Below are 114,444 nucleotides of genomic sequence, written 5' to 3'. Positions count from 1 at the left end.
ACGTGTTACTCACCCGTCCGCCGCTAACCATCAGGAGTGCAAGCACTCCATCAAGTCCGCTCGACTTGCATGTATTAGGCACGCCGCCAGCGTTCGTCCTGAGCCAGGATCAAACTCTCCAATAAAGTGTTTGACTTGCTCATTTTGAAACTGACGAGAAAAATTAATTTCTCTATTTAATACTCACTCGTTGTTCAGTTTTCAAAGATCAACTTCATTCATTTCGTCGTTGTCATTGTTTCAGCAGCGACCTTTATAATATACCATGTTTGCCTCGTTTAAGTCAAGAACTTTTTTTTCAAGTTTTTCGATCGTGTGATCGGCGACTTGTTTTATCAGCACCTTGTCTTTCAGGGGCGAGATCTAATTTATCACAGAATGAACTTAGCAGTCAACCACTTTTGCACAAAATTAAAATGGGAAAATATTGCACTCGGTTACACTCAAGCCCAGTACCGGATTTCGCGAGTCTCGCCCCATCTATCCCCCGTAAGAGACGTTGTTTGTTTAACCAGAGATCTGTAGACCAATTTCCTAATGACCATTGGCAGTTCTTCCTTAACATGAGCCATTTCAGGTAAAGCTATTAATTCCTGAATACTCCAGGCCTCTTTCCGGCTCCTCAAAGCTCTCAACAGCACGGAACAGCAATCCTCCATCCGGGACATGACAAAGAATTCGCAGGCGAGCAACACCAATTCAATTCGCTGTTCTAAAGTTTCCTTACTATCCGCAAGCTCGTCGAATAATTTATAAGCCACCGTATTTAACGAACGGAGCTGATCCCAAACACTGCTCTCCGGAACGATTCCTTGATCGATCAACTCAATGCGCGCATAATGCTTGAGCGTTTGCAGCACGGAGTAGTATGCGTCCATAAAGTCCTTTTCTTGGGCGTACTGCTTAGCCTCTACGTAAGTACGGAGGAACCCGGCAAACTCCTTCAGCTTCCGCCGCTCTCTCATACTGTCCCCGAAACCGGTCAGTTCGTTACGCAGTCTGGCCACCTCTCCACCCACATCCCAAATAACTTCTCCATGCAGGAAGCACTTTACGATTTCTCGGTTTTCACCGGCAACTACCCACTGTTTCAAATTTTCTTTTCCAATGTAACGCATTTGGTATTGAATGCTTCCGCTTATACAATGCTCTATCCTAAGGTCAGTAATGGCGGCTTCGTCGCAAATCACCAGCACAAGAAGCTCGAAGTCATGCAAAAGCGAACCGTTAAAAGAGTTTCCGGCATGACGATAACCGACCGCTCCAATCGCCTGATGACTGCTCTTCTCTTTATTCGTAAATGAAAAAAAGGTTGGCTCCACGTTACCCTCCTGCCTTGGCGTATTTCTGCCAATTCGTTATAATATAGTTCTACGCTTCCATGAAGTTTCCTTCTTCCATTTTTCATAGAATAAATTTTAGAATTGAGGTATATCCGACATGTTCTTCAAATCCAGTAAAATCAATGAGTTTCGATTATGGGGCTTGCTGCTGACGATGGCAGGAATGGGTCTGATGGTACTCGGCACAGCGGGAATTGTCTTCTGGGGCCAATCCGGAAAAGTGGTAGCCGGAGTAGGACTGGTAATTGGACTCGTTGCGATGATGGCCAGTCTAGCGATCTATTTCTGGGCCGGCATGCTGTCGACCTCCGCCGTCCAGCTGGAGTGCCCCGAATGCCGCAAGCTGACGAAGATGCTGGGCAAAACGGACCGTTGCATGTTCTGCAAGACGATTTTGACGCTGGATCCAACGCATGCCACAATTACGGCCGAAGAAGTGGAAGAGCAGAATGCTGCAGCAAAAAGTTAAACCGAACCAAATCGTCCGGCGTTTCACGCCAAATAAAAAACGGAAGCACAAGTTCTCCTTGTGCTTCCGTTTTTTTGTTCATTTATTTAGAAATCTCCTTCAGTACTTCCCATGCCTGCTCGGAGGCAAATCCGCGCGTCCATGTGGCGACACCTGCTAAACCGAGACTCTGGGCCAGATCGACCCTGCGGGTCAGCGACTCAGCATCCTCCAGCCAAATCCGGTTCAGAGCGCCGTCCTCCTTATATTCCACGTAATTCTGGCCGGTTTCTTCCGAAAGCTTCGGACTGAGTTTCTTTTCTTTAATAATGTCCTGTGCTTTTTTCATGCCGATGGCCTTGGATTTAACTTCGACTTGTCCATCCTTCTCCGTTTCGGTCCACACCCGCGTGTATAACGGGATCCCAAGAATCAACTGGTCAGGGGATACATCATCCTCTTCCAAAATCCGGGTGACGGAAGACCGCACCCATGGCAGTGAAGCAACGGAACCTGAAACAGGGCTCGCAGCCCAGTGTTCGTCATAGGCCATCAAAATAATATAGTCGACGCTTTCACTAAGCGCCCTGCGGTCCAGGAAGGCCGACCACATTTCGCTGTTTGATTTCGGCGTTACGTCGATGGATACCACCAACCCGTATTCCATGGCAAGCGGTCTTAATTCCCTCATAAACTGGGTCAGATTCGGCCCGTCTTTTGTATGGACATTCTCATAATCGATATTGATGCCATCCAGATCATAGAGCTGAGCATAGTGAAGCATCTGCAAAATAGTAGTCATCCGATTTTCGAAGCTCGACAACGCCTCAGTGGTCAATTCGGGCTCGAAGCTGTTGCTGAACAATCCCCATACCTGCATCCCCTGCCCGTGCGCCCACTTAACGTAAGCAGGATCGGCCTTGCTTTTGACATTGCCTTTACCGTCTATCAAAGAAAACCAGGTCGGGCTGACCACGTTGACACCGGGGAGCTTTCCAATGGAGGAAGGCTTAGGCGCAACCTGATAAACTGCCTCCCAAGTCATATTAATCGCTTTGGAATGCCATTTCTCCTTCGCAGGCGATAGTACGGGCTCAAGCTCCGGAACAACTCTGTTCTCTCCCGCAACCGTATCCTTTTGTTTTACAAAACCCGTATATCCGTTATAAAGCTGGACATGATACCAATCGTCCATCGTATCCAAAATACGCAGCTTCGTTCCCGGCTTCATATCCTCCAGGATCGGAGAATGAATGCTGCCGTCTTCACGCAGTGGAACGGTAAAGTCTTTTTTTCGCGAAGATTCCCTTACGCTGGCATGCTCCAGACTTTCTCCCGGCTTCATAAGAATTACAGAGCCCGAACCCGCGTCTTCATGGATTTCCATACCATAAAGCTCTTCGAGCAGATGAGCCGGCAGATACAGGACTCCATCCTTTTCCTCAGGCGCAAACCGCAAACTCACCGGCTTATTGTTGATTTTCCCTGTCTTCTCATCCGTTTTTAGCAATACCAGTTTCTTCGGGGTCGTCAAAATCACCGTCTGACTGTCCTGCTCATAGCGAATGTTGGGGTCAACAACTGACTGTACTATCGGAAGCGGCAATTTTAGTCCGTCTCCCTGACCGATCGCCGTTCCGTCCAAAATCTCTCCCTTTATAAAAACAGGTTTATCATAAGTGCCCTTCCACTCGGGATCAATATGCTCGCGGTTCGGTAAATATTGCGAAGAAAACCAGTACGCTCCGGCAACAATAACAATCAGCGCGAGCCACCATTTCCCGCGGCCCTTGCGCCTGTGTCTAGCATGTACCTCTCTTCTACTCATCGACAGCCATACCTCTCTCCTTAAAAATAAAAACGTGAAGAATTCCCGAAGGAATCCCGCACGTTTCCCACAACCCGCAGGTCATTTAAAATTATTGATTACGGCAGGTTTCACAAACTCCGTGCAGCTCCAAACGGTGTCCATGGACCACAAAACCGGTCATTTCCTCCGCTTTACGCTCTACATCGGATAAGGAAGGATATGAGAAATCCTTAATCTTGCCGCACATCTCGCAAACGATATGATAATGATCCGATACATCGGCATCAAAACGGCTGGAATTATCGCCGTAAGTCAGCTCCCGGACCATATTCGCTTCAATCAGCATTTTGAGATTGTTATATACCGTAGCCACGCTCATATTTGGGAAACGGGGCTCCAAGGCCCGGTAAATTTCATCCGCGGTCGGGTGTCCCATCGACTCCAAGAGATACGTTAGAATGGCATGGCGCTGCGGCGTAATGCGTACACCGTTGTTTTTCAACTGATCAAGCGCATGCTGTACGCGAGTAGCCATTATGTCCACCGCCTTAAAAATACAGATTAGAATCCTTACAATTTTCATTGTACTTTTATCATATTTCTTTTGTCAACGAACGAACAACCTGTACAAGGCCGGATTATTTACAATTTGTATGAATTCAGCTTTTGGTCACAATTAGATTGCTGTTGCCGTCAACCTTGATCTGATATTCCCCGCTGCCCAAAACACCCTTAATCTCTTTATTTTCCACGATAAAGGGCAGATCGGTAACAATATCGCCATAACCACTGGAACCTTCAAGCTTATAATCGCCCATGTCGGGAAGCTCCAATTGCATCTCGCCCACCGCGCTGTATACGCTCCAATCCCCGCCGATTTGATCCGCGGAAATTTGAATTTTCCCGTTAAGCGATTCGGCTTGCAATGCGGCCGGCGCGCCGTCGACTTTAATATTACCGTTCTTGGTGCTCGTTTTGATGTCTCCTTGCGCATTAACCAGGGAAATATCGCCGACCATCGTGGAAAGGGAAGCATTGCCGCTGATTCCTTTGGCCTTCAGGTTGCCGCCTTGGGTATCCACATTGACGTCGCCAAAGATCCGGTATAATTCCGCATCCCCGTTTAAAGTCTTGGCGGATACGTCACCGACTACATCCCACATCCGCAGATTCCCGTTACCCGTCTGCAGCTTGATCTGTTTCAGCGCTTGCACGCCAGTCAGGGTAATTCCGCCGCTGGAAGTACTGATATCGATATCCAAGAACCGGTTTTCCGGCAACACAACGGTTAAATTGACACGAGGGTGTCGTTTGCCCGAGGCTCCATAGGTCCGATCTTTTACCGTAACGGCCAGCGCTTTGCCTACCGACGTATCGATGGAGGTCTCCTCCGCAACCGGCTCGGCCTCTTCCATCGGAATCTGGTCGACCCATACGGTAGCCCGTATAATCACGCCTTCGACCTCTGCACGTCTGACCTCGATATTACCGTTTACGCCGTCGATTTTAATCTGTTCGGTATCCAGATCGATCGGAACCTCCAGAGCGGGCTTCTCCACATGAAAACCTTCCTCGCTGCTGAAATCCGATCCGGCCGCCGCCAGATCCAGACTGACCCGATTCCACAAGTGTAAATATTGCTCCTGCTGGGTTACGGCAAAGACCGACAATCCGATGCATACCGACAGCAGCAACCCCCTTAGATCCACACGCATCCGCCGCTCAGGCCGCAATGTATGTCGTCGGTTCCAGATCAGCACAATAATATGCTCTACTCCGCCCGCCACCAGAATAATCGGCCACCACTTCGGCAACAGCCAAATCAGATCATGTCCCGAAACCCGGTCAATTAGCAGCAAGATCCCGATTGCGATAATCAATGCGGAAGCTGTAAAGCGTCCGGTCCGGATAATATGTCGACGGCTCTCCCGCCAGATCAGTATCGCTCCCGTCAGTATGAGAGCTCCCGATACGGTGTATCCAGCGGACCAATGTATAAATCCTTCGAGCCAAGGCGGCTTCTGGCGAAACAGGAAAATAACAGCCCCACCGCATATCAGCAGGATGCCGGCTAATACGCCTTTTCGTGCCCCGGTGCCCGTTTGGGTCCCGTTGGCGTCAAATGAGGGTTCCGCTTCTTCCCCGGACGCCGACCGTTTAATCTTCGCATTGATCACATCGGTAGATTGCAAAACATCATAAATGCTATAAAAATAGATTATTGGAATGAGCAGGCCTAATAAGATCAAAAAAGGAACATTAATCCCGGATCGAACCGAAGAAAAATAAATTAGCGCAGAGGCATCCAGCAGGACGAAATAAATCAAAGCCGCGCCCTTCAAAAACATTTTCAGATAGAGATGGCCCAAGCCGGGGAAAACGGCTGCCAGCAGGCAAGCTATGAACTTACGCTTTCTCCTTCTTGGCCGGAAGCCTTTGGTCCGAGCTGCGAGCTGCAGGGCCCGTCTGCCCTGCAAATTCAGGGGTGTTTTCAGTTCCGCCATCTCCCTTCTCAGACTAGTAGAGTTTTTCACCATACTAATAGATTTTTCAATAGTATAATAATACCCCATTATTGATTACTTCGTAATGGAATGAACTGGACTCCGGCTCCATCGTCAACGAATAAACAAAAAACACACCTCATCTTAACCCGAAAGGTTAATCGAGGTGTGCCTGTTCTCTATGGCCGATGATAACGAAAAACCGTGAGGCCGGCGCCCGTGGATGAGGTGACACTCTCTCCGGGCAAGAAACCGAATTTCCGGTATAGGGAGACCGCCGGTACGTTAAGCGTTCCGGCGGTAACAACGAATGACCTGATATCGGGATGGTGATCGATCACATATTTCAGAAGCGAAGCCCCTATTCCCTGCCGCAAGTGATCCGGATGGATCATCAGCCGGCTAATCTCAAGGCAGGCCGGGGAGGCTGCCGGGGTTGTGACAATCGCCCCAAGCAGTTCCCCGTCCGCAGAAACCTCGCCGTAAAAATCCTCACCCACGCTGCTGCGCAGCGAATCGAATGTCTCAGGCAAAGGCGGGTATTCCTTCAAACCGATCGCAGCCGCCTCCAAACGGTAGGCTACATGCTGCAAACTCCACAACTGTTCCACCATATCATGGTCTTGTAGTGACAATCTTTCGATCATCCCTGTTTCCCCCTTGGGAAAACTTCTCCCATTTGTTTGAGATTAGTCCTTCAACACTTCAACCAACAGCTTGTTCGCAAGTCCCGGATTGGCTTTCCCTTTGCTCTGCTTCATAACCTGGCCGACCAGGAAGCCGATCGCCTTGTCTTTGCCTGCTTTATAATCCTGAACGGAGGCCGGGTTGTTCGCTACAACTTCCTTAACGATCGCCAAAATAGCACCCTCATCGCTAATTTGGACCAATCCCTGCTCCTCGACGATCTGCTGCGGAAGCTTCCCGCTTTGCAGCATTTCCTTGAAGACGGTCTTGGCAATCTTGGAACTGATTGTACCTTTTTCAATCAAGTTGATCATTTCGCCGAGGCCTTGTCCGGACAGTTTCACTTCCGCAAGCTCCAACCCGCTGCTGTTCAGATAACCGAGGAGGTCGCCCATAATCCAGTTGGATACGGCCTTCGCATCCTTGGTATAACCGAGGCTGCTTTCGAACAAATCAGCCAGCGGCTTGGAAGACGTAATTACGCCAGCATCATAGTCAGGAAGCCCATATTCCGAGGCGTACCGGGCTTTGCGCGCATCCGGCAATTCCGGAATAGACGCTCTGATCCGGTCCTTCCAATCTTGGTCGATATGGATCTTCACCAGATCGGGATCCGGGAAATAACGATAATCATGCGCTTCTTCTTTGCCGCGCATGGAGAACGTTTTGCCTTGGGCTTCGTCCCAACGGCGCGTTTCCTGAACGACCTGCCCGCCGTCGTCCAAAATCTCCGCCTGCCGGTATTGCTCATACTCCAATCCGCGCACTACGCCGCGGAAGGAGTTCATGTTCTTCAACTCGGCCCGGATACCGAATTCCTTCTGGCCCTGAGGACGAAGACTGATGTTAGCGTCACAGCGCATCGAGCCTTCTTCCATTTTCACGTCGGAAACATCGCAATACTGCATAATGGCCCGCAGCTTCTCAAGATAGGCCCGCGCCTCTTCCGGCGAAGAAAGATCCGGCTCGGACACGATTTCAACGAGCGGTGTTCCGACCCGATTGAAATCGACAAGGGAAGCATATCCGCCGTCGACGTGTGTCAACTTGCCAGCGTCTTCCTCCAAATGCAAACGGGTAATTCCGATTCGTTTCGTCACGCCGTCGACTTCAATGTCGATATAGCCGTTCTCTCCGATGGGCTGATCAAACTGCGAGATTTGATAAGCCTTCGGCGAATCGGGATAAAAGTAGTTTTTGCGGTCGAATTTGCTGACATCGCCGATTTCGCAATTCAGCGCCATGGCCGCCTTCATGGCGTAATCTACAGCCTGACGGTTAAGCACAGGCAGTACACCCGGATGTCCAAGACAAACCGGACAGGTATGACTGTTGGGAGGAGCGCCGAATTCCGTGGAACAGCCGCAGAAGATTTTCGTCTTCGTATGCAGCTCCACATGCACTTCCAACCCGATCACTGTTTCATATTTGGATGTTGACATGTTGACCCTCCTATATATGACTCATTACAACGCCGGGCGTTGTTTGTGATGGTCCGTTTGAGCTTCAAACGCATGAGCTACACGAAGCACGCTGCTCTCGTCGAACGCCTTGCCGATGATTTGCAGGCCGACCGGAAGTCCGTCCGCGAATCCGCAAGGAACGCTGATAGCCGGAACCCCTGCCAGGCTGACCGGAATCGTCAGAATATCGTTGAGATACATCGTCAGCGGATCATCAACCTGCGATCCCAATTGGAAAGCGGTCGTCGGCGCTGTAGGTCCGATAATGACGTCATATTTTTCGAATGTCTGGTCAAAATCGCGCTTAATCAGCGTACGAACCTTCTGAGCTTTTAAATAATACGCGTCATAATAACCGGAGCTAAGCGCGTACGTTCCCAGCATGATCCGGCGCTTCACTTCCGGGCCAAAGCCTTGGCTCCGTGATTCAAGATACAGGTCCAGCAGGTTGCCCGCATGGTCCGAGCGCACGCCGTAACGAACGCCGTCAAAACGCGACAAGTTAGAGGAAGCTTCCGAAGAAGCAAGCAGATAATAAGCCGCGACCGCATATTCCGTATGCGGCAAGGACACTTCTTCCCAGACAGCCCCCATGCCCTCAAGCACCTTCAGCGCTTCCATTACGGAAGCCTTCACTTGCGGATCGACGCCTTCCAGGTATTCCTTCGGCACCGCGATCCGCAGGCCTTTGATGTCCCCTGTTAAAGCTGCCAAATAATCCGGCACATCGACATTCGCAGACGTAGAGTCCTTATGATCATGGCCAGCGATGGCCTGCAGCACATAGGCGGAATCTTCGACGTTTTTCGTAATCGGTCCGATCTGATCCAACGAGGAAGCAAAGGCTACCAGACCGTAACGGGATACTAGACCGTAAGTCGGCTTCAAGCCTACGACGCCGCAATAGGAGGCCGGCTGACGGATGGAACCGCCCGTGTCGGAGCCCAGCGTAAAGTAGGCTTCTCCCGCGGCAACTGCTGCGGCCGAACCTCCGCTGGATCCGCCGGGAACGCGGTTTAAATCCCAAGGATTGCGCACCGGATGGAAACTGGAATTTTCATTGGAGCCGCCCATGGCGAATTCATCCATGTTCAGTTTGCCGATCGTCACGGCCTCCGCCTGCTTAAGCTTCGCTACCGCCGTCGCATCGTAAATGGGATCATAATTGCTTAAGAACTGGCTTGCGCACGTCGTCCGCAGCCCCTCGGTCACCATATTGTCCTTGATGCCCACCGGAAGGCCGAACAGCAAGCCGCGCGCCTCCCCTCCGGCCAGTTTATTGTCGAGTCTCGCCGCTTCCGCGCGAGCCCCTTCCTCATTCAGCGTCAAATAGGCGCCGACACGCTCATCCCGTTCTGAGATTTTGGCGAACGCCTCGCCGACTAAATCGGTGACAGACAACTCTTTCTTGCTGAGCCGATTATGTATTTCCTGCAATCGCAAATCAAACAGCGTCACAACCGCGTCCTCCTTTCAAATTGTGCAAAGTAATGATATTCCTCATTTATTCCAGTACAGCCGGCACTTTGAATTGTCCGTCCTCTTCATCCGGCGCATTCCGGAATACTTTCTCCTGCGGGAGACTCTCATGCACTACATCCTCGCGCATCACATTGCTGATATGCAGCACATGCGTCGTCGGCTCCACACCTTCCGTATCCAGCTCATTCAATTTTTCGGCATATTGTAAAATAGCGTTCAACTGCTCCGTGAACATTTCCCGCTCTTCGTCAGTCAAGTTCAACCGGGCCAGCTTGGCCACATGCTCGACGTCCTTCACCTGAATGCTCATTTTGCCCTTTCCTCCTTCGTTTCCCCTGAGGGACTTAACTTGTCCATTCTAACATGTCGATTCGGATGAATAAAATTATATTGTAGAATGGGATGGAGTTCAATCCATTAACGCGAAACAAGACGAAAGCCGCCGGATTCTACCTAGCCTCGCCCGTCTTGAAACAGCAAAAGGCCGCCGAATGAAATCGGCAGCCTTTTGCTTTGGGGTTAAGCTTAAGTTGTAGTATGTTCCGCATCATACTCGTCGGAGAGCTTCTTCAGCGAGTTGATTTTACCATGGGGGTGCTGCTCCTGCTTGCGGGCCTTCCAAGCTGCTTCTTTTCTGCGCTTTTGCTGGCTCATTTAAGGTAGCCTCCTCTGGAATTAACGTCATGTACTACAGTTATTAGATTGTTGATTATCGTAACGATTCATTCGCAGCAGCAAAAAAAAGAACCGGCATCGCCGGCTCTTTATATCCACGCTCGCAAGTTCACCTGCTTGATGAACTCCGCCTGAGACATTACTTCCTTTGTTGGTTCCTTCTGTTCGTCCGCATCATTCTCTTCGCCATTCAACACATGCAGAAACAGCTTTTCGTTGTGCGTTGCCAGAGCGTAATCGATGAGTGCCTCCTGAGTGGTCCGCTCCGCTTCATACTCCAGGAGCAGTTCCTCGGATTCCACATCGCTCGAAGGGACGTAATAATTACGTCCTGTCTTCGGAGCACGGATCACGTAATCAAACGCATTATCCGGATTACGGTCGTAAGCAATAACGTACCCATATTCCCCAACAGGAAGATTCTGCTCAAAGGCATCTCCGACGATTACGACTCTTTCTCCCAATTGCAGCATCGTCTACCTCCCTGATTAATTCAATAAGTTATTTTACTATCCTACTAAAAAAATCAGAGATGGGCAACATCAGGTTGATAGAGTTATTCCACCTTTATCCGCTTTACATCTTCCCCCATGGATGACAGTAAAGTTTCCATCGTGGCCCCTGCCCTAAATTTCACGGTAAGCGTAAGGACGATCTCCTCTTCCTGGCGGTCCGCCTCAAAGACAAGCACGGAAACACGATGCTCTTCCAAACGTTTCAGAATGCGTTCGATGGCACCTTGCTCCCTTTCCAGTACGATGACGATCTGTTCGGTTTTAGGGGAGGTCAGCCAGCTGATTCGGCCATGCAAAACGATCTGCCCCAGAAAAATCAGCAGCGTAACCCCGATGCCTATAAAATACAACCCGGCTCCGATGGCCATCCCGATTCCCGCCGTTGCCCAGATGCCCGCGGCCGTGGTCAAGCCTTTGATCGTATGCTTTTGCATAAATATCATGCCCGCGCCCAGAAAACTGACTCCACTAACCACCCCGGCCGCGATTCTTGACGGATCCAGAGACAGGTTGTCCCAGCCGATCTGATCCTGAAAGCCGTATTTGGAAATGATGATCATCAACGCGGCGCCAACCGCAACGACATAGTGGGTTCTTACGCCCGCTTCCTTCATCCTGTTCTTTCGTTCCAAACCGATAATCACGCCGCATACGCCCGCAATGAGGATTCTCAATAACAGTTCATATTCCATTTCCAAGCCCCCGATCAATCAAGAATAGCGATATTACTATCTTAACAAAACCGGGGAAAGGAATGAAATCAAGCGTTCAATCCGAAACGCCCTGCCGACGTAGACTCCAGGAAGATGCAGAGATAAACAAAACAGATAACAGCAGCGTAACCGCAACCGGTACGACAGAGTTCTCCGTGGCCTGCGGCTCGGCCAGATGTCCGGCGGCTACCGTCAATAAATGCGCAGGACTCCAAGCCAGCCAAGTTGGAACGAGACCATGTGCCACCGACAGAAGCCCTATCACCAGCAGAGACACTACCGCAGCCGCACTGCCTCGAAGCAGCGTGCTGCATAGAAGCGTGAGCGATACAGCGAATGAAAACCAGATCACGTACAGCCCGCCCGCCGCCAAAGCCTCCCGCCAAGGCACGGTCCCCTGTAACAGCGAAGTATAATACCAGGCCGATCCGTAGCTGAGAACAAATGAAATCACGACCAGACTGAAATACCCCGCCCATTTGGCGATGATAAACTGGGCTGATTTGACCGGACGAACCAAAACCAATGCCGCCGTTCCTCCGTAAAGTTCACCCGCCACCAAGTTCATCCCGGCTATGACGATCAACAATAACCCGATCAGGCTGTATTGACTGAGTACTTGAATCATCACTTCAGACGGCCCCGGAACCGGGAAACTGTCCACCAGTTCGGCGGGAATCTGTCCTGACATCTGAAGCAGCTCGGGCAGATAATAAGAGCTCAACGGTTGCGTAACTCCCAGCAGCACAAAGACGACCGGGATCCACAGGAGTTTGTAATTGCGCAGCATCTCCAACATTTCCTTGCGGTATATCAGTAAGGTTACCTTCATGAGCTGACCACCTTCATAAACATTTCTTCCAGGGAAGTCGCTCCGGCTTCGAAGCGAAGCAGCGGCATGACCTGATTTCCGGCTTCCTGGAGAATGACTTCCCGTGCGGTTCCCATATCCGAAACGGTAAGTAAAGCTGTGTCTCCCCGCAGCTCCAGCTCTTTGACAAAGCTCCTCTGCCGAAATGATTGCAGCCAGGCGAGCGCTCGTCCTTCCGGATCTCTCTCCACTTGAATTGTCAGCAATGGCTGCCGGTACTTGGATGACAGCTCGCTAATATTACCCTGCTCAACGATTTCCCCGTTTCTGAGCATAATAATCCGGTCGCAAACCTCCTCGGCGTCGTGAAGCACATGTGTCGATAACAGGATCGTCGTCTCTTGACGCAGCTGCTGCAGCAAATCCATCACTTCACGCCGGCCCAACGGATCAAGGGCGGATACCGGTTCATCCAACAGCAACAGCCGGGGACGGTGCACCAAGGCCTGAGCCAAACCAAGCCTCTGCTTCATTCCCCCGGAATAGCCTGAAATACGCCGCCTTGCCGCGTCTTTAAGCCCGACCTTTTCCAGAATCATGTCCGCTTCAGCCGAGGCCTGCTTTCCGTTCATTCCACTCAGCCCCGCTGCATAAACCACATACTCTTTACCCGTCATCCAGCCGTAAAAAGAAGGATGCTGCGGCAAATAACCGATTTGATTGCGCGAAGCGATCTCCGAAGTTCCCTTTCCGTCGATCGCTACACTCCCCGAAGTAGGGGACAGCAGCCCCGCTAGCATACGAAGCGTCGTCGTTTTGCCCGCTCCGTTCGGGCCGAGCAATGCGGTACAGCCGCCTTCCTCCAGTTCAAAAGAGATCCCCTTCACTGCCGTGCGGGTACCGAATTTCTTGATTAATTGAGTAACACTTAGTCTGCTCATCCCCGCTCCCTCCGGCCGACAGCAAAGTAGACAATACTTCCGATGATATTTCCAAAGAGAATGATGATAACCCAGACCCATTTAGGACCTCTCACCGACTCGGGTTCCGCTTTGGCCAAGGAGATTAAGCCGATCAACGCAAGAATCAACTGTAAAATAACGACGGGTAAAATGAGACCCCATTGAATTTGAATATCCATTCTTTTTCCTCATTTCTTATGCAAAGTGCGATTCAGATCCTCAAACCGGCGGCTTGCCGCCTTTTTTCGTTCTGCGGTACTCCGGTAACACCACGACGAGCAAATATACCAGCAGAGGGGTTGGAAAATTGATCAAGCCCCAGATCCCCCAAAACCATGCCGACATGCCTTTCCCACGCTTACGCGCGTTCTGGAATATCCACATCCCTTGCGCAAGCAGCAGCATAGCCACCAAAATCCATATCCACAGAGGCAGTTGTTCAGAATTCATGCCGTTTTCCCTTCCTCGAAAAAACGGTCACGGCGACAACGCCGACGGCCACGGCTAACCCAAGCCCTTGAACAATCGCGTAGACATAGGGGTAGCTGTACACAAACAAACATCCACCTATCACGGTCAGCGCAATCAGCAAGAACAGAAGGTTTTCCCTTTTTTCTGTCCGCTTCTTTTCCCTCCATACCGCTTGAATTCTTTGTTCCCATGCTGAGGGCGGGAGATCCAAGCTAGGCGGAACCAACTTGTCCATCCGGTTCCATTCTCCGGACAACTCCTGAATAAGCCGTGTTTCGAACTCGTCATCGATTTCCTTATCTCTCATGCCGTACAGCCTCCTTCCTTAATTCGGTCAATCCGCAGGATACTCGGGATTTAGCCGTGCCGGCAGGTATGCCTAATAGCGTCCCGATTTCATCATAGGTATATCCGTAATAATGCTTGAGCAAGATAGCGATCCGTTGATCGGCTGGCAATCGTGACATGAGATCCAGCAGATCGGTCCAATCCTCTTGCTGACTCTCATAATTCCAGCGCAGTCTCCTGGCGTTTTCCTCCTGTTTCATCCAGCTGTTCTCCCGTTTTTTTCGACGGGTCTTGTCGATAAACAGGCGGGTAGCGATCGTAATCAGCCAAGAGGAAAATAAAGATGATCCATCGTAGCGCCCTATGTTCTCCATGCACCGTATCATCGTATCCTGAGCCAGGTCCTCCGCCATTTTGGGGTCCATCGATACTTTGACCAAATATTTAAACACAAAAGAATAATGCTCATGAATCAGCGATGCGAGGGCTGCGGAATCTCCTCTTTGAGCTTGTTGAATCAGCGCCCTTTCCCTTTCCTGTGACATTTCACACCCCTTTTGCTTCCGTTAAACATATGTAATACGACTGAGACTAGGGAATCGTTCAGAGCAAAATAAAAATAATAAAAAAAGACCGCCCTGATCGGCGATCTCCTTCATTCTATTGACCCATACATAAAAAAGAACGCAAACCGGGATGATTCCGCAGCTTGCGTGCTTCGCAAAGGTTACAAATATTTAATGACTTGATTTTAGCAAAGTGAAGCGTTGTTGTCCAGCATTTTTGCACTTTTTGTGCAAAAATTTGTTGTAAAAGCACTTTATACGTCAGGATAGCGTCAGGACACGTAAGGATTGTTCGCTTTTTCGTAGCCGATGGTAGTTTTAGGCCCGTGGCCCGGATACACTTTCGTATCATCTGGAAACCGGAAAAGCGTTCCTCTGATCGAATTATACAGGTCCACCTCACGGCCACCGGGAAGATCGGTACGCCCAACGCCCATTTTGAACAGGCAATCGCCCGAGAACAGATCACTGCCGCACAGAAAACTCACGCCGCCCGGCGAATGGCCCGGCGTATGATAGACCGTGAATTCATGACCAATCAGGGAGAGCTTCTGTCCCTGAGCCAAATCGAATTCGGCGGGATCCGTGACGACCGGTCCTGTTACGTCAGGCCACATTAGTGAGCCGTTCAATTTCGGCGTCGTCAGCCACTCGCTTTCCAACGGATGAAGATATACGGGACAGCCCTTCAGCTTGCGGATTTCATCCACGCTTCCGATATGATCGAAGTGGGCATGGGTCAGCAAAATCGCTTCGATCTCCAGTCCCTCAATCTTACGAAGCAGCGGTCCCGGATTCGACCCCGGATCTATAATCACAGCACGGTTCTCATCTTCCCCCCGCAGCAGGTAAGCATTGGTCTGAAGCGGTCCCAGGGAGAAACTCTCTATCTTTAGCATGGCGTCCTACATTCCGGAGATCAGTGTGCGAAGTTCGGTAACCACCGATTTCTTTACCCCGGCTCCTTCCTCATATTTTTCAGCCATCCGTTTCCGGACGACTCCGATTTTTTCTTCGTAATCCGAGGCTTCACGGTCCGGATTGTCTTGTTTGAATTCAACCATCAAGGCCTGTACATGCGCAGGACGCGGACCCCATTGCCCCAGCACATGCCCGCCCGTATCCGCGAAAATGATGATCGGAACGGAACGGCCACCCATCGTCAAAAAGTGATCCATCAGATCCTGATGATCTTCCAGAATCAGCACTTCCGTCTTTAAGCCCGATACTTCAAGCGCCCGAAAAACGACCGGCACGCTGCGCACGACATCGCCGCACCAATCGGCAGCCAGAATCAAAACGCGAATATCATCGCGGAAATTCAAGCTTTCAAAAAATTCGCGATCCTCATCGCTTACCCAAGCAAAGTTCTCATATCCTTGCGAGAAAGCCTCCTTGTTCCGCTCCATCCCCTCCATAAATTGACGGGGAGTTATTCCTTTACCGAATTTGTAAGCTACGTTTACGCTCATTTAGGCATCTCCTTTCTTTCTGGAAGAACCAAACCATTTCACAAGCACGTACACAATCAACAAGGCCAGGGCGACAAGAAGAATCGGCATAATATACGGACCTGCTTTTTCATCGATATGCTCCCAGTTCTCGCCGAGCAGCATGCCCAAGTATACGAAAAGTATGGACCAGGGAATGACCGCTAACGTGGTCAACATCAGGAATTTACCCACCGGCATTTTGGCCATCCCTGCGGGTATGGAGATCGCATGTCTGGCAACCGGGATGAACCGGGCCGTAAAAATTACGCCGGGGCCGTATTTCAGGAACCATGCCTCGGAAACATCGATATGTTTTTTTTGAATCAAAATATATTTGCCGAAACGCTCCAATATAGGCCGTCCGCCATATCTTCCGATCCAGTAAATAAACAGCTGGGCAATCACCCCGCCGACGACGCCGAAGAACACGGCGCCCACAAAATTGATATGTCCCCCATGAACGAGATATCCTCCGTAAGCAAGCACGATCTCACTTGGAATGACCTCGATCATAAGGCCGAGCATAATGCCGAAATACCCCAATTGCTGAATCCACTCGAATAATGTTGCAACTACACTAGAAATCCACTCCACCGCGAAGTCCTCTCTCCCTAAACGTATTAAGCATATTAAGCACGTTCAAAAACCTCTATTCTCCAGTCTATTCTATCATAGCCGGGGACATGCATTCTACTTTGGATAGAGTGACTGGTGTCCCGCCTTGCGCCCTGAGCATATGTTGGGAGAAAGGAGGCAGTCACATGAATAACAAGCCCGGAAAGCACGCTTCTCCGCTCCCTACGCCGCGTAAAATCCGCCGCGGATGCAGCAAAGAGCTGTATCGGACAGTTAAGCGGCTCGGTGTGTACATCCCCGAGGAACGGATCCGAGAAGGAGAAGAGCTCTATTACAAAAAAGTGATCGGCAATCTTATGTGGATTGCTGAACACACCAGCAACCGAAAGGTGCTCGCCGACTGGTGGGATGAAGCGGTCAGCGCCGAGCTGGCCGAGCTATGGCAGGTTGACCGCGAAACGCTCTCCCGCGCTTTCCGAAGCGCATTCGGCGGATAAAAGATAGCGGAAGTACTGAGGGTATAATCAGGGAACAGTCGGCTGGGCCGCCCGGCAATGATCGGTTAGTCCATACCAAGCGGGTTGCCGATGAAGCGATGGCCGAATTCAAGCTTCGATGCCGGGCAGGTCTATACCGCTTCTAAATCAAACCTCTTAAAAGCGATCCGAAAGGCTCTCCGCTGGCTCTGGAAAATATGAACTTGGAACGCCCCCACGCGCCTCCAGCAATATCGCCAGGGAAACCGCCTCACGGGTTAGGCGGAAATCACGGTCATCGCGGCCCTCCCGAGCTCGTTCGGCCAGCAGGACATAGCTGCGGTAAGCCTTTATGCCTTCGGCTGCGGCCAGGCGGGACTGTTCCGTCCTGCCGTCCGCGTCCAGCCTGTCAACCAGCAGGCTGATTCCCCGCAGCGCGGCCGTCTGCACAGCACGGCTGTACCGGTCCAGTTCCGCGGCCCGGCGGAGATGAGTCAGAGCCGCGGGGTCGCCCTGCTTCGCGAGGGACAAACCGAGCGCAAGCTCCAAGCCGGGATGGCCTCGTTCATAGGCCATTCCGCGGCGAAGCACTTCGGCCGCCTCGGCCGGAGGCAAGACGGCAGCCAGGGCCAGGCGGGCTTGCGCCCGCGCAGGAGCCAAGGCGACAGCCCGCTCCAGCAGCCGGACCGCCTCGGCCGGACGGGCGGCTTCGGAGGCTGACGCAGCCAGGCGCTGCATGCGCAGGCTTTCCGCTTGACGCAGTCCGCTGATGCCGCCGGCCAGCAGAACCAGCGCTAGGAAGGCCATCATCACCGCACGGAGGCGGGCCTGGGCGGCATGCGAACGAACAAGAGAAGGGACGAGGACAAGCCCCGGGCGATTGGATCGGAATAGCTTGGGATCACACGAAGGCCGCTCCGACGAACTGTTCGCCCTCCATGCCTCCAGCCACAAGATCAGCAGCCAAAAGAACCCGTAGCTCATATCAAAATCAATGGCGCTGTGCAGCAAAAGCACACAAAGGGCCGGCAGGAGGCGCCGGTTAGATCGGTATAAGGCAGCGGCGATGACGCCTAGCCAGCAGAGCATAACCGCAAGGCCGACGATGCCCAGATCCAGCGCGAAATCGAGGTAGCCGCTGTGCACTTCGCTGCCCACGTAAGGGCGGCTCTGGATGCTGCGGAACATCGTCCGCCAGACATCCCCTCCTAGCCCGAACCAGGGGGCTTCGCGCAGCATCCGCAGGGCGTCGGCGTACAGCTCGCCGCGCGCGAACAGCGTGGCGGCGCGGGTGAGCCGCCACGGCAGGCCGCCGGCAGCCGCCAGCACGGCGCCGGCCGCAAGCGCCGCGGCGCCCAGCAGCGCTGCCGCCGCGTGGCGCCGGTGCCGCCGGTGCCGTGGCACGGCGCGGCGGTGGCCCGCGCGCTGCCCGCGGGCGCGCTCCGGCGTCGCGGCGCGTGCCGCCAGCCCGGACAGCGCGATCGCGGCCGCCAGTACGGCGGCCAGCGACAGCAGTCCGGGCAGCGCCGGCGGCGCCAGCTGCGCGGCGGCGAGCTGGGCGGCGAGCAGCGCGCCCGCTCCCGCGGCCACGCCGGACTGCAGCGCATAGCGCAGCCGTTCACGGCCGCGCAGCAGCAGGCAGCCCGCCGCCCAACCGGCGGCTGCGGCGGCCAGCGCGCCGCGCGATTCCGACAGCAGCAGGCAAAGGGCGAAGACCGGCGCCAGAACGCCGGTCCAGTAACCCCGCCAGCCTGCTGCCCGTGTAAAGGCCGCGCCGGGCAAGCGGGCCAAGGCGGTCAGCCGCTCCAGCATCGCGGCAGCCATGACAGCACCGAACGTGTTCGGGTACTGTAATAGACCGCCCAGCCTGGCCCCTGCCGCCGCCAGTTCGCGATCTTCTGTGCGCAGGATCGCGCCAGGCAGCGATAGCCCCCCGTAGACGGCGGCCAGCGAGGTAACGGCAAGCCCGCCGGTAAGGAGCAGCCAGCCTCTCTCCATAAAACGCCCGCTCCCTGTTAGTGTGCCGAAGCTTTTCAGCGCGATCCCAAAGCAACCATAAAACAGCCAGCATAGAACCGACATCATTGTCGCCTGATAAGACACCGGATGATTCAACAATCGGACAGAGTAAAGCAAAGCGATCACAAAAGGACCGGATACCAGCCCTAATTCCCAGATTGAATTCCTTTCCCTCGTTGGAAATGGTAATGGAGATGGCAAAGGCGACGATAAGGGCAGCGACTCCTTGTATCCAAGCGTTCCGGAGATCCTATATCCTGTTGCTGCCCCTGCCGCTATTGCTCCTGCTATAAGCCAAAGTGAAACCAGTAGAAGTATGTGGATGGAATCAACAAAGAACATTCCGCCGGTAGCGCAAACAACGATAGACGTAATCAAAATAGCCGCAGGCAGCGATATCGTTCCGAGCTTTGAAAAGATTACTCCCCGCATTTACTCCACTCCGTTCACAGCGCTTTTTTTAATTCTCATCCAGCCCGTTATTCGTTCTCCCCTGACGTGCAAATCCGCTAACGTTAAAACTTATTAATTCTATAACCAAAAAAGGCCAACACTCAAAGTGTTGACCTGATTCATTGGACGCAAACCGCAAACCGATCCCGGAAAAGACTTCTCATCTTCTCCCATCGTCTTGACCGGGATGAGACATATTCTTTTTTACAGCTGGCCCGTCCGGCCTGCTTCAGACGCTGCAGGAGTCGCAGTCGCTATCTCAGCTACTGGAAGTAAATCCTTGCAGGCTCTCTCCAGATAGGGTTCGGCTTTCAGAAAATCCCGGAATTCCGTATATTCGCGCCATAACCGGTCCGTATCGGTAGTTTTGGCTTTTACCGCACGGATTAAAATATTTTTTGGGGTATGTTCCATGTCTATAAATTCAAGCAATTGTGTTTTGTAGCCCATAATATCGAGCAGCTTCGCCCGAATGGCATCCGTCGCCAACGCGGAAAAGCGCTCCTTAAGAATTCCGTGCGACAAAAGCGGATCCAGCACCGGGCTATTAATCTGTCCGAACAATTCGTGCTGGCAGCACGGTACGGACAAGATGACGGAAGCCCCCCAACGGACGGCCTTCTCCAACGCTGCATCGGTCGCCGTATCGCACGCGTGCAGCGTCACGACCATATCGACCTGGTTCAGTTCGTCATAATCCGCGATGTCCCCGACAAGGAACCGTAAATTTTGATAATTCAGGTCTTTCGCCAGCATTCCGCAGTGTTCGATAACATCCGCTTTCAGGTCGAGTCCGACCACTTTCAACTCTTTTCGCAGTTCTACTGACAAATAATGATACAGCGCGAACGTCAAATAGGACTTGCCGCAGCCGAAATCCACGATGGTAAGAGGCCGTCCCTCCGGCAAATGAGGGAGCACATCCTGAACCATCTCGAGAAATCGATTAATCTGCCTGAACTTGTCGTATTTTTTTGCCAGCACTTTGCCCTCGGAATTCATAATGCCCAGCTCGATCAAAAAAGGAACAGGCTTGCCCTCTTGCAGAATGTACTGCTTAGCCCGGTTATGCGTGAGGACGCCCGGCTTTTTGGTCGGCGATTTCGTTAAAATCGACACTTTATATTTCTTGCTGATCAGAACTTGATAATCCGCTTCGGCGGTGCATATCAACCCCTGTCGGAATGTCTCCTCGAACAGCTTCATCACCCCGTCTTCCAGCGAATCAGCCGGGATGTTCTCATGAACAACCTTGTTGCTGGAATGGTTGGCAAACTGGTAGTGCAGCGCCCCCTTCAGCAAGACCGGCTTAATGACGGTTTTAGTGTATCCGTCCTCTCCCGCTTTCCGGCGCTGACTTAATGTAGCGGAGATCAGTCCGCCTTGTTCCGATATTTGGTGAATGAGATTACGTAATCCTTCCATAATTCTGTCCGCTCGCTTTCATGTCGAATATAAAAAGGCAGCGGCTTCTTTCCTGTTAGAAGCCTGCACGCCAAGTCCTTAGTGCATCTTAATTCTCTTCGTGAGCCGCCGCCATCCAGGACTGCAGCCCCTCCCGAACTTCTTGCTCGGGCAATCCGCCCTGTTCCAGTCTTTCCCGGTCAATTAACAGCAAACGCTCATAAAAAGCGATACCTTCTTCTTTAGTCGCGACTCCATCCTGAAACAAGCGGTAGAGAGCATTTTCCGCCTGATCATATCTTCCTTCGCTTTCTTCATAAGAGAGCAGCAACCGTTCCGTGTCCGGAGGAAGCCGGTAGCCTTGAAGCCGGGTCAGCAATTCGCGGACTTCCCCGTCCAAATTCCATAGGGTACGGTCTGTCCCATGTTGTCCCGCTGCTAAATATAAATGCAATGCCTTCATCAGGCGGAAAATGGATTCATCCGATTGTCCCGTTTGACTATAAATCTCTCCCTCTTCCTTCACCAGGCGGGCCAGGCTTTGCAATTTATCCGCCTCCACGGTCCCTCCGGTTCGCATCAGCTCCACTATATCCTTTGCTCCAAGGGATCCTATAAGACGCGAATTCAGCCGGAATTGCTTTTTATATAGCTCATCAAGCTCCCACAAAGCTTCGATCCATTTCTTCTGCTGCTTCAGATCAAATACTTTGCCGATGATCTCGGTCATTTCTTCGATCATGCGGACTAAGTAATCTTTTCTCAGCATCCGGCCCCACCCTTCCTTAAGAGGTAGTTCAAAAAGTCATCTTTTGATCACGAAGCATTTCAAGTCGTTAAATCGACGTCGAATCTTGCGTTCATCCTCGAAGTCCGAGCGGATGCTTACGATGCATGCTTCCTTTTGAAGCATTTCACTCATGTAGGTTTTGCCTACACTCCGTTCCTCCTTCTTCGGGTTCTCCCAACCTTCTCGGTGCTGAAAAGCCGACTTTTTGAACTTTCAATTTATGAGGTTGTTCAAGAGGTTGTACTTTAATGGATCATCAAAATCAAATTGTAAGCCATTTTTATCTCAATTTCCAGCAAAGGCGGTTCGCGGCAAGCCAACTCCACTTTGAATTCCTGCTATTAACATTAAGAAAAACGTCTAACGGCGTCCTTTTACCTATTTGGGATCAACCATAAGGGCTTACGGACATAAGAGGCCTTAACTAGCTGTTTTTTGCAGCCTAAGCATTCTAAAGGACACAGGAGACCTTATTCACGCGAATATGTCCATTTTCTTCGAATTTCCGCACGAATAAGGGCTCTGGTGTCCTTTAGGATAGTAAATCCCCGTTTTTGGGAGGTTTAACGGCTCTCATGTCCGCTAGGATAGGAAGCAACTTTACTTTATGCCAGAAATCGAAACGCGAGACTATGCCGCCATCGGCCAATACAGCCAATACAGCCAGTGCAGCCACTGTAGCCACTGTAGCCACTGTAGCCACTGTAGCCACTGTAGCCAGCGTAGTCTACTCAGTCGGCTAAGTCTGCTCAATCAGCTCAGACAGCTCAGTAAATGCAAAAAACCGGAGTTCTATGAACTCCGGCAGCTCTTTACTTGATGTGAAACTTAGGATGGTGCGGATTCGGAAATCCCGTGCAAAAAGTCGCTGAGCACGGATGACAGTTGTTCAGGAGCTTCATACATGCTCATGTGACCGGCACCCTTGATAACGGCCTTGGTTACGGAATCCCCTTCGGTCGTGAATGCCCGCTGCAGCGGAATGACCGAATCATTCTCTCCAGCGACCAACAGCACCGGCAGGACGGTTGCCGACAGGACATCCCTGCGGTCAATCCGTTCACGCATGGCCATCGCCGCTCCCGACGCTCCTTGCGGCGGCGTTTTGTAACCGATCTCCTTGACCCGGTTCACTTCGGAAGACAAGGTATCACGCAAATCCGGCGCGAACAAGCCGGGAACCAGCCCATCAACGAATGCGGTAATTCCTTCACTCGCGATGGTCGCAATCGCTTGAAGCCGTTTCTCCTTCGCTTCTTCACTATCCGGGTATGCGGTGGAATGGATCAGACCGAATCCATTTAGACGTTCACTGTATCGTTGAAGCAAAGATAATGCGACATAACCACCCATCGAATGACCAAGCAGGGTGTAGCGCTCGATACCGAGCGTTTCCAATAACCGGGCCACATCGTCAGCCATCTGCTCGATGGTGTAAGATCCCATAGGGGCATCCGATGAACCGTGCCCCCGGAGATCCGGTGCAATGATTCTGCAAGAGGAAGCCAGAAGAGGCATAACCCGCTCCCAGTATGCGGAACTTCCGCAGAAACCATGGAGCAGCACGACCGTTTCTCCTTGTCCCTGTTCTTCATAAGCCATTGTGAATCCGTCAATCGTAACTTTCTCCATAAGCTTCCCTCTTTCCTTCAATGATAAGATGGACTGATCCATTTCAATAGTACCTCTTATCTGTTCTGATTCTATTTATTTAAGCCAAATTACTGCCCTCTGAAACCTTGAACGATAGAATCCGCCAAAACGCCCGCCATCTCCATGACTTGATGAAGCGAAGTCATTTGCAGGGTCCAATACGGCTTGGGACCGTTTACGTTTACGACCGCTGCCACGCTATAATGGCCTACCGCCGGTAAGACGGTGCCGACCGATTGGGCGGGAATGAGCGGAAGTCCGGATACCAGGTAATTTCCGACGGAGGAAGCGGACCCCAGACAGGCATCGATCGCCACGATGATATGTTCCTCCGGAATGACCGACATGCGCATTTCCAGATTAGCCGCGTCGCAAGGAAATTTCAGAGTTCCGATTACGCTCGTAAATCCCTTCTCTTCGAGACGGGTGCCGACGAGCGGGCCGAGGGCGTCCCCGGTGGAGCGATCCGTGCCTATGCATAGAAAGGTAATTTCCTGGCCCGGATGCCTGGTCCTGATTCCGCGAAAAAAACCGGCAAGCTCGTTGCCGGCCACTTTTTTCCTTTTAAAACCTTCAACCGATAAAACGCTGCTTTCATCCACCGACAACCGTCCCCCTCTCTGTTCCAAGGTACCCTGATTGTACCGCAAACCGCCCCGTCACCGCAAAACATAGTGTGCGTTCTCCGCCCCTAACATGGTACAATGTCCGGGACACGTAATGAGAAAGGATGAGCACAATGGACTTAACGCAAAAGAACCAGGAAAACGTGGAATATATGATTGAAGCCATTAAAACGAAGCTGAAAATGGCGACCGGAGCCGCCATGAACGCTTCTGCCTTTCATGTAGACCAATATGACGATATTCTGGATATATACGAGCTTGTCACAAGCAAAGAACGTCTCAGCATCTCTGAAGTCGAAGCCCTGGCCCAAGAGCTTGGAAAGCTGCGCAATAAATAAGGAACGGAAGTCCGTCAAGGTAAATCGATAATCATGACCTCAGACGGCTCTTCTCCTGTTTTACGGAAGCTCAGGGCCTCTTCGCGCTGAATTCGGGCCGCATCACCTGGCCCCAGGGTAAACCGCTGTTTTCCGCAACTAAACTCGACATGTCCTGAGATCACGAACAGATGCTGCCTGCGATTCCGGGTCGGAACGGAGATTTCCCTGTCGTCCTGTAGGAATGGGATATATACTTCTACGTCCTGATGGATCTTTAAGCGGCCATTGCCACCCCTCCCGGTCACGACCGGCTCCATGCTTCCCATCCGCGACTCACGGGGAATCAGCAGGTCCTCTCTGGTCGGAGGCAAGCTTCTGCGTTCGGGAAGGAACCACAATTGAAGGTAACGGACCGGCTCCAACTCCGAGGAGTTATACTCTTCATGACTAATTCCGGTCCCCGCACTCAGCACCTGAAAGCTGCCCTCTTTTAAAATCCGGGCTTGGCCTGAATCATCGCCATGACCCAATTCACCCGATATTACATAGGTTAAAATCTCCAGATCATGGTGCGGATGGGCATTCATTTTCTTACCGGGCGCCAATGTATGATCATTCAATACCAGCAGACAGCCGAAATGGGCATTGCCGGGATCGTCATAATCGGCAAAGGAAAAGCTGAACTCGCTTTGGACAGGACCTTGTTTCACTGTATGGCGCTCTTCCGATGTAACCACCTTAATCATCCTAATCCTCCTCGCTCTCTATAAAAACCTTCATGGATTTGCTATTTTTTACCCTCTTCCCAAATTCATTAATCAATTCAATACGACCCACTATTTGTTTCACGCCTAGCAGTATCGTTTAATTACGAAGTAAGAAAAGCAAGCTTCAAGGCAGCTTTTAATTGGTTTAACAATACAATTCTATATAAAAAGGAGCGATCGATCATGAATAAAGCAGAAACGGAATATCCAGTACAAAGCGGTGGAACGTTTACGAAAGGTTTAGTCATCGGGGCATTGCTCGGGGCAGCAGCAGCACTGTTATATGCACCTAAGCCGGGCCGGGAGTTGCGCAGCGATCTGTCGGATAAAATTGGCGTCGCTACGGACAAATCGAAAGAACTCGCCTCCGTTGCTTGCGAGAAGGGTTCTGAACTGGCTAAGAACGTTGTTTCCAAAACAACGGATTTGGCAAAAACCGTAAGCACCAGTGCCGGTAATATCATGTCCAGCGTCAAAGAAGCCTCTGCCGACGTGTCCGAAGACATCAAGGAAGAAGCTAAGGGCGTAGCCAAAGAAACCGAGGATACTTCCAAAGACTTGATGAAAGACGTGACAAATACCAAGGATGAAACGAAACGCGAATTCGGGTCCTCCCTGAATTCCTAATCTCCTGGGGCTGTCCCCTGAATCGCCAGCTCGGGCAGCTGGCGATTTCTATTTTCATCCCACAAAATCACGGCAGGGAGGTGGCCAAATGGCTCGCATGAATCCATATGATACCAAGGAGCATCCGTTTGAACTCAGGCATGAAGTGAAGCGTTTGAACGGCAGGCTGGACAACATTGCAGATATGCTGGAGAAAGCGGACTTCAAGGATATCCTGGAAAATTATACGAACCCGAAAAAACGGATATTCACCAATTTTATGGCCGGTCTTTCGCGCGGTTTGGGGCTCAGTGTGGGAACCTTCGTGATTCTCGGTTTGCTCGGCTGGGTGCTAAGCCTGTTCGTCGACCTTCCGATGGTAGGCGACTACATTAAGAATCTCCAGGACTACATTAAATCCAAACCGTAACGGGAGAATAAGGATAACCACTTACTAAGGAGTGATTCCTATGGCATCTAAAAAAGCGGAGGAAGAGCAGCAGGAGTATGTAGAGAAGCAAATTCGCGAAGCCCGGGAAGGCGAATATCCCGAGCATAAGAGTATTTCCGTCGCGGAGAACGGCTCCATGGTCAACGATATGGAGGATCTGAAGCAGCTCGGCGAGGATATGGAGGAAATGTCCACAAATAGCGAGGACCATGAGCAAGGGATCGTTGCGGATCCCGAGCAATAAACTCACAGTGGCACTTTTCAGTCAAAACAAGATAAAAAACCTGAGCGGCTCTTTTTCCTGCCGCCCAGGTTTTTTTGCTGTCTATAGATTCGAATCTTCCTCTTCCACCTCAAGCAAATCGCCGGTCCACCCCTTTGCCTTGATCCAGACATAAAATCCGACCGTCGTAAACAGGGTCAGTCCGGAAATCAACAAGAAGCCGAAAATACCTTGCTTGACCCATGGGAGAAAGTTAAAGTTCATCCCCCAAATCGCTCCGATTACGGTTGCCGGAGTGAAGATCGCGGTCATGATCGTTAAAGTCTTCATGATATCATTGCCGCGAAAAGCGGAAACGGCGTCATCAATGGAAATCAGCGTGTCTATTTCCTTCTCATAATGCTTAACAAGCCCTCTCATGCGTTCCGCCCGGTATGAAAACCGCTTGAACGGCACACTGTCGTCCATTTTATCCAGATAAGCCTCACGGGCCGCCGTGATCAACTCCATAAACGGAATGAACAGGTTAGACCAGTAAAGCAGCTCGAAGCGGGCGCTCAATATCCGGTCCATGAGATGCTTGTGGTTGCGTTTCTTCATGGTTTCTTCCACGCGGCGCAGCTTCTGTTCGAAGCGGTCCATCCCGCTATGAAAGTAATGCAGGATCGTCCGGGTTAGTACGAACAGGCCGTCGATCGGCCGTGAACAGGAATACAGCATGGCTCGATGATCCTGCTGTTCCATCACCCGGCAGGTATTTGCATCCAGATTAATCGTGATCAACGCGTTCTCACCAACAAAGAAATGCATCATTTCGCAATCACTGGTTCCATCCTTGATTTCTTCCACTACCGAATAAAGCAGGGAGCCGAATATGATCGGCTCCCTGCCGTCCGGAAATCTTACGGACAAATAATTGGATTCTACCTTCGGAAGCATGTCCAGCCATTCCGCGGCAAAAGGATAGTCATTGTTTAACTGCCGGACTTCGGGGTCGTCCCAATTCTTTACCTCAAGATCAATCCAGGACCATCCCTGGTCGATTTCGTTTACCCGAATTTTTCTCCTGTCATCCATGAAAACGGGCTCCTTCGTCGTAATAAAAACGTTAAAAAGCCGAGTTTGAATTGGACATAATCTGCTTCAGCTTCTCCGTCGCCCTCTTTTGAATCCGGGATACGCTCATTTGGGATACGCCCAGCTTCTGGGCGATAGCCCGCTGGGATTGACCCTCTTGAAAAGCAAGCAACAGTACCTGTTGCTCCTGTTCTTTGAGCTGACTGAGCGCCTGCTGCAAATCCATCCGCTTCTCAACAGTGTCGTAATCATCCGCTTCCGAACTGATCAGCTCGCCCAGGGTTGCTGCGCTTTCTTCCTGGGATAGCGGCGAATCCAAGGAAACGTAATGGTAACATTCCCTGCCGGCAAGAACTTCAACCGTTTCTTCCACGGAAAGATCCAAGAAATCGGCGATTTCCTTGACGTCCGGGGAACGTTCCAGCTTGACGGTCAATTCGTCGATCGCCTGCTGGACCAGAGCACCCTTTTCCTTGATTCTTCTCGGAACTTGTATATACCAGGACTTGTCCCGCAAAAAGTTCTTCATATGTCCGATCATGCTCTTCATCGCATAGGGCTCAAACGGAATCCCCATTTCGATATCGTATTGCTGAAGCAGCCGGATTAGAGCCATTTGTCCTACCTGATACAAATCTTCATAAAGATCGGGACGGTTGCGGGCGATCTTTCCCGCCGCCATTTTTACCATGGGTTCATACTTTTGAATCAGGACCGTTGCAATATCATTGTCCTTAGTTTGTTGATATTCCCAGATCAAGCTGGTGGATTCATTCAAAGACTCGGGGGGAGTCAATTTATCCGTCATACTTTCTCCTCGCTCTTCATTAAGCGGCGAGTCATAACCACCTTGGTTCCTTTTCCAGCGTCATTCACGACGCTGACTTCATCCATAAGCGCCTGCATAAGATAGAATCCGAGTCCGCCAATTTGGGCTTCATTCAATTCTTTATTATGCAGCGCTTGCCGTTCTCCGGCCATGCCCCACGAATCAAAGCTCTCCCCTTCATCTCTGACCGTAATGGACAATGCATCGCCTACAATTTCAAAGGTGACTTCCATCATCCCATCGCTATCTTTGTATGCGTACAAGACGGAATTATTACATGCCTCGGAAATGGCGACTTTCATATCTTCAATTTCTTCGTAGGAGAAACCCATTTTAGAAGCTACACCATACAGATTCAATCTGACTATATCGACATACTCCGCAGTCGCCGGCAAACTGATTACAACTTTTTGCACTTCGTCTATCATTGTTACTCTTTCCTTTCCTATTGGGAATTCTCCTGTGTGACAAAAAACTTAGCAATTCCGGTCATATCGAACAGTTTCTGAATTTGTTCCGGCACTTCTCTTACCAGGAAACCAGCCTGCATTCCGTGTCGTGTCTTCAATATCGACAACAGAATTCCAATGCCGGTACTGTCAATGTACTTCAAATCCTTTAAATTAAGCACCAGGTCCTGCTTGTCGTTAAGGGCCAATGGCTCCATCACCTGGCGAAAATCAGGAGCAACGGACAAGTCCAACTCACCGCGCAAAAAAACTGTGCATGTGCCGTTCTCCACTTGCGACGTAGCTGTAAACTTCTCATTTTTATTTGTATTCATAGACACTCTCTCCTGAAATATGTTTTCTTTATAAATAACCCGTCATACCGGGTCCTGAATCAACGAATCGACGATTCTGCAATAAAACTATTGCTATATTTGGATAAAATTGTCTTTATTGTGCTTAATTTTAATGGTTTGCTTACGTAATCATCCATTCCCGCTTGCAGACATTTGCTCTTAATGCCGTCCATCACGTCAGCTGTCATCGCTATGATTTTCGGTTTTCTGCCCGGTTTCTGGAGCTCACGGATCCGCTTGGTCGCTTCCAGCCCATCCATCACCGGCATTTGCAAATCCATGAATATAAAATCGTAGCCATGCGAAAGAGCCAGATCTACCGCCTGAACTCCGTCTTCCGCGATCTCAGTTTCATACCCCAGTTTCCTTAGCATACTTACCATTAAGCGCTGATTTACAGGGTGATCGTCGACAACCAGCACGCGCTCTCTGTGCTCGGGATCTCCAACAAACGAAATTTCCTGCGCCGTGCAGGCCATTTCCTCTGTGTCATCCTCATACATACTTACGCAAATCGTAAAGACAAAGGTCGCTCCTTCTTCTTCCAAAGGCTCTACTCTGATCGTGCCGCCCATCATATGGACAAGGGTCTGACAAATTGCCAGACCAAGCCCGGTTCCGCCGTATTTTCTCGTCATAGACGAATCCAACTGTGAAAAAGGCTTAAATAAGCGGTCGACTTTCTCAGGCGAAATCCCGATGCCCGTATCCTTCACCGTAAATTCAAGCATGAACTTGCCATCATCCATTTCTCTGCTGGATACCACAAGATAAATACCGCCCTGTTCAGTAAATTTCATCGCATTTGCGATCAAATTAATGAGCACCTGGCGCAGCCGCCCCATATCCCCGTAAAGCAGCGCAGGAATTCGTTCATCGACAAACGAAACGAACTCAAGGCCCTTACGGCTCGCATCCAACGAAAACAGACTGCTGACTTCCTGAATCGTAGCCCTTAGCTCAAACGGGCTTTCTTCCAGCTCCATTTTTCCGGACTCCATCTTCGTAAAATCCAGGATGTCGTTGATGATCGTAACAAGCGTATCGGCGCTGCCCCGGATAATCTCGGCATATTCCTTCTGCTCGTCTTGAAGCTCCGTCTCCATCAACAGATCGATCATCCCGATAACGCCGTTCATCGGGGTACGAATCTCATGGCTCATCATAGCCAAAAATTCCGTTTTCGCCTTCGCAGCAATTTCAGCGGCTTCTTTGGCCCTTACAAGTTCCTCGTTAGCCCGTTCGAGCTCCAGCGTCTTTTGCTGCAGCAGCATACTTTGGGTTTTAAGCCGTTGATTGGTCAAATACATGTCTACGAAGCCTTCGATTTTCGATCTTAGAATTTGCGGAATAAACGGTTTTACCATGTAGTCGATTGCACCGGCGGAGTACCCCGCGAACAAATGCTCCGCCTCCTTGCTGTTGGCAGAGATGAAAATAATCGGAATATCCTTGGTCTTATCCCGGGCTTTGATCAGTTTCGCGGTTTCGATTCCGTCAAGTCCGGGCATTTGGACATCAAGCACGATTACGGCAAAATCATCCTTCAATAAAAATCTCAAAGCTTCTTCGCCCGACGTCGCCTTAATTAAATGATATTGTTCACTTTCCAGTACCGCTTCCAGGGCCATCAGGTTCTCTGGGCGGTCATCTACCAGCAAGATATGAATCGGTTCTTGGGCCCCCATGGAATCCTCCCGCATCCTTCATTTGATCTTTCGGTAAATCTTCTCCACCTTGTCTAAAGGTTCGTAGCAATCGTCATAATCCGTAAAATGAATGGACTCTTTCGCTCCCAGCACAAGTACCCCAAAATGGCTTAGACTATCGTGAAACAGCGAATGAACCCGGTTCCTCAATGTTTCATCAAAATAAATCATGACATTTCGACAAAATATAACATTAAATTCATTGAACGATTGATCGGTCGCCAAATTATGCTCGGCAAAAATAATGTTTTTGCGTAAAAAAGGCTGAAAAATTACGGAATTGTACTTTGCCGTATAATACTCGGAGAACGAGCGCGTCCCGCCCGCCTCTTGATAGTTCTTCGTATAAAGTTTCATTTTTTGAATTCCGAAAATCCCCTCTTTGGCCACCTGCAGTGATTTCCCGTTCATGTCGGTTGCATATATCCTCGATTTATCATATAGCCCTTCCTCATGCAACAGAATGGCCATCGAGTAAACCTCTTCCCCTGTAGAACAGCCGGCATGCCATATACGGATATAAGGATATGTCCTTAACAGAGGAATTACCTTCTCCCGGAATGTCCGAAATAAAGGCGGATCCCGGAACATCTCCGTAACCGGAATGGACAGGCTGTATACAAGACGTTGGAAACAGGCCCGATCATGCAGCACCTTTTCCTGCAAGCCTGATATGGTCGAGAGATGCTCTGCATGCACCTGGTGCCATATCCGCCTCCGCAGCGAAGGCAGGGCATAATTGCGGAAATCATAGCCGTACAACCGGTGAACCCCTTCAAGAAGCAGCTCGATTTCAAGCAACTCCCGTTCACTTTCTACAGGCTGGCTATACGATTCCATATCCGAAAACTCCGTAAATTCACTGGGTGCCATAGATTCAACTCCGATTATAATACTGAAATCACACTACTCATTTATTCTCTTGATCTGCTTCATCATGGAAAGATGATGACTTTTTGAACAACCTCTTACAGTTCTTTACCCTTTCTGCCGGATTACGAATACAACCATACCCGCATTAATGACAACAATTGATCAGTCTGGATCGGTTTCTTCACATAGTCGGAAGCTCCCGCATCTATACATTTCGACCGATCGTCCTTCATGGCCTTAGCGGTCAGGGCAATAATCGGCAATTTGGCGTATTCCGGCATTTGTCGAATCTGCCGCATGGCCTCATATCCGTCCATTTCCGGCATCATCATATCCATCAGAACCATATCGATGTCATCCTGTTCCTTCAGGAAGTCAATGGCCTCTCTGCCGTTCTCCGCATAAATTACATTCATCCGATAGCCTTCAAGTACGCTGGATAAGGCGAATACATTACGCACATCGTCATCCACTAGCAAAATTTTCTTGCCTTCAAACAGCTCTTCCTTGTTATGAAGCTTCTGCAGGATCTGCCGCTTGTCCTCAGGCAAGTCCGCTTCTACGCGATGAAGGAACAATGTCGTTTCATCAAGCAATCTTTCCGGAGATTTCACGTCTTTAATAATGATCGATTCGGTATATTTACGCAGGCGCAATTCCTCCTGCTTATCAAGGTCCTTACCCGTATAAATAATGATCGGCAGATCGTTCAGATCCTCGTCATCCCGGATCTGGTCGAGCAGATCGAAGCCGGTGATATCGCTCAGCATCAGATCCAGCACCATGCAATCATAATGTTTCTCCCGCAGTTCCTGTAGCGCTTCTCCGCCGGTAGAAACCGCCGTAATTCTTACATCGTCGTGGCCGATCAGCTCGATAATGGAATTCCGCTGAACATCATCGTCTTCCACAATCAGAAGATGCTTGAGGCTCTTCTCGGTAAACGACTCGATATGGGAGAAGGCACGCTCTAAATGCTCACGTGTAGAAGGCTTGCGCAAGTAGGCGATGGCTCCCATCATAAGTCCCTGCTTTGCCTCATCGACTACAGAAATTACATGCACCGGTATATGCCTTGTAGCGGCAGTGCTTTTAAGTTCGTTCAGGATTGACCAGCCGTCCATGACCGGTAGCTGAATATCGAGAATAATTGCATCCGGCTTATACTCCATCGCCATCTGCAATCCCTTATCCCCCTGGATCGCGATCAGGGTTTTGAAGCCATGACTGCGCGACATGTCGAGCAAAATCTTCGCAAACTGGACGTCATCCTCAATGATGAGCATGACCTTGTCTCCTGCCTCGATCAATTCACGGTCGTCATCCATCGGATTTAACGTGGTTACCGGCTCCTCAACCTGACGGACATAGGATCCCTTGCTGCTGAAGTAAGGAGCAACCGTCGCATGGGTCACCGCGGCTTCCTGGTCGGCAATAAACAATCGGGATGGAGCATCCTCCGGCAGATAGAGCGTAAAGACACTGCCCTCGCCTTCCGCGGATTTCACGGTTATTATGCCGCCGAGCAATCCAGCCAATCCTTGGCTGATCGAAAGCCCGAGTCCGGTACCGCCGTATTTGCGGCTGGTCGTGCCGTCGACCTGTTGGAAAGCTTCGAAGATAAGGTCCATTTTGTCGGCTGGAATCCCGATCCCCGAATCCTTGACGGACATTTCCAAATATCCCTTGGCAGGATCCAGAGCTGGCGGCAGCTGGTCTACAGCGGCCGTTCTGATGTTTACCGCGATCTCTCCGCGACTCGTAAACTTGAATGCATTCGAGAGCAAATTCCGAAGGATCTGCTTCACCCGATGCCCGTCCGTTTGAATTTCCTTCGGCACGTTCTCATCCATTTCGATCCGCAAGTCGATTTTGTTACGCTGCGCTACAGGACCGAAGTTTTGGTCCACGAACCTTTTAATTTCATCAAGTCGGACCGTTTCCTGGTTAATTTCCATTTTGCCCGCATCGACCTTGGACAGGTCCAGAATTTCATCGATCATTTTCAATAGATCGGCGCCGGACATATGAATCGTATGTGCATATTCGATCTGTTTCTCGGTCAGATTACTTTCCTTATTTTCATACAACAGCTGTGAAAGAATAAGCAAACTGTTGAGCGGAGTCCGCAGTTCATGAGACATATTGGCTAAAAATTCAGATTTATATTTACTTGTTACAGCCAGTTGAGCCGCATGACGTTCCAGTTCGACCTTTGTTTTTTCGATTTCGTTATTCTTCTCTTCAACCTCTTGGACTTGTTCTTCCAAAGCACGCGTCTTGGCGATCAATTCCGTATTGAAATGCTCCAGTTCCTCCTGCTGACGCTGCAGCAGTTCTTCGGAGCGCTTCAGCGCCACGGTCTGTTTCTCCATACTTTCATTCGACCGGCGCAGCTCTTCTTGCTGCGTTTGAAGCTCTTCCGATTGAACCTGGAGCTCCTCGGTCAACGCCTGGGATTCGCGCAGCAATTCCTCTACGCGCAGACGACGATTGATATTATTCAGTATAATGCCAAGGTTTAACGCCAGCCCGGACATCAAAGTCTCTTCAAGCGGCGTAAACGGATCAAACCCGGCATACTCAACTACGCCAAGCACTTCATCTTCAAACATGATCGGGTAAATAAGAATGTGATTCGGCTTGGATTCCCCAAGAGCCGATCTTACCGATACATAGTCGCTTGGAGCTTTCTCCAACGAAATCGGCTTCTTATCGAGGGCAGCCTGTCCGACCAGCCCTTCGCCGACTCTAAAGGTGTCAGGAGACTTAAGATCGTGATTACTTGCGTAGGCGCCTGCCAAATAGAGCTTATCCGGGCTCTGATCTTCATTACGGAGGTAGAGAGCTCCATATTGCGCTCCGAGCAGTGGCGTGAATTCGCTGATAAACATCTGTGAAATCTGCTCCAGTGAGTTAATTCCATGCAGCAATTCCGTAATGCGCGCAAGGTTGGAATCGACCCAGGATTGATCCATCTGCAGCTGCATATACTTTTGCTCGGCCTCCTGCTTCTCCTGTAAATCTATGGAGATTTTCTGGAAGACCTGCGCCATCTCGCCTATTTCATCCTTCGAATGGATAGGTACTTCTTTAATCGCATTGAGTTCGTTCTTTCCAAAATAACTCATCATCCGGTTGATTGTATTAAATCCTCTGGATATGCTCGGAAGGATCCAAAGCACGACACCTAAACCAAGCAGCAGGCCTAACGTCATAATCACGATAGCCATCTGAATAGAACGCTCGTAAGCCTCTCCGGCACTGGCTACAGCCGCATCGATCTGGGCGTTGTAGTAATCCCGCATATCATTTAAGGAATTTAGCAAGGTATCCTGTACATTTTGCCCGGTCTCCAACCGATATTGGTTTGCGGTCTGGTAGTCATTCCGGTTCATCAGTTCAAGTACTCGCTCTTTATAACTCTCAAAATCCGCGATAACTTTATCGGTAGTGCTTATGACTCGTTGTTCTTCAGGGGTTGTTGCCTTACTTTTGATCAATTCATAATAGTTTAAGGCGGATTTGTTCATCTCCGTCAATTTAGACAGCTGCGAAGCTGTGTATTCATCATCTTGCTTTTGCAGCATATTCGTCAAAGTTCGAGCTATATCGTTATATTCGCCGCGCATTCCGGTTGCATTCTTTATAATGAAATATTTATTGGAAGATATGTTGTCCAGTTCGCCATTCATATATTTCAGCCGATCATAGCTTGTAAATGTCAATATCAACAAAATAACGATCAGCGAACTGAACCCTATCACCAGTTTGCTTCTAATCTTCATTCCTTGCCTTCTCCTCCTTTTAACGAGATCCACACCAGGCATTTATCATCTTCGCGTTCCTGTGGGAGATCCCCATCAAACAACACTCGCTCTGTCTCTTCCTTATTAAAAACATGACTTCCCCGCAGCTTTTGCTCCAGGTAATCCAATTGCTCGTCCTGAGTTCCTTCCACCGCTTCGGTAAGTCCGTCGGTATAAAGGACGAGATGTCCGTCGCCTTCATAATAAATCGTCTGGGTCGTAGCTTCGATTTTGTCGAACAGCCCGACCGGCGGGCATACGGCGTTCAACTTAACGACAGGGTTATCCTGCTGGTAAAATAGCGCTGGAGGATGTCCTGCATTGACGTAATCGATTTTCTTATATCTTGTGTCTACCACCAGGTAAATGGCCGTAAAATAGTATTGGACAAGCTGACTGTCGATGTACAGCAGATTGAATCTCCGGTTCAGTTCCTGAATAACCTTTTCCGGTTCTACATAGGTACTGACGGTGTCTTTCAGGACGGAGGCAATAAACATGCAGAATAAAGACGAGGAGATGCCATGGCCCATCATATCAAGCAATATAACCCCGTATCTGCCTTCGCCGAGCGGATACCAGGAATACAAATCGCCCGCGAGTTCAAATGAGGGCTTATAGAGTGCGTCGATTTCAAAAAGAGGATCCTGAATCGGTGAGCTTAAGACGGCATTCTGAATCATAGCAGCCAGCTTTAATTCTTCCTGGATTCTCTGATCCCGTTCCTTATGCCAGTCCTTCTCTTGCTTCAGCCGCAAAGCAAGCCTTATTCTGGCCATCAGTTCCACTTTATTGATCGGCTTTGTCACATAGTCGACAGCACCGGCATCGAGCGCTTCAGCCAGTTTTTTCGAATCCCCTACCGCTGTTACCATAATGATAGGAATATCCTTCAAATTTTCATATTGCTGCAACAGACGGCAGGCTTCAATTCCGTCCATCTCCGGCATCATCATATCCAGCAAAATCAGGTCAATATCGGAGACCCCGGTTTCCGTGAACTGCCCCGGAGTTTCAACACCTAAACGCTCAAACATTTCATGAGCGGATGAAACAGCTGCTGTATCCCGATAATCCTCCTTTTTCAATATTTCCCGAATAATTATGATATTTGTTGGATTGTCGTCAACGATTAAAATTCTCATACAACTCTCCTTAATCATTTTAAATAATAACGGAATCTTTCCTTCCATTTAGGATAACATGTTTCGGGCTTCTATCGACACAAAATGACGATTTTCTTCCTGTTTAGTCAAGATTTGCATCCCCTTCCAAAAACATAGATAAGGAATGGGGCTTTTTCTCCCATTCCTTATCTATGTTTTTGATGTATCGGACCCTAAAAGCCCAGCTTAAAATAAATCAGTCGGTTCTTTTTGCGATGACCAGCACTTTTCCAAGATCCAATTCTTTTTCATAGAACGCCGCCTCGGTTTCCGTAAAACCAAGCGAAACGATTTTTGCCCGCAGCTCATCCCCCCGGGAGCGGAATAAATTGGCGATTGCCGAAAACATACCCTCTTCTTTAATCCCAATTTCATTAGCGTTGGCCGCTTCCGCAATTCTGTCGCTTCGATCCTGATCGTGTGCCAGTACGAAAATATCCTCGGCTGAATATACGGTGGAGTGAAGCTCTTGGACGGTCTCAACAGCCTGTACACCGTTTTGGACTACTTTGGCATATGATTTGTTGTCGATCGTGCTCATGATACCACGCTCCTTAGTTATAAATTCACGCAAGTTAAAGTTAAAAGCTAGAGTATATTACCCTATAAGCAGTTTTTTGAATCAGTTATTATCGTTATTCCCTGATATACATTTATGAAGCCGCATCATCAAACAGGTCGACACCTGTCACCTCTCCCGACAAAGGATCTCTGTAAACCTTGAGCGCTGTATTTCCCCGGATATAAACATCCCCGTCTTCCGCCACAAAATCCGGTTCCCCGAAATAGTGACGGAGCCAAACCTCTTGCAACGGAATCGATACCCCGTTTAAAGATATTTTTTCCGGAGACGGACCGGTATGCACGTAATAAACAAGGCCTTCATATAGACCAATCGTCAGGCCGTCATAACGGAATTCCGTATAGCCGGTATAAGGATCCTTATCTGCTGAATCCGGCTCTCCCTTTTTAGACAGGACACTCTTGTAGTCGTCATACAGGGTAATCCCATCCATGGAGTCGAAGGAATCCATAGAGGTGATCTTTCCCCAAGTATCGTCCGCCGCTTGGGCCGGAAACGAGGGTTGCCAAAGAGCAAGGCGGGCTGTAGACGGCACCGGTAAATCGGCAGTCGCCTGCATTCCGCCGGCAAAGGGGGAAAGAAGTCCCAACAGCAGCAACAGTGCATTCAACATATTTCTCACCCTTCCTGAAGTTTGCATGCCTCCGGCAATTCCCTTGCGTTTCCGTGCGGACCCTGCCGCAGCGCTGAATCATTCAGATTCTATGTACCGTTCTTAATTAAGAGCGGTACTTTTGCCAAATCCCGGCGGCGACGTCTACCCATTTCATCCATCCCGGAGGTTGAGTTGCGGGTTTGGGCGTTTCATATGGTAAAGCATAGGCCCGCATTTCTTCGGGCGTCTGCGCTACCGCAGGCTGGGTCTTTGCAGCTTCGGAGACCTTGGGATGCTTAGGCTTAGGCGGGCTTTTAATTCTGTCAATAAAAGCCGTGGAAACCTGCTTGGCGGCCAGAGTGACCTCATTCAGCACATCCCCGACATTTTTAACCGATTCGAGCACCGGATCGATTTGCTCCATTTTATGCTGCAAATCTCCCGTAATGTCGTTAGCTTGCCTAACCACATTTTTAACTTCATAACTTAGCTCATCGATAGTCTTCTGGACTTCCTGCAGGGTTTGGGTCGTTTTATCCAACGACTTCTCCGCTGCTTTAAGGGTTTTAATTAGAAATACAACTAGTACGGCAAATGCTACGGCTATAAGTGCAACGCTTATTTCCCAGATCATTCCGTTCCCTCTCTTTCTGTAAAGGATTCATCGTTCAATACTCCTTAGTTACCCTAAGCCATAAGGCCCGAAACAAGCGCCAGGAGCGCTCTCCCGAAGGAAATTATTGTTCTGTTTCAAGCCAAAATACCCGGGTTAATTAAGGCTACGAGCGAAGCGTTTCACTCAGGCTTCTGCCCTCCGCATAGGCAGATAGCCGGTCATGGAGAACGCTCGGTAAGTGCACCCTCAGTTACACTATACAATAATTTAATATGAAGGGAAGATGATTACCATGTTGAAATGGTCTATGATTTTTCTGGTTGTAGCTTTGATCGCCGGCATCTTCGGGTTCTTCAATATTGTGGCCGCAGCCGCCTCGATCGCCAAAGTTCTGTTCTTCATATTCCTGGTCCTATTCGTAATCTCGTTGTTTACAGGAAGAAGTCGCTCATTGTAACCTGCTGATTCTCTTTCGAATCAAAAAAACAGCAAGCCTCCATTTACTTGGGGCTTGCTGTTTTTTTGATTCTTTTGAATTTTAGTTTGTGATGCTACAACAAATCCAAATATCTGGCGACTTCGATCCAATCCAGCTTAAAGCTGATTCGGAGCGCCTTCTCCTGGAAGTTCACCTCTTTAACCTTCACAACCTCGGGGAGATACTGGCCTAAATCAATGGAAATAGGCTCAAGTCCGAAGTTTGCCGGAGGGAATGAGAATCGACGGATCGACAAAGTCTCCGGAACAAGCAGCAGCCTCCCTGAGGAATATTCCATTAGATACCCGGCCTCCACGCCCGCTTCAATCGCTCCCCAAGCAACATTTAAATCGGCGGTCAGCCGATTTCCGTTCAAACGAAACTCGGCCCCTGTAACATTTACCGGAAGCTCTTGTTCCGTAACATATTGATTCAGCTCTTTCTTCGCCAACTGATTAAGCTCAGATTCCGAAAGATTCAGCTCCGGTTGACGGGTCTCCGCCATAACAAGCAGCTTCTCCTTCCAGTCTATCGAGGAGTATCGTAAATCAAGGCTTTTTGCAGGACGGATATACAACACCAGGGCTACCAGCAAAACCACGATCAACAAAAGTACAAAGCCGACGAACAGCCTGCGTTTTCCCATCGGAAGCTCCCTCCTTTAACAGATATTTTTGAAGTTACTAAAAAAAAATAAACTGGAAAATGATTCTTAGGTAGCTTGACTGTTTATTACATGTATACGAACACATTACAATCCGATTGAAGGAGGAAACACATTATGAAAAAGCTAGCAGCCCTTTCCGCATCCGTTATTCTTACCGCCGCTTTTGCTACGGCAGTATCCGCAGATCCTGTCGTTGAGCCCGTTGCCCCTGTAGTCGAGGAGCCTATCGTTGAGGCCGCAGATGTCATCATCGCACCGAATCCGATAACGCTTAAGGAAATCACTTATTTCTATAATAACCCGAACGGCGTGGCGTTGAGCGCATTAGCGCCGCAGGATGTACATCCTACCGGCCAAACGGTCGATGACTGGGTAGAAATTTACACTTGGCTCGGCAAAGCTTGGATTTACATCCCAGGCTACGTTCCAACCTACTTCTAAATGTATAACAACATCGCTCCGCAGGCAAAGGGCTCTCCCTCTTCCTGCGGAGCGATTTTTATTAGAAAGAACATTTAGACTTATTTAAGCACGCTTCCCCCATAGAGGAAACGGTATTTCCACGAACCATCCAACTTATCGATTCGTACTCCGCCTGAGCTTGAAGAGTAGGTATGAAGCATTTGACCATTGCCAAGATAAATAGATACATGCGTAATTCGTTGGTTGTTCGGGTCAATGTTTTGATAAGAAGAGGCCTTTGAACCTCTATACTCCATGAAGAACACCAAATCGCCCGCCTTCAAACTCCCGGTATCATATACGGCCGTCCCGTTATCGCGAATCCATGTCCCTTGCTTGCGGGAATCGGCGGGAAGCACGATCCCGAGCGCATCGCGGTATGCCTGACGAACGAAATCGGAGCAATCGAAAGTCGTTGTCGTGTTTCGATCAGACCCATATTCATACGGGGTGCCAAGATATTTTTTACCCGCCTTGATTACGAGATCCACCTTAGCCTGAAGAGATGAGGGCAGTTCCGGTTTCGGTGCCGGGGCAGGCGCTGGAGACGGTCCGGCCACCTTACCGCTGATTTCCAAGTATTTATCCGAAGTGCTGACATAACCCGTCTTGCCTTTCTCGGTAACTACTTTGTAAAAATAATCGTTGCTCCGCTCCAGAACCGTAACGTTAGTTCCTTTGCTGAGCATGCCAAGTATTTTCCCCGAGGTAGAGGGTTGATCCCTCAGATTAACGCCGTAAACGACAACCCCTGCGGTTCCTTGCCCTCCTCCGTTAGGAGTCGTGGCTGCTTGGCCAACGCTTATGTATTTCTCCGAAGCGCTGACATATCCTGTTGCTCCATCCTGACTTTTAACCTTATAAAAATAATCGCTGCTTCGCTCCAAAATCGTTACATCCGTACCTTTTTTCAGAAATCCGACCACGTTGCCGGAAAGCGAAGGCTTATCGCGTAAATTTACACCGTTTTCAATATGTCCTTTGAGTACGCTTTGAACCGACTGGGCTGCAGCCGATACCTGTCTTGGTATAGATGTATAAGAGCTAAGTAATACAGCACTCATCGCTAATACGGCAATGCTTCGTTTCATTTTGTGCCTCCTTGAAGATAATCTTGGTGTCTATAGGCTAATCTTGTGTCGTTCCCCCTTTCTTTGGGCTTCCTCCCATTATAGCCCATGTCGAACTTTGTCTAAATCCGTCGATTCTCACAGTTATCAAGCTACCTTCCTACAATCTGCCTAGTACCTGAGCAACAAAAGAGGCCCTATTCCCTATTGGGAATGGGCCTCAAAACTCGTTTGCGCATACCGAAAAACCGCCAGAGCGAGTCTGCCGGTTTCCATCCAACTTATGGTTAGTCTTTTGAACTAGCTTACTACAATGACTACGAATTAACGGGTTCAGCCGATTTCGGCTCCACATGAACGTGTACGTGCATTACATTTCGGGTCTTTCTCATTCGTTCTTCTACCCGATCACTGATATGATGGCTATCAATGACGGATAATTGCGGATCAACCTCAATGACGACATCGACGAGTACATGGTTTCCATGCACGCGGGCCTTTAAATCTTTGATCCCTTCCACACCTTGAATTCTCGCAATCGTCCCCCGCAGGTCGCTGAGCTCTTTCTCATCGAATCCGTCGGTCAAGCTGTGAGTAGAATCCCGGAAAATTTCCCAAGCCGTCTTGCAGATCAGCAACCCTACCAAAACAGCGGCGACTCCGTCCAGCCAAGGGAGTCCGAACTGGGCCCCGACGATTCCGACCGCAGCACCCACGCTGACCATAGCATCCGACAAATTGTCTTTGGCGGCAGCCATCAATGCTTGGTTATTAATCTGCTTGGCCAATTTCCGGTTATACGCATAAACACCGCCCATGGCTATGGCAGAAATAAGCGCCACTCCGGCGGATAATATATCAGGCTCGGTATGCTGTCCTTCAATCAATGAGCGCACTGCGCTAATAATGACCTGAATACCGACCATAGCCATAATAAATGAAGCCACCAACGCAGCGATGGTCTCGGCCCGTAAATGGCCGTATGCGTGATCCGAATCCGGCGGTTTCTGTGAAATACGCAGTCCGATCAACACCGCTACCGAAGCTACAATGTCCGTAAGATTATTAAAACCGTCCGCCAATAACGCGCTTGAGGCGAAAAAGTAACCGCTGATCAATTTAAAGGCGGTCAGCACTAAATAGGCGGTAATGCTGACCCAGGCTCCCCGTTCTCCTTTGCGTATATCATCATAGATATCCAAGCATTTGCACCTCCAGCTCTCTCCCCAACATGAAGTTTTCAAAGTCGTTCCATCATAGTAGCAAACAGAATCCGTGTAAGTCCAGAGAAACAGTGTTGCACTAGGCAAAAGCAACCCCTGATCATTATTCCCGTTGTACGGATATTTAAAAACGTTTAAAATAGGAACAAGCCCCCTTCAATATGAGGAGATGATCATGATGACGGAAAATAACGAACCCCGTAAAATCGACCTGGCCGAAGCTATGCGCCAGAAGCTGCAGCAAAAAAAGCAGCAACAACAAAATTCGGGCAAACCGGGAATGCAGGGTAACCAGCAGACCAAGGCGCTAAAAAGTCAAAACAACAAAAAACCGAATAACCAGCGCCGGCGGACCGGAGGCTCGTAGGCCCGACCCCGAACAAAAACAAGCCGCGGCTGTCTATCGACAGCTGCGGCTTGTTCGTTGTTGCTATGAAAAAAGCTATGCTTATACTTCTTCCGGATACATGGTCTTGCGCAGGTTTTGAATTTCTTCGCTCTCCAGGTATTCGTCGTAGGTCATAACGCGGTCAATGATGCCGTTCGGCGTAATCTCGATAATCCGGTTGGCGATCGTCTGGATAAACTGATGGTCATGAGACGTAAATAGAATCGTTCCGTCAAAATCGATCAGACCGTTGTTAAGCGCCGTAATGGATTCGAGATCCAGATGGTTCGTAGGCTCGTCGAAGATAAGTACGTTCGCGCCATTCAGCATCATTTTGGCCAGCATACAACGGACCTTCTCTCCCCCGGACAGCACGCTTGCTTTCTTGAGCGCCTCTTCCCCGGCAAACAGCATCCGTCCCAGGAAGCCGCGCAGGAAGGTTTCGTCCTGGTCTTTGGAATATTGGCGCAGCCAATCCACCAGATTGATGTCTACCCCGTCAAAATAGCTTGAGTTATCTTTAGGGAAATAAGCCTGGGAAGTCGTTACGCCCCAGCTGTACTCGCCCGCTTCGGCTTCAAGCTCGCCCATGATAACTTGGAACAACGTCGTCTTCGGCAAGGAATGAGGCCCTACAAATGCGATTTTATCGCCTTTGTTTACCACGAAGCTAAGATTATCCAGCACTTTCTCGCCGTCCAAGCTCTTGGTCACGCCATCGATCGTAAGCAGCTGCTTGCCCGCTTCGCGCTCCGCCTTAAAGTGCAAGAACGGATATTTTCGGTTGGAAGGACGAATGTCTTCCAGCGTAATTTTATCCAACTGCTTTTTCCGGGATGTCGCCTGTTTGGATTTGGAAGCATTCGCCGAGAAGCGCTGAATGAAGGCTTGCAGCTCCTTGATCTTCTCTTCCTTCTTCTTATTGGCGTCCCGCTGTAACGTCAGGGCCAATTGGCTGGATTCATACCAGAAGTCGTAGTTACCGACATACATCTGAATTTTGCCGAAGTCGATATCGGCAATATGCGTGCACACCTTGTTCAGGAAGTGACGGTCATGGGATACCACAATAACGGTACCTTCATAGTCCATAAGGAAGTTCTCCAGCCACTGGATCGACTCGAGGTCCAAATGGTTCGTAGGCTCGTCAAGCAGCAAATTGTTCGGACGTCCGAACAGCGCTTGGGCAAGGAGTACACGAACCTTCTCGTTACCGCTGAGCTCCGCCATTTTCTTGTCGTGCAAATCGCGCGGAATACCAAGACCGATCAGCAATGCCGCAGCGTCCGGCTCAGCATCCCAGCCGTTCAATTCGGCAAATTCGCCTTCCAGTTCACCGGCACGCATACCGTCCTCTTCCGAGAAATCGGACTTCGCATACAGGGCGTCCTTCTCTTTCATAATAGAATAGAGACGCGAATGGCCCATAATGACTGTTTCCAGAACCGCGAATTCGTCGTATTCGTAATGGTTCTGTTTCAAGACAGCAAGACGTTCGCCAGGAGTCATGCTCACTTCGCCTTGGTTGGCTTCAATCTCGCCGGACAAAATTTTAAGGAAGGTCGACTTCCCCGCTCCGTTGGCACCGATAAGTCCGTAGCAGTTTCCCGGGGTAAACTTTATATTTACATCTTCGAAAAGTGCCCGTTTTCCGTAGCGGAGCGTTACACCATTTGTACTGATCATTTAAATAATCCCATCCTTTATGAGTTATCACGCTTCTGGCTCAATATTATAGCACATATCGCCCGGTAAGTTGAGTCATCCTCATAACTAGCACTTGAAAAAGCCACCTAAACCGAATTCTCCCCGTTCTCCAGAAATAACTTCGTATATGAACCAAACCTTTCCGGCACTCCCCTGTTGCGTGGATGGATTAACGTGGGGAGGTGGTTGTTTTGGTTGACCACCGTCATATGACGCAGAGCACCGCGCTGGGAGCTTCGCGCGGTGCGGAAAGAAATAGTGTGTGAGGCGCGCGAGTTACGTTTGGGATAGTAGCTACAAATTAACTGGATTTTCTACAGCTAATTTTCTCCGTACAGACCATCAGGAACATTTAACTGTAAAACCTACAGCTATTTTCGCCGATACCGCTTAATTTGACTAAAAACTAGAGAATTAACTGTAGGTTTTGCAGCTAATGGGAGAAGAACGAGGTTTTTATATAAATTAACTGTATGATTTACAGTTAATTCGGGGGCTGGCTGGCGCTTGGCGCGATGAAAAGCAGCCAACACCATGGAGAATGGCGAAAGTTACTAGGTTGGCGACACGTCGATTAGAAGTGGATATGGTGGATCCGGCGAATGGGAAGTAATATAGCGGTCTTATATAACGATCTTACTTGGGCGGGCTAATGTCTCCGGCTAACAAGGAGCGAAGAAGTACATTGGCAAGTTGGATGGATAGATATGGAGAGGTCGTGTTTGAGGTAGGATGAGGTACATGACGTAGCGTGTGACGTAGCGTGTGACGTAGCGTGTGACGTAGCGTGTGACGTAACGTGTGACGTAGTGTGTGACGTAGTGTGTGACGTTGTGTGTATGTAGTGTGAGGCGTGCGAGTTACATTTGGGATAGCCCCAAAAATTAACTGGATTTTCTACAGCTAATTTGCTCCATACAGACCATCAGAATCATTTAACTGCAAAACCTACAGCTATTTTGCCGATGCCGCTTAATTTGACTAAAAACTAGAGAATTAACTGTAGGTTTTGCAGCTAATCGAAGAAAAACGAAGGATTTTCTTAAATTAAATGTATGATTTACAGTTAATTCATGGAGGCCGGCTGGCGCTTGGCGCAATGAAAAGCAGCCAGCACAAACAGAGTCATCCGGCCGAAAACGGCAGGATGACTCTGTTTCCAAATAGCGGCCGCTGCGCTCGGCCTAGCGAGCGCGGCATGCCTACGCCGCGCCCAGCCCCGCTAAGCGCGTCACGCCTCGGGGAAGCGCAGCGTCTCCCCGTGCAGCAGCACGCGGATCGCCGACTCGGCGATGCCGCGCTTCTGCCGGTCCGCCTCCAGGCGGTCCAGCGCTTCGCGCGCCGTGTCGTCGGCCAGCCGGAACGTGCCGTAATGCATCGGCACCATCAGCTTGGCCTTGACGTCGACGAACGCCTGCAGCGCTTCTTCCGGCGTCGTATGCTGGCTCGTCATGAACCATTCCGGTTCATACGCCCCGATGGGAAGCAGCGCCACGTCGATGGCGAAGCGCTCCCCAATATCCGCAAAGCCGCGGAAATAGCCGCTGTCTCCGGCAAAATAAATCACCTGATGCTTCTCCCCCTCACGAGGAGTTGCCGGCTCCAACACAAATCCGCCCCAGTGCGAGGTGTTCGTATCGAACGGAGTACGCCGCGTCCAGTGCTGGGTCGGAACAAACGAGATGCGGGCGTTCCCGATCTCCAATGACTCCCACCACTTCATTTCCCGGGTACGCTGGAACCCTTTGCGATTCATTTTTCGTCCCAAGCCGGACGGAACCACAATTTGAGTTCCATTCCCGTAAAGACGACGGATCGAAGACACATGCATGTGGTCATAGTGCGAATGAGAAATCAGAATGACATCGATATCCGGAATGTCCCCAATAGGGACGCCCGGAGAACCTAAGCGGCGCTGAAATCCCATTCGCGAAGCCCAGACCGGGTCCGTCACGATATTCAGCCCTTCATATTGGATCAAAAAAGTGGAATGCCCGATCCAGGTCAGCGAGACTTCTTCCCTGTTATTAAGCAAATAATCGATCTGAGGCGGCGAATTCGGAATAATGTATGAGTAATCTTTTCTTTTTCTGCGGCGTTCTTCTCTCCACTGCTTAAATTGCTTCAATGTTTTGTCCGTGTTGACATTATCCATGTTATTGTAACGCGTTCTCGGCATACCGAGGATTCCCTCCTTCCATTCCTCTCCATCTTATGACCTCTCCAGCCGAGAGGCCCCGATTTCCAGTCATGTTAATCGCCGGATACCATCCTATTGAAATGTTTGTTTATCATTGTAAAGCATCGCGCGGACCATGCCAAATTTCCTGTCTAGTCCACAGGATCCTTATACACGCCGGCATAAATAAAGAGAAATACGAGCGCCATTACGATGACCAGTCCCGGCGCAATCATCATGGTGAAATGTTCCACTCCGACCTCATCCTTTCTTCGGCGATTCGCCGCGTACATACTTGGCGTCAAACAAAAACAGCCGCATAATCAACACGAGCGAAGGGATCAGCACCACCAGACCGGCCACAAATGCCGTAATGAGCGCCACCGCCATCGTTTCATTCGTAAAGCTTTCATAGATGCTGACCTGCTTATACAGAATATAGGGCAGATGCGACCGGCCATAGCCAAACCAGGCAAAACCAAACTGCAAGATGACAAGAATGAACGACCACCCGAGATATTTCTTTTTCCATATAAAATAAACCGCCAGAAGAAAACAAATCAGCGAAGCGATAAACATCCAGGGAATGTTCAGCATATTTCTGAAATGCTCCGGATTTTGACGGTTAATCTGAAAAAAAGCAAAGAGGCAGGCCAGAATCGTCGGACCGCTCCATAGCAGCGCATAGCCGCGAAGCACCTCAAAGGCATCTTTATCCCCAGCCTTACCTGCGTAAAAAGCTAAGAACATAGCCGAAATATACAGCACAGACACCAGAGCCAGGATGATGACGGACCAGGTGTAGGGATTGCTGAAAAAGCTGGACCAATGCAATATGACCTTTCCGTCCTGCTCCTGAATAATACCGCCTTCGGAAATCGCCAATACGGTAGACAACGCTGCCGGAATCAATAACCCGGTCGCTCCGTAAACCGCCATGTACGCCTTATTGTTCTCTTTGCTGCTCCCATAAGTGTTGTAAGCATAGTATGCTCCCCGCAACGCAAGCAAAACAGTCGCAAGACTCCCGGGGACTAGCAGCGCAGTACCGTAAAAATAAGCGGAATCGGGAAAAAACCCGACCAACCCTACCACGAAAAAGATGAGAAACACATTCGTCACTTCCCACACCGGGGACAAGTAGCGTTGGATTATGTTATGCACCTTATTCTCATGACCCGTGAGCACGCTGTAATAGCTAAAAAAACCGGCTCCAAAATCAACGGACGCCACGATCAGGTAACCGAACAAAAAGGTCCACAGCACGGTTATACCGACAATTTCATAGCTCATTTCCGCTCACCTCCACTGATCCCCAGCTCCCGCATCTCATCGTCCACGCTCTTCCCACGGAACAGCTTGACGAGCACCGTAATGCAGGAAGCACAGAGGACGAGATACAGAATAATGAACAGGATCAGCATCGAGCCGACGCTTTGCGACGTCGTCGCCGCTTCCGATACCTTCATATAGCCGCGCACGATCCAGGGCTGCCGCCCGAATTCCGCAAACATCCAGCCAAGCTCGATCGCGGTCATCGAGAGCGGTCCCAGCGCGACAATGCCGAGCAGCAGCCACTTCGGATAACCGCCTTTCCCCTTACCCCTGTTTTTCCCTTTCGGAAGCCAGCGACGGAGCAGGTATAGAAAAGGAATCAAAACGAGCAGCACCCCGATCGTTACTTTTAAATCGAACATATAGTGGATCAGGAGCGGAGGCCGTTCATCCACGGGAAACTCGTTAAGTCCGATAACGTTCGTGTTCGGAGTGCCGCCAGCCAAAATACTTAGCGCATAGGGCAGCTCAAGCGCATATTTAACCTCTCCGTTCTCCCCCAGCACACCGCCGTAAATGAGCGGCGCCTTCGTCATCGTCTCGAAATGCCATTCCGCGGCGGCCAGCTTTTCCGGCTGGTAGTGGGCAAGAAATTTGCCCGAGAAGTCGCCGATAATCGCGGTAGAGACCGCAAAAACGAACGCTGCCGTTGCGGTCAGCTTCAGCGCCTTTTTGAAGTAAACGCCTCTTCGCCCCCGTAGCAGGCTAAAAGCCGCTATCCCCGCCAGTAAACCGGCGCTGAGCGTATACGAGGAGGCAAGCACGTGGGACACCTTCGTTGGCGTTGCCGGATTAAACATGGCCACGAGCGGCTGAAAGTCGGCGAACACGCCGTTTTTCAAAGTGAAGCCCTGCGGCGTATTCATGAACGCATTCAAAGTAGTGATGAAGAACGCAGACGCTGAGGAGCCGATCGCCACCGGAATCAGTAGCAGTAAATGCAGGATCGGCTTCTTGAACCGGTCCCACGTGTACAAATAGATGCCCAGGAAAATCGCTTCGATGAAAAAAGCAAAGGTCTCCATGAATAAGGGCAAGGCGATCGCCTGTCCCGCGACGCGCATAAATGTCGGCCAAAGGAGGCTGAGCTGCAGGCCGATCGCCGTGCCCGTCACGACGCCTACGGCGACCGAGATGACGAAGCCCCGGGCCCAGCGGCGGGCCAGCAGGGTGTAGTGCGGATCTTTTTTCCGGACACCCCTCCACTCGGCAAGCGCGATCATCATCGGGATACCTACGCCGATGGAAGCAAACACAATATGTACGAACAACGTCAACCCGGTAAGCACCCGGCTTAATGTAACGGGATCCCAGGATAGCATGCTTCCCATCAACTCCTCACTCAAAAGATGACTGTTTTTGAACAACCTCTAATAATACTGCATAAAGCGAAGCACGCTCTTAATGAACGCATACAGCATAATGACGGCGACAACCAGGCATACAATGATCAGTGTTCGTTCCTGTTTTTTAAACATACGAGGGCCCCCCTTTTTGACGTTTGTCGCCTGGAGAAAATGCCTTGTTTTATTGTGTCGATCCCGTTCCTTTTTATTCCTTGGGGCTTAAGGTAAAATAAGATACGGAAGGAGATGTGAACAACTTATGAAAATTGTATTTATCGAGCCGACACCGAGTCCCAATTCCATGAAGCTTCATCTGGACGAAACCTTGGAACCCGGGATCCGCAAAACATACACACAGGACAACGCCCGCTCCGCCCCTACGTGGATCCGGCAAATGCTGAATATTCCGGGAGTAAAAAGCATTTTCCATACAGCGGATTTTATCGCGCTGGACCGGAAGGGCAGCGCCGATTGGGCAGCCATCCTGTCCGAAGTACAGGAGCAATTCGGACAGGAGCAGGTGGAATCCGCCTGGGATCCGGAGGCGGCCGAAGCGGCCGGCTACGGCGAAGCCCAGGTGTTCGTGCAGTTTTTCCGCGGCATCCCGATGCAGATCCGCGTGAAATCGGGGACCCGCGAGGAGCGCATTTCGCTCTCCCAGCGGTTCGTATCCGCCGTAACCGAGGTGGCGAGCGCCACGCTCATCAAGGAGCGCAAGCTGAGCGATTACGGCGTCCGCTACGGCGAGCTGGAGGAGATCGCCCGCGAGGTCGAGCAGGAGCTGGAAGCGGCGTTCCCGCCGGATCGGCTGGAGGCGATCCAGGCGCAGGCGATCGCGCACGGCCGCAGCGAAGCCGAGTTCGTCGAGCAGCGCCGGGCGCTTAGCCTGGACGAAGTCCGCGAGCGGATGAAGGACGCGGACTGGCACGTCCGCTATGCGGGCCTGGAGGCGCTGCAGCAACCCGGACCCGAGGCGCTCCCGCTGCTTGCGGACGCGGTTCGCGATCCGCAGATGCAGGTCCGCCGCCTCGCGGTCGTCTATCTCGGCGACGTCCGGACGCCGGAAGCGATGACGCTGCTGTTCGAGGCGATGCGCGACAGCTCGGCCGCCGTGCGCCGCACCGCCGGCGACACGCTGTCCGACATCGGCGATCCGTCCGCTACGGAACCGATGATTGCCGCCTTGTCGGACAAAAGCAAGCTAGTCCGCTGGCGGGCAGCCCGCTTCTTGTACGAAGTCGGCACCGACCAGGCGCTTGAAGCGCTGCGGGCCGCCGTGGACGATCCGGAGTTTGAGGTCGGTCTCCAGGCCCGTATGGCCGTAGAACGGATCGAATCCGGTGAGCAAGCCGCAGGGACGGTATGGCAGCAAATGGCGAAGCGCGAACGAAACAATTGATCGGCTTAAGCAAAGAAGGCTAATAAAGGCGGGACAATGTCAATAATTAGACATTGTCCCGCCCCTTTTCTTGCTATATACTATAGAACTGTATCTTAGGAAAACTGAATAATAGCCTCATCATTTCCAGATGAGGTAGAGGTCGCGATTGTGAAGAGTACACCGGAGGAGGCGCTGGAAGCCGCCGATGAATCCCGTGGAAAGGCACCGTCGCCGAAGCTTGTCACCCCGCTTCAACGGCGGCAGGCTGGGGCTGTTCCCGAAAGGGACAGAACTGTCATGCTTATCCTTCACCGGGAGAAGCGTGTTGAGCTATCTTATGCAAGAATGGTGGGGTGCACGGTATAAATATAAGGCCGCGGACTCTTTCCGCGGCCTTTTTGCATGGTGTGACAGTCATTCGATTACGACAGCAGCTTAACTTCACGCCAAATGAGGATAATATATGGCAGGGAATGTTTGTCTAAATTTTAAGGAGTTGTATACACATGAGTAAAAAGAATAGCACCGCAGCACAAAATTTAAAGCCCGGCCTAAAAGCCCGGCATATGACGATGATTGCGCTCGGTGGGTCCATTGGGACGGGGCTTTTCCTGGCCAGCGGCGGCGCCATCGCCTCCGCCGGACCCGGCGGCGCATTGCTCGCCTATGCCGCCGTCGGCATCATGGTCTACTTTTTGATGACCAGTTTAGGAGAGCTCGCCACATATATGCCGGATTCGGGCTCCTTTGAAACCTATGCCTCGCGTTTCGTCGATCCGTCCCTTGGCTTTGCCATGGGGTGGAACTTCTGGTACAACTGGGCGATTACGATTGCGGCCGAGCTCTCCGCAGCCACGTTAATTATTAAATACTGGTTCCCGGACAGCTCCTCTCTCTTGTGGAGCATCCTGTTCCTGGCCCTCATTCTGGGCCTCAATGTTCTGTCCGTCAAAGGATATGGTGAATCGGAGTATTGGTTCGCCATGATCAAAATCGCTGTCGTTATCATTTTCCTGGTCGTCGGGGTCCTCATGATCTTTGGCATCATGGGCGGCGAAGCCATCGGCTTCAAAAACTTTACAGTGGGAGACGCGCCTTTCCACGGAGGATTCTTTACCTTCCTCGGCGTATTCATGGCGGCCGGCTTCTCATTCCAAGGCACGGAAATGGTCGGCGTTGCCGCCGGCGAAAGCCACAATCCGCGGGAGCATGTTCCACGGGCCATCCGGCAGGTATTCTGGCGGATCCTGATCTTTTATATTTTGGCGATTCTGGTGATCGGCCTGATTATTCCTTATACAAGTCCTAATTTGCTTAAAAGCGGCCTGGAGAACATCGGCGTCAGCCCGTTCACGCTAGTGTTTGAAAAAGCAGGTATGGCTTTTGCCGCTTCCGTCATGAATGCCGTCATCTTGTCCTCCGTGCTGTCGGCCGGCAACTCAGGGATGTACGCTTCCTCGCGGGTCCTTTACTCGCTGGCAAAACGGGGAAAAGCGCCGAAGTTCCTAGCTAGACTAAGCCGCCGCGGGCTGCCCGTCAACGCCCTGCTATTAACGACGCTGATCGGGATGTTTGCCTTCTTCGCGTCGCTGTTCGGAGACGGGGTCGTGTACAACTGGCTGCTGAACGCCTCGGGAATGTGCGGCTTCATCACCTGGCTCGGCATCGCGGTCAGCCATTACCGTTTCCGCCGGGCATACACCGCCCAGGGCCGGGATCTGAAAGATCTTCCTTATAAAGCAAAATGGTTCCCGTTCGGTCCGATTTTTGCCTTTGTTCTCTGCTTTATCGTTATTTTGGGACAAAATTTAGCCGCCTTTTCAGGCGGCCAGATCGATTGGTATGGTGTTATAGTTTCTTATATCAGTATTCCTTTATTCCTGGTAGTATGGCTGGGGTACAAATGGACAAAACACACTAAAGTCATCCCGCTTAAAGAATGTGACCTGGATTCCCCTGCTCAATCTAATGATTAAGACGACTGGAATTTAACGTCCGGAAGCGGATCGGAGCTAATCGGAGCCTCTCACCGGGTTTCCCAATGGATCTCGACCCGCAAATCCTCGGTCCCTTCCAACGGCTTTGAAAGGTATTGGATATTATCTAAAGATGCTGACAGATCATAAAGACTTTCCAAATCCTGCAACAGCTCCTGTTCGGTTCCGGAATACCGGACCGTTACCGTAAGGCCTCCGGATTGGAGTTCTTGCCTGACCTTAGTCTGGAGCCCTGCTGAACTGCTGACAGCAGCAGAAGGGTCGTACAAATGATAACCCAATTGCTTTTGCAGCTTTTTGTAGCCGGTAGACTGGGCTCCTCCTTTGTTGACCAGCGTGCTCAAGGTTTCGCGATAAAGCGAGGATGCCGCCGGATATTTGGAGATCCACTGATGATCCTGACGCATTTGTTCATCCGTCCGTAAATAATACGCATAGCTGATCTGTTCTCGCGGAGCCGAGATGGGATCGTCCCAAGTGGTATCGAGATGATACCACTTCTTTTCTAATTCCACGAGGTTCCAGGCATGCAATTGTCCGCCTGCCGTGCCTTCTACGATCAAATTATTGATGCCGGCTCCTTCCAGCAGCTTGTAGGTCAGCAAAGTGTACCCCTGACAAACCGCTTCTCCGGTCCGCAGCCCCTCATAAGCTGTATATTTCTTCAATCCCTCGTCGTATTTCAGGTTTTGCACCACGAAGTCATGGATCGCTTTTACTTTTTCATGATCATTCATCCCGGGGGAAATGATGTCTTTCAATATTCCCGAGACGCGGTTGGTCACATAGGCGGACTGCTCGGCGTTTTCCCGGTAAGTCACGCTAAGATTGATCTTGGCGGAACCGCTCGTTCCCCGCCAGGAGTAGGTGTACCGGTCCACGATATATTTCGTGTACGGATCGCTGTCGAGCGCTCCGTTTATCGCTTTTTTCAGCAGATTCTCCAGGTTTTTCGTATTGCCCTTATATTTTATAGTCATGGAGGTTTTGCGCGCTCCCAGCCCTTCGGCCATTTCCTGCTGCACTTCTTTGACTGTCGTCACATAGGCATTGTCCGAAGCGGCAAATACCGTGATCGTATTCCAGTCGGCAGGCACCGTCCCCATCAGCAAGGCCCCCAGCAATCCTGCCGTTATCCAGCGTTTAGGCATGCTCTGTCCCATGTTCCCACAGCTCCCTTACTATGAAATTCCGGTTTCAAGAAATCTGGTTGAAAGTGAACTGGCGTTGTTAAGCCCATTGTAGCACAGCCTGTCCTGCAAAGGCTTTCTAGTTTTGTCGAGCAGACACGAACCCCGCCGGGAAAGGGTATTTATCATTTCTTCACCCAAAAAAAGACGTGAAATAGACTTATTTTAGGAAAATCCTTTCGCCAAATTAAATCCCGCTTTGATATAATAAAAAACATATTGTTGTGATATAAATCATTGCTAAATTAAACCTGACAAGAACGGAGAGCGACCAAAAAGCTATGACAATCGTCAATCTTTCGGATATTTCCATTGAATTGTTCGTTGCCGTCATGTTCTTTCTGCTCATCATTGCTCCCTTGGTAAGCTTAGGGGTACTGCGTTTGTTCCAAGGCAGAAAGAAAGCGGGGCTTAGCCTCATCGGCGGCGGAGTTATCGGGTATTTCGTCTTTCAGCTTATTGCGGGTATGTTTAGCTAACCGTAATATTACATCGTTGCCAATACATCATCTGATTATATTCCGCAGTGAGGAACATTAAACCTAACATTGAGCCACTGTTCTTCACAAAGGGGACTTCCTGAATGGGTCAAATTTGACTTGAGGGAAGTCCCTATTTCATTGGTTTTAATGAAAAAGGCGGTGCAAGGGAATCCATCCATCCCTGGCACCGCCTTTTCGTTATTATGTTAAGCGAATCAATCGCCCAGCGGACTGCTTTGGGAACAAGCCCTTTGAATTATCTCCGTTTAGAGAGTAAAAAGATATTAAGCCTGTGAGGCAAGTGCCTTTTCAAACTGGGTTTTGTTCATGCCGAGAATACGGTGTTCACCAATCAAAGTTACTGGGACAGCGCGCATTCCCATATCCCATACTTGCTGGGCGTATTCCTCGTTTTGCTCAATGTTACGCTCTTCAAAAGCTACGCCCTTCTCGCCCAGAAAGCTTTTGACTTGACGGCAGTGAGGGCAGTTCGTACTTGTATATACGATAACGTTCTCCATGATGTCGAAATACTCCCTTCAAAAGACTGAGATGTTAAATCCGTACAATTAATTAACGGCAGCAGCCGTAGCTTGATGTTCCAGGTTCTCAATATATTTCTCGCAATCGATCGCCGCCATACATCCGCTGCCCGCAGCCGTGATAGCTTGACGGTAACGTGTATCTTGAACGTCTCCGCAAGCGAATACGCCGGGTACGTTAGTTTCCGAAGTTCCCGGTTTCACCACGATATACCCGTTCTCATCGGTATCGATTTGTCCGCCGAGGAAGCCGGTGTTCGGATGGTGGCCGATCGCTACGAATACGCCGGAGGCGGTAATAACTTCTTCTTCGCCCGTTTCATTGTTGAGCACTTTCAATCCTGTCACGCCGTTCTCGTTGGTCACAACCTCAAGCGGTGTACGGTTCAATGCCCATTCCACTTTTTCGTTGCCGCGTACACGATCCTGCATGATCTTGGAGGCACGTAGTTCGTTCCGGCGGTGTACCAGCGTTACCTTGGATGCGAAGCGCGTCAGGAAGCCCGCTTCTTCCAAAGCGGAGTCTCCGCCGCCTACGACGATAATTTCTTTACCGCGGAAGAAGAATCCGTCACATGTCGCGCAAGTGCTTACGCCGCGTCCGACATTATCGGTTTCTCCCGGAATTCCCAGATACTTGGCGGTAGCTCCTGTGGACAGTACTAGCGTATCCGTTACCAGTTCTCCGAGTCCTTCCACTTGAAGCTTGAACGGACGGGAACTCATATCCACGCTGTTTACCCAGCCGGTGCGGAATTCCGCACCGAAACGTTCAGCCTGCTGACGCATGTTGTCCATCAGCTCCGGCCCCATGATTCCTTCCGGAAAGCCCGGGAAGTTCTCCACTTCCGTAGTCGTAGTAAGCTGTCCGCCCGGTTGCGGACCTTCAATGACAAGCGGCTTCAGGTTGGCACGAGCCAGGTAAATTGCGGCGGTCAATCCCGCAGGACCCGTTCCGATAATAATGGATTTATACATATATAGCATCCTCCTTCAAGGCATGTTACGAAAAATAGATTATGAGATTAATTATGTGGAATCCCCGGCGTACTGTCAACAAGGGTACCGGGAGGGTTCGGTGAAGGTTAAATGAAGGAATGATGAATTACTTGAATTTATAATGGTAACGCACATTTATAGTGCAATCCGGTTTCGCAACAGGCGCAGGCCGTTTAAAATGACGAGAATCGTGCTGCCCTCATGACCCACGACTCCAAGCGGGAGCGGAATGCCCTGAATGAAATTGCCGGCAATCAGAAGCAGAATAACCGCTCCGGCAAACGTCAGATTTTGCATTACGATTCTTCTCGCCCTTACGGCCAGTTGGATCGTTTCGGCTACCCGCTCGAGGTTATCGTTCATCAGCACCACATCCGCTACCTCCAGCGCCGCACCGCTCCCCTTGTCACCCATCGCGATGCCGACGGTAGCGGCGGCCAGCGCCGGTGCGTCATTGACGCCGTCGCCCACCATAACCGCATGGCCGTATCGGCTCCGCAGTTCGCTGACATGCCGGACTTTATCCTCCGGCAGAAGATCGCCGTACACCAGATCGATGCCCGCTTCTCCGGCAACCGCCCTAGCCGTTTCGCCGCGATCCCCCGTTAGCATCGCCGTTGCGATCCCGAGCTTCTGAAGCTGCCGAATCGCTTGCTTCGCTTCCGGTCTGACCTGATCACGCAGCGCAAGAATGCCTGCATATTCGTCTTCCCGCCGTATAACAGAGACGGTATTCCCCTCATTCGCGAGTCTTTGAATACTCTCCTTTAGATCATCCGGCAACCCCGGTTCCGAAGCATCGGCCTTGCCGATCCGCCAAACCGTCCCGTCAATCCGGGCTTCAATTCCCCAGCCCGGCAAAGCCTTCATTTCTTCCGCCGTATCCAGCTCAAGCCCTTCTTCCTCCGCATGCGAGACGATGGCTCGGGCCAACGGGTGCTCCGACAACCTCTCCGCAGAGGCGCAGGCTGCGAGCACCTGATTGCGGTCGAATCCTTCCGCCGCCACCACTTCCGTCACCACCGGAGAGCCGGAAGTCAGTGTTCCGGTCTTGTCGAACGCCACGACTTTGACGCCTGCCAACAAATCCATATAGGCGGCTCCTTTAAACAGTACGCCCTTTCTCGCACTCCTCGACATCGCCGACAGCATGGCCGGCATGACTGAGGAGACCAAGGCGCATGGGGAAGCCACAACCAGAAACACCATCGCTTTATAAAACGTCAACGACCAGGACCAGCCCAGCAGAAGCGGACCCGACAACAGCAGGATCGCGGTCATCGCCACAACCCCTTTGGCATAACTGCCTTCAAGCCGCTTGATAAACCGCTGAGTCCGGGGCGCTTCATTTTCCGCTTGCTCCACCAATGCAATAATTTTGGCAAACAGCGTTCCTTCAGCCGGGCGGGTGACTTCCACATACAGAGCGCCTTCTCCGTTTAATGTTCCGGCGAATACTTCGTCGCCCGCCCCCTTATCTACCGGAATGGACTCCCCGGTTATAGCCGACTGGTTGACCGATGAACCGCCGCTCGAGACCACTCCGTCCGCCGGAATGATCTCCCCCGGCTTCACGAGTACGAGATCGCCGATGATTAATTCCTCAACGGCTACGGTTCTCATGCCGCTTCCGTCCACTTTTAGCGCGGTTTCCGGTTTCAGGGCCACCAGCGCGGAAATGTCCTTCCGGCTGCGATCGCTAGCAAAGGATTCCAGCGCGCCGCTGAGCGAAAAAATGAATATCAGCATCGCTCCTTCATTCCAGTAGCCGATGGAGGCGGCGCCTAGAGCCGCCGCAATCATCAACAGATTGACGTCCAAGTCTTTGTCCCGATACAGTGTCTGCAGCCCCTCCCGGGCTTTTACAAATCCGCCTAAACCATAAGCGGCGATATATAAGGCAATCGATAGTGTTCCGGACCATGCCGCGGCTCCCCAGCCCGCAAGCATGAGAACACCGCTCCCCAGAGCGAGCAGCATTTCACGATGCCGAAGCAGCCGAAGAATAACAGTTCTCCGCGGTGGCCGCGGTTGGGGTTGATTGGCCTTTTTTCGAGTCATCGATACCGGATTATGGACAGCTTTTGCTTGCATTATTGATTCCTCCTTTTGCGAATGCACAATGAACCGGCAAATTTGATCCATTGAGAATGAAAATTATTGTTAGCCCCCTTAAAATGACACATGCTGCTTCGGGAATGATCCCGAAGCAGCATGGAATTGAGAATGATAATCATTTTTGTACTAGAACAATAAAATTGCTCAAGGGAAACTTTATGTTTATTTTATACCTATTTTATGCAAATGTAAACAATCTGCCTGCCCATTCTATGATGTTCTGCTTCAGCCGGTCCTTTTCCCGAGGAAAGAAAAAGCCTCTACTCGGCATACTCCGAATAGAGGCTCACTCTTTAACTATTAATTAAATATGATTATGCCTGGCTTGCAGCGATCGCTTGCTCCAGATCGTAAATGATATCATCGATGGACTCGGTACCGACCGATAGACGGATCAACTCCGGATTAACGCCAGCTGCGATTTGATCCTCTTCCGACAGCTGCTGATGCGTCGTACTTGCCGGATGGATGATCAGCGACTTGGAATCGCCGACATTCGCCAAGTGCGAGAACAGCTTCACGTTCTCGATCAGCTTGCGGCCCGCTTCGACGCCGCCCTTAATTCCAAAGGTTAGAATCGCTCCTTGACCTTTCGGCAAATATTTTTGAGCCAGTTCATAGGACTCGTGACTTGGTAGCCCCGCATAACTTACCCATTCCACACTATCATGCCCTTCAAGGTACTGCGCAACCTTCAGCGCGTTTTGGCTGTGGCGTTCTACGCGCAAATGCAGCGTTTCTAGTCCTTGAAGCAGCATCCATGCATTGAACGGGGATAACGATGCGCCAATGTCGCGTTGGAGCTGGACGCGAGCTTTGATAATGTAAGCCAGCGGTCCGACGGCATCGGTGTAAACTACGCCGTTATAGCTTGGATCCGGCTGAGTTAAGCCGGGGAATTTATCATTCGACTTCCAGTCGAACTTCCCGCTGTCGACGATAATGCCGCCGATCGATGTTCCATGCCCGCCGATGAATTTGGTTGCCGAGTGTACGACGATGTCCGCACCAAAGTCGATCGGACGAAGCAAATACGGGCTCGGGAACGTATTATCAATGATCAGCGGAACTCCGCTTTCATGCGCAATGGCAGCGACCGCTTCGATATCGAGCACATCACCCTTCGGGTTTCCGATGGACTCGGCAAAGAATGCCTTCGTTTTATCGGTGACCGCAGCCCGGAAGTTTTCCGGATTTGACGCATCCACAAATCTTACTTTAATGCCGAGCTTAGCCAGCGTAATCGCAAACAGATTATATGTACCGCCGTACAAAGTGGAGGAGGATACGATTTCATCTCCGGCTCCGGCAATATTCAAAATGGAGAAGGTAATCGCCGCCTGCCCCGAAGCCGTCGACAATGCCCCGACGCCCCCTTCGAGCGCTGCGACACGTTTTTCGAACACATCGTTGGTCGGATTCATGATACGGGAATAAATATTACCGAATTCCTTCAATCCGAACAAATTGGCAGCGTGCTCAGTATCGCGGAATCCGTACGACGTCGTTTGATACAGGGGTACCGCACGGGAATAAGTAGTTGGATCAATTTCCTGTCCTGCGTGAATCGCTAGTGTTTCCGGTGCAAATTGACGTTCTTCAGACATGGGTAATTCCTCCTTTAAAATGGGTTCAATAAAATAGGTACATGTTTGTTTTTCACTATTCTCTCACATAAATGGTCTTTTGAAAATAGTAAATCCGATAAAACTAGTATGAATAATTATTTTTATTAAAATAAAGCAGCACCAGAGATTATCGACTTTTTCTCCGGTGCTGCAGATATCTCTTTTGAAGTTGAATTAAAGTCTTTCACCGACCGCGTTGACGAATGAAGTAAGCATCCTCCATCGACGGCTCTGCTTCGGTTAATCCCCGGAAAGGCCGATCCTTTCCGACCAGCCGAACGTACATGCCTTCCGGCACTTCGCGAAATAGGATCAGATTCCGGTCATTGACGTCATCGAAATTTTCCTGGGAAATGACGCCCTCCCATACCTTCAGCGGCAGTTCGCGCGTCCACCTCTCTCTCTCACCCTCGAATCGAACCTGGCCCTGGCCAAGCCAGATGATATGATCGGCCGCCCCCTCCCATTCGTTCAGTTCGTGAACGGCCGCCAATACGGTTTTCCCCGTCGCGTAGCGCGACAGATAGGAAATCGCCAACTTGCGTTCCGCGGAATCCATCGCATTCAGCGGCTCATCCAGAAACAGAAAATAAGGAGCGGCGAGCAAGGACTGTACGAGCGCAATTCGTCGTCGGACACCGAGCGAGAGCGACTTGATCTTTACATTCCGGCTATGCTCCAGCCGGAAATCCCGCAGCAAGCTTTCCACCCGTTCCAAACGAAATACACCTTTCAGTTCAGCCAAGTAAACAAGCAGCTTATATACCGTCATTTCCTCGTACAGCTCAATCTCCGCCGGAACATACCCGATTTGGCTCCGCAGGAGCGGTAAATCCTCGGCCGCGGATCGCTGGTGGTAAAGAATGCTGCCCCGGCGCGGCATTTGGAGCGTGGCGAGCAGTTCCAGCAGCGTCGTTTTGCCCGCCCCGTTAGGACCAACCATGAGCGTCAGCCCTCGATGAATGCGGAGGCGCCCAATTTGCAGCGTGAATTCGCCAAGGGGCTGACAAACATTTTCCAGCACGATCATACTCTTTCTCCTCCGCCTAATCCATCATTCATTTTGAGATGGCGGCTGCGGTAATAAGAGCGAAGAATCAGCAAAGTTCCGGCAATCAGCATAAGCCCATCCGCCATCGTTCGGGATGACGCCGTCCATCCATGCAAACGGGATTGGTCTTCAATCACGAACCACAGAATATAAACCACCGAAGCCGCAACGCAAGCCAGGGTCATTCCTTTTCGGAACAATACGTACATGGCCGCTCCCGCCGTGAACATTGAAATGCCCAGCCATTGGAGCAGAAAAGGAATAAACGGCATGCTAACCTCTCCCGCCGCCGTTACCCTGAGGCCGACGATCAAGGAGCTAAGCAAGGCCCAACTGACCACTAGGCCAATCACCATCAGCATCCGGCTGTAAATCACCAGCGCCGGAGGATACGGCGTAATGCTTTCCACCGCCCGCATGCCCCGGTCCCAGGAACGATAGCTGAATAACATGGACGCAATGAGCATCAACGGCGTTATGACCGGAAACAATCCGCTGGGAATGGCATCTCCCAACAGAAAAGTTCTGAACGGTCTTTGCGGGTCAACCAGAAGAATCAGCATCAAAAATACCGCAGAGCCCGACAGAATGAGCGATTTCCGGTTTACCCGGAACTGGCTCCATAGCAGTTTACGCAAGGACGGCGCCTCGACCTGCGGGTTGAAGTCAAGCGCAGGCACGACAGCAGCGGCTTTAAGCGCGTCAAATTCAGGCTGCAGCGCCGCGATCAGCGCCGCGGTTTCCGACGGGGATGGGGGCGGCAGCACCGCCTGACGCAGCGGTTCGCGCAAATCCTGTTCCAATTTCTCTAATTCTTTATCAATGGAGGGGTTCATGGGATGACACCTCGCTTTCCTGTTTATCCTTCAATTTTGTCCTGAATCTGGGCGGTGACAAATCCGACGATTTCATCAAGACCCGCTTCAGTTTTCGCAGCGCCCCATATAAGTGGGATTTCACCGAACTTAGCGGCAGATCCATCAGCTCGGCAATTTCTTGCAGCTTCAGCTCATGAAAAAATCGCATCCTCACCACGTCCTGCTGCACTTCGGGCAGCCAGGCGAGGGACTCCGCAATCTGTTCCACCGCCTCCTGCCGCTCTAGAAGTTCTTCCGCACCGGGAGAGGGGTCGGCGTCCTCCGGCATTTCATCCGCGGCCGCATGCTCGGAGCGGTAAGCAGAGCTCCTCCAATAATCCCGGCACAGGTTGAGCGCCACTTTATACAGCCAGGGGCGGAGCTGGTCAAGCCCGCCGTGCCTTTCCAAATGCCGGATGAGCCGGATGAAGGTCTCTTGCACGAGATCCTCCGCCTTTGAGCGGTCACCGAGCTGCTGCGTGATATAGCTAAGAAGCGGCCCGTGATAGCGGGTAACCAGAAGTTCAAAAGCCTCTTGCTCTCCCTGGGCCATTCGCTCCGCCAATTGTTGATCGGAAATCAATTCCATTCCCCCTCTCCCGTTTCTTTATTTCAATGTTATTCTTCTTCCTCAATAATCCAGCGTTCCCTCTTCCCGATGAGCCACACGGCTGCAGCAAGCAGCGCGGCGGCGGCCAGCATCAGCGCGACCCGGTTTAAGGGAAACGATGCCTTCTCCGGCAGAAAGGCGGTGTAGAGCGTCCACCCGGACAACCAGCTTCCGCCGCTGATCGTATCAACCATCCAAACCGCAAACCCTAACGCCAATCCCCCATAGGTTTTACGGAATATAACCATTCCTATCAGCGTTATAGAGGCGAGCAGCATGAAAGCGGGCATCGTCTGGAGAATTAACGGGAAGATCCCTGTCACTCTTTTTGCGCCTTCTCCCCCACCCCAAGGATACATGAATGTGGAAATCCGCCCGAACTTCAGCAGATAAACCGCCATCCATCCTACGTTTAGCAAAGATGCGTATAACAGCGCCAGCACCCATTTACGTACGGCGATCAACCTCAGGGAAACCGGGTACGTGGCGATCATCTCCATGCTCCCTCCCCCGATTTCCCGCTGGAACAAGAGCAGCATAAGCATGATGACTAGCGGGTACATCCCCATTTCCGAAAAATAGTAGACGGTACGCGGTTTGTCGCCGAGCAGGATACTAATCAGATAGAGGATAAATACAAACAGCACCAGAGCCGCGACCGGCTGTTTTTGCAGTCTCAGATCAAAGGAATATCCGCGCCGCAACTGCTCAATTGCCGTTTTCATCGCCCATCACCCTCTTCCATTCCTTTTCCCATGCCGTAAACGGAATTTTGTTATCGGCAATCGCAGGCTCCACATTCGGATCGGGAACTTCAATTCCTTTGGCGTAAAAATAATTCAACACTTCTTTGACTTGTTTGTATTTGCCTTCATCCAACGCTTGCGCAACCTGTTTTACCATTTGCAATCCAACGCGATCGGGATCAGTCCCCTCATCTCTTGCATATAGTTCCTGGATCAAGTATCCATTTCCAGACCCTTGCCAAATTTCTTCGTCACTATAACCTTCTTCTTCCCGGGTATACAGGTACCACATCAGCCCCCGGATTTGCAGGCGGACATCCTCGCTCATGTTTTCGATCAAATAATCGCCTTTACGGCTTCCCAGGAGCATCTGATTCATTAACATTTTGGAAGCATAATCCTTGTCAAAAAGATAGGTCATCACATAAGTCTGATTTTCCACACTATGTTTCATATAATTCTCATTTGGAAGGAACAACAGCTGGTCGAGACGGGATTCAAAAGGATGGATCCATCCGGAAAAATAAGCGTACATTTTCTTCCACTGTGCCAGAATATCCTCTCCAAGCTTGGCGTTACAAGGCGTCGTTACCGCTTTACCCGGAAAATCCCCCGATTCCAGTTCCAAAAAGTCCCCGCCGAACAACGAGAGACCTTCGCTCACTTGACCTTCGAAAGCTTGCTTGCCTTGCTCGCGCCCGGTTTCCGGCAGACTGGTATATAAAGGGCGATCGAATCCGGCCAGTTTTAATTTGAACTGGGTCGAATAAGGAGCATGAGGGATAAACACCGACCCAAGCTGTATGCCGGAACCGTCCATTTCCTTCACGTAAACCGGTTGGTGTCCCGCTAGCGGGTACCAGGCGATATAACCGGGAAGAAACAGGTCGTCGCCTTTAACGAAGGCATAAAACGAACCCTGACCCTGAAATCCCGGCGCGTAATCCATCATGGTCCCCGCATAGGTAATTTCAACCTCCAGCAAACCTTCAGGTTTTAAGGCAGGAAGTTTGATATCCAGCTGATCCCCTTTGCGCGAAAAGGAAGCTTCATTGTCACCGACCCTGATTTTCTGCACATTAAAATTGCGGTTCAGCGTTAAGTTCAGTTCCCGGTTCCCCGCAGCCTTCAAATCATCGCCAGGGATCGTAAGCTTTGACGTGATCCGCAGACTGTCATTGGGTTCCCTCTTCACGTTAAGATCATATTCTGTAATCCGGAACAGATCGGAGGAATTCCATTCCGGCGATTCATCCAGGCTCTTGAGAGTCGGATCGGCAAGCTTGGCGTAATAGCCCTCATAACGCTCCTGCCAGATTTGGCCGTAAGGCACGAATGCCAGGGCGGCGAGCAGAACCGCAAACGCGCTAACACTCCAGACCGCCAGTTTGTGCTTCGTCGGACGGATCCGGTTCAACACCGTAACGCCGGCAACCAGAAGCAATAAGACAAAGGACAATACGAACAGGCGCGAATATAGCAGTTCATCCCCGATTAGGCGGAAGCCCCAAGTATCGTAAGGTTGATTCGTAACCAGGAACAAGCGGCTTAAATGAAAGGTCTGCAACGGATAAAGCCTCGCTTTGTCGATCAAAAAAATGTCCATGAAAAACGTTCCGAACATCCACGCGCAAAAACCGATCAGATAGACGACCCGGTTAGGAATCGCAATCGCCAGCAGCATGGCTAAGGCCAGCGTTACCATATATGAAATCTCATAGGTCACGGCAAAATACAACGCATATTCAACCGTAATTTCAGGAGCAATCCCCCGTTGAGCCGAAAACCAGGCAAACACAGCCGCGGCGATCAGCGTAAAGATCGAAAAATAGATTAACCCGGCCAGATACTTGGCTGAAACTTTCGTGGCGTATGGAACCGGCAGCGCCGAACTCCACTCGTAGGAGGAACGGCGTATATCCCTTCGCACCGACAATATGCCTACAAGCATAACAAGCCCCAGCGTCATCGTATGGACAAAAGCATGAAACGTATAGGCCTCATTAAACAAATTTGATTCGGGCGCTACACTGCCGATCGTCCACACATTCATCACCGCAAATGCCAGCGGCAGAGCCAGCAGCCACAAGTTACGAAAAATCATGTTCCATTCAAAACGGAACTGGCGAAGCCATTTATTCATAACCGCGAGCACCTTCCCTCTGGCTCGTCCGCAGCAGCGCCAAGTATCCGTCCTCCAAAGTTGGACGGACCAGAACGCCGTCCGAACCGGATGGAGGCGCCTCGCCGATCACCCGGCACAACAGCCCCTGCTCGCTCCGGCGTGTGGATACTACGGACATCGGGTCCAACCTGGCAAACTGCTCCTCGCTGACGATGCCTTCCCACACCTTGCCGCGCCCGTAATCCTGCAGCTCGGCCAAATCGCCGGACATTCTGACCCGGCCCCGGTCCAGCACGGCGATTTGCCGGCAGTTGCTTTCGATGTCCGCCACGATATGGGTGGACAGAAGCACGATCCGGCCCAGGCTGAACCGGGTCAGCAAGTTGCGAAAGCGAACGCGCTCTTCCGGATCGAGGCCGGCCGTCGGTTCATCGACGATCAGCACCTGCGGAGATCCCAGCAGGGCCTGAGCGATACCAAGGCGCCGTTTCATCCCGCCGGAGTAAGTCCTGACCCGTTTGCCCGCTTTATCCTGTAAATTGACCTCTTCCAGCAGCCGGTCGATTTCCGCCTTGCGCCGTTTCCGGTCATTCATGCCTTTCATCTCGCCCACGTAATCCAGATACTCGGCACCGGTCAACTGAGGATATACCTGGAACTGCTGCGGCAGATAGCCGATCATGCCCCGGATATCCTCGGCTTTGCGAAGCGGGATCCCGTTGATCGTCGCTTCGCCCGCCGTTGGCGGCACTAAGGTAGCCAATATACGCATTAACGACGACTTTCCGGCCCCGTTGGGCCCAAGTAAGCCGACCATGCCTTCATTCAGCGTCAGGGTGACATCATGGAGCGCCCATCCCCCACGCCGGTACTTTTTGGACAAATGGTTGATTTCTATCATAAAACATCCTCATTCCCAGACTGTATTCGATAACCCGCGCGGTTACTATCTGTACATGTAACGGGAGGCATGGAAAAAAAGTTGATACCTGTTTCTAGAAAAATAATTTATGCTCGGAGATGCCCGGGAGATGCCCGGGAGATGCCCGTCGCCTTCCCTCATCCCAGCCATTCCAGCCGTGCCAGATAATCCAGACAATCCAGGCAATCCAGGTATTCCAGGTAATCCAGGTAATCCAGCAATTAAGACATTCCAGACAACCCTGGCAATCCAGGTAATCCAGGCAATCCAGGTAATCCAGGCAATCCAGGTATTCCAGACAATAAGACTATTTAGGTAATTCAGACATTCCAAACTATTTTGCTAAACCAGGTGATCTAGGCGATCCAGGCAGATTAACTGGATTTTCTACAGCTAATTTGCCCGTCTGCCCCCATTTTTCACAAATAGCTGTAAAACCTGCAGCTATTTTCGCTCTTTCTTCTCTTTGAAAGCCGATAATGACGGATTAACTGTACGTTTTACAGTTAATGTCTGAAAAATCTTAAATCACAGAAAATTAACTGTAGGTTTTCCAGTTAATGAGCCGTTGAATCGCGCTGGAAATCCATCAAAAAAAGCGCTATTCCCTTTTCGTTGGAATAGCGCTTTTGATACAAGCTTATTAGCCGCTGCTTTATTAATAATCACTCCGGCTGCTAAGCCTTTGAGCGATCGCCACGCCTGCGCTCGTACCGAGCCGGGTTGCTCCGGCTTTGATCATCTCTTCAGCATCGGCAAGATTCCGGACTCCTCCGGATGCTTTGACTCCGATGCCTGGCCCGACCGTCTTCGCCATCAATGCTACCGCTTCGACCGTGGCTCCGCCCGTTGAAAAACCGGTTGACGTTTTAACAAAATCAACGCCAGCCGCAACCGCCAGACGACAAGCCCGGACGATCTCATCCGGGGTCAACAGGCAGGTCTCAAGAATGACCTTGACCAAGGCTTTGCCTGCGGCGCTTTCGACAACACCAACCATATCGCGGACAACCGCTTCGTCGTCCCCATCCTTCAGCGCGCCGATATTAATGACCATGTCAACTTCGGTAGCCCCGTCGCGAATGGCTTGAACGGTTTCAAAAGCTTTTGCCTCCGGTGCGGACGCTCCTAGCGGAAACCCGATAACCGTGCACACCTTCACATTCGGCGTATCCTTAAGCGCTTCGGCCGCGGTCTTTACCCAGTAAGGGTTCACACATACGGAAGCAAAGCCATACTCTTTTGCCTCGGCGGCCAGTTTAAGAATGCCTTCTTTTCCCGCATCCGCCTTCAATAACGTATGATCGATCCGGCTTATTACCGATTTCGTACTCATCCTTAATTCCTCCAATTTAGTATAAGCTTGTGATTTGCACGCCTTCAGGCAGCTTGAACGGGTGTTCCTTGTTGATCCGGTCATAAAACATAACTCCGTTTAAATGGTCGAGTTCATGCTGCATAACAATAGCGTCGAAACCTTTGAAGCGCAGCTTCACTTCTTTGCCCTTCTCATCGATAGCCTTGACCTGCACCTTCTCGTAGCGGGGTACAAACCCCTGCACTACACGGTCCACCGACAGACAGCCTTCACTTTCCGGCAAATACACCATCGCCGTCGAATGGCTGACGATTTTGGGATTAAACAGAGCTACTTCACGATCATTGCCCTGATCGTCCGACAAGAGTGCGGCAAACATCCGTTTGTTCAAACCGATCTGGTTCGCGGATAACCCCACTCCGGCCCGCAGCTTATATTTTTTTGATAATTCCGGGTCTTGGCTATTCTTCAAAAAGGCCATCATCGACGCCATTTCCTCACGGTCCTCCTCCGTCGGAGGCACGCTGACCGGCTCGGTCACCACCCGCAGGATAGGATCGCCTTCCCGCACAATATCATCCATCGTAATAATGTAGTCGCTTTTGAATTTACTCATGAGTGAATCCTTCATCCACCTTCACATGCCAAATTTGCGCTTAACTTAAGACCAGCCCCAGCGTAGCACGCAGCCGGAGCATTGTCAAAATCAGCGTCTTACTTTCATTCCCCAGACGTCATCCTTCGAATATTGGGTTGCGGCCCGCAGCTGTTCCAACCGGCCATCCTGCGGATAATGCTTCACCAGATAGGTCAAGAAAGTCTCCCGAAGTCCAATTTCCTGGTCAAGTAAATTATACTCGTTAGGATGCCGTTCCAGTTCCTTCAGTCCGGATTCCCAGAGCACCAAATCCCCGGCAACGGATTTATTTTCCCGTGTCTTGGCCGCCAGTTCCTTAAGTTCCCGGTAGGCCGTTCTCACTTTGCCGGAATATCTATGTTTGTGACTCAGCCAACCCAATCCGACAATGGCGAGAAAGAGCAGAATCCATAATTCTATATGATCCAATTAGTCACCTCATTCATGCCTAAAGTATCATAGCCGCAAAAATAATGTCAAACCATAAAATCGCAATGGGTTAGGGACGGGTGAGAGCCAAGTTACAGTCCCTTAATAGCGGTCCACAACGTCCAGCAGCCCGACACAAGAATCAAGATCAAAGTCAGCTTTTTGAAAACAGCCTCGTTCAGCTTGCCTCCTGCCCAGATTCCAAGCAGCACCCCTGCAATCATTGCCGGAATCAGCCATACCAGAGTCTCTGAAACCGCCTCATCAAGCAGACCGCCATATATATAGGATATGATGGTCACGGCATTCAATAGGAGCGCATAGAAGGTCAGATTTCCCCGAAAAGCCCCCTTATCCGTTCCTTGATTGGACAGAAACAACGCCACCGGAGGTCCGCTCATGGATATGCTCCCGTTCAGCAAACCGCTGGCCAGACCGACCGTTACGAAGCCCAGCCTTTCTCTCGTGACCTGAAATGTCTTCCCCGACATCATGACCGCCGAGGACAGCACGATAAGGCCGCCCGCGGCAATTTTTAACGCCGTTTCGTTTACATACAGCAGCAAGTAAGACCCTAGCGGCGCCGCAACAATGCCTGACAGTGTAAGCAACCCGATTTTACGGATTACGACATGTTTATAACAATTAATAAAAATTGCTATATTCGTAAAAAAACTGAGGATGACGATCAGAGGAACCACCTGTCTCAGCGGGAGAAACAGAGTTAGCAACGGCAGCGAAACAAGTGCAAACCCGAAGCTGGTTACCCCTTGTATGAAACCGGCCAGCAAAATAACGAGCATGCCAAAACCCAGCCAGGATGGGATCTCCATAATCATATGCATTTATCCCCCCGATATACAGATAAGCCGGCATTCAAAATGCCGGCTTAGGCTTTATTTATATATTATAATGCAATCCACAATTGATAAACAGCTTGTGCCGCTTCAGCCCGGGTGAGAGGTTCAGTCGGAGCAAAGCCTCCGTCTCCCCTGCCTTGTACCAATCCAAGGGCCTGCGCGTTTTTTATGGCTGAATTCGCCCAAACGGAAATTTTGTCTTCATCCGCAAATGAACCTGACTGAAGCGTACCTTCGGATGTCCCTTTCAGTGCATAGGCATTCATCAGCAAGACCGCCATTTCCTGACGGGTAACCGGAGCGTTTGGATCAAACAGCATACCGGCGGTTGCGGCTCTACCTTTTATGATTCCCGCATTATAGGCAGCCGACACAGCACCGGAGTACCACACGTCCGAAGCCACGTCTGTGAAGCCTGCCGCTGCACCCGGCTTGAGTCTCAGAGCGCGGGTAAGCATAGCGACAAACTCCGCCCGGCTTACGGAGCGGCCCGGTTCAAATGCTCCGTTTGCCGTTCCCTTAACGACTTGCTTGGCTGCAAGTCCTGCCACTGCTTCAAATGCCCAGTTCGTGTCGGAGACATCTACAAACTGCTTGGTGACTTGCAGCACCGCATAGGGACTGAAATGACTCAATTCCGCAGTCACTTCCCCGTCAATCCAACGACCGCCTGCAAATTCCAGGTTACCGCCTTCGGAAATATAATAGATACCGGTAGTATTTTTATGAACTCCCGTATTTGGTTTGATAGAGATCGTTACGGGCTTTACGAACCGGTCCATGACGATCTCGGTGCCATCCGGACCTAATAGTGACAGTTTAAAATCATACATCGGTCCCGCATATTCGATCGAGGTAAATTCAGTCCGTGCAGTTCCCTTGCCCAGCGCTAATTCCAGGGCTTGCTTGTCGCCTTGGGCGAATTGCAGGGAGACCGAATAATCAGCAGACTTCGCTGTCTCCCCGATAAGCTGCTGCAATACTTCGTTTGGCAGATTCAGCTTCAGGTTCCCATTCGAGACTTCTAGAGCACTGTTTCCAAGCGATTTAATAACTTCGCCGGTTAAGATCAGTGTAGACACCTGTTCACTTACGTCAATCGATACGATTCCGTCTCCATTTCGCTTCATTTGGTCAGGTTTAATGGTTAGCGTTGCAGGCTTACTTTCAGGACCTTTCACTCCGGGATTGCCTGTATTCGAGCTCAACCCGCCCGAAGTACCTCCGCCTTGCGGGTTAGAGGGCTCCGCTGGCGTGGTAGGGTTGGTAGGCATCGTCGGCGCCTCTGCGGTTTGGATCAATTCGACGTCATCAAAATATCCCCAGATTTCTTCGGGTGCTTCAACCTCGAATCCAATCGTCAAACGCCCGTCTTCAACCTGAATATTCTCTACGGCATACTGTTTCCAAACATTCCAGCCCGTGTTGAGCATATCGGTCCCTTGCATTTTGCCTGAAGAATCCGTGGCAAAGAGCTTGAGTATCGTTTCGCCTCCGCCTCCGGACGCCCATGCTTTAAGAGTATAGGTTCCGTTCGATAACCCGCTGACATTTTGGGTCAACTGATAACCGTAAGGCTCCCCGTACCAGTAGTTAAACGCATGGCTTCCCGAATGGGCATTACCTGCATTTTTCTCGACTTTACCGGCGGCGCTGGTTCCCGAAATTGTCCAGTGAGTCAGATCTCCGCTCTCGAAGCCGGGATTTTGAAGCATGTTCGCTTTTTCCAATACGGTAATTTCAATCCTGGCCTGCTGTTCTATACCGGCTACCTGGCCATAAACCGTAAACTTCCCAGGCTTAGTAAGCAGTTCTTCCGAAATGCCGTCCCAAAGAACAGCGGTCGGTCGAATGGAACCTTCGTTGTAGAGAACATTCACTTTGGCCGGAAGCACCGGAGTTGTTCCTTTGGAAACGGTAACTCCATCTGCTGCATATACCAGTAGCGGAAGCACCTCGGTGATGCTGCCTGGAACAAACCGGAATGCATCCAGGGATGCCAGGGCATTGCCGCCAAAATCAAACATCGCCTGATTTTCCCAAGCATTGCCTTCTCCTGCTTTCCAGCCGACACCCGGCAGCCAGGCCGGTTCCCAATAAAACACACCCAGACCGTTATGCCCGTCGACGCTGGCAACCGTGTTTAATACGGTTTCGGTCACCAGTTTTTGATTGGCCACCGAAGCGGGGAATCCGGCGATGTCCGTTTCTGCTTCGCCTGCAATATTTCCGTGATCGTCCCCGTCATCATAGGTATACGGATATGCTGTCTCTGCAACGACTACTTGTTTTCCGTACCGGGCTACGAGATCATTCATATTGCTCTTCAGATCTTGAAACGTTCCGTGCCAATATGGATAGTAGGATAGTCCGATCACATCGTAATCGACGCCGCGTGCTTTGATTTGATCAAAGAAGCTGCGGAATTTGCCGTTGCTTCCCCCTTCAGCCAAGTGAAGCATAATTTTCGTTTCCTGCCCTTCCGGCGTCGTATCCCGAACCGCTTGGCTTCCTTGATTCAGCAGTTCAGCCAAATTATCGAAGTTAGCGGTCGATCCTTCAGGATGAATCATGCCGCTATTGATCTCGTTGCCGATTTGTATCATATCAGGGTACGCATTGAGATCCCCCAGTTCGGTCAATACATCGGAGGTATAGTCATAAACCGCCTGTTTAAGCGCCGGAAAATCCAGTCCTTCCCATGCCGCGGGCTTGACCTGTTTGCCGGGGTCGGCCCAGAAATCGGAATAATGGAAATCCAGCAACAATTTCAACCCTGCGGCTTTGACCCGAGTCGCCATCTCTACGGTATGCTCCCGGTCATTGAAGCCGCCCGCTTCAACCGGGTCGTTCCAAAGCCGCAGCCGAACGTAGTTCACGCCATGGTCTTTAAGGATGGTCAGCAAATCTTTGCTCGAGCCATCGTCATAAAACTGGACACCGAGTTCTTCTAGTGCCTGTAGGGTGGAAATGTCTACGCCTTTAATGAAATTATTAGGATCATAAGCTTCTTCCCCCGATTTCACCAGTTGGATATCATCGAAATATCCCCAGTAATCGGCCGGTGCTGCCACCTCAAAACCAATGGTAACACGACCGTCGGTTACCTGAATGTCCTCTACTTTATACTCCTTCCATACATTCCAGCCGTTGTTGACGATCTTTGTGCTCATGGTGACTCCAGAGCTAGAGCCCGCATCTTCTCCCCCAACTTCGTCACCATCATTGACGCCTCCCGTTTCGGCGAACAGCTTCGCTTCCAGTTCCTCGTCTTTGCCCGAAGCCCATGCCCGCAATTCATAGGTCCCGTTCTCAAGGCCGCTTAACGTTTGGGACAACCTGAATTCATAGCCATGATCCCCATACCAATAATTGAATGAATGACTGCCCGAATGGGCGTCTTCCGAGTTGTTTTTCACCATTGCGGCATAGGTGGCCCCTGTTACCGTCCAACCCGTCAGGTCTCCGAGTTCAAACCCCGGGTTTTCCAGTGTCAGTCCTGTTGATAAGGCGGAACCGGCGGCGGCTGTCACAGAGGGAGAGTATGTAATCATTAAATTTGGAAGCGCTAACACAAATGTTAAAACCATCAGTAATCTTTTATTCATCCTTGGTGGAATCTTCATGTCCATCTACCTCCCTAATCAAGAATATAGATTCCGGAGGAGGCATAGGGATTCCCTCCCTTTCCTGCCTCCGGATCAGCTTTACGTTGACTTGCAAACTTGAATCTAATCCCGATCATGTTTCCGCTTCAGCACCAGCGAACCGTATAACGGGAGATCCAGCGTCCCGGACAAAGATTCGCCGGTTTCAAGATCCACGTATTCCCTGCTGTCCAACTGGACCTTCGCCGTTTTGCCGGTGAAATTAAGCAGGAATACGTAATCATGATCGCCATCACACCGAAGCTGGGCGGTAACGCCTTCAGGCAGTTGGCTATCCAGTGTGCGGAGCACCCCGCTTTCTTCGACCAGCTTGCCGTAGAGCGCATCGTAAAAAGCATCTTCACTAACGCGCGCGGCCAAATAATACGCCCGGCCCGATCCCGCCGACTCCGGCCGATTCACGGTCAGCACCGGCTTGCCGGCATAGAAATCGTCCCCGTAGGTTGCCAGAACTTCCGCGCTTTCAGCATGTATCACCTCGCACAACTCGCGGATTTCATAGCTTCCCTCCAGACCAAGCCGGTTTCCGGAAGACATGACGAGCGAGTTGCTGTCATGGTCATGCAGCCCGTCGATTTCCTCCGCCCAGATGCCTAAAACATGCCGAAGCGGCCCGGGGAATCCATTTAGATGGCATAGATCATTTTCATTGACGATACCGGACCAGTAGGTGACCAGCAGAGTACCGCCCTCATTCACGAATTGCTCCAGTCTCGCACCCGTTTCTTCCCGAAGCAAATAGGCCATAGGCAGCACGATCAATTTATAGGCGGTGAAATCGTCATTAGATCCGATAATATCCGTTGGCACACCCTGTTTCCATAATGCCCGGTAATGCTGCACGACGGTCTGCTCGTAATGCAATCCCCCATTACGCGGACCTTGTGCATCATTGATTGCCCAGCGATTGTCCCAATCAAACAGAATGGCCGCTTCCGCCGGAACATTCGTACCGACAACCTCTGTCATCCGCGACAGGGTTTGGCCCAATTCCGCGACCTCGTGGAATACGCGGGTATGCTCATTTCCGACATGGTCGACGACGGCCCCGTGGAATTTTTCGCTGGAGCCCCTGCTTTTGCGCCATTGGAAATACTGAACCGTGTCCGATCCATGAGCGACCGCCTGCAACGAAGAAAGACGGTGCATGCCTGGCCGCTTCAATTTGCTGACCGGCTGCCAGTTTGTCTGGCTCGGTGTGCTTTCCATCAGCATGAACGGCTTCTTCTTCAAGGTGCGGAACAAATCGTGGTTAAAAGCAAACCAGGAGGCGATCCCGATCTCCGATTCCGCTTCATGCCAGGTCGGATAAGCGTCCCAGGAAATGACATCCACGGCTTTGGCAAACTCCCGGTAATCCAGCCCGTAGAATAAATCCATCATGTTTGCCGTGCAAGGCAAGTCCGGATTTATTGCCTTTAGCGGAGTGATTTCATGCCGGAAGAAATCGATCGTCTGGTCGGACACGAACCGCCGCCAGTCCAAGTTGTGACCATGAACCATCATTTCTCCGTGCGGGGCGGGTGACTCGACCTGTGACCAGGAGGTATAGGTGTGGCTCCAGAACGTCGTCCACCAGGCCCGATTCAGCGCCTCCAGACTGCCGTATTTCCGTTTCAGCCAAGCCCGGAAAGCCTCCTGGCAGTAATCGCAATGGCATTCTCCGCCATACTCGTTGGAGACATGCCAACCGATGACGGCCGGATGAGCGGAATACCGCTCCGCCAGCTTGATGTTCATAATCGCAATCTTCTCCCTGTACACTGGCGAGGTGAAGCAGTGATTGTGCCGCATGCCGTGCAGATTGCGTTGGCGATTAGCTTCTACCCGAAGCACTTCCGGATATTTCTCGGACATCCAGGCCGGACGCGCGCCGCTCGGCGTCGCCAGCCAGGCGTAGATTCCGTTAGCTGCCAGCCGGTCCAGTACGCGATCCAGCCAATCGAATGTGAATGTCCCTTCTTCCGGCTCCAGCGCCGCCCAGGAGAAAATCCCGACGGACATCACATTGCAATTCGCGAGCTTCATCAGCCGGATGTCTTCCTCGAGCACGGCCGGGTCATGCAGCCACTGCTCCGGATTGTAGTCCGCTCCGTGCATCATCACAGGCAATTTTTCGCTAATCGGTGGCAATTTGTTCATCATGTTGTTCTCCTCCCTTAAGAAAAATCGCCGGAGCCATGACTCCGGCGATGATTGATTTATTGCTGCGCGGCCAGGAATGCATCAATCTGGCTTTGCAGTTCCTCCTGAATCTTTCCGATACCGGCGGAGTTCAACTGCTTGATCAGTTCTGCTTGACCTTTATCCAGGTCATCGATCAAACCGTACTCCAGCGGAATGGCATAGCGGAGCATCACATTACCGACGTTGGACACCTCGTTCTTCACCTTCGAATCGTCAAACACGAAGGTTTCCAGCGCGAAGTGATGTACTTTGGGCTCCCAGTCTTTAAGAATCTCATCCGCTTCTACAGGATACGATGCATCCTTGCGGTTCAGCGGGGAGTTCCAGCCCCAATTGGAGAAACCGGTGTAATTGGCTGCGCTAGGTCCGGCCGAGAATCGGTCGTCTCCAACCGGTTCATAGTGCTTGCCTGCGATGCCGTACATCGTCAAATCATGAATTTCTTTATCGTTCTGCAGCAAGTCGATCAGCATAAGGGAACGTTCCGCGTTTTTGGATGTAGCATGGATCGCCATCCCGTTTTGCGTCGAAATGGAGGCGATTTTTTTCTTGTCCGGTGTCAGATCGACGATCGCGCCTTCATATTCCGGTTTATCCCGGCGCAGTTCCGCCAGGTTGGCTCCGACCGTACCGAGCGTCTGAGCGTAAGAACCGACTTTCCCGGCCTTCATGTCCTGCCAAACGTCGTTTTTGTTGCTGACGATGTTTTTGGACCAGCCTTTGTTATCTGCGAGATCTTTATAATAGGTGAGAAGTTCTCTGAATTCAGGAGTGTCGTACACATTAAACAATTGGCCTTTTTCGTCAGTCAGCTTATAAGCCAGCGGGAAACTGTAATCGATAAGATTCCATTCGTTTTGCTGCTCGAGCAGGGCCTGGTCCAGCTCATGCCATTTCCAACCATCGGCAGGCTTGGCACCGAAAGCGCTCATCCCTTTCTCGTTCGCACCTACGGCTTTTACGTAAGCGGCATAGGTTTCAGGGCTGTTGATCGGCTCCAAATTGTATTTTTTACGCAAATCCTCACGGATGATCACGACTTTATCCGTTACTTCCATGTTATTGTTCGGCACCATATACAGCTTGCCGTCAACCTTTGCTTGGTCCCACGATACGGCAGGCATGGCTTCCCACGTTTTCGGCATGTACGTTTTCAGCATGTCTTCCGTCAATTCCAGAAATCCGCCTTTGCGTGCCTGATCATTGTAAAAAGCCCAGTTTGCCGTATAAACGATGTCAAAATCCTCATTCGCCGCAAATTTCAGCGGATATTTCTGCGTCCAATCCGCCCAATCCAAAAATTCAGTTTCCACGGTAGCATTGATTTTTTCTTTAAGCAGTTTGTTCAGCTCGCCGAACACTTCGTCATAATCGGCCGGCTTGCCGCCCACCAGGAGCATCTTCAGCTTCACCTCTTGTGAGATGTCCGGTCCGGCTTGATCCCCTCCGCTATTCGCTGAATTCACGGCTGCATTGGAACCGGTATTCGCATTTTTGGCACCCGAGGCATCTTTACCACCGCCGTTGCCTCCGCAAGCGCTCAACAAGGCGGACACTGCGAACACCATCGCCAGCAGGAACATGAATCTTCTCTTTTGTTGTTTCATGACTAAACCTTCCCCCTAATTTGTTATATTTGAATGGTTCGAATCTATCGATAACCAGGTTTCCCTGTGGTCATCCTTTCACGGCTCCAATGGTAAGACCCTGCACGAAATATCGCTGGATAAACGGATACGCCAGCAAAATCGGCCCTGTAGCCACGATGGTCATCGCCATTTTCAGGCTCTCGGTCGGCAGGTTGATATTCACTACGGCTCCCGAGGCCATCATCGCTTTGCGCATACCGTCCATATTGCCGAGCAGCCGGTATAAATAATACTGCAGCGGCATCAAATCGGAATTTGAAATAAAGAGCAGCGCATTGTACCAATCGTTCCAATATGCCAATGCGATAAACAAGCCGATCGTCGCCAGCGCAGGTTTGGACAGAGGCAGGATAAACCGGACGTAAATCTGGAAGTCCCCCGCTCCGTCGATCTTCGCCGATTCGATGATCGCTTCGGGAATGCTGCTCATAAACGATTTCATTACGATAATATAGAACACGTTCATCAGCATCGGCAGAATAAGGACGATCAGCGTATCCTTCAGCTGCAGGTAGTTCACGATGAGCAGATACCAAGGCACCAGCCCGCCGCTGAACAGCGTGGTAAAGAAGAAGAAAAACGAAAACTTGTTGCGCCATTTAAAGTCTTTTCTCGCCAAAACATAGGAGGTCATGGAGGTCAAAAACAACCCTAGCAGCGTCCCCAGTGCGGTGACCGTGATTGTTATGCCATAGGCTTTAAGCATCTCCGTCGGGTATTTGAACAAAATTTGATAGGCCTCGGTGGAAAAAGAGGTAGGAATCAGTTGAAAGCCGTTCTCTATGATCTTGCTTTCCTCCGTCAGCGAGGAGGAGATCACCAATAAAAACGGAAAGATGCAAAACAAAGCCAAAATCGTTAGAGCCGTATACCCGATGGCCGCCAAAATCAGCCGGTCTTTAGGTTTCGGCTTCCTGGATTTCATGCGAACTTCGGGACCCAAGTTGCCGGTGGTTGTTGCCGTTGCGTTCATATTCGTTCCCTCCGTTTATCAGAACAAAGCATGATCTTTGTCGTATTTGCGTACAGCGTAGTTGGCGAGCATAATCGTTGCAAACCCGAGAACGGATTGATAGAACCCCGCGGCAGCGGACATCCCGATTTCGTTAGACGTAATCAAGGACCGGAACACGAAGGTGTCAATAACGTCGGTCGAAGAGAACAGCAGGCCATTGTTGCCGACCATGTTGTAGAACATCCCGAAGTCTCCACGGAAAATGTTGCCGATCGCCAGCAGAACGAGAATAATGATCGTCGGCATTAAGTTCGGGATCGTAATTTTCCGGATGCGTTGAAAAATGTTAGCCCCGTCGATTTCGGCTGCTTCATACATTTCCGTATCGATGCTGGTGATGGCCGCCAGATACATGATTGTGCCGTAACCCAGCGCCTTCCAGGCGGAAACAAGGACCAGTATCACCGGCCAATAGGCGGCCGTATTGTAAATGTCGATGGATTCCATGCCGATTTTATTCAGCAGGACATTAATCGTTCCTACGTCGTAGTTGAACAAATTGTACGCAATCGCTCCCACGACGACCCAGGAAATAAAATACGGCAGAAACATTACCGTTTGGGTGATTTTACGAAACCATTTACCCGCGACCTCAAACAGCAAAATCGCTGCGAAAATTTGCAGCAGGTTGTTTACAACGATAAAGGCAATGTTGTAAAGCGCCGTATTTCTAGTTACGCGCCAAGCGTCCCCCGATTCGAAAAAGAATCTGAAGTTGTCCATCCCGTTCCAGGGACTTCCGAAAATTCCCCCGCTGTAATTGAATTGCTTGAAAGCCAGCACGATCCCCGCCATCGGAATATAGGCAAACAGCAGGAAAAACAATACGCCCGGAACTAACATCAGCAGCAACGTTCTATATTTCTTTACATCGCTCCAAAAGCCGTGCCCTCTCATCTAGCATCTTTTCTCCCCTCTTGTTGTCTCTTCCCTAATTATAAAAGAGGAGATTCATTACTGTGGATTCAGCGAACCAACTAAAAGTAATACATTTTCCACGATCCCCAAACAAATTGCGAGCAAGCAAAAACCGGAACCTGCCACTTAAAGGCAAATCCCGGCCCGTAAGACTCATATCTTGTTCTTTTTCCGGTATTCTCCTGGTGTCATGCCTAGCGTCTGCTTAAACTGTCTGTTGAAGTAAATAATATTTTTGTAGCCCATTCGCTCGGCGATCTCATAAATTTTGAGGGTCGGCTCGGACAAGAGCTCGCAAACCCGTGCCGTTCTCCGCTCATTCAGGTAATCGCTGAAATGCGTCCCCGTCTCCTCTTTAAACAGGTATCCCAAATAATTCGGGGTAAAATCAAACTGCGCTGCGACCTCCTTCAAGGTGATTTTCTGCTCCAGGTTCTGTTCGATGTACACCATGATTTCTTCGATCAGCTTACGCTTCTGCCTTTGTTTCTTAACATACAGCAGTTCGGACAACTCGAAAAATCGGCGTCGCAGCCAAGACTTAATGTCATGGACGGTTTCGAACTGAAACAGGATCTTCGGCTGGTTCGTATCCCACTTTAGCAATTCATGCAGGCTCTCCCCCATTTGGCGCAGATCGGCATGAAGTTTGTTTGTGATGCGGAGAATCAGGTCGTATACTTCATTCTTCCGGGAAAGAAGCTCCCGGCGGCCAAAAATCTCTTCCAGACAGTCATCTACGGCGACCAGGTCGTATTCCATGATAGCCCCCAGCATCCGTCCCAAGACCTCGTCTACGCTGGGCGCGGGCAGATGTCCGCCAGGGGCCCATTCAGCGACATCCAAACGGATGAGTTGGTTTTTACCGAGCAGCCATTTGAAGCTCAGGGCAGCTTGTGCCTGATGATAGGATTCGCGAAGCTGATCTTCATCCCGCGCCGATTTGCCGATGCCGACCGTCACAGTAAACGGGAACGACTTCCCTACCGCTTCGATCAGCCCTTCCAGCAGAGCCGGAAATTCCTGTTCAGGAACGGATGACAATATAAGGCACCTCGTCTGCTGGCTTCTGAAAAAGGTGCCCAACATGTTCTCCTCTACGTAGCGGCGGATAAACAAAGTAAGCTGCTGAACCTGTCCTTGTCTCTCCTGCTCGGTCAACTCGCTTGTTTTCCATTCCAGATCATCGATCTCGACTATGGCTGCAGCCGTTCCGAAGCGAAGCAGCGGATGGACGATTCCCATGGCATGCGGTTCCAGCTTGCCAGGAGTAAGATCGTTCAACCAGCGGATCAACAGTTCCTCGCCAACAAGACTCCAGACGGCGGATACCGAGTTGTTCCTTTCCCGTTCCCGCTCCACCGCTTCGCAAAGCGATAACAGCATGTTGCGGAGTTCCTCGTCTTCAACCGGCTTGAGCAGATAGCCCGATGCGTTCAGCTCGATCGCCTTTTTAGCGTACCCGAAATCTTCATGACCGCTGATGAAGACTATTTTCACCTGAGGATGGATTTCCCTGGCCCGCCGTGCGAATTCCGTACCCGACATGATCGGCATCCGGATATCCGACAAAATGATATCTACCCTCTCTTGCTCCAATATTTTGAGCGCGTTGAAGCCGCTATTGGCCGTTCCCACCAGATGCAGAGGGAATGGAAGCGCACTCCCGGCCACGCGCCGCCGCAGCCATTCCAAATCGACAGCTTCATCATCTACAAGAAGAATATTAATATTCATAAGCAGCGCCCTCCGGTTGCAATGACTGGTTCCTTTTTGAATAACCTTATAAATGATATCTATAAACAATCCATTCGAGCATAGCTTACCGAGTCCGGCCTGAACATGGCGGTCTTCAATGAAAACCCATACTTTTTCACCGATTCCCCTATACTTGCCCGCCGGATTCATCAATTAAGATTGGATCCTCCGCAGGGAGAAGTATTCTCACCGTGGTTCCTGCCCCGTATATGCTGAAAATGGAAATCCCGTATTCTTCCCCATACCGGAGCTTGATCCGTTCATCCACATTTTTAACCCCATAACCTCCCGAAAGGCTGGGTGCCGAGAGCAGTTTCTTGACAATCTTGGGCTTCATGCCGATTCCGTTATCGATTACTTTCAGTTCAATGCCGTCTGCGATCCGCCTCCCCGTAATCCGGATCGCGATGGACTCGCCGAACCAGGCATGCTTGAATATATTTTCCACAAACGGCTGGAGAATCAGCTTCATGACCGGAACCTGCTTGATATCGTCCGCGATATCCACGTACACCTTAAATCCGTCCGCATACTTTACCCGCTGAATATCCAGGTAAGTCTCCACCTGCATCACTTCATGCTCGAGCAGCGTGAACACTTTGCCCTGATTCAGCGTCAGCCTGTAGAATCGTGAAAGACCCTGGACCATGTCCGTCACCTTTCTTGTTTCGCCCAGATTCGCAAGACTGCTAATGGTTGACAGCGTATTGTACAGAAAATGCGGATTGATCTGCGCCTGCAGCGCTTCAAGCTCCGCCTGCTTCCGCTGGAGCCCTTGAACATAAACGCTGTTGATCAGCTCTTGGATATTCCCCGCCATCACGTTAAACGCTTCGGCGATATGCACGAATTCATCATTTCCCGAAAAGGCGATCCGTTTTTGAAAGTTGCCCTCCTGGAAAGAACGGACCAGCCGGACGATACGGGCCATCTTTCTGCCTGAAATTCGTGCCACCACCGAGCCGATGAGGGACATGCCCGCAAAACTAAGGGCACATACTGCAAAAATGGACTTCTGCAGCTTTGCGGTATCTTTCGTAAGGTAAGCATGAGGAACCAGCGTCTCAATAACAAAATCCGCTCCCGGAATCGGCTCGTGCAGGATCAAATAGTTGGCTTCACCGGCTCCAAGGCCCGCTTCTCCCCTTTGATATATCACCGTTCCTCCCGAGGCGTTATCGTTCAGGCGCAGCGTGATCCCTTCCTCAACCGGAAACGTGGCAAAATTTCCAAACAGGTCATCGAGGGACACCGTAATGCGAATGTAACCGATTATCGTCTTATAATCACTGTAAGATACCAGCTTGCGAATATGCGAAATATTTCCAAGCCGTTGGTCGGTATCTATTTGTAACCAGATGTTGTCCAGCTCGGAATCCTTATATTTCCTGTACCATTCTCTGTTTTCAATCTCTTCTAGGGGTAAAATATAATAATCGCTACCTTTGATCGGTGCTTCGAGGTCGTCTCCCGATACGAGGTTAAGATCCTCGTTCATCGTATAGAGCATGAGCCGGATATTATTCCCGAACAGCTTGAGCGGAGCCGTGATTTGGGGGACGATTTCATCCAGCATAACCAGATAGATTTGATAAGGCTCCCCTTTGGCTTGAAGAGCCCGCTGAAATGAAAGGCTGCTGAACAGGGTATCCGACATTCGCTGGATTTCGTCCATTTGGTAGCGGATATTGTTCCGGGCTTGTTCCATCCCTGTCCGCACGTTCGTCTCGGCCATTTCCGTCCGGGACTGAATCAGCATCGTATAAGAGATATATCCGATGATCATGTCCGTAATCAAGACCAGAAGCAAATACGGGACAAGCATTTTATAGGTGAAGGGCATGTATTTTCTCATGATTTTCTAGTTCCTCATTCTATAGGTTAGCGCTTACAATCAAGCCGCAAAAAAACCGGGAACTCCGAAGCTGCGGCCCCGGTCACTCCCGGCTGTTCTTCTATTTGAATTTATGCCAATCCATCTTGCTCGTATTCAGCAGATGCTCAAAATCGTTATCCAGTCTCTTTTGCTCCGCCTTGCGCGCCTCATCGGCTCTGACGCGTGCCTCTTCCTTCCGCTGCTCCTCTTCCTTCTTGAGTTCTGCAGCCTGTTCCTTAAGTTTGGCAAGCGTATCCTTGCCGAGCAGATCCTTCAATGTAGCCGGTTTATCCTCCGCTTTAGCAGCGTGGGCAGGGTTGGATTTTCTTTTGGCCATATCTCGTTCACCTCGATTTCAAGCCTAAATTATCACGAGGAAAAAATGTTGTCAACTCGCAACCAGAACGATTCGAGATAGGCGGGAGAACGTTATTTTAATAAAAATACGTAAATTTTGTTTTATCTCTATGTAAATACGTGTAATTCAAAGGTATAAATGTTTACTACTGCCAGCTTGGAGGAGAGCTCATGAATAAAGATCGGGAACAGGTTGAACGTGGCCAGGCACCGGAGAACCGCACGCGAAACAAACGGATAGAGTACGCGAAGCAGCAAAAAACACAGCAAATCAACAATTGGCTCCCGCTCAAAATCGAGATGGCCCATTATTGGATCGAGCATGAAAAGACTCAAATGAAGCGTAATATGACTCGCGGAGCCGTTCATTTCTGCCATTTCGGCGAAAATATCGGATGCGAGCAAAATGAGGAGCGTCCCGTAGTCATCGTCTCGAACAATACGGTGAACTCTACCTCCGGTAATGTGCTCGTCGTTCCGCTTACCAAAAACTTAAAGATCCGCACAGTTCCAAAAACGGGACAGGCGGTTCTGACTAAGGACGGCAAACCGATTCCCCGGTTTCAAAGCCATTATTTTCTTTTTAAAAGCAAATATGATTTTCTCGCTTTCGATTCCGCAGCTAAAACGGAAGAGACCACTTCCGTCAGCAAAGTCCGGCTGAAAGAGCATTTGGGGAACCTGGATGAAGAGGATATCAACCGTCTGGAAAACCGGCTCAAATGGTCCTTCGGCATTTAAGGTTGACAATACTTTAACGACGAGGTAGTATAGTAGCAAAGATATGATTCGTTAAATACTACGTCATCCACCCCGTCGTGGATAAACTCACACGTGCCCGCGTGTTATTGAGTCTAAGAGGAGCCTTGTGCTCCTTTTTCCATTCATTGAACCCTATTTACTATAACTATAACGATATGTCGCCCACCCCGGTCGTGGGCAAATTCACCCCGCTGGGAATCCCGGCGGGGTTTACTGTTGTGCCTTGATTCCTCTTTGTTACCAATTACCCGCTGCACGGATTCTTAACCAGTTTTCCCCCGCAATCCTTTCAAAATAAGGCTCAAATTAAAATCCAGGCTGTCTTTCACATCCAGAGGCAAACCGAAGCCTCCTTGTCCCTCCAGGGAGGCGAAGCCGTGGAATAGGCTGCGAAGCCCTCTCACCGTATGCAGCGCTTCTTCCTCCGAAAGATCATAATCTCCGAGAAGGCTCACGATAAGATCTACAATCCTGCCGCTGGCCTCCCCGATTTCCCGGTCACCGGGGTCCGGGGCAAGCTGGACAATCTCGTATAATCCGGGATGCTCCCTGACAAAACCAAGATAAGCGTCCGCAAAGGAACGGATGGCTTCCTCTCCCCGCTTGCCTTCACCGGAAGCCACAATCGAGTCGTGCAGCTGTTGAAGCGCATAGGCCGCCACCATTTTCCGCAAATCGTCCATGCCGCTGACATGGTTGTATAGTGAAGGAGGACGTATCCCCAAATACTGCGCTACAGAGGAAACAGTCACGGCTTCCGCGCCCTTGCCGTCCGCGATTTCAACAGCAGCCCGAAGTACGGCTCCGGTATCAATTCCCACTCTTGGCGACATAGCTCTCTCCCCCCTCTCCCTTAGTTCGGGAGGGAGTAACCCCCAGCTTTCGTTCGGCTTGTTCAATTGCCTTTGCCAATGCGCCGGCCGGATCTCCGATCATCTTGCCGTGGCCTGCCGCAAGCAGCGACGGCTTTAAGGCTGCCAGCTTTATGGCACTCTCGAGAGCTGTCTCGGCATTCCAGGTGGCCATGGCCGGAAACGGAAACAACGGCCGTATGATCCCGCTGACAGCGATTCCTCCCCGGGTTTGGAAGGCATCGCCCACCACCAAGGCGCCGTCGCGGGTGTCCAGCAGCGATATCGAGCCCGGCGTATGCCCCGGCGAAGCCACCACCTGCAGGGAGCCGACCCGATCCCCGTCCGCCAAGAGTACATCGGCGCGGGTTGCTACCTTCTTCGGAACTCCGCCGCGGATCGGGGTTTGCGGTTCGGATGGATCCAGCGTCACGTCCCCTTCGAGCAGACGCGCGTCCCGAGCCGAAATATATACCGGAATATCCGGATATTTCGCCTTTATTGCATCCAGTGCCCCTACATGATCATCATGGGCATGGGTAAGCACAATCCGCGTCAGCGGCTTGCCGGCCGTCTTGGCGGCGGCCTGTATGATCCCATCCGCACTGTACGGCAGTGCGGCATCTATAAGCGTAACGCCATCCTCCTCTTCCACCAGATAACAATTGACCGGAAAAATCCGTGGCAAGAACGAAACTTGAATAAGCCGATTTTTTCGAATGATTCTCATACGGATTAATCATCCTCTCTAATAAACTAAATGTATTAGTTAAATAATAAACTAATGATATTAGTTTTTCAAGTCCTTTTTTTAGTCGTACAAGCGGACTTTTGCGAATAGGATGGTACAAGTAGTTATGCCACGGATTACATTCCATTATCATTCCTTGGGGGTATGTCGTTTGAACAGTATGCTGGGCTTTGTATTCCTCGGTTTGTCCCTTTCCGCGCCGATCGGTCCGGTAAACGCGGCCCAACTGGACAAGGGTATCCGGGGCGGATTTCTGCCCGCCTGGCTAGTAGGTCTTGGCGCCATCGCGGCCGATATCATCTATATGCTCCTGGTGTATTTCGGAGTCATTCACTTTTTGAATACCCCGTTCATGAAATCCTTTCTGTGGCTGTTCGGCTTTTTCATTCTCACGTATACCGGAATCGACAGCCTTAAACAGGCAGGCAAACTCAGCTTAAGCGAAATGAGAGGCCGCGAGCCGCTAATGAAGTCGTTTATGTCCGGTTTCATGATGTCTTTGTCCAATCCGCTATCCATTTTGTTCTGGCTCGGGATTTACGGTTCTGTCTTGGCCCAAACCGCAGCCACGTCAAATGCCAGGGACCTGGTCATTAACAGCTGTGCTATCATCGCCGGGGTCCTGCTTTGGGATGTGACGATGGCCGGATTCGCGAGCATATTCCGAAAAATTCTAACCGACCGCGTCATTCGAACCATCTCCGTTTTGTCAGGGCTTTCCTTAATCGGATTCGGATTGTACTTCGGTTACGAAGCCGTTCTCCTGCTTTTGGAACGCCTCTAGTCAAGCCGCGGCCTGCGAATTAGTACTGCTTTGCGGCGGCGTTTGGTACCCAACTTCCGCTTCTTCCATACTGCGAACTGCAGGATTAGAGTGACCCCGCCGATCACGCCGATAAACGCCAGGCTGCCCCAAAACCCGGGGCGGCTTGTTCCGTGGGTCAGCGTCCCCGACACAGCAAGTAGTATAAGCACCATACCTGCATAGCGTTTGACTTGTCCGAACACGCTCAATTCCAGCAGCTTGCCTGAAGTAAGCAAAATAAACAGCCAGTTATACAACAAAAGCAGGCCCGCCGCTGTCGTAATGTATTCATAAATCCGGCCCGGCATAGCCAGGGAGAGGATGATGGAAGCGGCTAAGCCGGCGGCCGTCAACCCGATTGCGTACATAGGACGCTTCTTCAACGCCTTCTTGGCGAACAATGGAGGGGCGTCTTTATCCTCCGCCAATGTTACCAGCATCGTGGTGACCGCATACAGGGAGGCCACCATCGTAGAGAAGCCGGCGATAATCAGCACGGCATTGAACAAATGCGGAATAAACGGCATATGAACGCCGTCCAACGCCGTGATAAACGGGCTTTTCTTAGGCACAATGGATTTCCACGATATCAAAGTCACAACGAGTCCAATCGACAAGACGTAAACGACTGTCAGGAGCAGCAGCATAATTTTCCCGGCTTTCGGAGCTTCCTCCGGTTTCTTTAGCCGAAACGCCATCATCCCCATCACCTCAATTCCGCCAAATGCATAAAAAGCGAAGATCAAGCCAGCCCATAGCCCCATTGCGCCGGTAGGGAATATCTGCCCCATCGTCCGTGGAAAAGCGCGAGCTTCCCCGCCGGGGATCCATCCAAAAAGTGCGGCGCCCGCAATTCCGAGAAACATTAAAATCGCTGCGATCTTGATGACCGAGAGCACATTTTCAACAGAATCGAATCCTTTGTTCCCAATAAAAATAACGAGCAATCCGAGCAAGGCATATCCGGTCGCAAAAACCCACATCGGCACCCCGGGAAACCAGAATCGCGAAAAAAGCGACAATGCCGTAAGCTGGCTGCCCATAATAAGAAGTTCAGAGGACCAGTAAACCCAGCCGCTGCTGAATCCGGCCCATCTCCCGAACGCCTGCTTGGCGTAAGAACGGAATGATCCTTTCTCCGGGCGTTTGGCCGTCATGCGTGCCAATGCTTCAAAGACGGTATAGGTCCCAAGTGCAGCAAGAACAAAGGCTATAAGAATCGAGGGTCCGGCCATAGTTATTCCGATTCCCGAACCCAAGAAATACCCTGTTCCGATCGTCGATGCCACACCCAGCAAGGAAAGCTGCCACCATTTCAAATTCCCGCCGCTCTGTTCCTTCTCTTGCCTCCCGCCCAAGATTAACTCCTCCTCGCTCTAATTGCTACAACTCATAATGAGATCCATTTAAATTAGGATGCTTGAACTTATTGAAAGTATTCAGCAAACCAATAACTCTTTATGTTAGGTATAACCACCAGGCGATCAGCTTCCGATAAACGTGTTATATGCATCGTAACCGCTTGGTTAAAATACATACTGCATAACAGAATTACGGAGGTTTCATGATTAAACTGCGCACTTTTCTAATGATAGCTTTTTCATTGTTCATCATCCTTCTCGTCACCATATTAAGTATCATTATGGGCCGACATTCCTCGCGCCAAATCGAAGGCGAAATCGGACATTCCTTATCGGGTATCGCTTTTCAAATGTCCGACAAACTGGATCATTTCATGTGGGCCCGCTCCGGGGAAATCGAACTGGTCACCACCCTGGATACATTGAAACAGCCCGAAAGACCGGAAGAAATCCGGCATTTGCTTGAACAGCTGAGAACAAGTTTCCCTTCCTTTTCATGGATCGGTTATCTGGATGACAAAGGCAACGTGGTAGCTTCAACAGATAAAATTCTGGAGGGAAAGAACATTGCGGAGCGCCCGGTTTTCAAAGAAGGCATTAAGGGAGAGTTCATCGGCGACGTCCACGAGGCGGTCTTGCTCTCCAAGCTGCTCCCGAATCCCAGCGGAGAGCCTCTGCAATTCGTCGATATCAGCACGCCCGTAAAAGGTGCGGACGGCCAACCGATTGGCGTACTGGCCGCCCACCTGAGCTGGGAATGGTCCAAAGAAGTACAGCGGACGATTCTGGCTCCCCAGTTGGAACACTTTCGCGGTCTCGAACTATTCATCGTCAGCAAATCAGACAATACCGTTCTCCTCGGACCGGAGGAGATGGTAGGACAGCCGCTGCCTCTGGTCAGCGTGAAGCAAGCGCAAGAGGGTCGTAACGGCTGGGACCTGATTACATGGCCTGACGGGAAGCGCTATCTCACCGGCTATTCATACGGGAATGGTTATCTCGATTATGAGGGATTGGGCTGGACCGTACTTGTCCGCCAACCGGAAGCTGTCGCGCTGGCCCCCTTGAAGGATCTCAAAAATTATTTCATTATTGCCGGAGCCATTGCCACGATTTTCTTCGCTTTCCTCGGCTCCTTGCTGGCGGAGCGGATTTCAAGGCCGATACGGGGACTGACGGAGGCGGCGGATCAATTGAGGGCGGGAGATGACGTAAATATTCCGGAGTACCGGACCTTCCATGATATTTATAGCCTGTCGACGTCCTTGCGCAGTCTGGTAGATTCTTTAAGCAAGACCGAATCAGCGCTTGGAAATATGAAGACTCTTGCACACAGCGACCAGCTTACCGGTCTTCCAAACCGGGTCGCTCTTGAAAAATACCTCGAAGACACATTACCGGGCATGGATCCCGCCAAGGGCAAGCTTGCCTTTATGTATATCGATCTGGACGGATTTAAAGCCGTCAATGATTCACTGGGACATCAGTCCGGCGATTTGCTGCTGCAAAAGGTTGCTCAGCGGCTGGATTCCATCCGGCAACCCGGAGGACTTGCGGTGCGTCTGGGAGGAGACGAATTCCTGTTCATCTCACCGGCTTCCCCGTCCATTGAAGAAGCCCGAACCGAAACGGAACGCCTGGCCAACGAACTGATTGCCCTGTTAAACCAGCCTTTCGTTATCGAGCTGCAGATGGTGACGATCGGCTGCAGTATCGGCGCCGCCTTTTATCCGGATCACGGCGCCCATCCTAATCAGATTATCCAGGCGGCAGACGACTGCCTCTACCTTTCGAAGCAAGCCGGGAAAAACCGCGTGACGTTTGCCGAAACGCCGCCGGAATGAAACAAAAAAAGAGAGGCAGTCACCGACATTCTGAAGCGGTGACTGCCTCTCCTTAATTATGAATCAGTTTCTTTATACATTCACATGTTCTTTCATTGGCGTCTCATCGTGGTCTATCGCACCGCGACCCGGCCAAAATGCCCATTTACCAAGAAGCATCGTAATTGACGGCACCAGGAACGGACGAACGACGAACGTATCCAGCAGCACCCCGATGGCCGTAATGATGCCGAACTGCACGAGAACCTGAATCGGAAGCGTCGCAAGAACGGCGAAGGTTCCCGCGAGAATAAGGCCGGCCGAAGTGATGACGCCGCCGGTTTCCGTTACTCCTTCCCGGATGGCATCCTTTAACGGCATCGTTTTGCGCTTCTTCCAGATGCTTGAGACAAGGAAGATATTGTAGTCCTCTCCCAACGCAACCAGAAACACAAAAGCATACAGTGGAATCAATCCCTGAATAGCGTCGGCCCCCATAATATCATGAACGAAGATCCAACCCAGACCTAGCGCCGAGAAATAGGACAGCACGACCGTCAAAATCAGGTAAATGGTAGCCACGACAGACCGAAGGTATACGAGAAGCAGGATGGCTATCAGCCCGATGACGATCGGAATGATGACCTTGGCATCCCGGTTATTGGTCATTTCAGTATCGTACTGGGTTGCGGGCTGCCCGCTGATCCAGGTTTTCGCTTCCGGGGCGCTGATGCCTGCGTCCGCGAGAGCCTTCTCGGCCGCTTCCCGCAGGTCCGGAATATGATTGACCGCTTCCATCGAATAAGGATTAATGTTGAACTCGACATCCACGGCGGATATATTCGGGTTGTTCTTCCCTGCGGCAGGTTCTGAAACCTTGCTCACATAAGGGAGTTCCTCAAATGTTTTCTGCAGCGGAATATCCTGCCCTTCCGTATCCACCATAATCTTCACAGGTGCCAATTCTCCGGGCGTGAATTTCTCGCCGATCACGGCAAACCCTTCACGAGAAGGTGAATCTTCGGGGAAAGATGACAGCAAATCCACGGTATACTGAATTCGGAACGAATTGACGGCAGCAGCCCCCAGAAAAACTAAAGTCACGATCACGACCAGCCAAGGCCGCTTTGTAACAATAACTCCGATTCGTCCGCCGACCTTGTTTTTCTTTTTCGTTTTGACAGCCGTAGTTTTGCCTTTTGCCCGTTTGTGCTCCGTTTCCATCTCCGGGGTCCGGGGAACGAAGGGATAAAAGGAGGTTCGGCCCAGAATCGCAAGTATCGCCGGCACTAGCGTCAGACTGGCGATCGCCATAATGAGAATTGACAAACTGAATGGAACCGCAAACCGGTGAACCGCCCCATATTTGGCCAGAAGCAATACAAGCAGCGCGATAACCACGGTAAATCCGCTCATCGCAATAGCCCCGGACGAATCCTTAAGCGCCCCGAACAACGCTTTGGACTTATCCTTTTCGATGGTGAGCAATTGACGGAACCGCGAAATCAGGAACAGACAGTAATCCGTACCCGCCCCGAACAAAAGCACCGTCATGATTGAAATAGCCTGTGAGTCCACCGTGATCCAGCCCAGCTCCGCCATTTTGCCCAGAATCGGACTGGCCGCCCCATAGGCGAATCCTACGGCGATCAAAGGAATGATCGCCAGCAGCGGCGAACGGTAAATCAAGAGCAGCAGAATCAGCACCAGCAAAACCGTTGCGATCATCAGCGAAACGTCCGCATTGGAGAACAGTCCGACGGCATCGATTGAAATGCCCGCAGGGCCTGACACGCGGGCGGACAGTTCTCCCTTGTTCAGGTCAGCCGCAAATGGGTCCGCGCCAAACAGCGTTTCAGCTTGCTTCCTGATTTCTTCGGTTCCTTGCTTCATCGTATCGGAATCCGCCGTTTTCTCGAAGAAGAAAGGCAGTACAAAAGCCGCTCCATCCTCCGAAGCCTGCTGCTGCAACACCGGCAGCGGCAGTTTATCGAACGGAGGCAGCGCCCCCTGACCGGGTACCGGATGCTCCGCGAAATAGGCGGTTAATTTTTGAATTCCGCCGTAATCCTCTTCGGTTAATCCTCCCTCCCGGTTCCAAACGATCAGCGCCGGAATTCCGCTTTCTGCCGGAAACTCCGTCTCGGCAACCAGCCCGGCTTTTACCGAAGGCTTACCTGAATCCAGGTTGGCCGCATTGTTTTTTTCCATCTGATTAACACCGGGCCACACCGCACTCAACACACCAACGATGATGACCCAAACCGCAAGCGTAATCCACTTCGTTCTTTTTCCCGCGACCCATCGGCCCATTTGCTTTAACAGCATCCCAGGTTCCCCTCCATCTTCATTCTAAGAAAATATATGTTAGTGATATTCGTCATAATAATTATATATACCGGAAGGTTAATTATCAATCAGGTAACCCGTCCCTTTGTTGCCATGAATTCGCTTATGGTGCGTGTTCAAAAAGTCAGGTTTTCAGGACCAAGAAGGTTGGATGAAGCTAGGGACTGAGTAGCGGAGCGTACAGAAGGTACGTGAGCAACGGAAGGCCCGGCTGAATTCAAGATTCGACGTCGAATCCTCATCATGATCTGCTTCGTCATGGAAAGATGACTTTTTTAACAACCTCTTATGGTATAATGATTCGACAGAACTAGGTGTTGAGGTGATATAATGAGCACCCCGAACAAGCGGCCTTTGGGACGCCCGGTTCAGCAGCAGGACGGGTTGCCGATGTCAGTGCATATTTTGCAGACCGCCTCCAGATTGTTTATGGAAAAGGGCTTCGAGTCCGTCTCCATGAACCTGGTCGCTGAACAATGCGGTGTTACCAAAGCCACAATTTACTATTATTATCCGGGCAAAACGGACCTGTTCGTCGCTTCTATTGCGAAGACATTATCCGTAGTGAATGATCGGATTCGCGGAATCCTCAGCCAATCGGGTTCTTTTCGTAGCCGGCTGATCAAGATCACGGAGAACTATTTAAGGATTCCCCAGGTTCATATGAACGATATGTTCGATAAAGTGAAGCAGCATTTAACCGAAGAGCAGCAGCAAACGCTGATTCGATATGAGAACGGATTGTACGAAGCGCTTAAGGAAGGCTTTGACGCAGCGGTACAGAACGGGGAAATTGCTTGCGAGGATACGATGATGGCTGCTCATATTTATGTCTCGATGCTGCGGGTCGGCGAGCGGCAATATGACCGGAACCAGGTGTTGTTTCCTTCGGAGCGGGAAGCGGCGGAGTCGATCGTCGCTTTTTTGTGGAGAGGCATTCATGTGTAGCAGGTTGTAGAACTGCGGACGGAAAGGAAGAAACGGACATGGCATTCGGAATCGACAGAAACGAGTTAAACGCATGGAAGGAAGCCGTGTCCCGGGGGGAAATCGCGTATTTGACCCACTACTGGCTGGACCCCCGATTCCCTGGAACCAAGACGGTAACCAAGGTCGGTTGCTCCGACCTGGACCGCCTGACCGCTTGGTGCGAAAATCACGGGCTGAGCCCCAAATATATTCATCTCCGCCCTCCTTTTCCTCATTTTGATCTTCTGGGACCCAAGCAACGGGAAATTTTAGTGCAGGAGCAGCAATGGGACCAGTTGAAGCGGTTCAGGATGCTCTAGGCGGTATCGGCAGCTTCATCCGCTGAATCCATAGTTACAACTCAAAAACCTCCTTAAACAGCTATTTGCGTGCTGATCTAAGGAGTTTTTTTTCTGAGTGTCTTATTCTAAGATAATCCCATCCGCTCGACGAGACGCGTGCTTTCCTCATTCAACCCGGTAATAACTACTTCTTTATTCACCTGCCGGTATTTGAAGATGACTTTCGAAATCGCGTTTGCCGCGGAATGATCCCATACATGAGACTTGGAAAAGTCGATTACGATCTTCTCGGGATCGTTGGCCGGATCGAACTCGCTCAAGAAATTCGTGACAGTTCCGAAGAACATCTGTCCTGATACCCGATAAGTTCTAACCTCATCGGCTTCTTCATGCATAATGCGGATTCTGGCTATTTTCCAAGCGAACACCAGCGCGCTCAACAGTACGCCGATTCCCACACCGATGGACAGGTTACTCGTAGCCACTACGGTAACTACCGTTACGATCATAACCAGGGCATCGGACTTCGGAATTTTATGCAGCGACCGGAGGGAATCCCATTCAAACGTTCCGATACATACCATAAACATAACTCCGACCAAAGCGGCCATAGGAATTTGTTTGACGACTCCGCCCAGCACAATGATAAGGAAGAGCAAACCGACACCGGAAACCAGTGTCGACAGCCGGGTGCGGCCGCCGGATTTCATATTGACCATCGATTGGCCGATCATGGCGCAGCCCGCCATTCCGCCGAAAAACCCGGTCACGATATTGGCCAAGCCTTGCCCTTTCATCTCCCGATTCTTATCGCTGGTCGTGTTGGTGATATCGTCGATAAGCGTCGCCGTCATCAAGGATTCCAGTAAACCTACTACCGCCAAGGATAAAGAAACTGGAAAAATCGTCTTCAGCATATCCCAGGACAAAACGACGTCAGGCAAGTGAAAGACCGGCAAAGAGCTCGTAATCGCCCCCATATCGCCGACCGTTTTGACATCCAGATGCAGCGAAATGCTCAGAATCGAAACGATGATGATAGCAACGAGTGCCGAGGGCACTGCCTTGGTGAAGCGGGGAATTATATAAATGATCGCCAGCGTAAGCGCAACAAGACCGTACATCAGCCATCCCTGGCCAGAAAAATGACTTAATTGCGCCATGAAAATCAGAATGGCCAAAGCATTGACGAAGCCGGTCATGACCGAGTGCGGCAGAAAGCTGATCCATTTTCCGAGTTTAAGCTGGCCCATCACGATTTGTAATATACCGGCCAAGATCGTCGCCACGAATAAATACTCGATCCCATGATCCCTGACCAGGCCGCCCATCAGCAAAGCCATGGCTCCCGTAGCCGCCGAGATCATACCCGGACGTCCTCCCGCAAAAGAAATTACGACAGCGATGCAAAACGAGGCATAAAGGCCGACCATCGGGCTCACCCCGGCCAGGATGGAAAAGGCTATCGCTTCGGGAATCAGCGCAAAGGCCACCGTCAGGCTGGACAACACGTCGGTTCGCGTATTCGAGAACCAGCCTGCGGAGTTATTTAGTTTTAACAATGAAGTATTCCTCCTTCTAATCAATCCATGGATATCTATCAGTAAAACAGGTCCGGTGCAACGCTCACGGTCTTGATTATATGAAAAAAGGCCTGATGACCTCAATGAGGTCACCGGCCCGTAAAAGCGTTATCATCGTAACGATACTTTTATTTACTGAATTATGCTTGTATATTCTCTCAAATTAAAAGTATTTACTGATCACTTCAGCCACTCTCGAGTTCTTAATCGGCTTGCTGAGATAATCATCCATCCCGGCCTTCAGACAGTTCTCCCTGTCGCCCTTTAATGCGTTGGCCGTCACCGCCACAATGACCGGACATTTCTCCGGCGGAACCGTGCTCTTAATGACCTCGGTCGCCTCAAGCCCGTTCATCTCCGGCATATGCACATCCATGAAGATCATATCGAACGATTCATAGGCAATCGTCTGGATGACCTCCTTCCCGTTTCTCACAATGCGGGTGGAGTGCCCCAGCTTTTCAAGCATCTTCTGGAGGACGATTTGATTAATTTCATTATCTTCCGCGATCAGAATATGGAGCTTGCGGCCAGGCGGCTGCTCCTCTCCGCCCTCCACCTGGCAGTCAATCTTGTTCGTGTTTCCTTTAAGACTGATATCAAATATAAAGGTCGCCCCGGGGCCATCCTGAGGCTCTACCCATATTTCCCCGTCCATCAGCCCGACCAGCTTTTTGGTGATGGCAAGTCCAAGTCCGGTCCCTTCATAACGGCGGGTCATGAAATGATCCAGTTGGGAAAAAGGTTCGAACAACAGCGGGATCTTCTCCCTTGGAATACCAATGCCGGTATCCGAGACCTTAAAACGCAGACGGATCAAATTATTATCGCTGGGAAGACGGTTTACGCTGACCGTTACTCCGCCCGAATAGGTGAATTTCACGGAGTTCCCAACCAGGTTAAGCAGAATTTGCTTTAAGCGCTCTCGGTCGCCGAACAGCATGCCGGGAATGTCCGGGCTGACGAAATAGTTTAAGGTAAGTCCTTTTTTGTTTGCCCGGGCCATCAAAATATCCAGCGTCTCCGAAATGGCCTTCCGGAGATCAATCAACTCCTCATGCAGCTCTGCCTTACCGGATTCTATTTTTGCAAAATCAAGTATATCGTTAATGATAGCCAGCAGCGTATCGCCGCTCTTGCGGATAATGTCCAGGTACTCCCGCTGAGTATCCGATACTTCAGTCGTTTCAAGCATCAAATCGGTCATACCGATCACGCCGTTCATCGGAGTGCGGATTTCATGGCTCATCATGGCGAGAAATTCGCTTTTGGCCTTATTCGTGCTTTCGGCGGCTTCCTTCGCAATAAGCAGCTTTTTCTGTTCGCTTATATCTTTGGCGATGATATAAAAGCCCGCGTTCTTCTGGTTGATGATGATCGGGGCAATCGTAGTCAAAACTTCGGTCTCTGTGCCGTCCTTCGTCTTGATTTTGTCGATTCCTTTTTCGATCGTAGCATCCGTAATCGATGCGGACAAAATATTTTGCAAATGTCGCTCCTCAATAAACATGGAGAATCGTTTACCGGTCATTTGCGGGATTTTATAGCCTGTTAATTTTTCAGCCATTACATTGGTATTGATAATATGACCGTTTAAATCCAGTGAAAATACGGCGTCGTGGTTGTACTTCTTAAGGGAATTGTATCTTTCGACCGTTTCCTGAAGCTTGCGTTCCACTAGTTTCCGTTCGCTGATATCCTGTACGGTTCCGCTTATTTTTAAGGGTTGTCCATCCTCGTCATAAGTTACGATCCCGCGAATATGCAGGTATTGAAAATCCCCAGGCTGAAATTCATGCTGGAACTCAAAATCAAAGTTCCCCACATCCATGGCTTTGGCGACTGTCTCAACCAGCCGTTCCCTTTCGGAGGGATGCAGCAGTTGCAATGCATCGGTCGGAGACATTCGCTCCTCTTTCTTTTCGATACCGAACATAGGATATAGCTGATCGAACAAAGCGACCCGATCTTCCGCCACATTCCATTCCCAGCTTCCGATCCGGGCAATTCGCATCGTTTCTTCCAACATCAGTTCATCGTACTTCCGCTTGGAGATTTCACGGCCAATCGCCAGAATCTTAGAATTCGGTTGTCCTGCATCCGCCAAACGCAGAGAAAATTCAAACCAAAGATAATGGCCTTCTTTGCTCTTGAGTCTAAGCTCGACGATACTCCTATGATGGCGCAGCAAATCCTTGCTGAGGGGAACATGGATATCCTCGGGATGACACCACTCCGAAAACTTCACACCAATTAGTTCCTCGGGGACATAACCAAGCCAGTGTGTTACCGAATCGGAACAATACAAGCCCGTTCCTTCTAAATCGCAGCAATATACCAGATCATCCATATGACCAAGAATAAACTGGTTCCAATCCATATTCATAACAAGCCTCCGTCCCATGATACATGATAGTAGTAAAGTTAATTCGGAAGGAACCTGCAATTCTTCAAATAAGTTGTTAAAAAATTCACGATTTGCTCACAAATGAATCGTTTCCTTTTGTAATAACAAACATTAATTTAAAAGTCAATTTGAAATATGGTTTGCCGGAAAAGCGGAAAAAACCTGAAATAATTATACTTAACATTTCCCTTTTCATAGCCGCCCTAATCAAGTAATCTTTAGTATGGGAATTTTTCGCCTGCTGGACCCGTTTCTATTAGAGAGAAAACCATATTGAGGTGATGTTGATGTCCATTCAAGCACATGCTTCGCCCGCGAACACGAGTTTGTTCCGGAACCGTTTCTACCAGACCATTCTGATTTCAAACATCTTTTTGCAGATCGGGATCTGGGTCCGCAACTTCGCGATTTTGATGTTCGTAACCGACAAGACGAACAATGACCCCTTGGCCATTTCACTGATTTCCGTAGTTGAATTCGCTCCGATCTTCGTATTCTCCTTCATCGGAGGCGCTTTCGCCGACCGCTGGAAGCCGAAGCGAACGATGATCTGGTGCGACTTCCTATCCGCAGTATCCGTATTCGCCGTTTTATTGACGTTGTTATACGAGTCTTGGGAGGCCGTTTATTTCGCCACCTTTATTTCGGCAATCCTGTCACAGTTCTCGCAGCCTTCCGTCATGAAGCTGTTCAAGCAGCATGTTCATCCGGATAAGCTGCAGCAGGGCATGGCCTTGTTCCAATCCCTGGTCGCCATTTTCATGGTGCTCGGCCCGACGCTCGGCATTTTTGCCTATCACCAGTTCGGAATCCATATCTCAATCGGCGTGATGGGCGTTGCCTTCCTTCTCTCCGCCATCGTCTTGTTCCGGCTTCCCGCCGACGAAGAGCAAGAAACGAAAACGGAGCGGACGTCGAAACTGAGACAGGAGCTGGCTGACGGCTTCCGTTATGTCTGGCGCAGCCCTGTACTGCGGGTACTCGGCGCGACATTCGCCATTGCCGGTTTTTCCGTAGGTACCATTCAGACGCTTGGATTGTTCGTCGTAACGGAACGGCTTGGACAGCCAAAAGAATTCCTGCAGTTTCTTCTTATGGTCAACGGCGTCGCCATGCTGATCGGCGGAGGCCTGATTATGACGCTGTCCAAAAAGGTGAAGCCGCAGGTGCTGCTTGCGTTCGGTATGGCCGTCAGCGCCGTGTGCATCGCTGGCATGGGCTTCTCCACCAGCATACCATTAACCTTGGTATTGCAGTTCTTAAACGGACTTACCTTCCCTTGTATCCAAATCGGAATCAATACCCTGATCCTGCAATCGACGGAGCAATCCTATGTCGGCCGCGTAAACGGGGTGCTCAGTCCGATGTTCATGGGCATGATGGTCGTCATGATGTCGCTGTCCGGCGTACTCAAAAAGCTGTTCCCTCTCGTGAGCATCTATACGTTCTCCGGAATCGTCATGCTGATCGGCGCGGTCATCCTTGTCCCTATCTTTAAACATAAAGCCGCCCCTATCCCGGTTCCAGGTACAGAGGAGCCTGAGGGCGCGTAGGCATTTGTAGATGCTGATGCAGTGCTGATGCGGTGCTGGTGCTAGTGCTAGTGCTAGTTCTGGTACTGGTACTGGTGCTGGTGCTGGTGCTGGTGCTGGTGCTGGTACTGGTGCTGGTAGTTCTAGTGCAGATGCAGGGGCAGTTTGCCCCTAAGATCCATTTCAGTAATGCAGCTTGTGTAGTGGGCTGGGGCTTGCTATCGGACCGGCGTCTTGTTGAACTTTAACGGACACAGGAGACCTTATTAGCCACATTTTAGTGATCTCGGCAATTTAACGGACATGAGGGACCTTATTCTTCGGAAATAAGCCTTTCACAGCGTCTTTTGGTCAACTTAACGGCTGTGGTGTCCGTTAGATTTGGAGATCGGCCATTTTCGGTCTTTTAAGGCCCCTGGTGTCCGTTAGCGTCCGCCTCATTCTTCATCCGAACCAGACCCGGACTTCCTTTCTGCCCATCCGGGTCCGGAGCACTTATCATAAACAAAAGAGTCCTGAAGCTTGCCGTACGTTGGCGTTGCTTCAGGACTCTTTACTGTTAATTCAGGATATTGAATTAGCGTTTGTTAAAAATATCAGTTAGTACAGGCACGATTTGCGATTTACGGGAAACAACGCCTTTCAATACCGCTTGGTTGTTCTCCAGCTTCACGCCATAGGCTTCTTCTACTGCATCAGCCGATTTACCCAATGCCAAACCGACCGAATCGTTGTTCAAAATGTCAGTAACCACGAACAGGAACAGATCCAGACCTTTGCTGTCCACGATGCCGTTCAAAGCAGCTTCAAGCTCGCTTTGACGTGCCAATACGTCGTTTACATCAACCGCATTGACTTGAGCGATTTCCACTTTTGCGCTGCCCATGGCAAACTCTTTCGCATCCAGGGAAATCAGTTGCTCAATGCTCTTGTCGCTGAGATCGGCTCCGGCTTTAAGCATGTCCAGCCCGTATTCTTCAGGGTTCACACCGGCGATGTCCGCCAGTTCACGAGCAGCGGCAACATCCTGCTCCGTGCAGGTTGGAGATTTAAACAGAAGGGAATCCGAAATGATGGCGGACAGCATCAACCCGGCAATGTTTGCGGGAACGGCGATGCCGTTTTCTTTGTACATTTTATTAAGGATCGTTGCCGTGCAACCTACCGGCTCGGCACGGTAATAGAGCGGGCCGCTGGTTTCGAAATTGGCAATCCGGTGATGGTCGATGACTTCCGCTACACGGACCTGTTCAATATCGGAAACGCTTTGTTGGCGTTCATTATGGTCGACCAAAATAACGTCCTTCACTTCTCCGGCTGCCGACTCAATAACGCGCGGCGCCTGGAAACCGAAGCGGTCGAGCGCAAATTTCGTTTCCCCGTTGACCTCGCCTAAAGCGACTGGCTCAACATTCCATCCCAGCTTGGATTTCAGGTCGGCATAAGCAATTGCGGAGCAGATCGTATCCGTGTCCGGGTTTTTGTGTCCGAAAATCAATACTTTATCCATTTGTTTACTCTCCCTTTCGTCATTTAACTTAGAAAAGTATATCCCAGAACCAGATTCACAATCAAGGGTCAAGCGTGATAGGATCAAAGAAAACCCCCGGCCAAGCTGAGGATTTCAGGTCTCCCTCAGGGGACGTTCAGCCGATATTCAGCGTAATCCCGGATAATATAATTATAATCGGCAATCGTACTGGAGGCTTTCTACATGAAAAATCTACAAGGCGTCAAAGTGATGTTAGTTGACGATGAACCTCATATCATTCAATTTTTGGAGCTTGGACTTATGAACGAAGGGTTTGAGATTCAGACTGCAAGCGACGGCATGACCGCCGTCAATCTCGCTCTCGAGTTTCAGCCCCATGTCGTCGTCCTGGACGTGATGATGCCGGGAATGGACGGCTGGGAAGTCTGCCGGCTGCTGAAAAAAAATCTTAGCAACGTAGCGATCATTATGCTGACGGCGAAAGACGAGGTGGAGGACCGGGTGAAGGGGCTCACAACGGGGGCGGACGATTACGTGGTCAAGCCGTTCAGCTTCGAGGAACTGCTCGCCCGGATCGGCGCGCGGCTGCGCAACCAGTTCCCCGCCCTGTTCAGCGAGGTGACCCTCGGTCCGTTCCGGCTGGATGACCGCCGTAAAGAAATCCAATACCAGCAGCGGATCCTGGAACTATCCCCAACCGAATATGAACTGCTGAAATATTTAGTTATCAACCATGGCATTGTGCTAAGCAAGAGCAAGATCCTGGATCAGGTGTGGGGCTATGATTTCGGCGGCGAAGAGAATATCGTTGAGGTTTATATCCGCTCCCTGCGAGAAAAGCTGAACGACAAAGAGCATCGGTTGATCCGGACGCTCCGGGGCGCGGGCTATCGCGTCGATCTGCCATGAAGCTGAAGAATTGGGGCGGTGCTCTGCGCAGACTGGCGTTTCCCCGCTCGCTTCGTTCCCAGCTGCTCTCCCGTTCCCTGTTTATTCTTGCGCTTCTTCTGCTGTTGATCGGCACGGTCCAATTTGTCGTGATGAAAAACTTCCTTTACAGCAATCAGGCTGAAACCCTGTTATCCCAAATCCGCAGTCTTCCTAAAGAGTTGCTGATGAACGGCAACGTATTCCCCGCTCGCAGAGTGCGGGACGAAGCCGCAGCCCCGGCGATGCCCCAACCGACGCAGCCTGCGGACGGCTCCTCATCGTCGGAGTCGCCTGGGATTCCCGATCAGTCTTGGCTTCCCGATACCTCCGGCATCGGCGAGCGCGGACCATTTCTTTTTTTGCCGGATACATCCTTGGCATTGATCAGCAAAGATGGCGAGTTTATAAGCCGATCCAACGAATCCGGCCTCCCGGCTCCGCAACTGAGCGAAGAAGAATACGCCAGCATCCTGAAGCAATGGGAGAATAAAAAGGCCGTTGCCTACAAAATCGCCCAAGATCACAATGGAAACGAGCAGCTGCTGGTTTTCCGGCCCGCGGAAGGGCCTTGGGACTGGGACCGGCTGATTCAAATGGGTATCGCCACCGCCCCGTTAAAAGCGATCGCCCTGCGGCAGCTTTCGATCTTCATTATCCTGTCGCTGCTCGCTCTCGGCGCCGGACTCATGTTGTACCTGCCCGTGCTCCGCAAAACGCTAAATCCGCTTGATCGGATGGTCAGCACGGTTGAAGCTCTGGATGCCGGCAATTTGGACCGGCGCTTCCCTTCCTCGCTGGGTCAAACCGAAATCGACCGGCTGGCGAAATCGTTTAACGGCATGCTGGAGCGGCTGCAAACCTCCTTTGCAACCGAGCGGGAAGCCAAGGAGCAGATGCGCCGCTTCATCGCCGATGCCTCGCATGAACTGCGGACGCCGCTAACGTCCATTCACGGCTTTCTGGAAGTGCTGCTTCGCGGGGCCGTCGACAAGCCGGAGCAGCTGAATGCCGCGCTGAACAGCATGCTTGGCGAGGCCAAGCGGATGAAGAAGCTGGTCGAAGACCTGCTGATGCTGGCCAAGCTGGATCGTCAGCCGGTCGTCAACCGTACCGAAACCCGCCTCGATACACTGGTGGAGGAAATGGAGCCCCATCTGCGAATGCTCGCCGGTGACCGTACAGTCAGCTTTAGCCTCACCCCGGACATCAAGAGCATGGTCGATTGCGATAAAATCAAGCAAGTTATTCTGAATTTGTTTCACAATGCCGTCCAGCATACGGATCCGACAAAGGGGGCAATCACGGTCACCTTAACCATGCCGGCGAAGAATCTGGCACGCTTAAGCGTACAGGATAATGGCCCGGGAATACCGGCAGAGCACCTTCCGCATGTGTTCGAGCGTTTTTACCGCAGCGAGATCTCTCGTACACGCAAACAGGGAGGCGCAGGCCTCGGTCTCTCCATCTCCCAATCGATTGTGCAGGCCCATGGGGGACGGATCGACGTGCAAAGCACGGCCGGAACGGGCGCAACCTTTTGGGTCGAGCTACCTGTTCTGTAATAAGGCAAGCCCTTACTCCAGCCGCAGAAATGAATTTAGATGTTTTTGATTCCTCATTGTTTCAAGAATTTCAGCAATAATGCAGCATTCTGATGCTCAGAAAAGGCTTAAAGGATAAAATCCTGCGAAAGTGCAGGTTTTTATCCCTTTTTTAGCAAACGGGGTGCACAACGTGGAATATTAATGTACTTTTGCAGGAAGTCATCTTCAGATTGGCCATATTTAAAAGGAAAGCTGCACTTTCGCAGCTTTCCTTCTTTTTAACATCCCCATGGTGATATCGGGGTTTATTAACTATTTACTTTAGTCGTTTACTCCGCTCTCATCGCCCACCGCGCTCGCACTTTCTTCGGTGCCTTCCAGCGCGTACTGCTTATACTTTCCGTAATCGCTCTGCTTGCAGTCCATCGAAAGTTTGGTCCCTTCAGGCTCATAGCTCGTTTCAAAGATATGGGCATGCTCGTTGAAATATGAGACGACCGCTCCTTGATCATAAGGAATCAACATTTCGCAGCGGATGTAGTCCTTAAACACCCGTTCCCGGATTAATCCGATCAGTTCCTGAATGCCTATTCTTGGTTTGGCCGCAAGGAACACTTTATCTCCCTGGACCTCGGGGATCGCTCGCTCAGCCAGGTCGGACTTGTTATAGGCGTAAATGACCGGAATGTCCGTAATTCCAATCTCTTTCAGCGTTTGGTTCGTAATGTCGATCAGCCGCTCGTATTCCGGATTGGAGTAATCCACCACATGGATCAGCAGGTCCGCTTCAGCCACTTCTTCCAGCGTGGAACGGAATGCCTTGATCAAATGATGCGGCAGCTTGCTGACGAACCCGACCGTATCCGTCAACAGGAACGTTTTGTTGTCTTCGAGCGGGATGCTGCGAACCGAGGTTTCCAGCGTCGCGAACAGCATATCCTTTTCAAATACCTGCTTCTCCTGTTCCGGGTTAAACCGCTCCATCATCGCGTTCATGATCGTCGATTTGCCGGCATTCGTATAGCCGACGAGCGAGACGACGGGCACATCGTTCTTCTTGCGCTGTTTGCGCTGGGTTTGCCGGTGCGCCACGAGCGTCTCCAGCTCTTTGCTTAACGCGGTGATCTTCTCCTCGATCCGCCGGCGGTCGAGTTCCAGCTTCGTCTCCCCTACGCCGCGATTTTTGGTGCCTACCCCGCCGCTCTGACGGCCGAGCGATTCGCGAAGCCCGACAAGCCGCGGCAGCATGTACTTGAGCTGGGCCACTTCCACCTGAAGCTGGGCTTCCCTCGTCTTAGCCCGCTGATCGAAAATATCGAGAATCAGTATGGTCCGGTCGATAATTTTACAATCCAAATCGGCTTCCAAATTTCGAATTTGGGAAGGAGACAGCTCATCATTGAAAATAACGAGATTGCCATCGTTCGCTTCGAGAAGCGCACGTACTTCCTCTATTTTTCCCGTTCCGATGTAATGGGATGAGTTGATCTTCACCAGGTTCTGAGTGAGCGTCGCTACGACTTCAATGTCGCAGGCTTCGGCCAGATTGGCCAGCTCCTCCATCGAGTATTCGAAATCCTTCTGATGATTCAAATTGACTCCGACCAGGACAGCTTTCTGCTGCAGTTGTTCCATATATAAATTCCTCCCTTAGGAAAAAAATAAGATCGTCCCCGCAAAGAGACCCCAGTGCTCACTGTACCTAGCTTCTCCCAAATCAAAAGCGGGGACACCGGAAGAAACAAAAAAACACAGGACGGATTCCCTGTGTCGGTTCAAACGAAAAACGTCGCAGTCCCCCGCTTGGCTACGGCAAACAAACGTCTCCCGTAAAGCGGCGCCCGCAAAGTCGGCATATTCTATTCAAAAGTTGAGTCCCTTCGTCATAGCATACCTATCCCGTTTGCCCTGCACAGGTGCAGAGCCTTTGAGCACTATTCAATTAGCCGCGCAAAGTGGAAAAACGGAATTTAATATTAATCACGAGGAACCCTCCGTTCGCTTAAGATAGTTCTACTGTAACATAAAGCGTTGCTCATGACAATTTGAGTCCATGAAATTTATGGCAGAGAAAGAGCCCCGCTAGAGGCTAGCCTAGAACTCCTCCGTACTCCGGCAGATGAAATAATCGAAGTCCGCCGCTTTCTTTTCCCCGCTCAAATCCTGCACGCATAGCCCGACAAATGCACCCGTAAAGCCCCAATCCGTAAAGAAACCATCCGTATGCCGGGTCGCGTATTCATCCGATAAATGCCCGAATTGAAGTGGGCCGCCGACCTTCATCCAGCTCTCACGGTCCTGGGAAGCCAAGAACTGCACCTCGTCTCCTTCAATCCGAACCTTCAGGAAGCACTGGTCCCAATCCTCAACGGAAAGCTCTTCGGACAGGGCCTCATCATAAGCTCCGTTATCGCCTATCAGTACATTGAGCGTTTTACCGAGCTGCTCATCCCGGCTGATCCGCAGATAATAGTAGTTCTTGCTGTTGTAATAGCAAATTAGTCCGGCCATTTGCTGGAAATGCTCCGGCTCGAATTCGACCGCCGTCTCCGCTTCGAACGAAAAATGCTGAATCCGCTTAGCAATAAGGCTTTGGCTAAAGTGAGAGTTCAGCGATTGTCTGCCGTAGAGACGAAGGTATCCCGGGCGTTCCGTCAGGCTCAGCCAGGAAGCGTCGGCAGGCTCCCGCAAAGTGGAGTACGCCGCACTTAAAGAAGGCTCATCAAAATGATCGCAATCTACTGGTATGGAAACCGGAGCGGCATGCAGATCAGGAGCCTGTACCTCTAATTGCGGGCGCTGTCCGTTTACAGGTCGAATCCATCCGTCTTCGGTCCATTCGCATTTCTGGATCGCCGTCTCTCTTCCTAGCGGGGATTGCTGCAGCCCAGGGAGCGGCCTAGAGCACAAGTGAACCAAATACCATTCCCCGTTTTGTGTCTCTACGAGACTGCCATGACCGGCCTTTTGCAGGGGCAAGCTCAGGTCGCCGTGGGACGTCAGGATCGGATTCCCCGGATCTACTTCATACGGCCCGTTCAAGGAGCGCGACCGCGCTACGGTCACGGCATGCTCGTAACCTGTTCCTCCCTCGGCAGTCATCAGGTAATACCATCCGTTTCTTTTATAAATATGCGGCCCTTCCGTACACCCTAGCTCCGTCCCCTTGAAAATCACCTCTTTGGGGCCGATCAGCTTTCCTTCCGTTTCCGAATATTCCTGCAGCACAATGCCGTGAAATGGATTACGATTCTTCCGGTGGTCCCAGATCAGATTGACAAGCCATTTGCGACCGTCGTCATCATGGAACAGAGACGGATCGAAGCCGCTGCTGTTCAGATAAACGGGATCCGACCACGGACCGCGAATATCGGTCGCCGTCGTTAAATAGTTCGGCGTATCCTTGAATGCGCCGGCCAGGCTTTTAACATCGGTATAGATTAGATAAAATACACCTTCATGATAACTGAGACAAGGAGCCCAGATCCCGCCGGAATTCGGATTGCCTCTCATATCAAGCAGGCGGCGCTCGTCAAGCGGATGTCCGATCAGCTCCCAATGGACCAGATCCCTAGAGTGATGAATCTGTACCCCGGGGAACCACTCGAATGTTGATGTGGCAATATAATAATCGTCTTCAACGCGTAAGATCGACGGATCGGGATTAAACCCTTTCAGAATCGGATTTTGAATGGTTGTCATGGCGATTGCCCTCCTGTTTGCGCATATTGTTCTATAAGTTTCACCGTGCCGGTCGTTATTCCCTTTTTAAAGCTATAAATACAACAAAAAGATATGAAGCGTGAAGAGTGCAAAGACAGCTCTAATCGTAGCATATTTGGTCCCGTAAGCCGCAGATCGCATGGATGTCCCTTTCTAATTGACCCGGCCCGGTCTTTATTGTATTTTGGACATATCTAATCAGGACAGGACGATTCTTACTATGAATATTTTCGACATTGCTAGAATAGCCGGCGTCTCCCGGAAAACAGTTCAACGTGTGCTGAACAACTCCGCCAGCGTCAGCCCAAAAACCCGCGAGAAAGTGCTCGGGGTCATGGAAGAATACCATTATGAACCGAACTCGGCCGCCCGCAAGCTTTCCTCCAAAAGAACGCATACGATCGGCTTGTTTATTATTCAGGATAAAAACAACTATACCTTATACTCGGATGACATGTACTACGGAGCCGCGATCGGGGCCGTTATCAGCCATTGCTTTGAGCGTGGTTATAATACACTAGTGACGATTCTGGATGTCTCGGATACTTCGGCTCTATTCAGCCAATACAAGCAGAAGAACATTGATGGCGGGATTGTCATCAGCTGGTCGAATGTTCAGAAGCTTATGGAGCAGATCAAAGAAGCAGGCTTTGAAATCTGCGTGTTCGACCCCAACAATGCTCCGGACGGGGGCTTGTCCGTTCCTGCACCCAAGATTGACAATCGAAAGGCCACTTATAAAGCCGTTGAATATTTGGCTGATCTGGGTCATAAGGATATTGGAATGATTACGGGACTGCTGAATAATCCGGCCGGACTGGAACGCTATGAGGGGTTTATGGATGCGATGCAGACTCGGAAGCTGCCCGTTTCCCAAGACCGTATTTTCCATGGCGACTTTACTGAACAAAGTGGGAAGGCCGCCGTTGAACAGTGGATTTCTGGAGGTACATTGCCCACCGCAGTATTCTGCTCAAATGACCTTACGGCGATCGGAGCCATGAAGGCTTTGGCCGCCCATAAACTGAGCGTCCCTGACGACATTTCTGTCATTGGCTTTGATGATTTGTTAATCTCGCAGTATCTTCATCCAGCTCTAACAACACTGCGTGTTCCGCGTGTGGATATGGCCGTATCGTTAGTGAATCAATTAATATCCGTACTGGAGGAAGACGGCAATGCGGCTGAAGAAACCCTCTTTGAAGCGGAGCTTATTGTAAGAGATTCGTGCAGCGCTACGAAAATAGCCGGCAAATTTTCGTAGCCGCTATGCATTGACACTCAAGTAGCAGGATACTATATTATATTTATCTTTGTCCCATGTGAGACAAAATTAATGTAAGCGAATTCATTGGAAAGGAGAAAGCTGGTTCAAGGCATTGAATTAGTATGCGCAGTATAGGACATGAGCTACTAAAATCTAAGAGGGAGATGCAGAATATGAGGAATCGTTTGGTCCGCAAAAGTACATCCCTGGCATTGTCTCTGCTCATTGTGACGAGTGCGGTATCCGGAGTAAGCTCCGCCCAGTTCGCAAGCGGTCAGACTTCGGCAGTTGGGGTGCAGCAGCAATTTAACGATTTGTCCAAGAATCACTGGGCAGCCAATTCTATTGCCCGTTGGATGAATCATGACATCATTCAGGGGTACGGAGATGGGACCGTTCGTCCGAATGCTCCAATCACAAGAGCAGAATTTACAGTCATTATGAACAAGGTGTTTGGCTTGACTCAGAAGTTGAACCAGTTCATCTCAGATGTCCCAGCTGGGACATGGTATGAAGCCGACATTTCCAAAGCGGTTCAAGCCGGATATATCAAGCTGAATGCTGCGGGAAAATCAAACCCTCATGCTCCCCTCAGCCGGGCCGAAGCCGCTTTTGCACTGGATAAACTGTTCAGCTTCAGCCAAATGGGCACAGATTCATTGGATACCGCGCATTTCAGCGATTTGACGGGCATGAATGCCGAAATGCTGGAGGCCGTTAATGCGCTCGCGGCTGCCGGATACTTGGAAGGATATTCCGATTCGAGCTTCAAACCGCAAGGAACGATGACTAGAGCGGAACTCATGACATTAATAGATCGTGTTATAACAGGTTATTTCGACAAGAAAGCGACGTTGTCCGAGGGCACGGTGAAAGGCAATGCACTGATAAATAAGGCCGATATTACGTTGAAAGATACCGTGATCGAAGGCAACCTGTATTTAACTGCCGGAATTGGGGATGGCACGGCTGTACTTCAAAACGTTGTAGTCAAAGGAACAAGCTTTGTACCCGACAGCAATGCGGGAATTCAATTTAACGGCAGTTTCAAGCAAATCGTTGCCGTTTCGACAGGCAATCATCAGCCTACCATCACGATTTCGGGGACTGTGGAGGAACTGAAGCTGGACGGAAACGCCAGAATCATTTTGGCGGATGGCGCGGTAATAAAGAAATTGACTGTTGGTGAACATGCCGGCAAAGCAGTTATTGAAGGGAAAGGCAAAGTGGAGACGATTACGAACAAGTCGGACGGTTTGACGATGAACGGAAGCAAGGTTCCGAAAAGTACGGACAGTCCATCCGGCAGCGGAACCGTGAATAACGGCGGTAGTACGCCGGGCAGCAGTAACGGCGGCGGTACGCCTGGAGGTAACAACGGCAATCCGAATCCGACTAAAGATTGGACGCTGACCTTTGCCAATGAGTTCAACGATCCTTCCGATTTGGAGAATTGGACCGCTGAGATCGGCACCGGCAACGGCGGCTGGGGCAATAACGAGCAGCAATACTATAAAGCGGAGAATGCAACCGTAGAGAACGGCAACTTGGTCATTACCGCAAAAAAAGAGGAAGTCGAGGACAGCCAATATACTTCCGCCCGGCTTGTGACCAGAGATAAGTTCTCCCAGACTTACGGCAAGTTCGAAGCCCGGATCAAGCTTCCGGGAGGCACCGGGTTCTGGCCGGCATTCTGGATGATGCCGCAGGACAGCACTTACGGAACCTGGGCTTCGTCCGGCGAAATCGACATCATGGAGAGTCGGGGACGTTTACCTGAAATAGGGATCGGCACTCTCCATTATGGCGGGGAAGCACCTAACAACGTGTATACCGGCCAGGAATACCCGCTTCCCAACAACGGGACGGCAACGGACTTCCACACCTATGCCATAGAATGGGAACCCGGGGAAATCCGGTGGTATATTGACGGCATTCTTCTTCAAACCCAGAACGACTGGTACAGCATAAGTAAAAACCAAGCGGCGAATAATGCCTATCCGGCTCCGTTTGACCAGGACTTCTACATGATCCTGAACCTGGCTCTTGGCGGAAACTTTGATGGCGGCAGACCGATCGACGAAAGCTTGCTCCCGGGCAAAATGTATGTGGATTACGTTCGAGCTTATAAGTTGACCGGACGGCCGTATCGGGAACCTGTTCCTCCTGTAATCGCAAAAGAGCCTATTCCCGCAGATGCGCAAGCTCCTTTAGCGGACGGAAACCTGCTTTATAACAATAATTTTGATCAAGATGATACAACTAAACCGAATTTGAAATACCTGAATGGCACCGGATCTTCCACAGAAGTTCCGAATACGGACTATTGGTCGCTGTTTGAAGGCGACGGTGGCGCTGGAAGCGTAAATATTGAGAAGATCGGCGAACAAAATTACGCCAAAATCGGCATTAAAAATGCAGGTGTCCAAAACTATTCGGTTCAGCTGCTTAACACGGCATCGCTTGTAAAGGGACATTTCTACAAAGTCTCTTTTGACGCCAAGTCAGATGCAAACCGCAACATGATGGCCAGAATGACAGGCGGAGAAAGCCGCGGATTTGCCGCTTATTCCCCTGCAAATATTTTCGATTTGACCGATCAGATGCAGCGCTTCGAATATCAATTCCAGATGAAGGCGGATACGGATATTGCTGCACGAACGGAATTTAACGTAGGCTTAAACACAAGTCCGGTATGGATCGGCAATGTTCGTGTGGAAGAGATCGATACCATTGCTATCGACGATGATATGCGGAAAGAACCGCTCGACGGCGACGGAAATCGGGTATATAACGGAAGCTTTGATCAAGGGCGTCAGGACCGGATGACGTTCTGGCATGTCGTAACAGCGGACAATACCAACGCAAAGGCATCGGTCAATCCGGCCACCCGTTATCTCGGTGTGAATATACTGAATGCGGGCAACGGCAATGCCAATGACGTAAGTGTACTGCAAAGAGGTATTTTACTTGAGGCGAACCAGACCTATGAATGGACTTTTGACGCTAGCGCCTCTACGCCAAGGGATATTCAAGTTGAGCTGGTGAGTAATGATGGATCTGAAACCTACTTTAGTAAAAAAGTATCCCTGGGCAGTGATGATGTGCATGCAGCAAGCTCGAAACATACTATCGACCTTACGATGACAGGAATAACCGATCCTAATGCAACGTTGGCCTTCCGTTTAGGCGGCGCTGACGGAACGGTCAATCTCGATAACGTCAAGCTCATTCAGACATCAATCGTTTATGATCCGGATACGGTATTCTTCCCCCTAACGAACGGCAGCTTTGATAGCGGGCTTGCGCCTTGGGAAGCGGCTGTTGATACCGGAGGAAGCATGACAGCTTCTCACGAGAACCAGGCTGCAAAGCTGTCGGTAAGCGCCCTTGGGCAAAAGCCGTGGAGCAACATGTTTATGCAAAACAACATGAATTTGACGAAGGGTGCCATCTACGAGCTGTCCTTTGACGCACATTCTACTATAGAGCGCAAAATGGAGATTGATATTGAAGACAGCTCCTATACTCGCTACTTTGATGAAATCGTTGATCTTGGAACATCCCCTCAAAACTACAAGTTTACATTCAAGATGGGTAAAGATGTCTTGGGTAACCTTAAATTTTTCCTGGGGAATCTGGCCGGTCAAACAGTAAGCGGTCCGCATGACGTATTTATCGATAATGTGGTCTTCCAAATTAAAGATGCGCCAAAAATGGAGCGTTCTCCAAGTCTTATAGCGGACACTACGGATAATGTCATAGGTCAGCCTATTGAGATTACGTTCCAGGATGACGAGACTTGGCGTAAAAACATTTCTTCCGTAAGTATCAATGGAACTAAGGTTGCCGAAGATCAATATTCTTTTGCAGAAGGCAGAGTCACATTGAATGCGGCATTATTCTCTAATGCAAGCAGCTATAAAATCAGGATTGAAGCGAAAGATTACACTTTTGCCAGTGTGACGCAAAGAGTCATGAATGCCGACGGTAATTTGTTGTTGAACGGCGATTTCTCGAATAAAACGTCGGACTGGGAAGTATGGAGTGATGGGGGCTCATCCCTTGCGGAAAATGCGGGGGCAGCGATCATTACCATCCCTTCACTTGGCAGTGGCCAGGGCTGGTCTACTCAGTTTTACCAAGCAGACATTCCTCTGGAGGCAGGTAAAACCTATGAACTGTCCTTCAAGGCGAGCGCAAGTGTGGAAAGACCAATCGTATTAGAATATTCGAACACGACGTCCATCACGCCTAATCAAGTCAAATTTGCACTCTCAACCACTAGTGCAACATATACTGCCAAATTCACTGCGACAAAACCGGAAACCCTGAAGCTGAACTTCCTAATTGGAAATGTAACAATGGGTTCGCTGACAACGCCGGACGTACCTCATACGATTACGTTTGACGATCTGTCCATTAAGGAAACGACCGCAACCACGCCGGAAACTCCGGTTTCTCATGAATTCGTAAACGGAGATTTCGAGGATGGCTTGAATGGGTGGCTGATTCATAATCAGAAAAGTGTACACGAACCCTATGCGGGAGAAGCTAATATTTCCGTTGAAGGTGGCGAAGCGAAAGCGGTCATTAACCAGGTAGGATGGTTTTGGTGGCACATTCAACTTCACCAAGATAACATTGCATTGAAAAAAGGCACCTACAAACTATCCCTGGATTTAAGCTCGGAGCAGGCGCGCAATATTGTTGTCGAGATCAAAGGATCTATCACCGGTCCAGTACCACTTGCCGTAAATGAAATCACTAAGACCTATGAAGCCATCATCGAAATTCCAAGTGACGGGATATATCAACTTATCATTGGTCTCGGCAGAAATGGGGAAACAGAAGATCCGATTTTGAATACCCCTTACACAGTCTGGATTGATAACATTTCGTTGGAGCCATACACAAACCCCAACAACTAAAGCGAAAACTATTAGTAAAAAACACTCCCCTGACCAGCACGGTCAAGGGAGTGTTTTGTATTAGAGGACCCACTTGAAACAGGTGCGCCCATCAAAATCAGGCATTCTAAACTTGCTGTCAAACAACCGTATCCCGCCTATCCCCGCACGTACAAGCGGCTGCTCTCCTCCCAAATCTCGCCCGGTTCTAAACTAAAGAGTCCGATTTCGTCTGCAGGCAGATCCACATGCGGAGCGTTTACCAGGTTGATCTGCGGCTCGGGGCAGAAAAAGCCTTCCTTTGCCCCATTGTTCCAAATCATCCACTGTTTGTAGGATGTCCCCACATCATAAACCAGCGTAATTTGCCGGCTCAGATCGGTCAGCTCCATCCGGTTTCGGCCGTTTTGGGCCGTGGAGGTATAATGATTGTCCATGCTTTCGAAGAAAGGATAAACGCCTGCGCCTTGCATCAGCAATTCCTGATCGGTCAATGGCTGAAACTCGCCGGTAGGCAGCATCCGTTCATTCAGCTCCCACCGCTCTCCGATCGTCAGCTTCAGACGATAGTCCGCAGCCGCGCTTCCATCGGCAAACGGCGCATTCACCGAGGTGTGGAACGCCAACAAGCAAGGCATCTTCTCGCTGCCTTCATTAACCACCATAACCTGCTGGGAAAGACCGTACGCACTCAGGCCATACCGAAGCCGAACCTTATATTTATAAGGAAAATAGCGATACGATTCATGCCGTTCGTCTACGGTAACCGAAACGGATACGAAGCTCTCCCTTTCGGTATGTCCGAACTCCTCCACCTGCCAGGGAATGTTGTACAGAAAACCGTGTAGATGGTTGCCGGTCGCACTTTCATTGACGGGAAACTCATGAACCTTACCATCCCACGGAAAACGTCCGTCTTCATATCGGTTCGGCGGAAATAACACGGGAATTCCGTGAATCATCGGCCGGTTTTTGAAGGACTCCATTTCCTCCGGACCGGGCTCATGCAAAAACTTCATTCCGCGTTCCGCATCCCGAAACGCGATCAAATTACCGCCGATGGCTGGGAGCAGCGCCGCTTCATAACGGTCCGCTTTCAGCCAAATCGCTCTCTCTCCCTGATACTCGCCCTCATATGCTTGAAATTCTGATGTGCTCATCGATTTTGTCTCTCCCTATGTCCTTTAGTCACGGTCCAGAAATGCCTGCCCGGATACGTACACGAACCGTTCTCCCCGGGCCATGACGTGGATTTTCTGCTCCGGAAAATGCTCATACATATAATCCACGAAGTTCCCCGGCTTCTCCGCATTGCGCGCAAACACGTCATAATGCAACGGAATCGCGGTTTCAGCGCCGATTCTGACGGCCAGTTCGGCGGCTTCCCGGTAATTCATATTACCGACGATGCCGCGCTCCCGGCGGAAAAAGTCCCGACCGTTGATGGGCAGCATGGCTACATCGGGCTTAATCTTCTCAAGCTGTTCCACGAGCCCCGGATAAATTACCGTATCCCCCGCGTGATACAACGTTACGCCATTCAGCTTGAGAACGTATCCCACGCTGCGATGGAACCCGTCTCCGTCCTGCTCCAATTGTTCGTGAGCGGCGGGGAGCACCGTGATTTCCAGCTTGGATAACAGCTCGGTCTGCCGGCTGTTATCCGCCACCAGGATTTGCGATTCCTTTACGCCCATGCGAAGCAAAGGCTCCTTGCAGCAAGCCGGTGCCATGATCGGCGCTCCACCGTTTTGCTCGTGAAAAATCGGCAGCGTCCCCGCATCCATATGATCCTCGTGCTCATGTGTAATCAGACAGAGGTCCGCCCCTACGATATCCTCCGGAACGATTGGCGCCGGATAGGAGCGTGCCGGCCCGTCTTTGTCCAGATAATCCGATACATAGGGATCAATATAAACCGTTATTCCGTCCCCTTTAACAATCACGCTCTCTTGTCCAAGGAACCAAATAGCCAAAGTTCCGTAAGGGACATTGGTCCGGTTTACTTCGCTGATCAGTGAGGCTCCTTTTCTTTCCGGTCTGTTCATAGTTGTCCTCCTTGCGTTTCCGTAAAATTAGCTTACCGTTACTATTAACCTGTCTTTACTGTAACGGCTCGACCTTCACCCGGTCAATTCGGACCGCGACATCCGAGCTTTGCAGGCCGATGCGCCCCTGAAGATACGGATCGGCACTGCGATCGGTATAAGTGAGAACCGGTTGGCTGGATTCTCCCGCATAAACTTCGATC

The 114,444-nt window shown here is 50.6% G+C and carries 104 protein-coding genes, 1 rRNA gene and 1 riboswitch (1 of these 106 cut by a window edge); of the genes, 24 read left to right on the top strand and 81 right to left on the bottom strand.

The genetic code is table 11. The features are described from left to right. Both KJS57_RS18060 and KJS57_RS18055 read right to left on the bottom strand, forming a co-directional pair. Positions 1-125 (bottom strand): 16S ribosomal RNA (locus KJS57_RS18060); the annotation flags it as partial. 318 nt (positions 126-443) lie between these two features. Then, positions 444-1,322, bottom strand: a complete 879-nt coding sequence (locus KJS57_RS18055) for a nucleotidyltransferase-like protein (RefSeq protein ID WP_213655865.1) — start codon at positions 1,320-1,322, stop codon at positions 444-446. A gap of 118 nt (positions 1,323-1,440) precedes the next feature. Here KJS57_RS18055 and KJS57_RS18050 point away from each other — a divergent pair, with 118 nt between their 5' ends. After that, positions 1,441-1,812 (top strand): YgzB family protein, encoded by a 372-nt coding sequence (locus KJS57_RS18050; protein ID WP_211026125.1) that lies wholly within the window; start codon positions 1,441-1,443, stop codon positions 1,810-1,812. An 82-nt stretch (positions 1,813-1,894) separates the two neighbouring features. On the opposite strand, the gene KJS57_RS18045 is transcribed toward KJS57_RS18050, so the two are convergent. From KJS57_RS18045 to uptA, 19 genes are all read right to left on the bottom strand, one after another. Then, positions 1,895-3,619, bottom strand: coding sequence for a glycosyl hydrolase family 18 protein (locus KJS57_RS18045; protein ID WP_213655864.1), 1,725 nt, complete (start codon positions 3,617-3,619; stop codon positions 1,895-1,897). 91 nt (positions 3,620-3,710) lie between these two features. Beyond that, complete coding sequence (locus KJS57_RS18040; RefSeq protein WP_211026121.1) at positions 3,711-4,136, bottom strand: Fur family transcriptional regulator; 426 nt, start codon at positions 4,134-4,136, stop codon at positions 3,711-3,713. Positions 4,137-4,260: 124 nt separating this feature from the next. Next, positions 4,261-6,105: a DUF4097 family beta strand repeat-containing protein gene (locus tag KJS57_RS18035; protein WP_213655863.1), complete on the bottom strand. Its 1,845-nt coding sequence runs from the start codon at positions 6,103-6,105 to the stop codon at positions 4,261-4,263. A 179-nt stretch (positions 6,106-6,284) separates the two neighbouring features. Then, on the bottom strand, positions 6,285-6,752 hold the full coding sequence (locus tag KJS57_RS18030) for a GNAT family N-acetyltransferase (RefSeq protein ID WP_213655862.1): 468 nt from the start codon (positions 6,750-6,752) through the stop codon (positions 6,285-6,287). A gap of 42 nt (positions 6,753-6,794) precedes the next feature. Next, a complete protein-coding gene (gene gatB / locus KJS57_RS18025; protein ID WP_211026115.1) occupies positions 6,795-8,234 on the bottom strand; it encodes an Asp-tRNA(Asn)/Glu-tRNA(Gln) amidotransferase subunit GatB in 1,440 nt (479 codons plus the stop codon). A 24-nt stretch (positions 8,235-8,258) separates the two neighbouring features. Continuing rightward, the gene (gene gatA, locus KJS57_RS18020; RefSeq protein ID WP_213655861.1) at positions 8,259-9,713 is read right to left on the bottom strand and encodes an Asp-tRNA(Asn)/Glu-tRNA(Gln) amidotransferase subunit GatA; all 1,455 of its coding nucleotides are present in this window, start codon (positions 9,711-9,713) and stop codon (positions 8,259-8,261) included. A gap of 46 nt (positions 9,714-9,759) precedes the next feature. Next, positions 9,760-10,047 carry an Asp-tRNA(Asn)/Glu-tRNA(Gln) amidotransferase subunit GatC gene (gene gatC, locus KJS57_RS18015; RefSeq protein WP_211026111.1) on the bottom strand — a complete coding sequence of 96 codons (288 nt, stop codon included), beginning with the start codon at positions 10,045-10,047 and terminating at the stop codon, positions 9,760-9,762. 215 nt (positions 10,048-10,262) lie between these two features. Continuing rightward, on the bottom strand, positions 10,263-10,391 hold the full coding sequence (locus KJS57_RS26530) for a DUF6254 family protein (RefSeq protein WP_244861613.1): 129 nt from the start codon (positions 10,389-10,391) through the stop codon (positions 10,263-10,265). Between the two features lie 110 nt (positions 10,392-10,501). Further along, on the bottom strand, positions 10,502-10,885 hold the full coding sequence (locus tag KJS57_RS18010) for an ATPase (protein ID WP_211026109.1): 384 nt from the start codon (positions 10,883-10,885) through the stop codon (positions 10,502-10,504). 83 nt (positions 10,886-10,968) lie between these two features. Next, positions 10,969-11,619 (bottom strand): MgtC/SapB family protein, encoded by a 651-nt coding sequence (locus tag KJS57_RS18005; protein ID WP_211026107.1) that lies wholly within the window; start codon positions 11,617-11,619, stop codon positions 10,969-10,971. Positions 11,620-11,695: 76 nt separating this feature from the next. Then, positions 11,696-12,472 carry an ABC transporter permease gene (locus KJS57_RS18000; protein WP_211026105.1) on the bottom strand — a complete coding sequence of 259 codons (777 nt, stop codon included), beginning with the start codon at positions 12,470-12,472 and terminating at the stop codon, positions 11,696-11,698. Then, positions 12,469-13,392, bottom strand: a complete 924-nt coding sequence (locus tag KJS57_RS17995) for an ABC transporter ATP-binding protein (protein WP_213655860.1) — start codon at positions 13,390-13,392, stop codon at positions 12,469-12,471. The genes KJS57_RS18000 and KJS57_RS17995 overlap by 4 nt, the downstream gene beginning before the upstream one ends. Then, on the bottom strand, positions 13,389-13,592 hold the full coding sequence (locus KJS57_RS17990) for a PLDc N-terminal domain-containing protein (protein ID WP_247682072.1): 204 nt from the start codon (positions 13,590-13,592) through the stop codon (positions 13,389-13,391). Before KJS57_RS17990 ends, KJS57_RS17995 begins: the two co-directional genes overlap by 4 nt. A 40-nt stretch (positions 13,593-13,632) precedes the next feature. Beyond that, positions 13,633-13,863, bottom strand: a complete 231-nt coding sequence (locus KJS57_RS17985) for a hypothetical protein (RefSeq protein WP_213655859.1) — start codon at positions 13,861-13,863, stop codon at positions 13,633-13,635. Beyond that, a complete protein-coding gene (locus tag KJS57_RS17980; RefSeq protein WP_213655858.1) occupies positions 13,853-14,191 on the bottom strand; it encodes a YxlC family protein in 339 nt (112 codons plus the stop codon). Before KJS57_RS17980 ends, KJS57_RS17985 begins: the two co-directional genes overlap by 11 nt. Next, on the bottom strand, positions 14,181-14,717 hold the full coding sequence (sigY, locus tag KJS57_RS17975; RefSeq protein ID WP_213655857.1) for an RNA polymerase sigma factor SigY: 537 nt from the start codon (positions 14,715-14,717) through the stop codon (positions 14,181-14,183). The genes KJS57_RS17980 and sigY overlap by 11 nt, the downstream gene beginning before the upstream one ends. A 293-nt stretch (positions 14,718-15,010) precedes the next feature. After that, positions 15,011-15,637, bottom strand: coding sequence for an MBL fold metallo-hydrolase (locus tag KJS57_RS17970; protein ID WP_211026094.1), 627 nt, complete (start codon positions 15,635-15,637; stop codon positions 15,011-15,013). 6 nt (positions 15,638-15,643) lie between these two features. After that, positions 15,644-16,210: a thioredoxin family protein gene (locus KJS57_RS17965; RefSeq protein WP_213655856.1), complete on the bottom strand. Its 567-nt coding sequence runs from the start codon at positions 16,208-16,210 to the stop codon at positions 15,644-15,646. Further along, positions 16,211-16,825, bottom strand: coding sequence for an undecaprenyl phosphate transporter UptA (uptA, locus tag KJS57_RS17960; protein WP_211026090.1), 615 nt, complete (start codon positions 16,823-16,825; stop codon positions 16,211-16,213). A 167-nt stretch (positions 16,826-16,992) separates the two neighbouring features. On the opposite strand from uptA, the gene KJS57_RS17955 reads away from it, so the two are divergent. After that, positions 16,993-17,304, top strand: coding sequence for a dehydrogenase (locus tag KJS57_RS17955; protein ID WP_213655855.1), 312 nt, complete (start codon positions 16,993-16,995; stop codon positions 17,302-17,304). Positions 17,305-17,460: 156 nt separating this feature from the next. Here KJS57_RS17955 and KJS57_RS17950 read toward each other — a convergent pair whose 3' ends face one another. The 3 genes from KJS57_RS17950 to KJS57_RS17940 all read right to left on the bottom strand — a co-directional run bounded on the left by KJS57_RS17950 (position 17,461) and on the right by KJS57_RS17940 (position 21,928). Then, positions 17,461-19,281: an O-antigen ligase family protein gene (locus KJS57_RS17950; protein ID WP_213655854.1), complete on the bottom strand. Its 1,821-nt coding sequence runs from the start codon at positions 19,279-19,281 to the stop codon at positions 17,461-17,463. A gap of 678 nt (positions 19,282-19,959) precedes the next feature. Beyond that, positions 19,960-21,180, bottom strand: a complete 1,221-nt coding sequence (locus tag KJS57_RS17945) for a class I SAM-dependent methyltransferase (RefSeq protein WP_213655853.1) — start codon at positions 21,178-21,180, stop codon at positions 19,960-19,962. An 88-nt stretch (positions 21,181-21,268) separates the two neighbouring features. Continuing rightward, positions 21,269-21,928: a DUF6483 family protein gene (locus tag KJS57_RS17940; protein WP_213655852.1), complete on the bottom strand. Its 660-nt coding sequence runs from the start codon at positions 21,926-21,928 to the stop codon at positions 21,269-21,271. A 596-nt stretch (positions 21,929-22,524) separates the two neighbouring features. Here KJS57_RS17940 and KJS57_RS17935 point away from each other — a divergent pair. Then, entirely contained in the window at positions 22,525-22,692 is a 168-nt protein-coding gene (locus tag KJS57_RS17935) for a hypothetical protein (protein WP_213655851.1), read from the top strand. Between the two features lie 85 nt (positions 22,693-22,777). Here KJS57_RS17935 and KJS57_RS17930 read toward each other — a convergent pair whose 3' ends face one another. Both KJS57_RS17930 and yyaC read right to left on the bottom strand, forming a co-directional pair. Then, positions 22,778-23,581, bottom strand: coding sequence for an alpha/beta fold hydrolase (locus KJS57_RS17930; RefSeq protein ID WP_213655850.1), 804 nt, complete (start codon positions 23,579-23,581; stop codon positions 22,778-22,780). A gap of 89 nt (positions 23,582-23,670) precedes the next feature. Then, complete coding sequence (gene yyaC, locus KJS57_RS17925; RefSeq protein ID WP_373316837.1) at positions 23,671-24,210, bottom strand: spore protease YyaC; 540 nt, start codon at positions 24,208-24,210, stop codon at positions 23,671-23,673. A 131-nt stretch (positions 24,211-24,341) separates the two neighbouring features. On the opposite strand from yyaC, the gene KJS57_RS17920 reads away from it, so the two are divergent. After that, positions 24,342-24,566, top strand: a complete 225-nt coding sequence (locus KJS57_RS17920) for a DUF1128 domain-containing protein (RefSeq protein WP_213655848.1) — start codon at positions 24,342-24,344, stop codon at positions 24,564-24,566. A gap of 14 nt (positions 24,567-24,580) precedes the next feature. On the opposite strand, the gene KJS57_RS17915 is transcribed toward KJS57_RS17920, so the two are convergent. Further along, positions 24,581-25,294, bottom strand: a complete 714-nt coding sequence (locus KJS57_RS17915) for a pirin family protein (RefSeq protein ID WP_213655847.1) — start codon at positions 25,292-25,294, stop codon at positions 24,581-24,583. Positions 25,295-25,498: 204 nt separating this feature from the next. On the opposite strand from KJS57_RS17915, the gene KJS57_RS17910 reads away from it, so the two are divergent. The 3 genes from KJS57_RS17910 to KJS57_RS17900 all read left to right on the top strand — a co-directional run bounded on the left by KJS57_RS17910 (position 25,499) and on the right by KJS57_RS17900 (position 26,616). After that, positions 25,499-25,942: a YtxH domain-containing protein gene (locus tag KJS57_RS17910; RefSeq protein WP_211026066.1), complete on the top strand. Its 444-nt coding sequence runs from the start codon at positions 25,499-25,501 to the stop codon at positions 25,940-25,942. Between the two features lie 88 nt (positions 25,943-26,030). After that, complete coding sequence (locus KJS57_RS17905) at positions 26,031-26,351, top strand: DUF5665 domain-containing protein (protein WP_244861612.1); 321 nt, start codon at positions 26,031-26,033, stop codon at positions 26,349-26,351. A 40-nt stretch (positions 26,352-26,391) separates the two neighbouring features. Further along, positions 26,392-26,616 carry a hypothetical protein gene (locus KJS57_RS17900; RefSeq protein ID WP_211026064.1) on the top strand — a complete coding sequence of 75 codons (225 nt, stop codon included), beginning with the start codon at positions 26,392-26,394 and terminating at the stop codon, positions 26,614-26,616. Positions 26,617-26,697: 81 nt separating this feature from the next. Here KJS57_RS17900 and KJS57_RS17895 read toward each other — a convergent pair whose 3' ends face one another. The 11 genes from KJS57_RS17895 to KJS57_RS17845 all read right to left on the bottom strand — a co-directional run bounded on the left by KJS57_RS17895 (position 26,698) and on the right by KJS57_RS17845 (position 38,675). Next, entirely contained in the window at positions 26,698-27,672 is a 975-nt protein-coding gene (locus tag KJS57_RS17895; protein ID WP_211026062.1) for a magnesium transporter CorA family protein, read from the bottom strand. A gap of 31 nt (positions 27,673-27,703) precedes the next feature. Further along, positions 27,704-28,480 carry a sigma-70 family RNA polymerase sigma factor gene (locus tag KJS57_RS17890; RefSeq protein WP_213655846.1) on the bottom strand — a complete coding sequence of 259 codons (777 nt, stop codon included), beginning with the start codon at positions 28,478-28,480 and terminating at the stop codon, positions 27,704-27,706. After that, complete coding sequence (gene rsbW, locus KJS57_RS17885; protein ID WP_211026058.1) at positions 28,477-28,929, bottom strand: anti-sigma B factor RsbW; 453 nt, start codon at positions 28,927-28,929, stop codon at positions 28,477-28,479. Before rsbW ends, KJS57_RS17890 begins: the two co-directional genes overlap by 4 nt. Before the next feature lie 17 nt (positions 28,930-28,946). After that, positions 28,947-29,285 carry an STAS domain-containing protein gene (locus tag KJS57_RS17880; RefSeq protein ID WP_211026056.1) on the bottom strand — a complete coding sequence of 113 codons (339 nt, stop codon included), beginning with the start codon at positions 29,283-29,285 and terminating at the stop codon, positions 28,947-28,949. Between the two features lie 59 nt (positions 29,286-29,344). After that, positions 29,345-30,994, bottom strand: coding sequence for a hybrid sensor histidine kinase/response regulator (locus KJS57_RS17875; RefSeq protein ID WP_213655845.1), 1,650 nt, complete (start codon positions 30,992-30,994; stop codon positions 29,345-29,347). A gap of 18 nt (positions 30,995-31,012) precedes the next feature. Next, complete coding sequence (locus KJS57_RS17870; protein WP_373316836.1) at positions 31,013-31,888, bottom strand: CheR family methyltransferase; 876 nt, start codon at positions 31,886-31,888, stop codon at positions 31,013-31,015. Between the two features lie 122 nt (positions 31,889-32,010). Then, a complete protein-coding gene (locus KJS57_RS17865) occupies positions 32,011-35,676 on the bottom strand; it encodes a response regulator (RefSeq protein ID WP_213655844.1) in 3,666 nt (1,221 codons plus the stop codon). Next, positions 35,673-36,842 carry a PP2C family protein-serine/threonine phosphatase gene (locus KJS57_RS17860; RefSeq protein ID WP_213655843.1) on the bottom strand — a complete coding sequence of 390 codons (1,170 nt, stop codon included), beginning with the start codon at positions 36,840-36,842 and terminating at the stop codon, positions 35,673-35,675. Before KJS57_RS17860 ends, KJS57_RS17865 begins: the two co-directional genes overlap by 4 nt. A gap of 217 nt (positions 36,843-37,059) precedes the next feature. Continuing rightward, a complete protein-coding gene (locus KJS57_RS17855; RefSeq protein WP_213655842.1) occupies positions 37,060-37,404 on the bottom strand; it encodes a YflT domain-containing protein in 345 nt (114 codons plus the stop codon). Between the two features lie 112 nt (positions 37,405-37,516). Beyond that, positions 37,517-38,059 carry a hypothetical protein gene (locus tag KJS57_RS17850; RefSeq protein WP_213655841.1) on the bottom strand — a complete coding sequence of 181 codons (543 nt, stop codon included), beginning with the start codon at positions 38,057-38,059 and terminating at the stop codon, positions 37,517-37,519. A gap of 106 nt (positions 38,060-38,165) precedes the next feature. Next, complete coding sequence (locus tag KJS57_RS17845) at positions 38,166-38,675, bottom strand: DUF948 domain-containing protein (protein WP_211026044.1); 510 nt, start codon at positions 38,673-38,675, stop codon at positions 38,166-38,168. A gap of 274 nt (positions 38,676-38,949) precedes the next feature. Between KJS57_RS17845 and KJS57_RS17840 the strand changes: the two genes are divergently transcribed. Beyond that, positions 38,950-39,114, top strand: coding sequence for a DUF1328 domain-containing protein (locus KJS57_RS17840; protein ID WP_114499052.1), 165 nt, complete (start codon positions 38,950-38,952; stop codon positions 39,112-39,114). A gap of 94 nt (positions 39,115-39,208) precedes the next feature. Here the strand turns inward: KJS57_RS17840 and KJS57_RS17835 are convergent, their stop codons facing one another. Further along, the gene (locus KJS57_RS17835) at positions 39,209-39,781 is read right to left on the bottom strand and encodes a hypothetical protein (RefSeq protein WP_213655840.1); all 573 of its coding nucleotides are present in this window, start codon (positions 39,779-39,781) and stop codon (positions 39,209-39,211) included. Between the two features lie 135 nt (positions 39,782-39,916). Between KJS57_RS17835 and KJS57_RS17830 the strand changes: the two genes are divergently transcribed. After that, on the top strand, positions 39,917-40,243 hold the full coding sequence (locus KJS57_RS17830; RefSeq protein WP_213655839.1) for a hypothetical protein: 327 nt from the start codon (positions 39,917-39,919) through the stop codon (positions 40,241-40,243). A gap of 80 nt (positions 40,244-40,323) precedes the next feature. Here the strand turns inward: KJS57_RS17830 and KJS57_RS17825 are convergent, their stop codons facing one another. Beyond that, the gene (locus KJS57_RS17825) at positions 40,324-41,355 is read right to left on the bottom strand and encodes a C40 family peptidase (protein WP_213655838.1); all 1,032 of its coding nucleotides are present in this window, start codon (positions 41,353-41,355) and stop codon (positions 40,324-40,326) included. 296 nt (positions 41,356-41,651) lie between these two features. Next, positions 41,652-42,536, bottom strand: a complete 885-nt coding sequence (locus KJS57_RS17820; protein ID WP_213655837.1) for a cation diffusion facilitator family transporter — start codon at positions 42,534-42,536, stop codon at positions 41,652-41,654. A gap of 199 nt (positions 42,537-42,735) precedes the next feature. Here KJS57_RS17820 and KJS57_RS17815 point away from each other — a divergent pair, with 199 nt between their 5' ends. Continuing rightward, positions 42,736-42,924: a hypothetical protein gene (locus KJS57_RS17815; RefSeq protein ID WP_211026032.1), complete on the top strand. Its 189-nt coding sequence runs from the start codon at positions 42,736-42,738 to the stop codon at positions 42,922-42,924. A gap of 81 nt (positions 42,925-43,005) precedes the next feature. On the opposite strand, the gene KJS57_RS17810 is transcribed toward KJS57_RS17815, so the two are convergent. From KJS57_RS17810 to KJS57_RS17795, 5 genes are all read right to left on the bottom strand, one after another. After that, the gene (locus KJS57_RS17810; RefSeq protein WP_211026030.1) at positions 43,006-44,631 is read right to left on the bottom strand and encodes an ABC-F family ATP-binding cassette domain-containing protein; all 1,626 of its coding nucleotides are present in this window, start codon (positions 44,629-44,631) and stop codon (positions 43,006-43,008) included. 1,252 nt (positions 44,632-45,883) lie between these two features. After that, on the bottom strand, positions 45,884-46,831 hold the full coding sequence (locus KJS57_RS17805; RefSeq protein WP_213655836.1) for an MBL fold metallo-hydrolase: 948 nt from the start codon (positions 46,829-46,831) through the stop codon (positions 45,884-45,886). Between the two features lie 152 nt (positions 46,832-46,983). Further along, complete coding sequence (gene cydS, locus KJS57_RS26810) at positions 46,984-47,085, bottom strand: cytochrome bd oxidase small subunit CydS family protein (protein WP_373316835.1); 102 nt, start codon at positions 47,083-47,085, stop codon at positions 46,984-46,986. A 7-nt stretch (positions 47,086-47,092) separates the two neighbouring features. Continuing rightward, complete coding sequence (locus tag KJS57_RS17800) at positions 47,093-48,124, bottom strand: cytochrome d ubiquinol oxidase subunit II (protein ID WP_213655835.1); 1,032 nt, start codon at positions 48,122-48,124, stop codon at positions 47,093-47,095. Beyond that, positions 48,121-49,488 carry a cytochrome ubiquinol oxidase subunit I gene (locus tag KJS57_RS17795; RefSeq protein WP_213655834.1) on the bottom strand — a complete coding sequence of 456 codons (1,368 nt, stop codon included), beginning with the start codon at positions 49,486-49,488 and terminating at the stop codon, positions 48,121-48,123. Before KJS57_RS17795 ends, KJS57_RS17800 begins: the two co-directional genes overlap by 4 nt. A 283-nt stretch (positions 49,489-49,771) precedes the next feature. On the opposite strand from KJS57_RS17795, the gene KJS57_RS17790 reads away from it, so the two are divergent. Continuing rightward, positions 49,772-50,911, top strand: a complete 1,140-nt coding sequence (locus tag KJS57_RS17790; RefSeq protein WP_211024375.1) for a virulence factor — start codon at positions 49,772-49,774, stop codon at positions 50,909-50,911. A gap of 128 nt (positions 50,912-51,039) precedes the next feature. Continuing rightward, positions 51,040-51,234, top strand: a riboswitch (Lysine riboswitch). 165 nt (positions 51,235-51,399) lie between these two features. Further along, positions 51,400-52,869: an amino acid permease gene (locus tag KJS57_RS17780; protein ID WP_213655833.1), complete on the top strand. Its 1,470-nt coding sequence runs from the start codon at positions 51,400-51,402 to the stop codon at positions 52,867-52,869. A 50-nt stretch (positions 52,870-52,919) separates the two neighbouring features. On the opposite strand, the gene KJS57_RS17775 is transcribed toward KJS57_RS17780, so the two are convergent. Beyond that, on the bottom strand, positions 52,920-54,053 hold the full coding sequence (locus KJS57_RS17775) for a transglutaminase domain-containing protein (protein ID WP_213655832.1): 1,134 nt from the start codon (positions 54,051-54,053) through the stop codon (positions 52,920-52,922). A gap of 308 nt (positions 54,054-54,361) precedes the next feature. Between KJS57_RS17775 and KJS57_RS17770 the strand changes: the two genes are divergently transcribed. Continuing rightward, on the top strand, positions 54,362-54,559 hold the full coding sequence (locus KJS57_RS17770; protein ID WP_211024367.1) for a hypothetical protein: 198 nt from the start codon (positions 54,362-54,364) through the stop codon (positions 54,557-54,559). Between the two features lie 287 nt (positions 54,560-54,846). Here KJS57_RS17770 and KJS57_RS17765 read toward each other — a convergent pair whose 3' ends face one another. The 22 genes from KJS57_RS17765 to KJS57_RS17660 form a co-directional block, all read right to left on the bottom strand. Further along, positions 54,847-55,083, bottom strand: a complete 237-nt coding sequence (locus tag KJS57_RS17765) for a glutaredoxin family protein (RefSeq protein ID WP_213655831.1) — start codon at positions 55,081-55,083, stop codon at positions 54,847-54,849. Between the two features lie 48 nt (positions 55,084-55,131). Beyond that, the gene (gene trxB, locus KJS57_RS17760) at positions 55,132-56,082 is read right to left on the bottom strand and encodes a thioredoxin-disulfide reductase (protein WP_213655830.1); all 951 of its coding nucleotides are present in this window, start codon (positions 56,080-56,082) and stop codon (positions 55,132-55,134) included. 156 nt (positions 56,083-56,238) lie between these two features. Further along, entirely contained in the window at positions 56,239-58,197 is a 1,959-nt protein-coding gene (locus tag KJS57_RS17755) for a heavy metal translocating P-type ATPase (RefSeq protein ID WP_213655829.1), read from the bottom strand. A 338-nt stretch (positions 58,198-58,535) separates the two neighbouring features. Beyond that, entirely contained in the window at positions 58,536-59,828 is a 1,293-nt protein-coding gene (locus tag KJS57_RS17750) for a homocysteine synthase (RefSeq protein ID WP_213655828.1), read from the bottom strand. Between the two features lie 205 nt (positions 59,829-60,033). Then, entirely contained in the window at positions 60,034-60,879 is an 846-nt protein-coding gene (locus KJS57_RS17745; RefSeq protein WP_213655827.1) for an ATP-binding cassette domain-containing protein, read from the bottom strand. After that, positions 60,876-61,736, bottom strand: a complete 861-nt coding sequence (locus KJS57_RS17740; protein WP_213655826.1) for a hypothetical protein — start codon at positions 61,734-61,736, stop codon at positions 60,876-60,878. Before KJS57_RS17740 ends, KJS57_RS17745 begins: the two co-directional genes overlap by 4 nt. Continuing rightward, complete coding sequence (locus tag KJS57_RS17735; protein WP_244861611.1) at positions 61,720-62,346, bottom strand: RNA polymerase sigma factor; 627 nt, start codon at positions 62,344-62,346, stop codon at positions 61,720-61,722. The genes KJS57_RS17740 and KJS57_RS17735 overlap by 17 nt, the downstream gene beginning before the upstream one ends. Before the next feature lie 29 nt (positions 62,347-62,375). Next, complete coding sequence (locus KJS57_RS17730) at positions 62,376-63,092, bottom strand: hypothetical protein (RefSeq protein ID WP_213655825.1); 717 nt, start codon at positions 63,090-63,092, stop codon at positions 62,376-62,378. After that, the gene (locus KJS57_RS17725) at positions 63,076-65,256 is read right to left on the bottom strand and encodes an ABC transporter permease (RefSeq protein ID WP_213655824.1); all 2,181 of its coding nucleotides are present in this window, start codon (positions 65,254-65,256) and stop codon (positions 63,076-63,078) included. The genes KJS57_RS17730 and KJS57_RS17725 overlap by 17 nt, the downstream gene beginning before the upstream one ends. Next, positions 65,249-66,139 carry an ABC transporter ATP-binding protein gene (locus tag KJS57_RS17720; RefSeq protein WP_213655823.1) on the bottom strand — a complete coding sequence of 297 codons (891 nt, stop codon included), beginning with the start codon at positions 66,137-66,139 and terminating at the stop codon, positions 65,249-65,251. Before KJS57_RS17720 ends, KJS57_RS17725 begins: the two co-directional genes overlap by 8 nt. A 679-nt stretch (positions 66,140-66,818) precedes the next feature. After that, the gene (deoC, locus tag KJS57_RS17715; protein ID WP_213655822.1) at positions 66,819-67,496 is read right to left on the bottom strand and encodes a deoxyribose-phosphate aldolase; all 678 of its coding nucleotides are present in this window, start codon (positions 67,494-67,496) and stop codon (positions 66,819-66,821) included. A 16-nt stretch (positions 67,497-67,512) separates the two neighbouring features. Then, positions 67,513-68,094: a peptide deformylase gene (gene def / locus KJS57_RS17710; RefSeq protein ID WP_211024338.1), complete on the bottom strand. Its 582-nt coding sequence runs from the start codon at positions 68,092-68,094 to the stop codon at positions 67,513-67,515. 90 nt (positions 68,095-68,184) lie between these two features. Then, on the bottom strand, positions 68,185-68,544 hold the full coding sequence (locus KJS57_RS17705) for a hypothetical protein (RefSeq protein WP_211024336.1): 360 nt from the start codon (positions 68,542-68,544) through the stop codon (positions 68,185-68,187). Between the two features lie 92 nt (positions 68,545-68,636). Beyond that, a complete protein-coding gene (locus KJS57_RS17700; protein WP_244861610.1) occupies positions 68,637-69,383 on the bottom strand; it encodes a sulfite exporter TauE/SafE family protein in 747 nt (248 codons plus the stop codon). 68 nt (positions 69,384-69,451) lie between these two features. After that, positions 69,452-73,030 carry a glycosyl hydrolase 53 family protein gene (locus tag KJS57_RS17695; RefSeq protein WP_213655821.1) on the bottom strand — a complete coding sequence of 1,193 codons (3,579 nt, stop codon included), beginning with the start codon at positions 73,028-73,030 and terminating at the stop codon, positions 69,452-69,454. A 105-nt stretch (positions 73,031-73,135) separates the two neighbouring features. Further along, a complete protein-coding gene (locus KJS57_RS17690) occupies positions 73,136-75,217 on the bottom strand; it encodes a beta-galactosidase (protein ID WP_280520394.1) in 2,082 nt (693 codons plus the stop codon). Between the two features lie 56 nt (positions 75,218-75,273). Further along, positions 75,274-76,866 carry an ABC transporter substrate-binding protein gene (locus KJS57_RS17685; protein WP_213655820.1) on the bottom strand — a complete coding sequence of 531 codons (1,593 nt, stop codon included), beginning with the start codon at positions 76,864-76,866 and terminating at the stop codon, positions 75,274-75,276. Between the two features lie 70 nt (positions 76,867-76,936). Continuing rightward, on the bottom strand, positions 76,937-77,833 hold the full coding sequence (locus tag KJS57_RS17680; RefSeq protein WP_244861615.1) for a carbohydrate ABC transporter permease: 897 nt from the start codon (positions 77,831-77,833) through the stop codon (positions 76,937-76,939). A 66-nt stretch (positions 77,834-77,899) separates the two neighbouring features. Then, positions 77,900-78,820, bottom strand: coding sequence for an ABC transporter permease (locus KJS57_RS17675; RefSeq protein WP_211024327.1), 921 nt, complete (start codon positions 78,818-78,820; stop codon positions 77,900-77,902). Between the two features lie 174 nt (positions 78,821-78,994). Beyond that, positions 78,995-80,749: a response regulator gene (locus tag KJS57_RS17670; RefSeq protein WP_306434248.1), complete on the bottom strand. Its 1,755-nt coding sequence runs from the start codon at positions 80,747-80,749 to the stop codon at positions 78,995-78,997. Beyond that, entirely contained in the window at positions 80,727-82,454 is a 1,728-nt protein-coding gene (locus tag KJS57_RS17665) for a sensor histidine kinase (protein ID WP_213655819.1), read from the bottom strand. Before KJS57_RS17665 ends, KJS57_RS17670 begins: the two co-directional genes overlap by 23 nt. Before the next feature lie 100 nt (positions 82,455-82,554). Further along, a complete protein-coding gene (locus KJS57_RS17660) occupies positions 82,555-82,812 on the bottom strand; it encodes a YqkE family protein (protein ID WP_211024323.1) in 258 nt (85 codons plus the stop codon). A gap of 191 nt (positions 82,813-83,003) precedes the next feature. Here KJS57_RS17660 and KJS57_RS17655 point away from each other — a divergent pair, with 191 nt between their 5' ends. Then, positions 83,004-83,573: a type II toxin-antitoxin system PemK/MazF family toxin gene (locus tag KJS57_RS17655; RefSeq protein WP_211024322.1), complete on the top strand. Its 570-nt coding sequence runs from the start codon at positions 83,004-83,006 to the stop codon at positions 83,571-83,573. Between the two features lie 284 nt (positions 83,574-83,857). Here the strand turns inward: KJS57_RS17655 and KJS57_RS17650 are convergent, their stop codons facing one another. Beyond that, positions 83,858-84,427, bottom strand: coding sequence for a TetR/AcrR family transcriptional regulator (locus KJS57_RS17650; protein ID WP_213655818.1), 570 nt, complete (start codon positions 84,425-84,427; stop codon positions 83,858-83,860). Further along, on the bottom strand, positions 84,405-85,175 hold the full coding sequence (locus KJS57_RS17645; protein WP_213655817.1) for an MBL fold metallo-hydrolase: 771 nt from the start codon (positions 85,173-85,175) through the stop codon (positions 84,405-84,407). Before KJS57_RS17645 ends, KJS57_RS17650 begins: the two co-directional genes overlap by 23 nt. A 172-nt stretch (positions 85,176-85,347) precedes the next feature. Here KJS57_RS17645 and KJS57_RS17640 point away from each other — a divergent pair, with 172 nt between their 5' ends. Continuing rightward, complete coding sequence (locus KJS57_RS17640) at positions 85,348-85,980, top strand: LysE family transporter (RefSeq protein WP_213655816.1); 633 nt, start codon at positions 85,348-85,350, stop codon at positions 85,978-85,980. On the opposite strand, the gene KJS57_RS17635 is transcribed toward KJS57_RS17640, so the two are convergent. Further along, positions 85,977-87,359: an amino acid permease gene (locus KJS57_RS17635; protein ID WP_373316834.1), complete on the bottom strand. Its 1,383-nt coding sequence runs from the start codon at positions 87,357-87,359 to the stop codon at positions 85,977-85,979. The two genes, KJS57_RS17640 and KJS57_RS17635, sit on opposite strands and share 4 nt — an antisense overlap. A gap of 206 nt (positions 87,360-87,565) precedes the next feature. Here KJS57_RS17635 and KJS57_RS17630 point away from each other — a divergent pair, with 206 nt between their 5' ends. Next, positions 87,566-89,206, top strand: coding sequence for a GGDEF domain-containing protein (locus tag KJS57_RS17630; protein WP_213655815.1), 1,641 nt, complete (start codon positions 87,566-87,568; stop codon positions 89,204-89,206). Between the two features lie 72 nt (positions 89,207-89,278). Here the strand turns inward: KJS57_RS17630 and KJS57_RS17625 are convergent, their stop codons facing one another. Further along, positions 89,279-91,513 carry an MMPL family transporter gene (locus KJS57_RS17625; RefSeq protein WP_213655814.1) on the bottom strand — a complete coding sequence of 745 codons (2,235 nt, stop codon included), beginning with the start codon at positions 91,511-91,513 and terminating at the stop codon, positions 89,279-89,281. A gap of 351 nt (positions 91,514-91,864) precedes the next feature. Here KJS57_RS17625 and KJS57_RS17620 point away from each other — a divergent pair, with 351 nt between their 5' ends. Both KJS57_RS17620 and KJS57_RS17615 read left to right on the top strand, forming a co-directional pair. After that, complete coding sequence (locus tag KJS57_RS17620; protein ID WP_211024309.1) at positions 91,865-92,482, top strand: TetR/AcrR family transcriptional regulator; 618 nt, start codon at positions 91,865-91,867, stop codon at positions 92,480-92,482. A gap of 38 nt (positions 92,483-92,520) precedes the next feature. Further along, the gene (locus KJS57_RS17615; RefSeq protein ID WP_211024307.1) at positions 92,521-92,823 is read left to right on the top strand and encodes a hypothetical protein; all 303 of its coding nucleotides are present in this window, start codon (positions 92,521-92,523) and stop codon (positions 92,821-92,823) included. A 107-nt stretch (positions 92,824-92,930) separates the two neighbouring features. Here the strand turns inward: KJS57_RS17615 and KJS57_RS17610 are convergent, their stop codons facing one another. Next, positions 92,931-94,367, bottom strand: a complete 1,437-nt coding sequence (locus tag KJS57_RS17610; RefSeq protein ID WP_213655813.1) for a SulP family inorganic anion transporter — start codon at positions 94,365-94,367, stop codon at positions 92,931-92,933. Between the two features lie 184 nt (positions 94,368-94,551). Beyond that, a complete protein-coding gene (locus KJS57_RS17605; protein WP_213655812.1) occupies positions 94,552-96,774 on the bottom strand; it encodes a PAS domain S-box protein in 2,223 nt (740 codons plus the stop codon). 308 nt (positions 96,775-97,082) lie between these two features. Here KJS57_RS17605 and KJS57_RS17600 point away from each other — a divergent pair, with 308 nt between their 5' ends. Beyond that, complete coding sequence (locus tag KJS57_RS17600) at positions 97,083-98,348, top strand: MFS transporter (RefSeq protein WP_211024301.1); 1,266 nt, start codon at positions 97,083-97,085, stop codon at positions 98,346-98,348. Between the two features lie 44 nt (positions 98,349-98,392). Beyond that, entirely contained in the window at positions 98,393-98,575 is a 183-nt protein-coding gene (locus tag KJS57_RS17595; RefSeq protein WP_213655811.1) for a hypothetical protein, read from the top strand. A gap of 329 nt (positions 98,576-98,904) precedes the next feature. Here KJS57_RS17595 and KJS57_RS17590 read toward each other — a convergent pair whose 3' ends face one another. Then, entirely contained in the window at positions 98,905-99,837 is a 933-nt protein-coding gene (locus KJS57_RS17590) for a manganese-dependent inorganic pyrophosphatase (RefSeq protein ID WP_213655810.1), read from the bottom strand. 204 nt (positions 99,838-100,041) lie between these two features. Here KJS57_RS17590 and KJS57_RS17585 point away from each other — a divergent pair, with 204 nt between their 5' ends. Together KJS57_RS17585 and KJS57_RS17580 are read left to right on the top strand one after the other, a co-directional pair. Continuing rightward, positions 100,042-100,728 (top strand): response regulator transcription factor, encoded by a 687-nt coding sequence (locus KJS57_RS17585; protein ID WP_213655809.1) that lies wholly within the window; start codon positions 100,042-100,044, stop codon positions 100,726-100,728. Next, positions 100,725-102,311: a sensor histidine kinase gene (locus KJS57_RS17580; RefSeq protein WP_213655808.1), complete on the top strand. Its 1,587-nt coding sequence runs from the start codon at positions 100,725-100,727 to the stop codon at positions 102,309-102,311. Before KJS57_RS17585 ends, KJS57_RS17580 begins: the two co-directional genes overlap by 4 nt. Positions 102,312-102,614: 303 nt before the next feature. On the opposite strand, the gene hflX is transcribed toward KJS57_RS17580, so the two are convergent. Together hflX and KJS57_RS17570 are read right to left on the bottom strand one after the other, a co-directional pair. Next, entirely contained in the window at positions 102,615-103,928 is a 1,314-nt protein-coding gene (gene hflX / locus KJS57_RS17575; RefSeq protein WP_213655807.1) for a GTPase HflX, read from the bottom strand. A gap of 459 nt (positions 103,929-104,387) precedes the next feature. Then, positions 104,388-105,995 (bottom strand): glycoside hydrolase family 43 protein, encoded by a 1,608-nt coding sequence (locus tag KJS57_RS17570; protein WP_213655806.1) that lies wholly within the window; start codon positions 105,993-105,995, stop codon positions 104,388-104,390. 241 nt (positions 105,996-106,236) lie between these two features. On the opposite strand from KJS57_RS17570, the gene KJS57_RS17565 reads away from it, so the two are divergent. Beyond that, positions 106,237-107,280: a LacI family DNA-binding transcriptional regulator gene (locus KJS57_RS17565; protein ID WP_213655805.1), complete on the top strand. Its 1,044-nt coding sequence runs from the start codon at positions 106,237-106,239 to the stop codon at positions 107,278-107,280. A gap of 176 nt (positions 107,281-107,456) precedes the next feature. After that, positions 107,457-112,214: a carbohydrate binding domain-containing protein gene (locus tag KJS57_RS17560; RefSeq protein WP_213655804.1), complete on the top strand. Its 4,758-nt coding sequence runs from the start codon at positions 107,457-107,459 to the stop codon at positions 112,212-112,214. A gap of 137 nt (positions 112,215-112,351) precedes the next feature. On the opposite strand, the gene KJS57_RS17555 is transcribed toward KJS57_RS17560, so the two are convergent. The 3 genes in view from KJS57_RS17555 to KJS57_RS17545 are tightly spaced (at most 55 nt apart) and all read right to left on the bottom strand, a layout consistent with a single transcriptional unit that may run on beyond the window. Then, complete coding sequence (locus KJS57_RS17555) at positions 112,352-113,353, bottom strand: aldose 1-epimerase (RefSeq protein WP_213655803.1); 1,002 nt, start codon at positions 113,351-113,353, stop codon at positions 112,352-112,354. Between the two features lie 24 nt (positions 113,354-113,377). Then, positions 113,378-114,241: an MBL fold metallo-hydrolase gene (locus tag KJS57_RS17550; RefSeq protein ID WP_213655802.1), complete on the bottom strand. Its 864-nt coding sequence runs from the start codon at positions 114,239-114,241 to the stop codon at positions 113,378-113,380. Positions 114,242-114,296: 55 nt separating this feature from the next. Continuing rightward, positions 114,297-114,444, bottom strand: the end of a protein-coding gene (locus KJS57_RS17545; RefSeq protein ID WP_213655801.1) for a family 43 glycosylhydrolase. 2,369 nt of this gene lie beyond the right edge of the window; the window shows 148 of its 2,517 coding nt (coding positions 2,370-2,517); its start codon lies beyond the right edge, outside the window; the stop codon is at positions 114,297-114,299.

It is taken from the genome of Paenibacillus vini, from assembly GCF_018403325.1.
GTDB lineage: Bacteria > Bacillota > Bacilli > Paenibacillales > Paenibacillaceae > Fontibacillus > Fontibacillus vini.
Note: the sequence above shows the minus strand (reverse complement) of the source record. Positions and strands in the feature narration are given on the sequence as shown.

What these genes read in the sequence shown, in the direction of transcription:
- KJS57_RS17600 (WP_211024301.1), top strand. Translation starts at nt 97,083, where the DNA reads ATGTCCATTCAAGCACATGCTTCGCCCGCGAACACGAGTTTGTTCCGG.
- KJS57_RS17970 (WP_211026094.1), bottom strand. Translation starts at nt 15,637, where the DNA reads ATGCTAAAGATAGAGAGTTTCTCCCTGGGACCGCTTCAGACCAATGCT.
- KJS57_RS17755 (WP_213655829.1), bottom strand. Translation starts at nt 58,197, where the DNA reads ATGCAAGCAAAAGCTGTCCATAATCCGGTATCGATGACTCGAAAAAAG.
- KJS57_RS17930 (WP_213655850.1), bottom strand. Translation starts at nt 23,581, where the DNA reads ATGGAGAAAGTTACGATTGACGGATTCACAATGGCTTATGAAGAACAG.
- KJS57_RS17810 (WP_211026030.1), bottom strand. Translation starts at nt 44,631, where the DNA reads ATGATCAGTACAAATGGTGTAACGCTCCGCTACGGAAAACGGGCACTT.
- KJS57_RS17745 (WP_213655827.1), bottom strand. Translation starts at nt 60,879, where the DNA reads ATGATCGTGCTGGAAAATGTTTGTCAGCCCCTTGGCGAATTCACGCTG.
- KJS57_RS17845 (WP_211026044.1), bottom strand. Translation starts at nt 38,675, where the DNA reads ATGATCTGGGAAATAAGCGTTGCACTTATAGCCGTAGCATTTGCCGTA.
- KJS57_RS17815 (WP_211026032.1), top strand. Translation starts at nt 42,736, where the DNA reads ATGACGGAAAATAACGAACCCCGTAAAATCGACCTGGCCGAAGCTATG.
- KJS57_RS17775 (WP_213655832.1), bottom strand. Translation starts at nt 54,053, where the DNA reads ATGGGACAGAGCATGCCTAAACGCTGGATAACGGCAGGATTGCTGGGG.
- KJS57_RS17860 (WP_213655843.1), bottom strand. Translation starts at nt 36,842, where the DNA reads ATGAGAATTTTAATCGTTGACGACAATCCAACAAATATCATAATTATT.
- KJS57_RS17865 (WP_213655844.1), bottom strand. Translation starts at nt 35,676, where the DNA reads ATGAAGATTAGAAGCAAACTGGTGATAGGGTTCAGTTCGCTGATCGTT.
- KJS57_RS18000 (WP_211026105.1), bottom strand. Translation starts at nt 12,472, where the DNA reads ATGAAGGTAACCTTACTGATATACCGCAAGGAAATGTTGGAGATGCTG.
- KJS57_RS17585 (WP_213655809.1), top strand. Translation starts at nt 100,042, where the DNA reads ATGAAAAATCTACAAGGCGTCAAAGTGATGTTAGTTGACGATGAACCT.
- KJS57_RS18045 (WP_213655864.1), bottom strand. Translation starts at nt 3,619, where the DNA reads ATGAGTAGAAGAGAGGTACATGCTAGACACAGGCGCAAGGGCCGCGGG.
- def (WP_211024338.1), bottom strand. Translation starts at nt 68,094, where the DNA reads ATGAGTAAATTCAAAAGCGACTACATTATTACGATGGATGATATTGTG.
- KJS57_RS17835 (WP_213655840.1), bottom strand. Translation starts at nt 39,781, where the DNA reads ATGGGAAAACGCAGGCTGTTCGTCGGCTTTGTACTTTTGTTGATCGTG.
- KJS57_RS17965 (WP_213655856.1), bottom strand. Translation starts at nt 16,210, where the DNA reads ATGAGCGTAAACGTAGCTTACAAATTCGGTAAAGGAATAACTCCCCGT.
- deoC (WP_213655822.1), bottom strand. Translation starts at nt 67,496, where the DNA reads ATGAGTACGAAATCGGTAATAAGCCGGATCGATCATACGTTATTGAAG.
- KJS57_RS17895 (WP_211026062.1), bottom strand. Translation starts at nt 27,672, where the DNA reads ATGGATGACAGGAGAAAAATTCGGGTAAACGAAATCGACCAGGGATGG.
- KJS57_RS17650 (WP_213655818.1), bottom strand. Translation starts at nt 84,427, where the DNA reads ATGTCGCCAAGAGTGGGAATTGATACCGGAGCCGTACTTCGGGCTGCT.
- KJS57_RS17780 (WP_213655833.1), top strand. Translation starts at nt 51,400, where the DNA reads ATGAGTAAAAAGAATAGCACCGCAGCACAAAATTTAAAGCCCGGCCTA.
- KJS57_RS17825 (WP_213655838.1), bottom strand. Translation starts at nt 41,355, where the DNA reads ATGAAACGAAGCATTGCCGTATTAGCGATGAGTGCTGTATTACTTAGC.
- KJS57_RS17570 (WP_213655806.1), bottom strand. Translation starts at nt 105,995, where the DNA reads ATGACAACCATTCAAAATCCGATTCTGAAAGGGTTTAATCCCGATCCG.
- rsbW (WP_211026058.1), bottom strand. Translation starts at nt 28,929, where the DNA reads ATGATAGACGAAGTGCAAAAAGTTGTAATCAGTTTGCCGGCGACTGCG.
- KJS57_RS17645 (WP_213655817.1), bottom strand. Translation starts at nt 85,175, where the DNA reads ATGAGAATCATTCGAAAAAATCGGCTTATTCAAGTTTCGTTCTTGCCA.
- KJS57_RS17670 (WP_306434248.1), bottom strand. Translation starts at nt 80,749, where the DNA reads ATGAATCCGGCGGGCAAGTATAGGGGAATCGGTGAAAAAGTATGGGTT.
- KJS57_RS17740 (WP_213655826.1), bottom strand. Translation starts at nt 61,736, where the DNA reads ATGAACCCCTCCATTGATAAAGAATTAGAGAAATTGGAACAGGATTTG.
- KJS57_RS17770 (WP_211024367.1), top strand. Translation starts at nt 54,362, where the DNA reads ATGACAATCGTCAATCTTTCGGATATTTCCATTGAATTGTTCGTTGCC.
- sigY (WP_213655857.1), bottom strand. Translation starts at nt 14,717, where the DNA reads ATGTCACAGGAAAGGGAAAGGGCGCTGATTCAACAAGCTCAAAGAGGA.
- KJS57_RS18035 (WP_213655863.1), bottom strand. Translation starts at nt 6,105, where the DNA reads ATGGCGGAACTGAAAACACCCCTGAATTTGCAGGGCAGACGGGCCCTG.
- KJS57_RS17695 (WP_213655821.1), bottom strand. Translation starts at nt 73,030, where the DNA reads ATGAAGATTCCACCAAGGATGAATAAAAGATTACTGATGGTTTTAACA.
- KJS57_RS17995 (WP_213655860.1), bottom strand. Translation starts at nt 13,392, where the DNA reads ATGAGCAGACTAAGTGTTACTCAATTAATCAAGAAATTCGGTACCCGC.
- KJS57_RS17830 (WP_213655839.1), top strand. Translation starts at nt 39,917, where the DNA reads ATGAAAAAGCTAGCAGCCCTTTCCGCATCCGTTATTCTTACCGCCGCT.
- KJS57_RS18050 (WP_211026125.1), top strand. Translation starts at nt 1,441, where the DNA reads ATGTTCTTCAAATCCAGTAAAATCAATGAGTTTCGATTATGGGGCTTG.
- KJS57_RS17850 (WP_213655841.1), bottom strand. Translation starts at nt 38,059, where the DNA reads ATGTTGAATGCACTGTTGCTGCTGTTGGGACTTCTTTCCCCCTTTGCC.
- KJS57_RS17625 (WP_213655814.1), bottom strand. Translation starts at nt 91,513, where the DNA reads ATGCTGTTAAAGCAAATGGGCCGATGGGTCGCGGGAAAAAGAACGAAG.
- KJS57_RS17985 (WP_213655859.1), bottom strand. Translation starts at nt 13,863, where the DNA reads ATGAATTCTGAACAACTGCCTCTGTGGATATGGATTTTGGTGGCTATG.
- KJS57_RS17790 (WP_211024375.1), top strand. Translation starts at nt 49,772, where the DNA reads ATGAAAATTGTATTTATCGAGCCGACACCGAGTCCCAATTCCATGAAG.
- KJS57_RS17700 (WP_244861610.1), bottom strand. Translation starts at nt 69,383, where the DNA reads ATGATTATGGAGATCCCATCCTGGCTGGGTTTTGGCATGCTCGTTATT.
- KJS57_RS17935 (WP_213655851.1), top strand. Translation starts at nt 22,525, where the DNA reads ATGTCCGCTAGGATAGGAAGCAACTTTACTTTATGCCAGAAATCGAAA.
- KJS57_RS17690 (WP_280520394.1), bottom strand. Translation starts at nt 75,217, where the DNA reads ATGATGAACAAATTGCCACCGATTAGCGAAAAATTGCCTGTGATGATG.
- KJS57_RS17920 (WP_213655848.1), top strand. Translation starts at nt 24,342, where the DNA reads ATGGACTTAACGCAAAAGAACCAGGAAAACGTGGAATATATGATTGAA.
- KJS57_RS17660 (WP_211024323.1), bottom strand. Translation starts at nt 82,812, where the DNA reads ATGGCCAAAAGAAAATCCAACCCTGCCCACGCTGCTAAAGCGGAGGAT.
- KJS57_RS17900 (WP_211026064.1), top strand. Translation starts at nt 26,392, where the DNA reads ATGGCATCTAAAAAAGCGGAGGAAGAGCAGCAGGAGTATGTAGAGAAG.
- KJS57_RS17605 (WP_213655812.1), bottom strand. Translation starts at nt 96,774, where the DNA reads ATGAATATGGATTGGAACCAGTTTATTCTTGGTCATATGGATGATCTG.
- KJS57_RS17665 (WP_213655819.1), bottom strand. Translation starts at nt 82,454, where the DNA reads ATGAGAAAATACATGCCCTTCACCTATAAAATGCTTGTCCCGTATTTG.
- KJS57_RS17620 (WP_211024309.1), top strand. Translation starts at nt 91,865, where the DNA reads ATGAGCACCCCGAACAAGCGGCCTTTGGGACGCCCGGTTCAGCAGCAG.
- KJS57_RS17550 (WP_213655802.1), bottom strand. Translation starts at nt 114,241, where the DNA reads ATGAACAGACCGGAAAGAAAAGGAGCCTCACTGATCAGCGAAGTAAAC.
- KJS57_RS17630 (WP_213655815.1), top strand. Translation starts at nt 87,566, where the DNA reads ATGATTAAACTGCGCACTTTTCTAATGATAGCTTTTTCATTGTTCATC.
- KJS57_RS17910 (WP_211026066.1), top strand. Translation starts at nt 25,499, where the DNA reads ATGAATAAAGCAGAAACGGAATATCCAGTACAAAGCGGTGGAACGTTT.
- KJS57_RS17880 (WP_211026056.1), bottom strand. Translation starts at nt 29,285, where the DNA reads ATGAATACAAATAAAAATGAGAAGTTTACAGCTACGTCGCAAGTGGAG.
- KJS57_RS17590 (WP_213655810.1), bottom strand. Translation starts at nt 99,837, where the DNA reads ATGGATAAAGTATTGATTTTCGGACACAAAAACCCGGACACGGATACG.
- gatC (WP_211026111.1), bottom strand. Translation starts at nt 10,047, where the DNA reads ATGAGCATTCAGGTGAAGGACGTCGAGCATGTGGCCAAGCTGGCCCGG.
- KJS57_RS17615 (WP_211024307.1), top strand. Translation starts at nt 92,521, where the DNA reads ATGGCATTCGGAATCGACAGAAACGAGTTAAACGCATGGAAGGAAGCC.
- KJS57_RS17795 (WP_213655834.1), bottom strand. Translation starts at nt 49,488, where the DNA reads ATGCTATCCTGGGATCCCGTTACATTAAGCCGGGTGCTTACCGGGTTG.
- KJS57_RS17875 (WP_213655845.1), bottom strand. Translation starts at nt 30,994, where the DNA reads ATGGGGGCCCAAGAACCGATTCATATCTTGCTGGTAGATGACCGCCCA.
- KJS57_RS17870 (WP_373316836.1), bottom strand. Translation starts at nt 31,888, where the DNA reads ATGGCACCCAGTGAATTTACGGAGTTTTCGGATATGGAATCGTATAGC.
- KJS57_RS26530 (WP_244861613.1), bottom strand. Translation starts at nt 10,391, where the DNA reads ATGAGCCAGCAAAAGCGCAGAAAAGAAGCAGCTTGGAAGGCCCGCAAG.
- KJS57_RS17580 (WP_213655808.1), top strand. Translation starts at nt 100,725, where the DNA reads ATGAAGCTGAAGAATTGGGGCGGTGCTCTGCGCAGACTGGCGTTTCCC.
- KJS57_RS18005 (WP_211026107.1), bottom strand. Translation starts at nt 11,619, where the DNA reads ATGGAATATGAACTGTTATTGAGAATCCTCATTGCGGGCGTATGCGGC.
- KJS57_RS17720 (WP_213655823.1), bottom strand. Translation starts at nt 66,139, where the DNA reads ATGATAGAAATCAACCATTTGTCCAAAAAGTACCGGCGTGGGGGATGG.
- KJS57_RS17675 (WP_211024327.1), bottom strand. Translation starts at nt 78,820, where the DNA reads ATGAGAGGGCACGGCTTTTGGAGCGATGTAAAGAAATATAGAACGTTG.
- KJS57_RS17765 (WP_213655831.1), bottom strand. Translation starts at nt 55,083, where the DNA reads ATGGAGAACGTTATCGTATATACAAGTACGAACTGCCCTCACTGCCGT.
- KJS57_RS17940 (WP_213655852.1), bottom strand. Translation starts at nt 21,928, where the DNA reads ATGCTGAGAAAAGATTACTTAGTCCGCATGATCGAAGAAATGACCGAG.
- KJS57_RS17735 (WP_244861611.1), bottom strand. Translation starts at nt 62,346, where the DNA reads ATGGAATTGATTTCCGATCAACAATTGGCGGAGCGAATGGCCCAGGGA.
- KJS57_RS17915 (WP_213655847.1), bottom strand. Translation starts at nt 25,294, where the DNA reads ATGATTAAGGTGGTTACATCGGAAGAGCGCCATACAGTGAAACAAGGT.
- KJS57_RS17980 (WP_213655858.1), bottom strand. Translation starts at nt 14,191, where the DNA reads ATGAGAGATAAGGAAATCGATGACGAGTTCGAAACACGGCTTATTCAG.
- KJS57_RS17805 (WP_213655836.1), bottom strand. Translation starts at nt 46,831, where the DNA reads ATGCCGAGAACGCGTTACAATAACATGGATAATGTCAACACGGACAAA.
- KJS57_RS17840 (WP_114499052.1), top strand. Translation starts at nt 38,950, where the DNA reads ATGTTGAAATGGTCTATGATTTTTCTGGTTGTAGCTTTGATCGCCGGC.
- KJS57_RS17555 (WP_213655803.1), bottom strand. Translation starts at nt 113,353, where the DNA reads ATGAGCACATCAGAATTTCAAGCATATGAGGGCGAGTATCAGGGAGAG.
- KJS57_RS17905 (WP_244861612.1), top strand. Translation starts at nt 26,031, where the DNA reads ATGGCTCGCATGAATCCATATGATACCAAGGAGCATCCGTTTGAACTC.
- gatB (WP_211026115.1), bottom strand. Translation starts at nt 8,234, where the DNA reads ATGTCAACATCCAAATATGAAACAGTGATCGGGTTGGAAGTGCATGTG.
- KJS57_RS17725 (WP_213655824.1), bottom strand. Translation starts at nt 65,256, where the DNA reads ATGAATAAATGGCTTCGCCAGTTCCGTTTTGAATGGAACATGATTTTT.
- KJS57_RS17680 (WP_244861615.1), bottom strand. Translation starts at nt 77,833, where the DNA reads ATGAAATCCAGGAAGCCGAAACCTAAAGACCGGCTGATTTTGGCGGCC.
- KJS57_RS17955 (WP_213655855.1), top strand. Translation starts at nt 16,993, where the DNA reads ATGAATAACAAGCCCGGAAAGCACGCTTCTCCGCTCCCTACGCCGCGT.
- KJS57_RS17730 (WP_213655825.1), bottom strand. Translation starts at nt 63,092, where the DNA reads ATGAAAACGGCAATTGAGCAGTTGCGGCGCGGATATTCCTTTGATCTG.
- KJS57_RS17945 (WP_213655853.1), bottom strand. Translation starts at nt 21,180, where the DNA reads ATGGAAGGATTACGTAATCTCATTCACCAAATATCGGAACAAGGCGGA.
- KJS57_RS18040 (WP_211026121.1), bottom strand. Translation starts at nt 4,136, where the DNA reads ATGGCTACTCGCGTACAGCATGCGCTTGATCAGTTGAAAAACAACGGT.
- KJS57_RS17890 (WP_213655846.1), bottom strand. Translation starts at nt 28,480, where the DNA reads ATGACGGATAAATTGACTCCCCCCGAGTCTTTGAATGAATCCACCAGC.
- trxB (WP_213655830.1), bottom strand. Translation starts at nt 56,082, where the DNA reads ATGTATAAATCCATTATTATCGGAACGGGTCCTGCGGGATTGACCGCC.
- KJS57_RS17655 (WP_211024322.1), top strand. Translation starts at nt 83,004, where the DNA reads ATGAATAAAGATCGGGAACAGGTTGAACGTGGCCAGGCACCGGAGAAC.
- hflX (WP_213655807.1), bottom strand. Translation starts at nt 103,928, where the DNA reads ATGGAACAACTGCAGCAGAAAGCTGTCCTGGTCGGAGTCAATTTGAAT.
- KJS57_RS17855 (WP_213655842.1), bottom strand. Translation starts at nt 37,404, where the DNA reads ATGAGCACGATCGACAACAAATCATATGCCAAAGTAGTCCAAAACGGT.
- KJS57_RS18030 (WP_213655862.1), bottom strand. Translation starts at nt 6,752, where the DNA reads ATGATCGAAAGATTGTCACTACAAGACCATGATATGGTGGAACAGTTG.
- KJS57_RS17950 (WP_213655854.1), bottom strand. Translation starts at nt 19,281, where the DNA reads ATGGAGAGAGGCTGGCTGCTCCTTACCGGCGGGCTTGCCGTTACCTCG.
- KJS57_RS17560 (WP_213655804.1), top strand. Translation starts at nt 107,457, where the DNA reads ATGAGGAATCGTTTGGTCCGCAAAAGTACATCCCTGGCATTGTCTCTG.
- KJS57_RS18010 (WP_211026109.1), bottom strand. Translation starts at nt 10,885, where the DNA reads ATGCTGCAATTGGGAGAAAGAGTCGTAATCGTCGGAGATGCCTTTGAG.
- KJS57_RS17800 (WP_213655835.1), bottom strand. Translation starts at nt 48,124, where the DNA reads ATGAGCTATGAAATTGTCGGTATAACCGTGCTGTGGACCTTTTTGTTC.
- KJS57_RS17750 (WP_213655828.1), bottom strand. Translation starts at nt 59,828, where the DNA reads ATGTCTGAAGAACGTCAATTTGCACCGGAAACACTAGCGATTCACGCA.
- KJS57_RS17685 (WP_213655820.1), bottom strand. Translation starts at nt 76,866, where the DNA reads ATGAAACAACAAAAGAGAAGATTCATGTTCCTGCTGGCGATGGTGTTC.
- KJS57_RS17990 (WP_247682072.1), bottom strand. Translation starts at nt 13,592, where the DNA reads ATGGATATTCAAATTCAATGGGGTCTCATTTTACCCGTCGTTATTTTA.
- KJS57_RS17565 (WP_213655805.1), top strand. Translation starts at nt 106,237, where the DNA reads ATGAATATTTTCGACATTGCTAGAATAGCCGGCGTCTCCCGGAAAACA.